We start from the raw sequence: 114238 nt of genomic DNA, 5'->3' as shown, positions 1-114238 counted from the left end.
ATCAGCGGGTCGACCTTGCCGGCCAGCGCCTTTTCGTTGAGGTTGACGGTGAACTGGTCGAGCGCCGTCTCCTTCTTCTGGCCCTTGGCGTCGGCCTTTTCTTCCTGCTGCTTGGGCGCTTCTTCTTCGGCCCCCTTGGCGGTGCGGCCATCGACCTGACGGCCACCCTTGCCAATGCCGTGGCTGATAAAGCTGACAGCGTCCAACCGGCTCATGTCCTGCTGCTGCAGGAAATACACGGCATACGAATCGCGCTCCGAGAACAACGCGACCAGCACGTTGGCACCGGTCACGGTATCTTTGCCCGATGATTGCACGTGCAGGATGGCGCGCTGGATCACCCGCTGGAAACCGGCGGTTGGCTGAGGATCAGCCTTGTCTTGCGTTTTCAGCGATTGGTATTCCTGATCGAGGTACTGGCGCACAACGTCGCTCAGATCACCCAGATCGACACCGCATGCCTGCATCACTTGTGCAGCATCAGCATCATCGATCAACGCCAGCAGCAAATGCTCCAGCGTCGCGTACTCGTGGCTGCGCTCGGACGCGTTGGCGAGCGCGGTATGCAGCGTTTTTTCGAGGCTCTGTGCGAAACTGGGCATAGGTCTACTTTCTGGCTTGCGCCGGTGGGTTCCCTGCGCGGACCGATACTGGTCCGTTGCGGGAGAGTGCACGAACGTGATTAACCGAAGCTAAACCGCGAAGCTGTGCGATAACTGTGGATGCGAAAACAGGAGCACCAAAAGCAATATGGGATGACCGCCCGGCAAAAGAAAGGGCGGGCCGTGTCAACTGGCAGTGCCTGAAGGGGCAGGGGTGCGGAAAAGCGCATCGGCAGCGGCGCGGTGCGCACTGGCTTTGTCACGATGGGTGACAGTTCTGGCAATTTCCAGTTCTAACAACCGGATACGTTCGTTCAGTTCGTCATGAGAATAAGGGCCGAGTTCCTCTGTTGCCAGTTGGCTGGCCAGATCCCCTTTAGGGCGAGGGCGCTCGTCAATTTCCATTGCCCAACTTTTCTCCTTCGCAGCGCAACAATGTGCCTTCGCTACGCTTGCTGTCAACGGCTTGTATAGGCTAGCAACACGAAACTTGGTTTTTAAAGAATTAAGAGGTTCCTTTCATGACCGCCATTCCCGCAACGATGACGGCCATGGGTTGGGACGCGCCCGGTGGTCCCGAAGTGCTCCGGCCTGAAACCGTTGCCGTGCCGCAACCGGGGCCGGGCCAAGTGCTGGTCAAAGTCGCCTATGCCGGGGTCAACCGGCCCGATGTGATCCAGCGCCAAGGATTTTATCCCGCGCCTGCCGACGCATCGCCCCTGCCGGGGTTGGAAATTTCCGGCCAAGTCGTGGCGATGGGCGCAGGCGTGATTGTGCCATTCATCGGCCAAAGTGTGTGCGCGCTGGTCGCAGGCGGCGGTTATGCCGAATATTGCCTTGCCGAAGCCGAACAGTGTTTTGATGCAGGCGACATGGCGCTGGATGAAGCCGCCGCGATCCCCGAAACGCTGTTTACCGTGTGGCACAACGTGTTCGAGCGCGGGATGGTTGCAGAAGGGGAGACGATTCTCGTTCACGGGGGCACCAGCGGCATCGGGTCCATGGCGATCCTGCTCGGCAAATTGTTTGACCTGCGGGTGATTGTCACATGCGGAGGCGCAGAGAAATGCGCGCAGGCGCTCAACATCGGCGCTGCACACGCAATCGATTACAAAACCACTGATTTTGTTGAAGAAGTTGCGCGGATAACCGGCGGCAAAGGCGTTGAAATAGTGCTTGATATGGTGGCGGGTGATTATGTCGCGCGCAATCTCAAATGCCTTGCCGATGACGGCCGCCACGTAACCATCGCGGTGCAGGGGGGCGTGCGCGCAGAAATCAACATGGCTGAAGTCATGCGCCGCCGTATCACGATGACCGGATCAACGCTGCGCCCGCGTTCCAAAGCGTTCAAAGCCGCGCTGGCCGACGAAATCCGCGAAACCGTCTGGCCTGTTATTGCAGCGCGCGAACTGCGGCCGGTAATGGACCAGTGCTTTGCCTTGACCGAAGCCGCCGCGGCGCATGTACGGATGGAGCAGGGCGCGCATATCGGGAAGATCGTGCTCAAGGTGGGGTAGGCTTTTAACCGCCATATAAACCCGCACCAAAAAGGCCGCCCATTGCTGAGCGGCCTTTTCAATTCGATGCTTTGCCAGAACCTAGCTGTCTGACAGGCCTTCGGCGCGGCGGGCGGCGAGCCATGCTGCGGCTTCGGCTTCCTGTGCGGCGTCAGATGCGGCCTTGGTGTGGGCCTGACGTTCGGCGCGCAGTTCCTCGATCAGGGCATCGCGGTCGGTGCCGAGGCGGATTGCGGCTTCGCCGTTGTCTTCGTAGCCCGCCTTCTTTGCGGCCTTGGCCACCAGCGCATCAAGTTCGCGCTGCGAACACAGGCCCAGCGTGACCGGATCCTTGGGGTTGATGTTGCTGATGTTCCAGTGGCTGCGATCACGGATTGCGGCGATGGTTGTGCGGGTGGTGCCGATCAGTTTGCCGATCTGTGCATCCGAAACTTCGGGATGATTGCGCAAGATCCATGCAATGCCATCGGGCTTGTCCTGACGCTTGGACACCGGGGTATAGCGCGGGCCCTTGGTGCGGCTGACCGAGATTGGCGCGCGCTGCATCTTCAGGCGGTATTCTGGGTTGGCCTGGCCCTTGTCGATTTCGGCCTGGTTCAATTCGCCCGAATGCAGCGGATCGCGTCCCGTGTACTTCTGGCCAGCCAGATCATCGGCCATCGCCTGCACTTCAAGGATGTGAAGCCCGCAGAATTCCGAGATCTGCTCAAACGTCAGCGCGGTATTGTCAACAAGCCACGACGCGGTGGCATGTGGCATCAGCGGATATGTGGGCTGGGTGCTCACGGCGGTCTCCCGGAAAAGGCGTGCCAAAAAGGCGGAAACAATAAGGGCCGCCCCTTGCGGAGCGGCCTTGCTTATCGCTGATGTAGGCTAGGCGTGCTGATTCAGCAAGTGGCGAATCAACTCACCAAGGAAAGCGATGTTTCCTCAGCTGATTTTACGCGGTGCGAAAACTTGCCGTCCACTTGCGCGCCTTGCTCGATCGTCAGCGAATCATACGACACATCGCCGTGAATGCGCGCCGATTTCAGGATCACCAGTTCGCCCGCTTCGATCGATCCGTGAATCGTGCCTGACAGCCGTGCGCTTTCGGCCCGGATTGCGCCGGTCACCGTGCTCTTTTCGCCCTGCACCAATGCGGTGCAGGTGATGTCGCCTTCAACATTGCCATCAATGTGCAGATCGGCGGTGGCGTTAAGATTGCCCTTGATCGACACATCGGTGCCAAGGATGGAAAAGGTAGAGGCCATCGGACTGCTCCCGGTTTGCTGGCGTTGAGCTGGCGCAGGTTTTTTGTTGAACATCAGTGGGCTGCCTCAAGGAACGGGCGCGGATTGACGGGGCGGTCATTGATCCGCACCTCGAAATGCAAGTGCGGGCCTGTGGAGCGGCCCGAACTGCCGATCTTGCCGATTTCTGCGCCCGCGTCGATCTTTTCGCCAATGCGCGCGTCGGTGTGTGACATATGTGCATAGCGCGTCATCAGGCCATTGCCGTGCGCCACTTCAACGCAGCGGCCATAACCTTGTTTTACGCCGACAAAGCTGATGGTGCCGGCCGCTGCCGAATAGATCGGCGCGCCCATTGGCCCACGGAAATCAAGGCCGGCATGAAACGCTGCGCCACCATTGAACGGATCCGAGCGATAGCCAAAGCCGCTGGAGATATATTCCAGCCGCGCAGGCAGGGTGTTTGGGATACGGGCAAGGCCCTTTTCCATTGCGGCCATGCGTTCAAGGCTGGCACCCAGCCGCGCAAAGCGTGGATCAAGGCTTTCATCGCGCCCGGTGAACAGGCGGATCAAGGGGCCACCCTGACCTTCGGCCGCTGCGTTGCGCAGCATGGCAGGGTTCAGCCCGACGCGGCGGATGGATGTTTCAGCGGCGCTTGCGCGGGCATCGGCAAAGCGGGTCAGCCGTTCGATAAAGGCCAATTGCCGCGCTTCAATCTGGGCCAGACGCCGCGCTTCGGGCAATTCCATCGAAATCTTGCGGATGGTCTTTTCGGCTTCGGCGCTGCTGTCTGAAACCGTGCCTTGCGGCAGGTCCTTGGGCAATTCACCGATGGTGCCTTCGATCGCTTTTTCGATGAAGTCCTGACGGCGCGCCAGATCATCGGCAACGCCTTCAATCCCGCCGCGATACTTCTGCACACGGCTTTCGGCAGAAGCGACGGCGGCTTCGCGTTCCAGCAGGGCGGCATGGTCTTGCGCGGATGAATACTGCGACACCAAAGTGGCGGTCATCATGCCCAACCACATCAGCACAGCAACAGCGACACCGCCAGCGACCGACATTTGCAGGCGCGGTGAAATACGGATGAAGCGAACCTGCCCGTGCGAGCGCATGAAAAACTCACGCTCGGGGAACAAGCTCCTTATCCGGGCAAGCGCCTCGGATAGCTTTAAGGTAGACAAACTTTGCGACCCCCGTCGTGGCGTTTCTTAACGTCCCCGTAATTTTTATTAACGATTCCGTTAAATCTGCGCCTACCTGCGGGAACCTTTTGTGGCGAATCCGATTGTGGTTAATCAAGGCAAGCCGTGTGACTTGCCCGATGAATCGTTTGCAGGCCTGTGATTCACGGCATTTCGGCCGCACTTTCGCCTGTCGAGTCGTGCTGCTGGATGACATTGGCCTCTGGCAATGATAGGGCGCAGCCCATGTCTGATCAGCTATCATCATCCGCCCAATCGGTGACCGAAATGGTCGAAGGCCTTGCGCGTGCTGCCCGTGTGGCACAGCGCCAATTGGCGCAAATGGATGCCCCGGCAAAAGAGCAGGCGCTGAAACTAGCCGCTGATGCCTTGCGCAGTGCCGAGGCCGAGATTCTTGCTGCCAACGCGCAAGACATGGCCGATGGCGCGGCCAACGGCTTGTCGCCCGCCATGCTGGATCGCCTGAAGCTGACGCCGGAACGCCTTGCGGGCGTTGCCGATGCCGTCGCCCAGGTCGCGTCGCTCACCGATCCTGTCGGGCAGGTGATCGATGAAACCGCCCGGCCCAACGGCATGGTGCTGCAGCGCGTCCGCGTGCCGGTTGGCGTGATCGGCATCATCTATGAAAGCCGCCCGAATGTGACGGCAGACGCCGCCGCGCTTTGCGTGCGGTCAGGCAATGCCACGATCTTGCGCGGCGGCAGTGAAGCGGTACATTCCAACCGCGCGATACACGCAGCGCTGGTCAAAGGCCTCACCCAAGGCGGCGTGCCCGCTGATGCGGTGCAGCTTATGCCGACACAGGATCGCGCGGCAGTGGGCGCCATGCTGGCAGCTGCAGGCCTGATTGACATGATCGTGCCGCGCGGAGGCAAAAGCCTTGTCGCGCGGGTGCAAGCCGATGCCCGCGTGCCGGTGCTGGCCCACCTGGACGGGATCAACCACACGTTCGTTCATGCCGCCGCCGATGCCAATATGGCCAAAGCGATTGCGCTGAACGCCAAGATGCGCCGCACCGGCATTTGCGGGGCGATGGAAACGCTGCTGATCGATGCGACTTATCCTGATCCGCACGGACTGGTTGAGCCTTTGCTGGACGCAGGCTGCGAATTGCGCGGTGATGCGCGGGCTTGTGCCATCGATCCGCGCATTGCGCCTGCTAGTGACGAGGATTGGGACACCGAATACCTTGAGGCGATCCTCTCGGTCGCCGTGGTTGATGGGCTGGATGCGGCGCTGGCGCATATCGCGGCCCATGCATCGGGCCATACCGATGCTATTGTCACCGCCGATCAGGCAGTAGCAGACCGGTTCCTTGGTGAAGTTGACAGCGCGATTGTCATGCACAACGCCTCCAGCCAGTTTGCCGATGGCGGGGAATTCGGCCTTGGCGCGGAAATCGGCATTGCCACCGGCCGGTTGCATGCGCGCGGTCCTGTCGCGCTGGAAGGCTTGACCACATACAAATGGCTGGTGCGCGGTTCCGGTCAGGTGCGCCCCTGAACGGCCCTTCGCTCACCGGTCTTTTGGGCGGCAGCTTCAATCCCGCGCACGGCGGCCACCGCCGCATCACCCTGTTTGCCATAAATGCGCTGGGGCTGGATGAAGTGTGGTGGCTGGTATCACCGGGCAACGTGCTGAAACCGGCCAAGGGCATGGCCCCGCTGCCTGCACGGCTGGCCTCTGCACAGGCGCAAAGCCGCCGTGCACCGATCCGCGCAACCGCTATCGAACGCGAGCTTGGCACGCGCTTTACGATTGATACCCTGCGCGCAATCAAGCGGCGCTATCCGAAACGCCGTTTCATCTGGCTGATGGGGGCTGATAATCTGGCGCAGTTCCATCGCTGGAAAAACTGGCGGCAAATCGCGCGCGAGATGCCGATTGCAGTGATTGCCCGCCCGGGATATGATGCGGACGCCTTGGCAAGCCCTGCCATGGTGTGGTTGCGCCGCTGGCGCCAGCGGCCCGGCCAGATGGTTTCCGGCGCAAAGCAGGTCACCCCCGCGCTGACCATTCTTCGCTTTGATCCCGATACACGGTCGGCCAGCGCGATTCGCGCCGCCGATCCTGACTGGTCTGCCCGCATTGGCACCGCCAGCTTGCGCGATCCGCTCACGCATCGTGCCATAAAAAGAGGTAAATCCTGACCGCGCATTACCCAAAATCCGCCGCGCCAGCAGGGCGCAGCGCGGAAACTCATGCGCGAATGACTCGTTATTCCTTGACTCTTGAGCCACGGAGGCCATTTCGCGCACCATGACCAGCGTTCAATCTCAATCGGCCAACGCCGACAAAGCCAATAAAGTGTCTGCCAAGGCTGACAATACGCCCCGCACTGCCGCCTCACTGCACGATCTCGTGCTGGCCTCGCTTGATGATGATCAGGCCATGGAAGTCGTCAGCCTTGCGCTCGAAGGCAAAAGCTCGATTGCCGATTACATGGTAATCGCATCGGGCCGTTCAACACGGCAAGTCGCTTCGATGGCGCAAAAGCTTTCCGAGCGGATCAAGCACGGCGGCTATGGCCACGTCCGCATCGAAGGCCTGCCCGCTGCCGATTGGGTGCTGGTTGATGCCGGTGACGTGGTGATCCACTTGTTCCGCCCCGAAGTGCGCACGTTCTACAACCTTGAACGCATGTGGAATTTTGGCGACGCAGGCGCAGCCTGACCTGTACTCCCCTCCCGTTTACGGGAGGAGTTGGGGCCTTCTTTTGTTTCACGCAGAGACGCAGGGAAGAAAAGAGAGACGCGGAGATGAAAAGGGGGCCGAATAGCCCCTTCTCCTCTGCGCCCTTTCCGCTTGCACATGGCGTGAAACAAAAAGGCGGTCTTGCCACCCGCGCAACCTCCCCGCGCCTCCCTTTTCTTCTCCGCGTCTCTGCGCGAAACCCTCTTCTTCTATTCCCCGACAATCCCCGCTACACCTCGACCATGCTCCTCCACATCATCGCTCGCGGCAAAATAGGCCGGTCGCCCGAGGCAGAGCTGGTGGACCGTTATGCCAAGCGCATTTCGTGGGGCTGGAAAGTCACCGAATTGCCGGATCGTGGCGGCCAGATCCCGCCGCCTTCGCAAACCCCGTCGCGCACCGTGGCGATGGATGAACGCGGCAAGCAACTCACCTCCAGCGAATTTGCCGCGATCCTCGGCCGGTGGCGCGATGATGGTGTGCGCGAAACGCGATTCCTGATCGGCGCGGCTGATGGCCATGATGATGTGTCACGCCAATCGGCAGACCTGCTGATCGCATTCGGCAAAGCCACATGGCCGCACATGCTGGCTCGCGCGATGCTGGCCGAACAGTTGTGGCGCGCCACCAGCATTCTTGCTGGCCATCCTTATCATCGCGAAGGATAAGCGTCGCCATGACGTCACGCTTTGCCTTTGTTCTTGCGGTTTTGGCGCTAGCCGGTGTCGCGGGTTGGCAGGCCACCGCGCAGCAAAGCAATGTCTATACCGATAGCGGTGAGGCAGGCGAGGCCTTGCGCCGCGCAGGGCAAGCGCTGGCGCAAACCCGCGCCCGCGCTGAAAAGCTGGAAACGTCAGCCCGCACTGCGACGGCAGAAGCGGACCGCACCGCGCGCGAAGCCGCCGCCGTTGCCGCGCGCATCCAGCAGTCCGAAGCCGAGATCGAACTGGCCCAGGCCAAAATTGCGCTGATCGATCGCCAGCGTGAGACGTTGCGCGGGCGGATGGCCGAACGGCAGGAGCCGGTTGTACGGCTGACCGCTGCCTTGCAAATGATGGCGCGCCGTCCGCTCGCGTTCAGCCTCGTCCGCGCCGAATCCTTGCGGGATACGGTCTATCTGCGCGCGGTGATGGAAACGATGCTGCCCGAAGTGCAGCGCCGTACCGCCGGTTTGCGCGCCGAAATCCAGCGTGGCCGCAAGTTGCAAGAGGACGCCCGCCTCGCCACGGTTGAGCGGCAGACCAGTGAAAAGGCATTGAAAGACCGGCAGGCTGAACTTGCCGCACTGGAAAGCCGCCAGCGCCTTGCCTCGCGCGCAGCGCAAGGTGTGGCCAGCCGTGAGGCAGACCGCGCTATGGCTTTGGCCGAACAGACGCGTGATTTGTCCGCGCTGATGGGCCAACTTGAAACGGATGGTACAATCCGCGCGCGCCTTGCCGCACTGCCGGGTCCGATCCTGCCGCCAAGCCGCCCCGGCGAAGTGCTGATGGTCGTCGATTCGCCCGCTACCGCCGCATCAGCAACACCTTCAGGCCTTGCCTGGATAGTCCCCGTCTCGGGCCGACTCGTCTCGGGCTTTGGTGAGCGTGCCGATGTTGGTTTGACGACCGGCATCACGCTGGTGGCCAGCAGTGGCGCGCAAGTCGTGTCCCCCGCCGATGGCCGGGTGGCCTTTGCCGGGGCCTATCGTGGTTATGGCCGGATCGTGATTGTTGAACATCCCGGCGGCTGGACCACGCTGGTCACCAACCTTGGCCGAATCGGGGCTGCGGTGGGCGAACAGGTGGTGCAGGGCTCGCCGCTCGGCAATGCCGGGCCGGGGCGTCCGGTGCTGACGGTCGAACTGCGGCGTGATGGCACCCCGGTCAACCCGCTGGAGCTGGTGCGCGGATAATCCTCGTCGCCTGCCCCAAAACCTCATCTGGCGTTAATTCACCGGTGGTTATACAACTGTCATATGCATGCACCCTCGCGAAAGGCCCCAAGGGCAATGACGTTCGCTCCTCTTTTGCGCGCAACCGCGCTTGTCACTGCCGTTGCGCTGATCCCGGTGGCCACCGCCGGCCTTGCTGCTGTTGACGCCCGCTCCGGTCCTGAATTCGGCAAACTTGTCGCGGTCTATGAACGCGTGAAGGCCAATTATGTCGAGCCGGTGGATGATGACAAGCTGCTCAAGGGCGCAATCTCGGGCATGCTCGCCACGCTTGATCCGCACAGCTCCTATCTTGATGCGCGTGATTTTGAAAATCTGCGCACCCAGACCGAAGGTTCGTACGGCGGGCTTGGCCTGTCGGTCACGCTTGATGATGGCGCGGTCAAGGTCATCGCGCCAACCAAGGGCAGCCCGGCGGATCTGGGCGGCATCAAGGCGGGCGATTTCATCACGCACCTTGATGGCAAGCTGATTTACGGCGGATCGCTGGATGAAGCGGTTGACCAGATGCGCGGCGTTCCGGGCACGCAAATCCGCCTCAGCGTGTTCCGTCCCGGCCGGGATGAACCGTTCGACGTCACCATCACGCGCAAGATCATTGAACTCAAACCCGTAGAATGGGAGCTTCAGGGCAGCGTCGGCGTGATCTCGGTTTCCAGCTTCAGCGCTGATGTCGGCGCATCGGTGCAAAAGGCATGGAACGACGTAAAGGCCAAGACGGGCGGCAAAGTGACGGGGCTCGTGCTCGATCTGCGCAGCAATCCCGGTGGTCTGCTGGACGAAGCCGTGGCCTTGTCCGACTTGTTCCTCGACAAGGGCACCATCGTTTCGCAGCGTGGCCGCTATGCCCGCGATAACGAGGTCTACCCTGCCGAAATGATGACCAAGGGCGACATTGCCAAGGGCGTGCCGATGATCGTGCTGATCGATGAAGGCTCGGCCTCGGCGTCGGAAATCGTCGCGGGCGCTTTGCAAGATCAACGCCGCGCCGTGGTTATGGGCCAGCGCAGCTTTGGCAAGGGCAGCGTGCAGACGCTGATCCCGCTGTCGCGCGAGACCGCGATCAAGCTGACGACCGCGCGCTATTATACGCCATCGGGCAAATCGGTGCAGGAAGGCGGGATTGATCCCGATATCGCCGTGCCGCAGATTTCCGATCCCGATCTGCGCAAGCGCGCAATGCGGTCTTATCGTGAAAGCGATCTGCGCGGCCACTTGATCAACGAAATCAAGCTGGACGACAAAGACCTTGAAAAGGACAAGATTGACGATCCGCGCTTCAAGATGACGCCGGAAGAGCTGAAGGCCAAGAACATCAAGGACTTCCAGCTTTATTACGCGGTGCAAACGCTGGGTCGCACTGCCCCGCGCAGCGCGCTTGCGGCCAAGTTGAAGCGGTAACAGGGCGAAACTTTCGTGACACCGGTCCAGTCCAGAAACGCTGCCTATGCGCTTGCGCTGATCGTGCCTGCCGCGCTGATGGGCGGTGCGCTTATCTCGCAATATGGCTTCGGCTTGTACCCTTGTGAAATGTGCTGGTGGCAACGCTATCCGCACATCGCCGCGATTGTGCTGGCACTTCTGGCCCTGACCATTCGCGGAAAAGGTGCGGGCGATCTGGCGGTGATCCTTGCGGCCATCTGCATCGGTGCAGCGGGCCTGATCGGCGGGTTTCATGCAGGCGTCGAATACGGCTGGTGGGAAGGCGTGACCTCGTGCGCCACGGTTGCCAGTGGCGGTGATCCGCTTGATGCGATCATGAACGCTCCGGTCATCCGCTGCGATGTCGCCCCTTGGTCCCTCTTGGGCATCAGTCTGGCCGGATTTAACTTCCTGCTATCAATGGGTGGTGCCGTGCTGGTATTCGCATTGCTCGGCAAAGGCCGAAAGGGAGCCTGATCGTGGTCAAGAACGCTTCAATGCTGCGGGTCAATCAGGCCGGAGAATTCGGCGCGACATGCATTTACGCAGGCCAGCTTGCCGTGATGGGCAACCGCGCGCCGCACTCGGCTGAAATCGCCGCGATGGCTGAACAGGAAGCGGTACACCGCGAAAAGTTTGACGCGCTGATCGCCAAACGCGGCGTCCGCCCCACTTTGCTGCAACCGGTGTGGTCTGCTGCTGGTTTTGCGCTGGGTGCCGCGACGGCCTTGCTCGGCCCGGAAGCTGCGATGGCCTGCACCGCCGCGATCGAGACCGAGATCGACAAGCACTATACCGAACAGCTTGAAGAACTTGGCGATGAAGACCCCGAATTGTCCACCATGATTCGCGAATTTCGCGATGATGAACGCGAACATCGCGACGCCGCTTTTGCCGCTGGCGCGGAAAAAGCGCCCGCCTATCCGGTGCTGTTCCAGGCAATCCGGCTTGGCTGCCGCGTGGCGATTGCGGCCAGCAAGCGGATTTGATTCCCGACAACGACGCGGCTTCATCTACCATTCACAGCGGGGCGGCCCTATATCAGGGATAAGCTTACCGGAGACCGATGATGAAGCGCCTGATTCCTGCCGCCCTGCTTGCCGTCAGCGCGTTTGCTGTCCCGGCCCACGCGCAGGACCCCGCGCTGACCGATCCTGCCGGAGAGCGCGTGAACCAGATCATCGTTTATGGGGATGATCCGTGCCCCGCATCGGCAGATGGCACGATCACAGTTTGCGCGCGCAAGGAAGAGGAAGAGCGTTTCCGCATTCCCAAGGCCCTTCGCGACAACCCCAATGCGATTGCCAACCAATCGTGGAGCCAGCGCGTGCGGGCTTATGAAACGGTTGGCGCATTCGGCACCAATTCGTGCTCGGCAGTTGGCGCTGGCGGTGCAACCGGTTGCGTCGCCAAACTGATCGACCGCGCCTATGCCGAAAAGAAGACGTCTTCGGACGTGCAATTTGGCAAGCTGATCGAAGACGAACGCGCCAAGCGCCTGCAGACGTTGGATGCAGACGCGGCAGCGGAACAGGCGCGCGTCGAACAAATCGAAAAAGAATACGAAGCCCGCCTCAAGCGCGAACGCGATGGCGTTGAAGCGCCAACGGCACCTGCACAACCCTGATCGCGTAGCGCTATAAAAGGTTTCGCGCAGAGGCGCAAAGGAGGCGAAGAGCGCAGAGAAGTTGCGCACTTCCTCTTCGCGGCCTCTGCTTCCTCTGCGGCTCTGCGCGAAACACCTTCGCTTCGCGAATTCAGGACTAAGCTTGCCTCAGCTTAGCGCGATGTCCGGGGCGTCTTCCTGCTTCATGCCGATGGTGTGATAGCCTGCATCCACATGGTGCGTTTCGCCGGTCACGCCCGATGCCAGGTCTGACAGCAGGTACAGCCCTGCGCCGCCGACATCATCGATGGTCACGTTCCGGCGCAGCGGGCTGTTCAATTCGTTCCACTTCAGGATGTAGCGGAAATCGCCGATGCCGCTGGCGGCCAGTGTCTTGATCGGGCCAGCTGAAATGGCATTCACGCGGATGCCCATCGGCCCGCAATCGTTGGCAAGATATTTGACGCTGGCTTCCAGCGCGGCCTTGGCCACGCCCATCACGTTGTAATGCGGCACAACCTTTTCCGCGCCGTAATAGGTCAGCGTGACGATGGACCCGCCGTTTGGCATCATTTCAGCCGCACGCTTGGTCACGGCCACCAGGCTGTAGGCCGAAATGTTCATCGTCATCAAAAAGTTGTCGAGCGTGGTGTCGTAAAACTTGCCGCGCAACTGCGTCTTGTCGGAATAGCCTATGGCGTGGACGATGAAGTCGATCGTCGGCCAGCGCGCTTTCAATGTTTCAAACGTGGTGTCGAGCGCGTCCATGTCGGACACGTCGCATTCGATCAGGAAATCGCTGCCAAGGCTTTCGGCCAGCGGGCGCACGCGCTTGGCCAGCGCCTCGCCCTGATAGGAGAACGCCAATTCCGCGCCCTGTTCGCTCAACTTCTGGGCAATGCCCCATGCGAGCGATTTGTCGTTGGCAAGGCCCATGATCAGGCCCCGCTTTCCCTGCATCAGTCCTGTCATGCGCTTTCAGTCTCGCTTCTCGTCGTCTTTGCAACCGCGCGTTCGCGGTCATCGGCTTGTCCCAACATGTCACGCTCCTCCGGTGTTTCGGCCAGCGCGGCGTTGAGTTCGGCCCCAACCACCATCCCTAAGCCCACCAGATAGAAAAAGAAAAGAGCGATCATCATTCCGGCAAGGCTGCCATAGGTCAAATCATAGGAAAAAAAGGTCCGCAAAACTGTGGGTAGCGCAGTTGTTACCCCGATCCACCAAAGGGTTACGAACAGCGCGCCCGGCCATTTGGGATAATTGCGCCCCCGATATGCACCCGGGGTTAACGAAATGAACAAAAGCCACAATGCACCGTAGAGGATGAAAGCCGGCGCGATCCGGCTTAAAGATAGCATGCCGACCAGTTCGTTGAATTGCGGCAAAAACGCTTCGATCACTTCCTGCGCGGTGCCGATAATCACCTGCGCAATGATCGAAAGCAGGATCAGGACGACTGACGCCAGAGTGATTCCGGTCGATGCCAGACGATACCGCCAGAAAGCGTGCTCCCACCTTGTGCCATAAGCGCGGCGCAAGATGTCGCGCACTGTTTCGATCAGGCTGCCGACTGTCCACAGCCCGAAAAATCCGCCGATCCACAGCAGCCAGCCGCTGCGGGCCTCGATCACACTACGCGCCACAGGCTCGATCACATCGGCCACCACCGGGGGTAAAGTGATAAGCACGGTATTGATCGCCGCTGACCGCTGGCTGGGCTCGCCAATGGCTGAAAATATGGCAGCGGCGGTGATGAAAAACGGGAACAGCGCGATGATCATCATATAGGCAAGGTTGCCTGCATGGATTGATCCGTCATTCCACGCGCCAACGACAATGCGCTTGGTTATGCCCCAAGCACGACTGCCCGGACCCAACTTTTCCCGCGCTTCGGCCATGCCCGCGCGCCAACGCAAAGCTTCGCGACGCCGTGCCTCAGGCGATAGATCGGGCACGTCGATAAGCGGATGCGCGCCCGGTGGCAGGTCGTCGGGCGCAGCCTCAGCCACCAAATTTGCTTCGAATGTCTCTCATGTCTTGCCAACCATCGAGACGCGCTTTCAGGTCCGGATCATCTGCGGGAATGTCAATTTGCAGCGTCACCAGCTGATCGCCGCGTGTGGCATCCTTGCGTGAAAAGCCCCGGCCTTTCAGCCGCAGCGTGCGCCCGCTGGATGTTCCGGGTGCCACGGTCAGCATCACCGCGCCATCGACAGTTGGCACTTTCACTTTTGCGCCATGCACTGCTTCTGCCAAAGTAATTGGCAAATCCATGCGAATATTGTCGCCGTCACGTTCATAAAACGGATGCGCGCCGATCTCGATGGTGACGATGGCATCGCCATTGCCGCCCGGGCCGGGCTCACCCTTGCCGCTCAGCCGCATTTGCTGGCCATGCTCCAATCCTGCCGGAAGTTTCAGGTCAATCGTCTTGCCGCCTGACAACGTTATACGCTGGTTGGCGCGGGTTGCGGCATCAACGAACGGCACGAGCAGCCGGTAATTGACGTTCGCCCCCTTGGGCGGCGGGCCGCGTCTTGCGCCGCCACCCATTCCGGCACCACCCATTCCGCCGCCACCCATACCGCCGCCGCCCATACCGCCACGGCCACCGAACAGGCCTTCAAAAATATCGCCCAGGTCGATGCCTTCAGGAGCGTCGCCAAAGCCGCCCTGGTGGCCGCGCGGATTGCCACCGCCAAAGCCGCCACCCCCGAAACCGCCGCCAAATCCGCCTGCCGGATTGCCATCGGCGTCAATCTCGCCACGGTCAAACTTGGCGCGCTTGTCGCGATCAGACAGCAAATCATAGGCGCGGGTCACTTCGGAAAAGCGCTCGGTCGCCTTGGGATTGTCTTTGTTGGTGTCGGGGTGCAATTCCTTGGCAAGCTTGCGATAGGCGGACTTGATGTCCTTCTCGCTTGCACTGCGGGGAACGCCCAAAATTGAATAAGGATCAGCCATGCGCCTTAGCTAGGATTAAGCGCGCCTGCCCGCAAGGTTGCCTTTCCACCTAGATGTCGCAGGAGTAGGTCTTTCGGCGATGCAATTGATCCTGATCATGGTCATGCTGCCCGCAAACGCCGATAAGGCGGGGTGTCGTGCTTCATCGGGAAGCTCTGTGATTGTCCCTCTGGACACTCTAAACTGTGAAAACCTTGTCAGGAAACTCTCGTGAATTCTGAACAGACGTCCGATGCCATCCCCCACTCCGATCCCCACGCGATCTTCGAATCATGGTTTGCGCAAGCGGGGATAAGCGAACCGAACGATCCAAACGCGATGGCACTGGCCACTGCCACGGCCGATGGCTTGCCTTCGGTCCGCATGGTCCTGCTCAAAGGCCATGGGCCTGACGGCTTTGTGTTCTATACCAACTTCCACAGCCGCAAGGGTGGAGAGCTGGCGGCCAATCCTCATGTCGCGCTGTTGTTCCACTGGAAATCGCTGCGCCGCCAGATCCGCATCGAAGGCCCGATTGCCGAAGTCAGCCCTGAAGAAGCCGACGCCTATTTCGCCAGCCGCCATCCCGAATCGCGATTGGGGTCTGCCGCGTCCGATCAATCGCGGCCCTTGCCCGACCGCCAGACCTATCTTGATCGCGTAGAGGCTCTGCGCGCGCAATATCCCGATGGCGACATTGCGCGTCCGGCGCATTGGTCGGGCTATCGTGTAATGCCCACGGCCATCGAATTCTGGCAGGACCGCGATTATCGCCTGCACGAACGCCGCCGCTTTGTTACCGATGGAGCGGGCGGCTGGACCAGCACCCTGCTTTACCCCTAAGGCCCTGCACATGGACATGACCACCACCCAAAACCACAACGATCTGAACCGCAAGGCGGCGCTGGCCAGCATTGCGGTGGCTATCATGCTTGTGGGGATGAAGGCGTGGGCGGTCATTTCCACCGGCTCCACCGCGATGCTGGGGTCATTGGCCGATACCTCACTGGATCTGATTGCCAGCCTTGCCACTCTGCTGGGCGTGTGGGTTGCGGCGCAGCCCGATGATCACAATCACCGCTTTGGCCATGGCAAGGCCGAGGCTCTGGCCGCGATGTTTCAGGTCGTGCTGATCTCGATCTCGGCCATTGGCTTGGCTTTCCGCGCGGTCGGACAGTTCTTCGGCGGTGGCAAAGTGGCCGAAGCCGAATCGGGCGTGATCGTTTCAACCATTGCGCTGGCTGCCACGTTTGCGCTGCTGGCCTACCAACGCCATGTCATCCGCAAGACAGGCAGCCTCGCGATCAGCACTGACAATGTGCACTACAAGTCGGACTTGTTCCTCAACGTCGCGGTCATCGCGGCGCTGCTGCTTGATACTTATGCCGGAATCGCAGGCGCTGACGCTGTGTTCGCGTTCGGCATCGCCATCTGGCTGGCATGGGGCGCATGGGGCGCATCGCAAGTGGCGATTGAACAGTTGATGGATCACGAATGGCCGCTCGAAAAGCGCGAGCGGTTTTTGCAAGTTGTCGCGCAGCACCCCGAATTGCGCGGGCTGCATGATCTGCGCACCCGCACCAGCGGCAACCGCGATTTCGTGCAGTTCCATGTCTGGGTCGATGGCCGGATGACCGTGACACAGGCGCACACGGTGATGGACGAGATCGAGGACAAGCTCATGGCGGAATTTCCCGGCGTCGAAATCCTGATCCATCCCGATCCAGAAGGACTGGTGGACGAAGAAGCGATGGGCGCGGAGAACCTTCTGGCCCCTGCAACTGACGGCACCAGCCCCGCCATTCTGGCGCAAGGTGCACCAATAACGGGAACACCCGCAGCGTGACCGACAGCAAAGTTCCCTATTTCCATGTCGATGCCTTCACCGCCACGCCGCTGAAAGGCAATCAGGCAGCGGTGATGATGCTGGAAGCCTGGCCCGAGGACTCGACGCTTCAAGCCATTGGCACAGAAAACATGTTTGCCGAAACCGCGTTCCTCGTGCCCGATCATAGCGGCGCTGCGGACTTTGAACTGCGCTGGTTCACCCCTGCGGCAGAAGTGGCCATGTGCGGCCACGCCACTCTGGCATCAGGCCATGTCGTGCTGGCGCAAGACCCGATGCGCGGCCGGGTGACTTTTGCGACGCGTCAGGTGGGCATTCTCGAAGTGGCGCGCGCCGGTGATGTTCACGACGGCGATGTTTATGCATTGTCATTGCCCGCGATGGAAACTGCACTCGCCGCTTTTGACGAAGCGCTGCCCCTGTTGGGTGGGGTTGTTCCGCAAGAGGTATGGCGCGGCGGGGAATACAACATCTTCCTCTATGCCTCGGTTGCAGACGTGATGGCGCTCACCCCTGATTTCAAAGCCTTGGCCGCATGGGGTGACGTGCAGTTCATCGCAACGGCTTTGGGTGTCGGTCACGCTTCGGGCGCAGATGTGGTCAGCCGCGTGTTCGTTCCCGGAGTGGGCATTGATGAAGACGCAGCCACAGGTTCAGCCCATGCCGCACTAACCCCGTTCTGGACCAAGCGCCTGGGGCGTAACAGCTTTTCTGCCCACCAGGCATCGGCGCGGGGGGCAGATTTTGCTTGCCGCCTCGAAGGGGATCGCGTGTTGCTCGGCGGCTCGTGCGTGACTGTCGTCGAAGGCCTGTTCCGCCTGCCCTAGCGGTACAGCGCGACGATATCGGCAAGCCTGTCCACCACCGGCCACAGTTTATCGTCCTGCGTTTTGCCAAGGCGCACCACAACAAGGCCGCTGCCGGGGCTGACCAGCACATATTGGCCAAGGTGGCCGATGCAGGCGTAAAGGTCTTTTGGGCCGCGATCGGGAAAGAGCGACGCTTCGCCCTTGGTCGGCTTGCGGTTCAGCCAGACTTGAGCGCCATATTGCGACTCGCGCGGGCTGGGCGTGACCATGAAGTCGATCCATTGGCGCGGAATGATCTGCGCGCCACCGACAGACCCCTTGGTACGCAGGAAATCACCAAAGCGCGCCCAATCACGCGCGGTGCCATGAATCAGCGATCCGCCGACCAGTGTACCCGCGCGGTCAAATTCGGGCAGCATGGATTTCATCTTTGCCGGTTCAAACAACCGCGTCCGCAGATATTCCGCCACCGCTCGGCGGCGGCTTTCGGGATCGGGTGCGGGCGAAAGCACCCGCGCTGCAAGATCGGCCAGAATTACGCTGCTGGCGGTGGAATATTCAAACTGGCGGCCAGGTTCGGCTTCCAGCGGCTGGTCCTCGGCATAGCGGGCCATATCGTCACGTCCGTCAAGAAACAGCATCCGCACTTCGTCTGATTCATAGACTGGGTCGATCGCCTCGGCGTGGCGCAGGCCGGAGCGCATTTGCAATAGCTGGCGCAGCGTAATCTCGCCGCGCGGATCCCCTGAACGCTGCCACGCCGGCACCGGCGCTGTTTCATCAAGCCGCAAGCGCCCATCGGACACCAACATGCCGATCATCACGCCGGTGATCGACTTTGCCATCGACCAGCTGACCAGGCGCGTGTTCTCATGCACGCCCGCGCCATAACGTTCGGCCACGATCCGGCCATTGTGCATGACGATCAATGCACGGGTTTCGGCTGCTTCTGGCGCAAACAGCGCATCGACTGCACGGGCGAGGTCTTCGCGGTTGACGCCGGGGTTCTTGACGACGGCCTTCAGCGCCTGTGCCGAAATCGGCGCTGGCCCTTCAGGCGCGTTCGTCCCCTGCGAACATGATGCCAAGGCTGGCAGCATCGCAAAGGGCAGGATAAGGGAGAGCATGTGGCGGGCCATCAGGTCTGTCCTTCCACCAGAACGCGTATCGATGGCAACCGGCAACCACAGTTCCCCCACAGCTCCGTCACTGACCATCGCGCCACGGCGCAGGCGCTGGTTGCGCTGGGTGCTGCTGATTTTGGCTTTAATCGCTGCGCTGGTTGCGCTGTTTCTGTCGCCTTTGCGCAGCTTTGCCCAGACCGGTGCCAGCTACGGGGCGCGCGTTGCATGTTCGTGCCGGTTTGTCGGCGGGCGCGCCTTGTCCGATTGCAAGCAGGACTTTGAACCGGGGATGGAACTGGTGACGTTAAGCGAGAATGTGGACGAGCGCAGCGTCACCGCGCGATTCGCCCTGATCGTCAGTGACAAGGCTACGTACCGCAATGGTTGGGGCTGCGTGCTTGATACGTGGAAGTGATCGGGAAAGGTCAGCCGATCCACGGCCCGGTCGTGTCGATCCAGCCACCGCCAACCACGCGTTCGCCTGAATAGATCACCGCCGCCTGACCCGGCGCAACGCCGTATTCCGGTTGATGGAAGCGGATCGTCGCCGAAGCGTTTTCGCCGAATGCACCCTCCAGCGTGACCGGCACAGGCTTTGCCATTGATCGCACTTTGGCTGTCAGCGGCCCTTGCGGCATGGGGCCTATGCGATTGGTTTCGATGATCGTGGCATGGCCCACGGCCAGCAACTGGCGCGGGCCTGCCAGCACGCGGCGATTCGCAGCATCAAGCCCGACCACATACAGCGGTTCGGGCTGGCCCCCGATTTCAAGACCACGGCGCTGGCCGACAGTATAGTGTATGATGCCGCGATGCGTGCCGAGCACTTCGCCGGTGGCAGCATGAACGATTTCGCCCGGAGCATCGCCTTCGGGACGGACCGAACGTACGACTTTGGCATAATCGCCATCAGGCACGAAACAGATGTCCTGGCTATCAGGCTTGCCCGCCACGGTCAGGCCCAGTTCCTGCGCAATGCGGCGGGTTTCTGACTTGGGCAAGCCGCCCAGGGGAAAGCGCAAGAATTCGAGCTGCGCATCGGTGGTGCCATAAAGGAAGTAGGACTGGTCGCGCGCCGGATCAGCGGCGCGGTGCAATTCAGGGCCAGCCGCGCCCATCACGCGTTGCACATAATGTCCCGTGGCAAGGCAATCTGCGCCAAGATCGCGCGCCATCTTGAACAGATCGGTGAATTTCGGGCCCATATTACAGCGCACACACGGGATGGGGGTGCGCCCGGCCAAATAATCATCAGCGAATCGCTCGACCACTTCGGCGCGAAAACTTGATTCGTGGTCGAAAACGTAATGGGCGATGCCAAGCCGGTCGGCGACATTGCGCGCGTCGCGGATGTCGTCGCCTGCGCAACACGCACCTTTGCGCCCGGTAGCTGCCCCATAATCGTACAGTTGGAGGGTGACGCCGATCACTTCTGCGCCGCTGGCTGCGGCGATTCCGGCCACGACCGAGCTGTCAACGCCGCCGGACATCGCCACAACAATGCGTTTTGCACTTAGTGGCTGCGGCAGGTCAAACAGATCAGACAGGTCGGGAAGTGCGGAGATTACGGACATTTGGCGGCCATAGGCGCTTTTTCAAACAAGGGCAAAGCCGCGTATTCCTGAGGCAGAAAGGGCAGGTCTGAACTGCCGGTAAGGATCATCAACAAAAGTTAAATGGCCTCTTTACCGGACCTTAGCGGTATCGACCGTACACCGTTTGGCGATGGATATGAGCTTTAACCAACCCGGCGCCTTCGTCCCACCTGAAATTGGGGGCGGACTGCGTCCAATGACTTGGCATGAGCTGTGCTCGCGCATAGCCGCTGTGCAGGATCTGCGCCGGGTGTTGGCGTCGGCAAGTGCCGGAGAAGAAGCAATTTTTACCGGCAGTTTTCACGGACAGGCAGCACGAATCATCGCAACGGGATTTTCGGGCGTTTCAACGCAATCAGCAGAAGGTGAATGCCTTGTTAACCCAGTCTCTTCAGCGAATGGCAAAGCGCAATTGGGCACAACACATCGAACAGACGGTCGCCCTGCGGCCGGGCCTCGCTGAAGAACGAGACTGATATGATCGAGAACCAGAAGATACGCCCTGCACAAGTGATCGGCCCCCTTGGGGAGCCCTTGACTGTGGACAGCCTTCCGCCACCCAGCACCACGCGCTGGGTTGTCCGTCGCAAAGCCGAAGTGGTTGCAGCGGTCAACGGTGGCCTGCTGACAATCGACGAGGTGTGCGAGCGCTACAACCTGACGCTTGAGGAATTCGCTTCGTGGCAACGCGCGGTTGATCGATCCGGCATGCAGGGTCTGCGGGTAACGCGCATTCAGCATTATCGCGATTTGTATGAGCGCCAGCTTAAATATTAACGTTTAAAACCAACTCCATCCATAGCTCCATCCACGACGGCCGTCTTTCCTCCGGAAAGGCGGCCGTCGTTTTGTGCGATGAGCGCGTAAAGGTCTTTGGGCCATATTTGCCGATCAAGCCGCGCGCTGTAACCATAACGAAAGTTGCGATAAACGCGCCTGTCGGGCGTTACAAAAAGTTACAGGTGCAAGAAAGACACGTTCTCCATTTCGGCTTAAGTCCTTTGTCGAGACATAATTGCCACTTGTCGGAAGCAGGTCTATTGTCGGCAACTAATGCGCCACAGTGGTAACGCCGCGATGCTTGCGGCCAGTGCGTTATTGAAGTAACACACCTACTCAAGCATGAAGGGGCCAGCCTTCGCACCGACATGGAACGAAGGCAGTGAAAAGCATGAATTACGAAACGACTATCGACGCCAGCAATTCTCACGAACTGAACACGCTTTCAGGTTCCGGTGGGCAAGCGCCTTCTTCGCGGCGCAAGTGGGTTATTGGCGCTATCGTTGCGCTTCTGGTTGTTGGTGCCTGGTGGGCCATGCACGGTGGTGGAACAGCAGACGATGGCGCCGATGTCGCGGGTCAAGCGCAAGTCGTGTCGGTCGTCGTTCCGGGCCAGACTACAATTACTGCTGCGATTAACGTCACTGGCACCATTGCTGCCCGCCGCCAAATGCCGGTGGGTGTGGCCGGTGAAGGCGGTCAAGTGACACAAGTCTTGGTTGATGCTGGCGATTGGGTGCGGGCAGGCCAGGTACTGGCGGTGATTGATCGCGAAGTTCAAACCCAACAAATAGCCAGCCAATCTGCCAATGTTGCTGTTGCCGATGCCGATGCACGGTTGGCGCAAGCCAATCTTGACCGCGCGTTAAAGTTGGTGGCCAAGGGCTTCATTTCAAAAGCAGACATAGATCGTCTTACGGCCACCCGCGATGCAGCGGTGGCGCGTGTGCGCGTCGCCCGTGCCGGGCTGGGCGAATTGGGGGCACGCGCAGCGCGGCTGAACATTGTGGCACCTGCCGCAGGCCTTGTCCTGACCCGCGCGGTTGAGCCGGGCCAGGTGGTCAGTTCGGGCAGCGGCGTGTTGTTTTCGTTGGCGCGCGATGGTGAGATGGAATTGCAGGCGCGGCTTTCCGAAGCGGATATGGGCCGCATTGCGATCGGCAGCACTGCCGATGTCACGCCCGTTGGAACGACTCGCGTGTTGACGGGTCAGGTATGGCAGCTTGCTCCAACAATCGACCAGCAATCACGCCAGGGCATCGCGCGGATCGCGCTCGGCTATGACGCAGCCTTGCGGCCGGGTGGTTTTGCCAACGCTGCGTTGCGTTCAGGTACCATCGTTGCACCCCTCTTGCCTGAATCCGCTATTTTGAGCGATGAAAAGGGCACGTATGTCTTTGTCGTCGGACCGGACAACAAAGTGCAGCGCCGCGATGTGAAGACCGGCGAAGTAAGCGCAAAGGGCATTTCGGTTATCGAGGGAATTTCGGGCACTGAAAAGATTGTCCTGCGCGCCGGTGGATTCCTGAATTCGGGCGATCTTGTGCAACCCGTTCCGATGCAAAGCCAATCGACGCCTGCCAAACCCGCGCAGAATCTGCCGGTGCAGGCGAAGTAACGGTCATGAATTTTCAGAACATTTCGGCCTGGTGCATCCGCAACCCGGTCGTGCCGATTGTCTTGTTCCTGGGGTTAACGCTGGCCGGACTGGTCTCGTTCTCCCAAATGAAAGTGCAGGACAATCCGGACATAGAATTTCCGGTTGTTATTGTTTCCATCGCGCAGCCCGGTGCAGCGCCTACGGAAATTGAAAATCAGATTACGCAGCGCGTTGAATCTGCCGTACGCTCAATTGCTGGCGTCGATACGCTGACCTCGACCGCGTCTGAAGGCAACAGCCAGACGATGGTCCAGTTCAAGATCGGTGAAGACATCAATTCAGCGGTCAACGAGGTCAAAAATCAGGTCGATCAGATCCGCAGCGATCTGCCCGAGGGCATCCTTGAACCACAAGTGTTCAAGGTTGAAACGTCTTCAGAGCCGATCGCTTATTTTGCAGTCGCTGCTGATGACATGACCCTAGAGCAATTGTCTTGGTACATTGACGATACGGTAGCCAAGCGATTGCTGACGGTTGAAGGTATGGCTGAAGTCAGCCGATCCGGCGGGGTCAGCCGCGAAATCGCCGTGACAATTGATCCTGCGCGAATGAGCTCGTTGGGCGTTACCGCTGCACAGGTCAACGCATCGCTGCGGCAGGTAAATATCAACGCAGCAGGTGGCCGCACCGAGATTGCCGGATCACGCCAGTCGGTTCGTGTGCTGGGCAACGCCCAGACAGCTTACGAGTTGTCACAAACCGAGATCGGCCTTGCCAACGGCCGGACGGTGCGTTTGTCTGAAGTGGCTGATGTTCGCGATAGCTTTAGCGAATTGATCTCGATTGCGAAATTCAATGGCAAGCCGGTGGTGACCTTCTCGGTTTCACGCGCACGCGGCGAATCTGACGTGTCGGTGTTTGACAGTGCGGTCGTGGAATTGCGCAACCTCGAAAAAGAGCAGAACGGCAAGATCCATTTCGTCGAACTGTTCACGTCAGTGAAGTACACCAAGGATCAGTACCGCTCATCAATGAACGCCATGGTCGAAGGTGCTATTCTGGCGGTGATCGTCGTGTTCTTCTTCTTGCGGGACTGGCGCGCGACGATTGTTTCGGCAGTGGCCATTCCGCTATCGTCGATCCCGACGTTCTGGGTCCTCGATCTGATGGGCTTCACGCTCAACCAGATGTCATTGCTCGCGCTGGGCCTTGTCGCCGGTGTTCTGGTGGACGATGCGATCGTCGAGATCGAAAATATCGTGCGGCATATGCGCATGGGAAAATCCGCTTATCAGGCGTCGATTGACGCAGCCGACGAAATTGGCCTTGCGGTTGTCGCCACGACATTCTCGATTGTTGCAGTGTTCTTCCCGGTGGCATTGATGCCCGGCGTTTCGGGTCAATTTTTCAAGAACTTCGGCTTGACCGTTGTGATCGCGGTGCTGTTTTCATTGCTGGTCGCGCGTATGATCACCCCGATGATCGCAGCCTATTTCCTCAAGGCCCACGGTGAGGCTGAACATGGCGGCGGCGTGTGGATGGACCGCTACATGAAAGTGCTCGGTTGGTCGCTCGATACGTCTAAAGCAAACGCCTATCGCCAGAAGCATCCACGGCGCCGGTTCATGGCGCGGCTGTTTGACCACCGTGTCTGGATGATGGGCATCGGGTTGGTCGCGTTCTTGCTGACGTTGCTGATGGGCTATTCGATCCCAAGCCAGTTTTTCCCCAATAGTGATAGCGATTCAAGCCAGGTCAGCATCGAGATGGTGCCGGGCACCACTTTGGCGCAGACAGATCGTAAGGTCAGCGAAATTGTCGATATCTTGAGCCGTGAACAAGAGCTTGAATCGACGCTGGCATCTGTGCGTGAAGCCAAGGCGACAATCTATTTGAACCTGCGAAAAGACCGTGAGCGTTCGAGCATCGATTTCGAGCGTGAGATGACACCGCGTTTGCAAAAAGTTGCCGACGTACGGACCAACTTCGTGTCCAATGGTCCCGGCGGTCCAGGCGGGAGTTCAGGCCGTCCGATCAGCATCATGCTTGCAGGATCCGATCCGGTAGCCTTGCAAAAAGCGGCACAAACCTTGGTCGAGGAAATGAGCGCGCTGCCGCAAGTGGTTGCGCCACGCATTAGCGCAGATTTGCGCCGGCCCGAGGTTATCATCAAGCCGCGCTTGAACCTTGCCGCTGACCTTGGCGTGACCACGCAGGCGTTAAGCCAGGTAATCCGCATCGCAACCCAAGGCGAGATCGACCAGAACAGCGCAAAGTTCTCTTTGTCTGACCGTCAGGTGCCGATCCGCGTCAAATTGCCCGTGGAATCGCGCCGCGATTTGTCGACTCTGGAAAATCTTCCCGTGCCGACGGTTTCGGGTGGGTCTGTTCCTCTGTCGCGCGTTGCGGAAATTTCGTTTGGTTCAGGGCCAACACAGATTCAGCGCTACAACCAAAACCGCCGCGTCTTCGTCGGTGCCGATTTGCCACCCGGTGTCGTTAAGGGCGATGCGATGACGGAGATCATGAAACTGCCCATCATGAAAAACCTGCCCCAAGGTGTTTCAAATACAGCGGCGGGTGAGGACAAGTTCCAAGCAGAGATGCTCAACAGCTTTGGCATCGCGCTGGGCGCGGGCATTCTGCTGGTATTTTCGGTGCTGGTGTTGCTTTATCACCGCTTCATCTCACCGCTGGTCAACATGGGGTCGCTGTTCCTGGCCCCCTTGGGTGGCTTGATTGCCATTGCGATTACCGGACAATCGTTGTCGATGCCGGTGTTCATCGGCATTCTGATGCTGTTCGGGATTGTCGCCAAAAATTCGATCCTGCTGATCGACTTTGCGATTGAAGAGATGGCGGCGGGCAAGGATAAACTTGCCGCGATTACCGAGGCTGGCCACAAACGCGCGCAACCTATTGTGATGACGACCGTGGCGATGGTGGCGGGCATGATTCCTACTGCGGTAACGATCGGTTCGGACTCGGGCTGGCGCGCACCAATGGGGATTGTGGTGATCGGCGGCTTGACGCTATCTACGCTGCTCACGCTGCTGATTGTGCCTGCGGGCTTCAGTCTGGCCGACGGCATTGAAAAGCGCATAGGGCCGTGGCTGTCCCGCAAAGTTCTGGGCCAGGAGCCGGGGGCATGGAACGAAAAGTCGCCCGATGCATTCCCGGCGGAGTGACCGCATCTCCGACACCATCCGCCGATCGCAACGTTTTGGCAGCACCCTCCAACCCCCGGCGGACCTTCCGGTTGCGGCCTGCAGGGCCTGTTGACCGGGCGCGGCGCATGCGGATCGTAGCGACGTGCCTGCTGATCGTGATGGCCGCGGTCTATATCGGCATGCGGCAAGTCGAACATGTTCATCCAGCATTCGGGTTTGTCCGGGCTTTTGCCGAAGCAGCAATGGTGGGGGGGCTGGCCGATTGGTTTGCCGTAACGGCGCTGTTCCGACATCCTTTGGGCATCCCCATCCCGCACACGGCGATTATCCCGGAGAACAAAGACCGCATAGCCGATACGATGGCGGCATTTCTGCAAAGCAATTTCCTTACCCCCCAAGTCGTCGCGCGGCGCATGGGAGCTTTGAATGCTGCGGCTGCAATGGGCGGGTTTCTGGCAGATCCGCGTACCGGCGAAAGCCGCTTGCGCGATGGCGCGGCAGGGCTTGTGGCCGACATTCTGGAATCGCTTGATCCCGATGAACTGGGCGGTCTGGCCAAAGGCGCATTGCGCAACCAGCTTGAGAAGATCGACCTTGCGCCCCTGCTTGGCCAGTTGATTGGCGCAGCGATTGCTGATGGGCGGCACATGGCGGTGATCGAAAGCCTGATCCGCAAAACCGCCGACACGATCGAGGCCAACGAGCCGATGATCAAGACCATGATTCACGAGCGGGCCAATACGATCCTGCGCTGGACTGGGCTGGATGAAAAACTGGCCAACGCCGTGCTTGATGGCATCTATAAACTGCTGGCCGAGACATTGGTCGTTCCAGATCACCCCGTCCGCGTCAAAATTGAAGACGGTTTGCAAACATTGGCGCACGATCTGGTCCACAATCCGGCGATGCGCGACAAAGTTGAACAGATGAAGCGCGAGGTATTGGCCAACCCTGCTTTTGCCCGTTGGCTTGATGGTCTGTGGGAGCGTGGCCGCGCGCGCATGCTGGAAATGGTGCGTAACCCCCAAGGGGCGCTGGGCGGGCAGTTTGGCGCAAGCCTTGCCGAATTGGGCCACGCCCTGCAGCGCGACACCGGCTTGCAGCGCGTGGTCAATCGCTTTGCCCGCCGTACGTTGGTGGGCGTTGCCACGCGATATGGCGCACAGATTGTGCGTCTGGTGTCCGAAACCGTCAAGCGTTGGGATGCCCGCACGGTGACGGACCGGATTGAAGGGGCGGTCGGGCGTGACCTCCAGTTTATCCGCATCAACGGCACGCTGGTTGGCGGGCTGGTGGGGTTGACGCTCCACGCGCTTGATCTGGCGCTGTGACAGCATTCCCTCAGTTGGAGAGTGAACGCTTGGTGTTAAGCCTTGCCGGGCGCGACGATTACATCCGGCTGCGTGATCTGGTTGCTGATCCGCAGGTACAGCGCTTTCTTGGTCCGCCCGCTGAAAATCCCACAGCCGACATGTTCGGCCGCGCGATGCGCGGGGCCGGATCGTGGCAACTCTATGGCTATGGCATGTTCATGGTCTGGGAGAGAGCGAGTGGTGCCTTTATCGGCCAGGCGGGCGTCTTCCATACGCTGCGCGGGTTTGCCAAAGGTCTGGACGACGTGCCCGAAGCGGCGTGGATGCTGGCGCACGACCATTGGGGCAAAGGCTATGCCACAGAAGCGATGGTTACGGCGCTGGATTGGTTTGATACACATCACGGGCGCAGCCGCATTGCCTGCATGATCGAACCCGAAAACGCAGCATCGATCCGCCTGGCCAATCGGCTGGGGTTCACGCGCTATGATGACCACATTCTGTCTGACGGCGCGACGGTCTGGCTTTATGAGCGGAACGTCTAGGCAGGCCGCCTAAACCGATGGACCCGGATTCCAGACCATTTCCAGAAGCCTTATCGCTCGGCTCTGCAGATCATCGATGGCAAAAGGTTTGGTCAACACGGCAACACCTGCTTCGGTTGAGTCTTTTTGCAGGACCACGCTGTCAGCATAGCCTGTGACGAAAAGGACTTTGAGGCCGGGCTGACGCCGCCGGGCTTCATCTGCCACTTGTCTGCCATTCAGTCCGCCGGGCAAACCGACATCTGTAACCAACAGATCGAGCCGGGGGTTTTGTTCAAGCATCGCCAACGCCGAAGGGCCATCGTGCGCTTCGATACAATCGAAATCCAGCAACCCGAGTGCGTCGACCATCATCATTCGCACGGTCGGTTCATCATCGACGACCAATATCCGCGCACCGGGTTGTGCAGCGCCCACCGGGCCGGTTGCGCTCTGGTCAAATTCTTCGTCCAAGCCGTGGTGGCGCGGAAGATAAATCCGCACTTGCGTGCCCTGGCCCGGATCGGACCGTACACGGACTATGCCGTTGCTCTGACGGGCAAAGCCATAGACCATCGACAAGCCAAGGCCTGTGCCTCGCCCCATGGGTTTGGTGGTGAAAAACGGTTCGAAGACGCGGTCGATATCTTCTGGCGCAATGCCCACGCCCGTATCGCTCACGGTAATGGCGACATATTCGCCTGCAGCCAGACCACGCTTGAACGCGTCTTCACCATGGAGTTGGAGATTAAGCGCCTCGATGGTCAGCATGCCGCCATCGGGCATCGCGTCGCGTGCGTTGATGCACAGATTGAGCATGGCGTTTTCCAATTGATTGGCATCTACCAGTGTGTGCCACAAATTGTCATCGCATGCGGTGGTAACGGTGATTTCAGGGCCGACCGTACGGCGGACCAGTTCGAGGAATTCGACAAGCAGCGCGTTGATGGCGGTGGGGCGAGGCGAAAGCGTTTGCCGGCGTGAAAAGGCAAGCAACCGGTGCGTCAACGATGCTGCGCGGCGTGCGGCGCTAAGGCCCGCAGTCACATAGCGTTCTGCATCATCGGTACGACCTTGTTCAAGTCGCCTTGCGATCATCTCAAACGATCCGGTGATACCAGCCAGCAGGTTGTTGAAATCATGCGCAAGGCCGCCGGTCAATTGGCCGACAGCTTCCATCTTCTGGGCCTGACGGAGCGCGCTTTCAGCCTGTTCACGCTGTGCCAAGGCATCGGCAACACGCTGTTCAAGCGTTTCGTTAAGAGACTGAAGTGCCACTTCAGCGCGGACCTTGTCCGTGACGTCCTTGAACAAAACGGCGACGAGCTTGTTTTCAAACGAACCCAAGCGGAACGAAGACACTTCAAGATGGCGGCCCGTCGCGACCAGTTCATTGCGGAACCGGATTGGCTCACCGGTGTGCAAGACCTTGCCGTAAAAGGCGATCCAATTGTCTGCCTCATCCGGAACGATATCGCGTAAGCGCTGCCCAACGACGTTCGAAATGCCAGTATGCCGCTCATACGCGGAGTTGGCGACCAAGTGGAGATAATCGCTCAAAGGGCCGTGCGCGCTATCGACAAATTCGATCACGCAAAATCCGTCATCCATGCTTTCGAACAGGATGCGATAGATTTCGCTGTCGGCCAAAATTGGGTGGGATGCGCCGCCAGACATCAGCGCGTCAGCCGTTGGTTGCTGTCATCAGCATACGCAAAACGGCAGAAGAATCGAAGCCTGTTGTGATTGGAATTGCCCGCACCATCATGCCCCAAACACATATCGGTGCGGCTGGTTCCCTAACTCATAAAAATTTTCAACATAAAAAAGGGGCCGGAAGGTTTCCCCTCCGGCCCCTGATCGTGTTTGGCTTGAAGTTGGCGTCGGACCTTAGAAGTCCATGCCACCCATGCCGCCCATGCCGCCACCCATTGGTGGCATCGCAGGCTTGTCTTCTGGACGGTCGCTGATCGCAGCTTCAGTGGTGATGAGCAGGCCCGAGACCGATGCTGCATCCTGAAGTGCTGTGCGAACGACCTTGGTAGGATCGATCACGCCAGCGGCCTTGAGGTTTTCATAGACGTCGGTCGAGGCATTGAAGCCCTGATTTTCGTCGTTTTCGCGCAGCAGATTGCCCGCGACAACCGCACCGTCATGGCCAGCGTTCGTGGCGATCTGGCGCAGAGGCGTCTGGATCGCGCGGCGCACGATGTCGATGCCCTTGGTCTGATCGTCGTTTGCACCCTTGAGGCCTTCAAGAGCCTTGGTTGCATAAAGAAGCGCGGTACCGCCACCGGGGACGATGCCTTCTTCGACTGCAGCGCGGGTTGCGTGAAGCGCGTCATCAACGCGATCCTTGCGCTCCTTCACTTCCACTTCTGTAGCGCCGCCAACCTTGATCACGGCAACGCCGCCAGCAAGCTTGGCAAGGCGTTCCTGCAGCTTTTCACGGTCGTAGTCCGAAGTGGTCACTTCGATCTGCGCACGGATCTGCTCGACGCGGCCCTTGATTTCGTCAGCCGAACCGGCACCATCAACAATCGTGGTGTTGTCCTTGTCGATCGTGACTTTCTTGGCCTGACCGAGCATGCCCAGCGTTACCGTTTCAAGCTTGATGCCGAGGTCTTCGGAGATCATTTCGCCAGCGGTCAGCGTGGCGATATCGCCCAGCATCGCCTTGCGACGGTCACCAAAGCCCGGTGCCTTGACGGCAGCGATCTTCAGGCCACCGCGCAGCTTGTTGACGACGAGGGTCGCTAGCGCTTCGCCTTCGATGTCTTCTGCGATGATCAGAAGCGGACGGCCCGACTGTACAACTGCTTCGAGGATCGGCAGCATCGCTTGCAGCGACGACAGCTTCTTCTCGTGGATCAGGATGTACGGATTTTCGAGTTCGACCGTCATCTTCTCAGGGTTGGTGATGAAGTAGGGCGACAGATAACCGCGGTCGAACTGCATGCCTTCAACGACATCGAGTTCGAATTCGAGACCCTTGGCCTCTTCAACGGTGATCACGCCTTCCTTGCCGACCTTTTCCATGGCCTGGGCGATCTTTTCGCCCACTTCCACGTCGCCATTGGCCGAAATGATGCCAACTTGTGCGATTTCAGCCGAACCGGTAACCGGGGTCGAACGTGCCTTGAGGTTTTCAACGACCTTGAGGACAGCGATATCGATACCACGCTTCAGGTCCATCGGGTTCATGCCGGCAGCGACCGAGGTCATGCCTTCACGAACAATCGCCTGTGCCAGTACGGTGGCGGTGGTGGTGCCGTCACCGGCTGCGTCGTTGGCCTTCGAAGCCACTTCGCGCAGCATCTGGGCGCCCATGTTTTCGAACTTGTCCTTGAGTTCGATTTCCTTGGCGACGGTGACGCCGTCCTTGGTGATGCGCGGTGCGCCGAAGCTCTTGTCGATAACGACGTTGCGACCCTTGGGGCCGAGCGTAACCTTGACTGCGTCAGCGAGAATGTCGACGCCGCGCAGAATGCGTTCGCGAGCGTCGCGGCCGAACTTTACGTCCTTGGCTGCCATGATGATTTCCTTTGAAGATTTGAATGGGTCAGGCGGAAAGTCCGGGTGATCAGACGATCACGCCAAGGACATCCGATTCCTTCATGATCAGCAGGTCTTCGCCGCCAACCTTGACTTCGGTGCCGGACCACTTGCCGAACAGGACGCGGTCACCGACCTTGACGTCCATCGGGGTGATCGTGCCGTTTTCGGCGCGAGCGCCAGTGCCGACAGCAACGATTTCGCCCTCGGCTGGCTTTTCCTTTGCGCTGTCAGGAATGATGATCCCGCCAGCAGTCTTTTCCTCGGCTTCGACGCGGCGTACCAGCACGCGGTCGTGCAACGGACGGAATGACATGGGTTTCTCCCTCTTCCATACTAAAAAATGGGGCTTGGCACTCTCAGGGGGAGAGTGCCAGCGAGCGGGATATGGGCACAGCGCTGTTGGTCGTCAATGGGTATCGCCGAGATTCTTTTCACGCAGATGAATGAAAATTTTAAATCGGCAGAAGGCCCAGCTTCTCGCGGTTTTTCCAGCGCCAGAGCATGAGTGTGGCAACAACCACCAGCCCGACCATCAAGCCGATCCACACGCCAAGCCCGCCCAGCGGCGAATAAAGACCGAGGCCCAGGGCCGTACCGATGCCGGGAACCCAATAGCCGAACAGTGCATATCCCATCGGTACCCGCGTGTCCTGAAGCCCACGCAGCAGCGAGGCGCTGACGGCTTGTGCGCCATCAAACAGCTGGAACGCAGCCGCGATGACCATGTACTGGATCGCCAGCCTGACCATCTCGGCATTTTGCGGCGCATCGGGATCGATATAAATGCGCAAGATCAGGCGCGGGGCAAACAGCATCACGCTGGCGGTGAGCACCATAAAGCCCATGCCCAGCACAACCGCGACACGGCCTACCCGCGCAATCGCGGCCTTATCAGCCGCTCCGAAGGCAAGGCCGACACGGATCGTGGCCGCTTGCGCAACACCGAACGGAACTTGGAATGCGATGGCGGCAAATTGCAGCGCGACGGTGTGTGCGGCCAGTTCCACCTCGCCAATGCGGCCCATCAGGAACGCTGCGCCATTGAACATGCCGGCCTCGGCAATGATTGTGGCGGTGATCGGCAGGCCGATGCGCATGACATCGGCAAAGCGTTTGCGTTCCATCTTCCACCAGCGGCCCATCAGGCGATAGCGCCGCAAACGCCGGTCTGTACGGATGACGACCACATAGGCCACCAGCATCGCGCAAGTTGTGACCACGCTGGATAGCGCAGAGCCGGTCAGGCCCATTTCCGGCATTCCCAGATTGCCGAATACGAACAACCAGTTGCCCAGCGCGTTGACCACGACAGCCATGCCGGTGATCGCGGTACCAATGGCGGGGCGGCCCATCGTGGCCACGAATGTACGCAACAAGGCGGCAAATGTCGCGGGGATCGCCGCCCACATCAGCACGCCAAGGAACGGCACAGCCAAGGCGATGACGTTTTCCTGCTGGCCGGTGATGCGCATCAGCGGTTCGCCCAGCAGGCACACGCCCATCGCCACAATCGCGCCCAGCAAGCCTGCCCACCCTGTCATGCGGACAGTGCGGCGCACCTCGCGGACCGCATGGCGGCGCTGGCCGAGTTCGGCTGCTACCAGCGGAGCCGCTGCGCCGACAAGGCCCGAGAGGCTCCAGATGAGCAGCCCGAACAACGATACGGATAATGACGCGGCGGCCAGCGCTACCGGCCCAAGCCGCGCCACAAACACCACGTCAACTGCGAACACGGCCATCTGCAGCAGGTTTGCACCCACCAGCGGCGCGGCGAGGCGGAGCATCGCGCGCAGTTCATCGGTGTAACGCAAGGGTGGCTTTTCAAACATCAAGTGTCGCGCCATAGGGCTGCCCATTGCTTGTGGAAAGAGCGCGCCGTCAAGTTGATCATACCCCTTTCGACACAAAACATGTCCAAGCCATGACGTAGGTTGACCAAAGGACAAAGCAGTGACAGCGTTCGATAATGGAAGGCATGCCCGAACCGGCCTTACGTAAGCGCAAAAACAAGCCGCTGCGCCACAGGCCAAACTTATCACGCCTGGCGGTGCGCGCTGCCACGCTGCTGCTGCTGCTTGCGGCAGTGCAGGCAGTGGCCAGCCTGTTGTTCTATAACGCTATTGATAAAGAGACTCTGCGCGAAGACCATGCACGGCGCGTGGCGGAATTGCTGGTGGTGAGCCAGCGGATGCACGCTGTCGCCCCGGCAACGCTGGCTCAAACCATGTCCACGGGTCACCTTGAAGTGGTTCTGGCAGACCAGCCCCATGTGGCGCCCGGACCGCAAGATGCGGCGGTTGGTGAAATCCGCGACCATATTCTGCACTGGGAACCCACGCTTGGCGCAGAGGCGCTGTTGCTGGGCATTGAACCGTCGCGGCGCGGCTATCGTGATTTGGTCGGGGCCATGCGGCTGGCTGACGGGCGCTGGCTGAACTTCCGTTCGCGCGATATCAGTTCAAGCTGGCCGATTGCCTTGCGCGCCACGGTGCTCACGTTGGTGACGGCGGGGCTTTGCCTTGCGCTGGCGCTATGGTCGTTGCGGATCATGACGCGCCCGTTGCGCGAATTGACCGATGCTGCCGATGCAATCGGGCAGGGGCAATTTGTGCCTGTGCACGAAAGCGGGCCCGATGATTTGCGCAGTCTGGCGCGCTCCATGAACGCAATGCAGGCGCGCATCGCGGCCATGCTCGAAGATCAGGCCCGGTCATTCGAGGCGATCAGCCATGATCTGCGCACGCCCTTGTCCCGCGTGACGATTGCCGCCGATTTGATTGACGATGATGAAATTGCCGGGCTGGTGCGCGACAGCACGATGGAAATGGAAGCGATGCTGATGTCGCTTCAACAGTACCTGCGGGCGCAGCATCTGACCGCCGCGCCCGAAACGGTTGATCTGGGCCTTGCCGTGGGGGATCTGCTGGGCGGCATATTTCCGGGGCAGGCACGGTTGGAAGTCGCAGAAGGGGCCGTCGTGCAAACCTATCGCGAACCGCTGTTGCTGGTGCTGCGCGCACTGGTTGAGAACGCCATCCATTATGGCGGGTTTGCCGATGTGGGCGTGATGGCTGATGCCAATGGACGCTGGACAATCACGGTCGAGGACACCGGACCCGGCATTCCCGAAGACCAGTTCGAACGCATCCTTGCGCCGTTTTACCGCGTCGATGAAGCGCGCGCCCGCGATACCGCAGGCTTTGGCCTTGGCATCCCCACCGCGCACCGGCTGCTCCAACGCTTTGGCGGTGCGCTTGCGTTCGGTCGGGCGCGGGGCGGCGGATTATCAGTGCGGGTTACAGTACCGGTTGCGCCGGACGCTGATGTCGTTGCCTGACAGTTTGCCAGACACGAAAAAGGGCGGAGCCGAGGCCCCGCCCTTTCCATCCACGGGCGCTTCAAGACACCCGTGAAACTGGTAGAGAAGATTACTTGATTTCCACCGTACCGCCGGCTTCTTCGATCTTCTTCTTGATGTCTTCGGCTTCAGCCTTCGAAACGCCTTCCTTGACAGCCTTAGGAGCTGCTTCGACAAGGGCCTTGGCTTCGGTCAGGCCGAGCTGCGTGATAGCGCGCACTTCCTTGATGACCTGGATCTTCTTGCCACCGTCACCGGTGAGGATCACGTCAAATTCGGTCTTCTCTTCAGCAGCTTCAGCAGCAGCGGCAGGAGCCGCAGCAACAGCAACAGCAGCAGCGGCGCTAACGCCCCATGCTTCTTCGAGAGCCTTGGCAAGGTCAGCGGCTTCAAGAACGGTCAGCTTCGACAGTTCGGCGACGAGATTGGCGATGTCAGCCATGATAATTCACTCCTGATTTGTTTTGGTCCGACGGCAAAGCCATCGGCGAGAAATCGAACAGTCTTATGCGGCTTCTTTGGCGTAAGCACCGAAGACGCGGGCCAGCTTGGCTGCCGGAGCAGTGGTAAGCTGGGCGATCTTCGTGGCCGGAGCCTGAATGAGGCCGATGAGCGTGCCGCGCAGTTCATCGAGGCTTGGCATCGTGGCAAGTGCCCGGATACCGGCTTCGTTGAGGACCTGCGAACCCATTGCACCGCCGACAATTTCAATCTTGTCGGTGGTCTTGGCGAACTCGACCACTGCCTTGGCGGCAGCAACCGGATCGGCGGACGCCGCGATTGCGGTAGGACCAGTGAACAAGTCACCCAGACCTTCGTAATCGGTGCCCGCGACGGCAAGCTTGGCAAGACTGTTCTTCGCAACCTTGTAGGTAGCACCCGCTTCACGGATCTTGTTACGCAGGACGGTGGACTGGGCCACTGTCATGCCGAGGTTGCGGGTGATAACCACCGCGCCGGCCTCGGAAAAGACGCCGTTAAGGAATGCGACCGATTCGGCTTTCTGCGAACGATCCATGCCTAACTCCTTCACTATGGCCGCAAGGGGATGATCCCCGGACGGCCGGCTACGTTTGACGGTGCCCCAAAGAGCACCGGCGAGTCCGTTGACAAGGGAAGGAGGTGCGCTGCTTGAAAAAGCAGACGCTTGCGGCACTTGGCGTTCCTTCTCAGGAGCGATAGGGCCGTGAAAACTCATTTCCCCGCCTTGGCTGGACATTAAGTGCAGGCAAACCCTGCACACCAACTGTCTCGGACGGATAATCGATACACCTCAAGAGGCCCACCGATCTGGCGGGCCTCTGGCGGATTCGGTCCTGCAAGTCAACCGTTTGCTGGGTCTGCTTCGGGTTCGAAGCCCAGTACGTCGCCTGGCTGGCAGTCCAGTTCACGGCAGATTGCCTCTAGCGTAGAGAAGCGGATGGCCTTGGCCTTTCCGGTTTTCAGGATCGAGACATTGGCAAGCGTCAGATCAATCCGCTCGGCCAGTTCGGTCAAGGTCATGCGGCGCGCGTGCAACAGGTCGTCGAGTTTGACGTTGATCGGCATCACACGGTCCCTTCAAGGTCTTCGCGCATCTGCGCGCCGGTCTTGAAAACGCGGGCGAGGATGAACAGGACCAGCGCCAGGATAAAGCCGTTGGCCGATATGTCCGAAACAATCTCCACCTCGCCCAGTTGCGTGGTCGCATTCTCGATCCAGGCGGCAATGGCGCCGACAGGAATTGCCGCAATCTGCATGATCAACGTCAGCCACGCCATCTGGCGCAAACGGTCGGCATTGTCGGGGATGAAGGGATCGCCCGTTTCAACGGTTCGCACAATTGCGCGCAGGGTTTTGGCAAACCGGAATGACAGCATCATCATCACGGCCAGCAGTGGCAGCAAAAGCAGGATTGCCCAGAAAGCGTCCGGCGATGCGCCATTTTCGACAAGCTTGCTGATCACCGCGCCTTTCACCGCAATCATGATCGCCGCACCAAGGCCAAGGGCGACAATGGCGATGACGAATATGACCATCATGAAAGTCAGCAGCGCTTTGGCGATGCCAAGGAGCGGGTCATTACGGAATGTGGACATGGGTCTTCTCCTTTTTGTTCTGACGATCAGGCTGCCAGCGGAAGCGCGTAAGTGGCCGTGACCGGACCTTGCGCAGAGACTGACGTATCGCGCCCGATCCCGACCGGCGGCAGCCACAGCATGGTGGCCAGCAGCAGCGAAAGGATCGCAGCAGCGGTCTGGTTCAGGGTGCGGCACATTGATCGTTCTCCGATATGGTCAATATTGATATTCAATAAATCCGATTCGATTTATCGTCAATCAATAATATCGAAAAACGATATGAGAGCGATTTGAGGCACGGTGCTGGTGCGGAAAGCCGCAACGACGCTTTGACTTGGGCGGGGGTGAAGCCTATACGCACCGTCTGTCCTCGCTTCGAGCAAGGCCGTCCCATGCGCAGGGGAAGGCCACGGAAGGAAGCGGCCGGGCAATCCATCTGACGCAAAAGGCTGCGGGCCATGGTCTCCGTTTTTCGGATGATTGTGCGCTGTGCGGCCTTTTACTGTTTGGTGGCGCCACACGCTGCGCGTGGCAGATTTCCGCCGGTTTTCCGGCATAGTACTTGAAAGAGGCTCGTAACCTTCATGGCTACAAAAGCTCCCGGTCGTCCCGGTGTGAAACGGCGTATCCGCAAGATCTTCGGTGATATTCACGAAGTCGTGCAGATGCCAAATCTGATCGAAGTCCAGCGCGAATCATACGAGCAGTTTCTGCGGTCAGACCCGTCGACGGGTTATGTCTCGGGCCTCGAAAAGACGCTGCGTTCGGTCTTCCCGATTGGCGATTTCGCCGGCACCGCCAGCCTCGATATCAAGGAAAAGGACGGTTACGTCCTTGAATCGCCCAAGTACGACGTGAACGAATGCCGCCAGCGCGGCATTACCTATGCGGCGCCGATGAAGGTCACGCTCAAGCTCGCCACCTTCGAAGTGGACTCCGAGACCGAGACGAAGAGCCTCATCGATATCAAGGAACAAGACGTTTACATGGGCGACATTCCGCTCATGACCGAAAACGGCACGTTCTTCATCAACGGCACTGAACGCGTCATTGTCAGCCAGATGCACCGTTCGCCGGGCGTTCTGTTCGATCATGACCGTGGCAAGACGCACTCGTCGGGCAAGTACCTGTTTGCTGCCCGCGTCATTCCTTATCGCGGTTCGTGGCTCGATTTCGAATTCGACGCCAAGGACATCGTCAACGTCCGTATCGACCGCAAGCGCAAGCTGCCGGTCACCGCGCTGCTTCACGCGCTGGGCCTTGCCGACGACCAGATCCTCGATCACTTCTACGAAACCGTCACCTGGACCCGCGCCGAATCCGGTTGGAAGGTTCCTTTCGTGCTCGAACAGTGGCGCGGTACGAAGCCGACCTTCGACATCGTCGATGGCAAGTCGGGCGAGATCATCTTCGCCGCAGGCCAGAAGATTTCCCCACGTGCCGCCAACAAGGCGCTGAAGGACGGCCTTGCCGAACTGCTGATCCCGACCGAGGAAATCTTTGGCCGCTATGCCGCCAAGGATTTGATCGATGAATCAACCGGTCGCATCTGGATTGAAGCGGGCGATGAAGTCGGCCCTGAAAACCTTGAAGTGCTTGACCGCGTCGGTATCGATCAGCTCGAACTGCTCGATATCGATCACGTCACGACAGGCCCTTGGATCCGCAACACACTGAAGGCTGATAAATCGCCTGACCGCGATCACGCACTGTCCGATATCTATCGCGTCATGCGTCCGGGTGAACCGCCAACGCGCGAAACCGCCGAAGCCCTGTTCGAAGGCCTGTTCTTCGATCCTGACCGCTACGACCTTTCGGCTGTGGGCCGCGTCAAGCTCAACATGCGTCTGAGCCTCGATTGCGAAGACACAGTCACCACCTTGCGTACCGACGATATTCTCGCCGTGGTCAAGGAACTGGTGAACCTCAAGGACGGCAAGGGCGAAGTCGATGACATCGACAACCTTGGCAACCGTCGTGTGCGTTCGGTGGGCGAATTGCTGGAAAACCAGTACCGCGTCGGCCTGTTGCGCATGGAACGTGCCGTCAAGGAACGCATGTCATCGGTTGACGTATCAACCGTCATGCCGAACGACCTGATCAACGCCAAGCCAGCAGTGGCCGCGGTGCGTGAATTCTTCGGCTCGTCGCAGCTGTCGCAGTTCATGGACCAGACCAACCCCCTGTCCGAAGTGACGCACAAGCGCCGTGTTTCGGCCTTGGGCCCAGGCGGTCTGACGCGTGAACGCGCAGGCTTCGAAGTCCGCGACGTTCACCCCACGCACTATGGCCGTATCTGCCCGATTGAAACGCCGGAAGGCCCGAACATCGGTCTGATCAACTCGCTGTCCACCTTTGCGCGCGTCAACAAGTATGGCTTTATCGAAACGCCATACCGCAAGGTTGCCGACGGCAAGGTGACCAAGGATGTGGTCTATCTTTCCGCAATGGAAGAGCAGAAGCACACCGTGGCACAGGCTTCGGCAGAACTGACCAGTGATGGTTCGTTCGTGGAAGAACTGGTTTCGGCACGGCAAAACGGCGAATTCGTCATGGCGCCGCGCGATACCGTCACGCTGATGGACGTTTCGCCAAAGCAGCTGGTTTCGGTTGCAGCATCGCTCATTCCGTTCCTGGAAAACGATGACGCCAACCGCGCACTCATGGGCTCGAACATGCAGCGTCAGGCTGTGCCGTTGGTCAAGGCCGACGCACCGTTTGTCGGCACCGGCATGGAAGAAACCGTGGCGCGCGATTCGGGTGCTGCGATTGGCGCACTGCGCGGCGGTATCGTCGATCAGGTTGATGCCACGCGTATCGTGATCCGTGCATCGGGCGATATCGAAGCCGGCCAGTCGGGTGTGGACATCTACACCCTGCAAAAGTTCCAGCGTTCGAACCAGAACACCTGCATCAACCAGCGTCCGCTGGTGAAGGTGGGCGATGTCGTTGAAAAGGGCGACATTCTGGCCGACGGTCCTTCGACCGAGCTGGGCGAACTGGCGCTGGGCCGCAACACCCTCGTCGCGTTCATGCCTTGGAATGGCTACAACTACGAAGATTCGATCCTGATCAGCGAACGCATCGTTAAAGACGACGTGTTCACCTCGATCCACATCGAAGAATTCGAAGTGATGGCCCGCGATACCAAGCTTGGGCCAGAAGACATCACGCGCGATATCCCCAACGTCGGCGAGGAAGCCCTGCGCAACCTCGACGAAGCGGGCATCGTTTATATCGGCGCAGAAGTTCACCCCGGTGACATCCTCGTTGGCAAGATCACCCCCAAGGGTGAATCGCCAATGACGCCGGAAGAAAAGCTGCTCCGCGCGATCTTCGGTGAAAAGGCTTCGGACGTCCGCGATACCTCGCTGCGTCTGCCTCCGGGCGTTGCCGGCACCATCGTCGAAGTGCGCGTGTTCAACCGCCACGGTATCGAAATCGATGACCGTACGCGTGCGATCCAGAACGAGGAAATCGAACGCCTCGCCAAGGACCGTGAAGACGAACGCGGCATTCTCAATCGCGCCACCTTCAACCGCCTGCGCGACATGCTGCTGGGTCAGACCATCGCCGCTGCGCCAAAGGGCATCAAGAAGGGCATCGAGATCGACGAGCAGGTTCTCGCCGATGTCGAGCGCTATGAATGGTGGAAGTTTGCCGTGGCCGATGACGCGCGCCAGCAGCAGCTGGAAGCGGTCAAGGCGCAGTATGACGCGACCGTCAAGTCGATCCAGGAGAAGTTTGAGGATCGCAAGGAAAAGCTGGAGCGCGGCGACGAGCTGGCTCCGGGCGTGTTGAAGATGGTCAAGGTCTTCGTGGCGGTGAAGCGCAAGCTGCAACCGGGCGACAAGATGGCTGGCCGTCACGGCAACAAGGGTGTCATCTCGCGCATCCTGCCGGTCGAAGACATGCCGTTCCTTGAAGATGGTACGCATGTTGACATCGTGCTGAACCCGCTGGGTGTGCCTTCGCGCATGAACGTCGGGCAGATCTTCGAAACGCACTTGGGTTGGGCCGCGCGCGGTCTTGGCCAGCAGATCGCGCATCAGCTTGAAGAATGGCGTCATGCCAACCCGGATCCAGAGGCGGCACCCCCGCCAACGGCGCTGATCGACAAGCTCAAGGACATCTACGGCGAGAATTATCACGCCGAAATCGACGCCCGCACCACGCAGGAAATCGTCGAACTGTCCGAAAACCTCAAGGCAGGCGTTCCCATGGGCACACCAGTGTTCGACGGTGCACGTGAAAGCGACGTGACGGCGATGCTGATCAAGGCAGGTCTCGACACGTCTGGCCAGTCAACGCTCTATGACGGACGCACCGGTGAAGCGTTTGACCGCAAGGTGACTGTGGGCATCATTTACATGCTCAAGCTGCATCACCTTGTTGACGACAAGATCCACGCGCGTTCAATCGGGCCGTACAGCCTCGTCACCCAGCAGCCGCTGGGCGGTAAGGCGCAGTTCGGTGGCCAGCGCTTCGGTGAAATGGAAGTCTGGGCGCTTCAGGCTTACGGCGCGGCTTACACGCTGCAGGAAATGCTGACGGTCAAGTCGGACGATGTCGTCGGCCGAACCAAGGTCTACGAAGCCATCGTCAAGGGCGACGACACCTTCGAGGCCGGCATTCCCGAAAGCTTCAACGTGCTCGTCAAGGAAATGCGCTCGCTGGGCCTCAACGTCGAATTGTCATCGCTGGATAACACCGACGACGATGATTTCGCGCAGGCTGCCGAGTAAGGCAATCCGATTTCTCCCCTCCCGCCTGCGGGAGGGGTCGGTGGAGGGCCTGTTAGGGCACGCACTCCACCGGATGAACAAGCCCTCCCCTAACCCCTCCCGCAAGCGGGAGGGGAATGGAGCGAAAAAATGAACGAACTTTCCAAATTCACGAACCAGATTGCCAAGCCTGAGACGTTCGACCAGATCCAGATCGGTCTCGCCTCGCCTGAGCGTATCCGCAGCTGGTCCTTCGGCGAAATCAAGAAGCCGGAAACCATCAACTATCGCACGTTCAAGCCTGAGCGTGACGGCTTGTTCTGCGCGCGCATCTTCGGTCCGGTGAAGGACTACGAATGCCTGTGCGGCAAGTACAAGCGCATGAAGTACAAGGGCGTCGTCTGCGAAAAGTGCGGCGTCGAAGTTACCGTCACCAAGGTGCGCCGCGAGCGCATGGGCCACATCGAACTGGCCGCGCCTGTCGCGCACATCTGGTTCCTCAAGTCGCTGCCTTCGCGCATCGGCCTGCTGCTCGACATGCAGCTCAAGATCCTTGAGCGCATCCTCTACTTCGAAAGCTATGTCGTTACCGAGCCGGGCCTGACCCCGCTTGAAAAGTACCAGACGCTGACCGAAGACGAACTGCTCGACGCGCAGGACGAGTATGGCGAAGACGCCTTCTCTGCCGGTATCGGTGCAGAAGCGGTCAAGCACATGCTGATGAACCTCGATCTGGTTCAGGAGCGTGACGATCTGATGGAAGAGCTGCGGACCACGAAGTCCGAACTCAAGCCCAAGAAGATCATCAAGCGCCTCAAGGTCGTGGAATCGTTCATCGATTCAGGGAACCGTCCTGAATGGATGATCCTTGATGTCGTGCCGGTCATCCCGCCAGAACTGCGCCCGCTGGTGCCGCTGGACGGTGGCCGTTTCGCCACATCGGATCTCAACGATCTCTATCGCCGCGTCATCAACCGCAACAACCGTCTCAAGCGCCTGATCGAACTGCGCGCGCCGGACATCATCGTCCGCAACGAAAAGCGCATGCTGCAAGAAGCCGTCGATGCGCTGTTCGACAACGGCCGGCGCGGCCGCGTGATCACGGGCGCCAACAAGCGTCCGCTGAAATCGCTGTCCGACATGCTCAAGGGCAAGCAGGGCCGCTTCCGCCAGAACCTTCTGGGCAAGCGCGTCGACTATTCGGGCCGTTCGGTCATCGTGACCGGGCCTGAATTGAAGCTGCACCAGTGCGGTCTGCCCAAGAAAATGGCGCTCGAACTGTTCAAGCCGTTCATCTATGCGCGGCTCGATGCCAAGGGTCTGTCGATGACTCTGAAGCAGGCCAAGAAGTGGGTCGAAAAGGAACGCAAGGAAGTCTGGGACATCCTGGACGAAGTGATCCGCGAACATCCTGTGATGCTCAACCGTGCGCCAACGCTTCACCGTCTTGGCATTCAGGCGTTCGAACCCGTCCTGATCGAAGGCAAGGCGATCCAGCTTCACCCGCTGGTCTGCTCGGCCTTCAACGCCGACTTCGACGGTGACCAGATGGCCGTCCACGTGCCGCTTTCGCTGGAAGCCCAGCTTGAAGCGCGCGTGCTGATGATGTCGACCAACAACATCCTGTCGCCAGCCAACGGCAAGCCAATCATCGTGCCTTCGCAGGACATGGTCCTGGGCATCTATTACCTTTCAATGGACCGCGCAGGCGAGCCGGGCGAAGGCATGATGCTGGCCGATATGGCCGAAGTGCATCAGGCGCTGGAAGTGAAGGCGGTAACGCTGCACTCCAAGATCATCGCCCGCGTTCCGCAGACTGATGAAAACGGCAAGCAGTACCTCAAGCGTTTCGAAACAACGCCGGGCCGCATGCTGATCGGCGAATGCCTGCCCAAGAACTTCAAGGTGCCCTTCGACGTCGTCAACCGTCTGTTGACGAAGAAAGACGTCGGCGACGTGATCGACGAAGTGTACCGTCACACCGGCCAGAAGGACACCGTCCTGTTCGCCGATGCGATCATGAGCCTTGGCTTCCGCCACGCGTTCAAGGCCGGTATCTCGTTCGGCAAGGATGACATGATCATCCCTGACAGCAAGGACGCTTTGGTTGATGAAACCAAGGAACTGGTGGCTGACTATGAACAGCAATATCAGGACGGTCTGATCACCCAGCAGGAAAAGTACAACAAGGTGATCGACGCCTGGAGCCGTTGCGGCGATCAGGTGGCCAACGCCATGATGGAAGAGCTGAAGGCCTCACCGATCGATCCCGAAACCGGCCGTCAAAAGCCGATTAACGCGATCTACATGATGAGCCACTCGGGCGCGCGTGGTTCGCCAGCGCAGATGAAGCAGCTTGCCGGTATGCGCGGTCTGATGGCCAAGCCTTCGGGCGAGATCATCGAAACGCCGATCATCTCGAACTTCAAGGAAGGTCTGACCGTTCTTGAATACTTCAACTCCACGCACGGCGCCCGTAAGGGCCTTGCCGATACCGCGCTCAAGACGGCAAACTCGGGTTACCTGACCCGCCGTCTGGTCGACGTGTCGCAAGACTGCGTTGTGATCGAAGAAGACTGCGGCACCGAACGCGCGCTGGAAATGCGCTCGATCGTTCAGGGCGGCGCGACCATCGCTTCGCTTGGCGAACGCATCCTTGGCCGCACGCTGGCCGAAGACCTTGTCGAAGCCAAGACCGGTGAAATCGTGGCGTTCAAGGGCGATCTGCTCGATGAGCCTGCGATCACGCGCATCGAAGCCGCTGGCTTCCAGTCGGCGCGCATCCGCTCGCCACTGGTCTGCGAAGCAACACAGGGTGTGTGTGGCAAGTGCTACGGTCGCGATCTGGCGCGTGGTACGCCTGTCAACATCGGTGAAGCTGTCGGCGTTATCGCTGCCCAGTCCATCGGTGAACCGGGCACGCAGCTGACCATGCGTACTTTCCACATCGGTGGTGCAGCGCAGGTGAACGAACAGTCGCATCTGGAAGCGATCAGCGATGGTACCGTGGTTTATCGCGATATCCCGACGATCACTGACAAGCGCAACCGTCGTCTGTCGCTGGCGCGCAACGGTGAAATCGTGCTGATGGATACCGATGGCCGCGAACGCGCGATCCACCGTGTTCCTTACGGTACGCACCTTATCCATGAAAACGGCGCAACCGTTTCGCAGGGTGATCGTCTGGCCGAGTGGGATCCGTTCACCACGCCGGTTATCACCGAAAAGCCGGGTATCGTGCGCTATCAGGACCTTGTCGATGGCAAGACCCTGACCGAGCAGACCGACGAAGCCACGGGAATGACCAGCCGCGTCATCACCGAAAACCGTTCGATCAACCGCAGCAAAAAGGAGGACCTGCGTCCTCGTCTGACCCTGCTTGATGACGATTCAGGTGAAGCAGCACGCTACCTTCTGGCGGTGGGCACCACGCTCTCGGTCGAAGATGGCCAGCGCGTCGAAGCGGGTGAAATTCTGGCTCGTGCATCGCGCGAAGCTGCGAAAACCCGCGACATCACCGGCGGTCTGCCGCGCGTTGCCGAACTGTTCGAAGCGCGCAAGCCCAAGGACAATTCGATCATCGCCAAGATTGCCGGGCGCATCGAATTCGTGCGTGACTACAAGGCCAAGCGCAAGATCGCGATTATCCCGGAAGAGGGTGATCCGGTCGAGTATCTGGTGCCGAAGAGCCGCGTGATCGACGTGCAGGAAGGCGACTATGTCAAGAAGGGCGATAACCTGATCTCGGGTTCGCCTGACCCGCATGACATTCTTGAAGTGATGGGCGTTGAGGCTCTGGCCGAATACCTCGTTGCAGAAATTCAGGAAGTTTACCGTCTACAGGGCGTGAAGATCAACGACAAGCATATCGAGGTGATCGTTCGCCAGATGCTGCAGAAGGTTGAAATCACCAACGGTGGCGACACCACCCTGCTGGCCGGTGAACAGGTCGATCTGGAAGAAATGCTTGAAGTGAACGCCAAGCTTGAGGAAGGCTTCGCGCCAGCCGAAGGCAAGCCGGTGCTTTTGGGCATCACCAAGGCATCGCTCCAGACGCGTTCGTTCATCTCGGCAGCCTCGTTCCAGGAAACCACCCGCGTGCTCACGCAGGCGGCGGTTGAAGGAAAGACGGACTCGCTGATCGGCCTGAAGGAAAACGTGATCGTTGGTCGCCTGATCCCGGCAGGGACCGGTGCGGGCATGAACCGCATGCGCGTTGCGGCAACGTCGCGCGATGCGGCACTGCGCGCTTCGTACCGCAAGCTTCAGGAATCGCTGATCGCGCCAAAGACGGCTGCACAAGAGCACGCCGCCGAACTGGCGCAAGGCCCTGAAGCTGCCATTGGCGATGATCCGCTGGCCGCTGTTGAAGGTGAAACCCACGGCCTTGACGCCGATGCCGGTGATTATCTGATCAAGGGCGACGACGAGGCCTGAGCCTTTTCGTCAGCTTAGCCCAATAGAAGGCCCCGCCGGAGTGATCCGGCGGGGTTTTTCTTTTGCAGCCACACGCGGTAATACTATCGGGGTTTTGCGAATGCCTCCGGAACACAGGAATTAACTGTGTCTCGTTAACTATGCTGGTCGAATACGGGCGGCATGGAGCGCTTTTCGCATGATCAAGGACCAGACATCGCGCGGGGCCAAGCTGGTCATCGGCCTGCTCGTCATGGCAATCGTCTTGGCGTCAGTGGGTATTGGCTACATCCGCTTTGGCGGCCCGCTGCACCGGCAAAACCTTCTGCAGGACGAATTGCTCGCCGATATTTTGCCGCCACCGGCCTTTGTGGTGGAGCCCTATCTGCATACGACGTGGGTTCTGGCTGATCCTGCACATTCCAAAGAGGCGCTCACGGCTCTTGAAGAGGAACACGCGCTGTTCTTGCAACGCAAGGCCTATTGGAAGGACGCGCCGGTCCCGGATGAGCTGCGCGAACAAGTCTCGGCAACCATTGGCACTGCAGATGCATTCTGGGCCGCGATCGATGCCCGCTTTATCCCTGCGCTCAAAGCCGGGAATGTCGCGGCGATGGCGCAAGTTCATGCCGCAGAACTGACGCCTGCCTACAAAAGCCAGCACGCCGCCGTCGCACGCCTGGTCGAGAAGTCGGGCGCTTACCGTGCCGATCTCATGGACTATGCCTATACCGTCGTTGCCTTTCTGATCGGGGGTTTCTCGCTCCTTGCCTTGACGCTGATCGGGCTGATCCATGCCGCATCGCGCATGATCCGCAACCGCGTAGTAGCCCCGCTGGTCGAAACGGCTGAAACGATGCAGCGCATGGCCGATGGGGATTACAGCGAGGTGGCGACAGCACCTGACCGCGATGATGAAATTGGCATAATGGCCCGCGCCATGGCGGTCTTCCGCAGCAACGGCATTGCGCGTCAGACCGCCTCGCATGATCAGCAAGTCGTCGTGTCCGCCCTGTCGGCAGGGCTTGATTGCATGGCACGACAAGACCTTGAATACCGCATCGACCAGGCCTTCCCCGAAGGTTACGAAGAACTGCGGTTGAATTACAATTCTGCGGTTGATTCCCTCGCAGCGGCCTTGCGTACAGTGCGCGTCGGATCGGCCAGCCTGACCGCAGCCATTTCCGAGATTCGTGCCGCCAGCGATGACCTTGCGTTCCGGAATGAACAGCAGGCATCCAGCCTTGCGCAAACGGCCGCTTCGATGAGCCAGGTTACCGCCAGTGTGCGTGACACCGCGAACGGTGCGCGCAGTGTGCAGGAAACGATCAACGCCACGCACCGCCAGGCCAGCGAAGGCGGCGAAGTGGTGCGGCGCTCTGTCGCGGCGATGGCGGCGATTGAGGCGTCGGCACAAGAAATCAGCCAGATCATCACCGTCATTGATGGAATCGCCTTCCAAACCAACTTGTTGGCCTTGAATGCCGGTGTCGAGGCTGCGCGCGCAGGTGAGGCGGGCAAAGGCTTTGCGGTCGTCGCCACCGAAGTGCGCGCCTTGGCCCAACGATCGGCTGATGCAGCCCAAAACATCAAGGTTCTGATCGAAACCAGCACGGCGCAAGTGGGCCAGGGCGTCAGTCTGGTTGGTGAAACCGGAGAACGATTGGGCGGTATTGTCGATCAGGTTGCCAAAGTTGACGCCTTGATCACGCGCATCGCGCAGGCCGCCAGCAGTCAGGCCGAAAGTCTTGGCAACGTCAATCTGGCGGTGGCGGACATGGACCGGATGACACAGGCCAACGCCGCCATGGTCGAACAATCATCTGCCGCAACACACAGTCTGTCGACCGAGGCAGAACGGTTGACGCAACTGGTCTCGTCCTTTCGCACGCGCGAGCATGACACTCGCCCCGCGCATGTCGCCAATCCTGAAGGAATGCGCCGCAACTCCGCGCTTCAAAACGCCCGGCCCGCACAACGCATAGCCCTTGCTGCGGGCTGACCAAAAACAAAGCCCGGCGGACCAGAAGGCACGCCGGGCTTGGCTATTCGTTAAAGGGTTTGGCGAGGATCAACGTCCCCGGCGATGCTCACCCTTGACCCAGCGGACAGTGCCGGATGATGCGCGCATGACGACGCTTTCCGTGGTCATCACGCCGTTTTTGTGGACTTTGACGCCATCCAGCAGCGAACCATCGGTCACGCCCGTTGCGGCAAAGATGCAATCGCCCTTGGCCAGTTCGATCAAGTCATATTGCTTGTTCAGGTCTTCGATGCCCCACTTGTAGGCACGCTGCTTTTCGTCATCGTTGCGGAACAGCAGGCGGCCCTTGAACTGGCCTCCGACACAGCGCAGCGCGGCGGCGGCAAGCACGCCTTCAGGCGCACCGCCTGTACCCATGTACATGTCGATGCCGGTATCGTCATTGGTGACGGCAATCACGCCAGCCACATCGCCGTCCGGAATCAGCGAGATGCCGCAGCCAAGCGAGCGCAGTTCGGCGATAAGTGCCGCATGGCGCGGGCGATCCAGCACGCAAACGATGATGTCGCCGGGCTCAACGCCCTTGGCAGCAGCCACCGCCCTGACGTTTTCGGTCGGCGATTTGTCGAGATCGATGATGCCTTCAGGATAGCCCGGGCCAACCGCCAGCTTGTCCATATATACGTCAGGCGCGTTCAGCAGGCCGCCTTCTTCGGCAACGGCCAGCACGGCAAGCGCGTTGGGGCCAGCCTTGGCGGTGATGGTCGTGCCTTCCAGCGGATCAAGCGCGATGTCGATCTTGGGGCCACGGCCTGGTGCCGCGCCAACTTTTTCACCGATGTACAGCATCGGCGCTTCATCGCGCTCGCCTTCGCCGATGACGACGGTGCCGTCCATTTCCAGTTCGTTGAAAGCAGCGCGCATGGCTTCAACAGCCGCAGCGTCAGCGGCCTTTTCATCGCCACGGCCAATCAGGCGCGATGCGCCAATCGCGGCGGCTTCGGTCACACGGACCATTTCAAGCACAAGAACGCGGTCAAGGACTTTTGATGGGGCGGGGGTTTTGGGCTGGTCGGTCACGATGGCTCCCTATAGGTCTAAGCGCGGAATGTTCACGCAGGCCGTATGTTCAGCCATTGTGCAGGGTCAAACCGGCAGTACCGGGTCGACGCAGGCCTTTGACTATGCAAACGTATGCGTGAACATCAATTTAAGACTGAGCAATAAATACGTGGCTCAGGTGACGTGGGTATGACCAAAGGCAGTAGACGCGAGGGCAGGGTCTTGTCGAGACACAGAGTTAAAGTTCTGGCAAGCATTGCGCTTCTTTTTGCGGCGATGACACCCATTGTGCCCGCATTTGCCCAAGCGCAGTCTGATTCTGCGGTTGCGGTCCAAGGCCCGGCACTGCCCGGCGCTTCGACACCACAGGATGATGCTGCAATGTCGCAAAGGTTGTTGACCGGGCGGCAGGCTGAACGCTGTCGCCCCATGCAACGGTCAGACGGCACGATTGTGGTGTGCGGCGGCAAGGAGGCGAGCGAGCGAGAACGCCTGCCATTGCGCGGCGAAACCGACGGCGCAAAATCAACCGACGATGGCAGGCCACGCGCGCCCAACGTATCGGGCCTGCGCGATTGCAGCCGGGGATGCATTGGTCTTGGCGGCGCGCCCGCTCCGGTTTACTACTTTGACATCAAGGCATTGCCCGCGCCACCGCCGGGATCCGACGCAGACCTCATTGCCAAAGGTGAAATGCCGGCACCGTAATCCGGTTCAGTCCCCCAGAATATGCATCACCAGCGGCGCTTCGGCCAGTGCGGGCGATCCATCAAGCAGGCGCAAGGCTTCGGTAATCGCGCTTTCCGGCCCTTCATGCGTGACCATTGCCACCATCACTTGCGCGTTTTCCGAATTGCCCTTTTGAATCAGGCTTTCGATGGAAACACCGGCATCGCGCATCGCAGCAGTAATCTCGGCCAGAACGCCGGGTCGATCTGCCACGTTGAAGCGGATATAGGCCTTGCCCGTGCGATGCCCGACATCGGCAGGCGCGGCGTGGTCCAGTTCGGCCACGGGGATGGAGAATGGCGCGCCAATATCGCCGCGCGCAATGTCGATAAGGTCGGCCACTACGGCGCTGGCAGTCGGGCCGTCACCGGCGCCTGCACCCTGAAACAGCAGGCGGCCCACGAAATTGCCCTCGGCCACAACCGCATTGGTCGCGCCATCCACATGCGCCAGCGGATGATCGCGATGGACAAGGTGCGGGTGGACGCGCTGGAACAGGCGGCGGTTGCCCCGTGCGTCAATCTCGGTCTGCGCCATGCCGATCAGGCGGATGTAATAGCCCAGCGCATCGGCCTGCGCGATATCGGCGGCCAGCACGCGGCGGATGCCGGTTGCCGCCACCGGTTTGAAATCAACCGCGGTACCAAACGCGATGGACGATAGGATCGCCAGCTTGTGTGCTGCATCAATCCCGTCGATATCGAAGCTGGGGTCTGCCTCGGCATAGCCCTTGGCCTGCGCTTCGGCCAGAACATCGGCGAAATCGCGGCCCGTATCCTCCATGGTGGAAAGGATATAATTGCAGGTGCCGTTCAGAATGCCATAGACCCGCGCGATCTCGTTGGCGGCAACGCCTTCTTTCAGGCCCTTGATCACCGGAATGCCGCCCGCCACCGCGGCTTCAAACTTCAGCGCCACTTTGGCCGCCTCGGCTTTGGTTGCCAATTCAACGCCGTGATGCGCGATCATCGCCTTGTTTGCGGTGACCAGCGCCTTGCCGGCTTCGAACGTCGTGCGCGCAAGGGCCAAGGCTGGACCATCGGCACCGCCCACCAGTTCAACCACAACATCAACATCCGGGCGTTCACCCAGAATGACCATGTCGTCTTCCCAGGCATAGCGCGAGACGTCAAAGCCACGGTCTTTGCTGCGGTTGCGGGCACTGACCACGGTGATGACAATGGGCCGACCCGCGCGGCGCGCGATCAGGTCGGCATTGGCCTCAATCACCCGGATCACCCCGCCGCCAACTGTACCAAGTCCGGCAAGTGCGATGCGCAAAGGTTCGCTCATATCTGTTCCGTCCGCCAAAATAGTCGCGCGCGCCTTAGGCGACAGGCGCGTGCGGGGCAACAGGGGGAAACGGTCAAGGCATCACCGCAGGGCGCGTCCGAGTGCATTCGCCCAGTTCGCGCAAGACAAAGGCATAGTCTTCGGCGGCCGCCCGCAATTCATCGGCGCTGCCTGAAAGTGTGGCGCTTTCCGGAATGGAGCGCGGCAAGAAACATGCAAGGCGATACCATGTTAATGTATCGCGCGCGGGCGGACGCGCCGCCTGGTCGACAATCTCGGACAAGCTAACCCCCCACGTCCGGCTCATGCCGGGGCGGCGGATCACTGATAGCGACACCGGCGCGCTGTTTTCGGTCTGCAGGAACAGCTGCGTCTCGCCCTCACCTGCCAGATTGCCGGGGACGAACAGGACTTCGCGCAGAGATTTGATCCGGGGCGGCGCGTCGGGCGAAAGCAATTCCGCCAGTATTGTGCGCACTTGCGCCTCAACTGCGGTGGACCACATGATCTGTGCACCACCATCCACCAACCGCAATTCCCCGGCACGTCCCGCAACAGTGCGGGCAAAAATCAGCATTTGCGCTTTCGACAACTTGGGCAGCTTGCCATTGGCGTCGAGAGGAATGTCGGCAAGGTAGCGCAAAGATTCGCCCATGGCCGGACCAAACAGCAATGCGGTTGTTCGCGCCTCGATCAGAACGCGCGCTACACCCGGTTGCAGTCCGGGGGCTTGTTCGGGCTTGAGGCGGCTCACTTTTCGCACTTGTACCCGTGCCACAACCTCTGCGGCATCAGACAGGCTGGCAAGATCAGCAAAGGTCAAAGTGTCTGAGACATCCTTAACAGGGGCGCTGACAGCGGGGCCAACGTCGCGAATCGCTCCTTGCTGGGTCATTGCTGATGTTGCTGGAATGCAGCCAGGCAGCCCCATCAAAGTGAGAGTGGACAGCGCAAATCGTAGTGCAGGCGTGGTCATGTCTTTATCTCCGGCGGGGTACGTGTACGCCGCCTTGCTTCGATTTGCGTCGATTTCAGCCAGTGCAACCATGAATCGACAGTTAACGGATAAAGCATTTGCGCCTCTTTGGCTTCGCCGTTAAGAATGCCCCTCGTTCGGGCAATCCAAAAACAAGCAGCCCGACGCTTGCCGCCGCCAACCCACCCGGGTTGCTGTCGGTGGACCGGGTTGCCGGCAGGGTGGATTGAAATTTGCTGGATTGGCTTTCGCGCAGATCACCGATCTGTCGTGCAGGCCCCACCTTGGTCAGGGCCGTATCCGCGTGCTCCGGGCCTTGGTGGGCGATCAGGAGTATTGGAGCTGTATGGCATACGTTGACCAACAGATGAGCGGTAACAAGGTGACCGCGCTCATCATCGTTGCGGTCCTTCATGTCGTTATCGGGTATGCGCTGGTCTCCGGGCTGGCGTCCGAGGCGTATGAGAAGGTGAAAGCAGTAACCTCGGCTGTTAATATCGAAGAAGAGAAGCCGCCGGAAGAACCGCCGCCGCCTCCTCCTCCTAAGGATGACACGCCCCCACCGCCGATCGTCGCGCCTCCGCCGCCGATCAGCTTTAACGCGCCTGCACCACAGGTGCAGACAGTCAACGAGGCGCCTCCCATGCCGCCTCCGCCGACGCCGGTTGCATTGCCAGCGCCGCCTGCTGCTCCGCCTGCTCCCCGGTTCCAACCCAAGGGTGCGGCACCAAAGGGCAATCCGGGCAATTGGGCGACGTCGAATGACTACCCCTCGCGTGCACTTCGCGAAGAGCGTGAAGGCACAACGGGTTTCCGTGTCACGGTGGGAACCGACGGCAAGGTGACTGACTGTCAGGTGACGCGTTCATCAGGCAGCCCCGATCTTGACGAAGCGGCCTGTGCCAACATTCGCCGCCGCGCGCGCTTTGCGCCCGCGACCGATGGTGATGGCAATCCCACTACGGGCTCATACTCGAACTCAATTCGCTGGGTCATTCCAAAGGACTGATCCAGCCGAACGGACACGAAAGCCCGTTCGACTGGCTTTCACGCACTTTGATTTGATTTGAAGAGGAAGACTCGCAATGTTCATCTACAGCCTTGCCGCTGCGGCCACCAACGCCGCGCCGCAGAAGTCCTTCGGCCTCATGGAAGCCCTGTTTCCAGACGGTAAGCCGAACTACATCGGCATCGCAACGCTCGTAATCCTCGGGATTATGTCGTTCGGTTCGTTCTACATCATGTTCACCAAGCTGTTCGAACAGAACAAGATCCTCAAGCAGTACGGCAACATCAGCAACTTCTGGCGCGCTCCATCGCTCCGTGAAGGCGCTGCAAAGCTCGACAAGAACAGCGCATGGCGCCAGGTTGTTGACGATGGCCTCAATGCCGAAGACCAGCACGGCAAGATGACCGATTCGATGGAAGCACACGATTGGCTCCACGGTTCGCTCGCCCGTTCGGAAGCATCGATCAACTCGAAGCTTGCTGGCGGCCTGCCGTTCCTTGCAACCGTGGGTGCAACGTCGCCATTCATCGGTCTGTTCGGTACCGTGGTCGGCATCTACAACGCTCTGATCGCTATCGGCCTTTCCGGTTCGGCATCGATCGACAAGGTTGCAGGCCCTGTGGGTGAAGCTCTGATCATGACCGCTCTCGGTCTGCTCGTGGCTGTTCCTGCCGTGCTCGCTTACAACTGGTTGCAGGCTCGCAACAAGAAGATCGCTGAACTGCTCTCGGGCTTCTCGACCGATCTTCTGGCGAACATCAATTCCAAGGGTGTAGTCAAGCCAGCTCTCAAGGCTGCGCCTGCTGCTACTCCGGCCGCTCCGGTCAAGAAGTAATTTTTGAAACCTCTGGTCGGCGCTAGACGCCGACCTGTTCTACGCGGGGCTTCTGCCGGAGCTCCTCCCATTGGGAAAGCTCCGGCAACTTCCGCGGATCAGAACAGATAGGATGTAACCCATGGCAATGTCTGTAGGCGGCGCTGGCGGTCAGGAACGCCCGATGTCGGACATCAACACCACGCCGCTCGTGGACGTGATGCTGGTGCTGCTGATCATCTTCCTCATCGCGGTGCCGGTCGCAATCCAGTCGATCGAAAAGCTTAAGGTGCCCGTCCTTCCCAGCGAGGAATCGCAGGACAAGGTTGATAACCTGATGCTTTCGGTCGTTTCGACAGACGCAGCGGGCCGCAGCCCAAGGGAGCCTGGTTATGACGGTTCCTCGCGCACTGGCCAATGCCGCGTCTATTTCAATAATCAAATCCCGGTCGACAACGAAGAACTCTACCAACAAGCTTTCAATCGCCTCGATGCGATCGTGAAGCGTGAAGGTGGTGCAGCCAACATGGATCCGGAACAGATCCCTGAAGTGCAGATCCGCGGGGACGTCAATGTTCCTTGGAAGTGCATCGCCGGGGCCATCTATAACGTCCAGATGGCTGGCTATCCCAAGGTCGGCTTCATCTCCACCCCGGTTGATCCGAACGGTTAAGCCCGCAAGGGTTTGACTGAACGCAACCGGGCCAGAGAACGAACAGGAGTACCTTAAGATGGGAATGAGCGCAGGCGCCGATGACGGCCAACCGATGATGGACATGAACACGACGCCGTTGATCGACGTCATGCTCGTGCTCCTCATCATGTTCATCATCACCATCCCCGTGGCCACCCACGCGGTGAATATCGACCTTCCGCAGCCTTCGCCGCCCACCAACGATGTTCAGATCGATCCGATCAAGAACAAGCTGGTGTTGTCGGCAACGAACACGATCCTCTGGAACGGTGCGCCGATCTCTGAAGGTCAGCTCGTATCGATCCTGCAATCGACCAAGGCGATCAACCCCGAGCCGGAACTCCAGTTCCAGCCCGAGGAATACGCCAGCTACGAGATCGCGAACCGCGTGATGAAGATCATCACCGATTCAAAGGTCACGAAGTTCGGCTTTGTCGGTAACGAAAACTTCGCGACGTTCCAGAAGGCCCAATAAGCCTTACGGAAAGCCTCACGTTTTCCAGCCGCAAGGTTGCACAAAACACGAAAAGGGAGCGGCGCAATCCGCTCCCTTTTTGCGTGGGGTTTGTGCCATCTCACAGAATGTGATGACTTTACACCGACCCAAAACAGGTCCCGTTCGTGTCGAGCGAAGTCGAGACACCGCGCCCAGTGTCTCGGCTTCGGGCTTGCAGCCCGAAGTTTATCCTGAGTTGGTCGAAGGGCTCGACACGAACGGACTTCTGGCGCTAACGGTCGCTATCAAGCCGCTCAATCCGCCCGCATCGCCGCCGCCGCAAGGCTCTCGGCCTCAAGCAGCATCTCATCATCCGCAGCGCCTGCGGGCAGCGTCTCACGCCCGATCATCACCAGCACCGGCACTGCCAAGGGGGAAACACGGTCCAGTTTCACATGCACCAGTTGTCCCGCCGCCCGATCCAGCAAATCGCCCAACCGCCCAACATCGGTCATCCGCGCCCGCGCATCGGCCCACGCCGCCTCGATCAACAAGTGATCCGGCTCATACTTGCGCAGCACATCATAGATCAGGTCAGTCGAGAACGTCACCTGTTTGCCGGTCTTGCGCTTGCCCGGATGTTGGCGCTCCACCAGTCCCGAAATGACCGCCACTTCGCGAAAGGCGCGCCGCAACAAGTGCGATTCCTGCACCCATTCCACAAACTCATCGGTCAGAATATCGGGTGATAGCAGCGGCACCGGATTGTCCACGGGACGCGCGCCCCATATCGCCAGCGCATAGTCGTTGGCGACAAAGCCTAGCGGCATCATCCCGCGTTCATTCATCCGGCGCGTTATCAACATGCCAAGCGACTGGTTCGCATTCCAGCCTTCGAACGTATAATAGACCGTGTAATGCCGCCCGTTGTGGGGAAAGCTCTCGGCCAGCAAGTCACCGGGGCCGGGCAGGCGGCTGCGCCAGTCCTGCATCTCCAGCCATTCGCGCACATCATCGGGAAAGCGCGCCCAACCCGCACGATCCACCATCAGCGCCCGTACACGTTCGGACAAGTGCGTTGTCAGCGGCAGCCGCGCTCCCATATAGCTGGGGATCTGTCCCGCCTTCTTGGCCGCGCGCACGATCAACTCAAGATCGCGCAACGCCTCAACCTCAAGGTCCATCCCGGCAAAGCGGATCGTATCGCCCGGTGAAAGCGAAGCACCGAAGCTTTCCTCAACTCTGCCCAGGCTGCGCCCGTTGCGGAACCGCACTTCCAGCATCTCGGAATCGATAATGATCCCCGCATTCAGCCGGTGCCGCGCGGCGTGTTCAGGGTGGACGAGCCGCCACGTGCCCTGCTTGTCGCGCACAATCCGCTTGAACCGGTCATAGGCGCGCAGCGAATAGCCACCCGTTGCCACAAATTCGAGCACCCGCGCCCACTGCGCCGCATCAATCCAGCGATAGGAGTAAGACGAGCGCACCTCGGCCAGCAATGCAGCCTCATCAAACGGCCCTGCACAGGCGCAAGCCATCACGTGCTGCGCCAGCACATCCAGCCCGCCGGCGCGGAAATCCTCACCATCGCGCTGCCCTTCTTCCACTGCCTCCTGTGCGGCAAAAGCCTCAAGAAATTCAAAGCGGTTGCCCGGAACCAACAGCGCACGACTGGCGCAATCCAGCCGATGATTGGCACGGCCGATGCGCTGCAACAGCCGCGACGATCCCTTGGGCGCTCCCATCTGCACAACCAGATCGATGTCACCCCAATCCACCCCCAGATCGAGGCTGGCAGTGCAGACAAGTCCGCGCAATTCCCCCCGCGCCATCGCCCCTTCCACCTTGCGCCGCGCCTCTTTCGAAAGCGAGCCATGGTGAATGCCGATGGGCAGCTTGTCGTCGTTCACATCCCACAGCAATTGGAAGATATATTCCGCCAAAAACCGTGTGTTAGTGAAAATCAGCGTGGTCTTGTTGCGGCGGATATCCTGATACAACTGCGGCACTGCCCAAGCTGCGGCATGGCCACCCCAAGGCACACGCTGGTCCTGTGGGTTCAGGATCAGGACTTCCGGCGGCGCCCCCACTTCTCCATGCACCAGCCGCACCGAAGCCGGGTCACCCTCAGGCCCCAGCCATCGGCGAAAGTCATCAGGATCAGCCACCGTCGCTGACAGCGCCACCCGCCGCATATCCGGCGCCAATGCCTGCAATCGGGCAAGCGACAGGGCCAGCAAGTCACCGCGCTTGCCTGTCGCGAACGCATGTACTTCATCAACTATAACGCGCTTCAACCCGGCAAACATCGTCGCGGATTCAGGATAGCTGAGCAGCAAGGACAGCGATTCAGGTGTGGTCAGCAGCACGTGCGGCGGCTTTGCCCGCTGCCGTGCCTTGCGATCGGACGGGGTATCGCCGCTGCGCGTCTCGACCCGCATTTTCAGCCCGATGTCATCAATCGGCGTCAGCAGATTGCGCTGCACATCATGCGCCAGCGCTTTCAGCGGCGAGACGTAGAGCGTGTGCAAACCGTCCCCCGGCGGCACATCTCCGGCAAAATCGGCCAGCGTTGGCAAAAACCCCGCCAGCGTCTTGCCCGCCCCCGTATCGGCCACCAGCAACGCATGATCGCCAGCCCGTGCAGCTTCCAGCATATCCCACTGATGCTGCCGCACGCGCCAGCCACGGCCTGCGAACCAGTCAGCGATAGATGGGGGAAGCGTCATTGCTGCCCTAGATAGGGAGCGCAAGACACGCGTACTAGGACAGGGACATGCGGATGGCCTGAATCACCACCATAAGGGTGATTACGGCCATCGCAGCTTTGACCAGCGGTCCAATATAGCCAGCCGAAGCGCCCTCTCGCTCCCACAAGGCTACACGCGACTGGTCAAAATGGCGCTCAAGTTCGGGGAAATTCTCGCGCACATGGGCAAGAAGCGCTGCCACATCGCGGGGCCTCACAAACCAGCCCCGGTGGCTGCGGAGCGGCGCTGGTGTCACCAATTCGGTCCAAGCCTTATGCAGCGGATGGCCAGAGGCGCCAACCTGTTCGGCAAAGCGCATTCCGCGCAAACGGCTGTTCAGCAGCGCAACGGCGGGGCGATCGCTCGATTGTCCGCGTTCGCCGTCCCATCCGAACACTTGCCCGGCACGTTCCACCAGGGGGGCAGACCGAGGCCAGCTTTGGCACAGCACATCGGCCAGCCAGGTGTCCATTTCAAGCAAAGCCGCCGCGCCAAGAGATTCGGCATTATGCAGCACGGCGTTCAAGTGCCCACGTGCCATCGCCTCTTCCCAACCTTGCAAGGGCGGGTGTGCCGCCGCTGCGCCATCGGGCAAAAGCAGCCGTCGCAGCGCTTGCTGGTGAGCCCATGCGGGCATGACGGCATCGGCATTTTGCTCCAGCCCCAACAGCACGGGGCGGGTGAACGGATCGCGCGCCATCGCAATGGCTTGTTCGGCAGGTGCCTGCGCCGCAGCAAAACCGCGCGTAACGTCAAGCGACTGCGTGCTCTCGCCCAGCCGTGTGGTCAGCGTCGGTTCGGACAGGCCCTTTGCCTGAGGCGCACTGTATAGCCAGCTTGAAGGCTCGGCCTTTGCCGGGGGTGGCGCATCATCCATCAGTTCGGCCTGCATCACGCCCCTGTATCAAGGTGCGTTGCATGACGACAACCGCGTAATTGGCGGTTCCAAGATCGATCCCACTGAACATTGCCGTCCTCGTAACTCGCCCGCACTGATGCGTCAGCGCGATTGCCCTTGGCAAGCGCAAAGCATCTGGTTCTAATGCCCGAATTGCGAACCGCGGGTGATGCCTGATAGCGCCAGTTGCGCGTCGGCTTGGGACAGCAGCCGCGCGAGACCATCGGCGCTGCGGCTTTCGGCGCGGACAACGAGCACATCCTGTGTATTCGAAGCGCGCAACAGCCACCACCCATCGGGCGTATCGACGCGAACACCGTCGATGTCGTTCATACACGCATCGTCTTTGCGCAGCCGCTCCGCCACTTCGGCCACCACTGCAAACTTGCGCGCTTCATCAACCTGAAACCGCAATTCCGGTGTATTGACCATGTCCGGCAAGTCGCTGCGCATCTGCGTGACCGACTTGTTCAGGCGGGCGGTGGCGGCGATCAGGCGCACGGCAGCATAGACCGCATCGTCAAAACCGTAATAGCGGTCGGCAAAACAGACATGGCCGCTCATTTCTCCACCGAGTAGCGCACCAGTTTCGTTCATTTTGGATTTTATCAGCGAGTGCCCCGTTTTCCACATGAGCGGAACGCCACCGAGCGCTGAAATCCGCTCAAACAGCGCGCTGCTGGACTTCACATCGCCGATTATCATTGCTCCGGGCGCTGTTTTCAGCACGTCTTCGGCAAAAATGCCGAGCAGTTGATCGCCCCAGATTGTGCGGCCAGATCCGTCGATAACTCCAATTCGGTCGCCATCTCCGTCGAATGCTATTCCGAAGTCGAGGTTTCCTGTCGCGACAGCCTGCACAAGATCGGAGAGATTTGCCTCAACAGTCGGATCAGGATGATGGTTGGGAAAATGGCCGTCCACAAGCGTGAACAGCAAGACATGGTGTCCGGGCAAACGGGCGGTCAAGGCCTCGACGACGGGGCCGGCCGCGCCGTTGCCGGTATCCCAGCCGATGCGCAGGCCCTCCAGCAGGGTTTGGTCGATCCCGTCCAGCCCGCCGAGCAAGCGGTCGACGTAAGCATCCAAGATGGCAACATCGGTGACGTGGCCATTGCCCGATACCCAACTGCCTTCATCGGCAATGCGCCCGAGATCGACTATATCGGCCCCGAAGAACGCTCTCCCTTCAAGTACCGCCTTGAAGCCATTGTGATTGGCGGGATTGTGGCTGCCGGTTACCTGAATGCCGCCCTGTATGTCTGGAAGTGACGCGGCGGCGTAATACAGCATCGGGGTTGGCCCCATGCCGATCCGCACAACGTCCATACCGCTGGCAGTAAGCCCTTCGACCAATGCGTGTTCCAGGACAGGCGAACTTAACCGCCCGTCATAGCCCACAACAACGCGTCTGCCGCCCGTTTGCGCCACGCGCGTTCCGAAACTGCGGCCGATGGCGTGAGCGTCATCGGTGCCCAGCGTCTCACCAAACACGCCGCGAATGTCGTATTCGCGCAGGATCGTGGGATCAAAGCTGTGGCGCATGGACCGGCTCCTATCAAACGTGACGCAACCGGATAAACGCGGCGTCGTGCTTAGCCGTTCCGGCGATCACCCAGACGGGCCAGCAGCAGATCACGTGCCGCATTGGCTTCGTGCACGGCTTCGTTCGATCCGCCGCGATCGGGGTGGACTTGTGTAATCAGGCGGCGGTGCGCCTCGACCACGTCATCGTACCCCGCCGAGGCCGGAATGCCCAGCAAGTTGCGCGCTTTCGCCTCGGCGTTCATGCGCGGATCGCCCATGAGCAGTTCCCACGGCCAGCGCCCGGCCAGCATTTTGCAAGCGATGCTGACAAGGGCGACAAGCGCGAGGATTTTGATCATCAGGCTGCGGTTTCCAGCGCGGCGGTGGCTGTTGTCGCTTTGGCCGGTGTCGGCAGTTTCAGGCCGGCAACCAAAGTGCGCAGTTCTTGCCGCGCGACAAGGTGGCTGGTGCCCAGTTCGCCCAAGTGGCCTTTATCCAGCAGGGTAAGGCCCGACGGGAAAAGTTCGCGATAGATCACGCGTTCTGACAGGCCGCTGGCAATGCGAAAGCCGACGCGCTTGGACAATTCGGTCAGCGCCTGATCGATGCGCCGCTGGTTGCGCGCTTCGGTATAGCCGGTGCGGTTGCGCACCACGACCCAGTCCATCTCGCGGCGCGAATCCTTGATCGTGGCCATCGCCCGCTTCTTGCGCGCTTCCCAGATGAGTTCGGCATAAAAGGACAGGCGGCGCACCTTGAAGGTTTCTGCGTCCACCTGGCCGATCAGATCGAAATCGACGAAGCTGTCATTCAGGGGCGTGACCAGCGTATCGGCGCGGGTGGCGACATGGCGGGCCAAGGGATCGTCACGGCCAGGCGTGTCATAGACGATGAAATCGTGCGTTTCTGAAAGCCGCTCGCTTAATCCGTCAAGCTCATCAATGCTTTGTCCGTCATAGACTTCAAAATTGGCGGTCGGCAGCTTTATGGACCTACGGCGCATGGTTTCGGCGCGGTTTTCAAGATAACGGTGCATCGTGCGCTGTCGGGCATCAAGATCGATCGCGGCAACACGTGCGCCCTGATAAGCCAGTGCCACGGCCACGTGGACAGCAGTGGTTGACTTGCCAGTGCCGCCTTTTTCGTTGGCAAAGACGATGCGATGGGGGCCTGTCGTCAAGGAGCATACTCTCTGTTGTGATGCGCGGGTCGGACTTGCGAGAGACGTCTTGCCCCCGTATCGCCCTTCCTCACGGACTTAGTGGAGAGGGGCCTCGCGTGCAAACCATCAAACGGCTTGTTGAGCTACGCGAAGCGGTCGATGCGCTCAAAAACGGGGGAAAAAGTGTTGCACTTGTCCCCACAATGGGCGCGTTGCATGAAGGACACCTGACCCTGGTGCGTGAAGCGGCGCGGCGGGCAGACCACGTCATCGCCTCGATTTTCGTCAATCCGCGCCAGTTCGGGCCGAACGAGGATCTTGATGCCTACCCGCGCCGGTTGGCCGCCGATGCGGCGCTGCTGGAGGCTGAAGGCGTTGCGGTGCTTTGGGCGCCGACTGTCGATCAGATGTACCCTGATGGCTATGCCACCAACATTTCGGTTTCGGGCGTCAGCGAGGTGGCTTGCGGTGCGGCAAGGCCGGGGCATTTTGATGGCGTGGCCACGGTGGTGTGCAAGCTGTTCAATCAGGTCCGTCCCGATCTGGCCTTGTTTGGCGAAAAGGACTGGCAGCAACTGGCCGTGATCCGCCGCATGGCCCGCGACCTTGATCTGACGTTACCCCATGCCGATGCGATCATCGGCGTGCCCACGGTGCGCGAAGCCAGCGGCCTCGCCATGAGCAGCCGCAACCAGTACCTGACGCCGGCCGAGCGCGATCAGGCTGCGGGTCTGTCTGCTGCGATGCGCCGGACGATTGCCGCGATTGAAGGCGGGGCGGATGTTTCGGCCAGCCTTGCCAACCTTGAAGCAGACATTCTGGCTGCGGGTTTCCTGTCCGTCGATTACGCCGACTTGCGCGATGCAGTCACGCTGGAGGAATTGGCGACGTTCACTGGTCAAGCGGCGCGATTGCTGGTGGCCGCCCGCATCGGCGGCACACGACTGATCGACAACATGGGACTTGGGCCGAACTGACGTTCAATAAACCGGCGGATCAATTTCCGGCACAGCACCGACCGGCGCAACGGGTTCACCCCGAAGGCGCGGCGGCATTGCATTTTCAGGCACATCGTCAATTTGCATGTCGCGCGTGCGCACATGTTCAAGGTTGCGCACGCGCACTTTGATATCACCGTCTTTCAGCGTCAATTCGTTGAAGCTGGGCGGGGTGGAGCGCACCCGCTGCGACAGGGTGCCCGCGCCGATCATCCGCACCGGACCGTTTGGCGTCGGGTGGATTAGGTCAAACGGATCGTGGACATGGCCTGACAGCACGGCGCAAACATTGCGGCTGGCAAGGGCTGCCAGTGCGCGGCTGCCGCCACGGGTCAACGCTTTACCCCGCGTTCCGGCCTCTACCAGCGGATGATGGCAGGCAACCACGGCGCGGGTGCCCGATGGTAGCGCGTCAATCGCTGCCAGCGTGTGGTTCAACGCAGCCTTGCCGACCGTCCCTTTGGACCAGTTGAGCCGCCATTGGGCGCGGGCCGTGGTTTTCAGCGGCACAATGGCCACGCCGGGCAAGTCGATCTCGCGCTCAAGCAAAGACTGGATGGCGTCAAACCGGCGATAGGGATCGAAAAAGCGTTCAATCAGGTTGAAATAGGGCAGGTCGTGATTGCCGACTTCCACTGTCACCGGAACGTCGAGCGACTTTATCCAGTCAACTGCCGCTGCATATTCACGGTGGCGGGCACGCATCGTCAGGTCACCGGTGATCGATACTGCATCTGGCTTTTCGCGGGCGATGCATTGCGCCACCCAATCCAGCGCGCGGCGATCTTCCAGTCCGAAATGAATGTCGCTGATATGGAACAGGCGGGTCATGACGGACGGGTTGATCGACGTTCGGGCACGCCGCGTCAATCCCCGCCGGGTTTTGTCGTGATAAAGTCCACCGGAAACATGATGCGTTCGAACTTTTCAGCCGTCTCGCCTTGCCTGCGTTCTCCATCAATCATCAAGGCGATGGGGCCACTGCTGCGGCAATCAATCACGTCAAAGTGGCCCAGATCATCATGCGGTCCCTGCCGGAAATCCCGCTTCACCAGCATCGCAAACCCTTGGGCGGCAAAGTCTGCAAGGTCAGCAAAGTCATAGCCTTCGGCCAGCAATCCGCTGCCTTCAGGCGCAACACGCAGCGCGCGGTAACCATCGGCCTTGGCCGACGCGCTGTTGGCGATCGTGACGCCGGGGCCTTCACGCGTTTCTCGCAAGGCGCTGGAGAACGTCTCGGCAATGGCGCCCAGATCAAAGTCACGCACGCCTTCGCGCACATCGGCCCACATCGCGCCGGGGCCTGCCAAGACTTCAACCAGCGCCGTGCCTTGCGAGGTGCGGACGGCAGGGCGACTGGCGCGGCGGCATGTTCCTGCAGCAAGGTGATCGACAATGGTTTGCGCCGAAACATCGCCGTGCAAGGCTTTTGACAGCAAGTTCATCGTGCCGCCGGGAAGGACCAGCAAAGCGCCATCCCAGCCTTCGGCCTTGGTCGCCGCCGAATTGATCGTGCCATCGCCCGTGAACACCGCCAGCGTTTTTACGCCGGCTGCAGCCAAAGCCATGCCGGTGGGCAAGTCCTCATCAGGAAAGCGGATGACGCGATCAGGCGCACAGCCAGCCGCATCCAGCGATGCAACCAATGCATCGACCGCAGACGGGCTGTAGCTGCCGCTCGCCGAATTGATGATCAGCCAAAGGGGGGAGTGTTCCATAGTCGCCCTAAAACCGGCAGATCCGGCGTTGGTTCCTAAACCTTGTTGGTCAGGATGAGATAGGCCGAAAAGCTGTTGAGCACCGAATAGATGACATAGGCGATCGGCCCGCTCACCACGCCATCTGCCGCAAACATCAAGGCGGCAAACAGCAGCATGAATTCCACGATCATCGTGAAGCGTCCGCCCAGCGCGTGGTAAAACCACGGCATTTTTCCAAGCAGCGGGTGGCCGCTGTCCATGACGGCGTGGTGCAGCGCAAAGTTACCAATGCCCAATAGGAATGTGATGAGAATCGCCATTGCTACTGACGATATGGTTTTGTCAGCCAAATGTCACACGTGCAGTTCGTGGATTGGAAAATGTCGTTCGTCGGACATGGGCGGCACTCGTCGGACGTTACGGAAAGCTGGTCGAGGTGCGCGCGCTTTCAAGGGCTTATCCACCTAGAGAAAATGCATGCGGTGGCCCACCAGCCCCAATCGACCCCCGACGCCAGACTGGTCCGGTCATCGCAAACACTCTCTTGCCGGATGTGCTCCGGCCCTTGTTTGAAGGACGACGCCATGATCCGCAATTCAATGATCGCCGCTAGCCTGCTTGGTCTTGCTTTGTCTGCCAGCCAGCCCGCGTTTGCCGGCACCCGCACCGTACATTACGCCGATCTCGATCTGACGACGCAAGCCGGCCAGTCCAAGCTCGACGCGCGCCTTAAAACAGCAGCCAAGGCGGTGTGTGACCTGAACCGCAAGGATGCCTCGGCAGCCGAAGCTGAAGCTGGCCGCGAGTGCTTTGCCAAGGCGCTGGCTGACGCCCGCCGTGCCAAGTCGAACATCAAGCCGACGGCGCTTGCGACACGCTGAGGCGCACGACTTATCGCTAAGTCCGGCGGACCAGTCCCCCGTTCGGGCCAAACTCAAGGGGTCATCGGAAAGCCGGTGACCCTTCCTTTTCGGAAATTAGCGCCTTTTCGGGATTATCCGGCTTCGTGTAATCTGGCCGGTGCCTGTGCGGCTTCCAGTTCGGCACGGTCGCGCCACATCAGGCCTTCGGGTGACAGGATGCGGCCATCCTGGGCGTGAATGCCGATGGTGGCGATTGGCAAGCCGTCACGCGCATCGCACAGCACAGGGTTGGCCGGAACGCCCAGTTGCCACTTTTCGCCCCATTGGCGCAGGGCAAGCATGGCGGGCAGCAAGTCCAGGCCTTTGGGCGTCAGGCGATATTCGATGCGCCGGCGATCATCGGCGCAATGTTCGCGCTTCAGAATGCCGACCTCGACCAGCCGCGACAGGCGATTGGACAGGATGTTGCGGGCGATGCCAAGCGCTTCGAGGAAATCCTCAAAATGGCGCACGCCGTTGAAGGCTGCGCGCAGGATCATGAACGACCAGCGTTCGCCCATCGCTTCAAGAGCGAGGGGCAGACCACATTGGGCGATTTCATGCAGCGGTTCGCGGAGCTTTTCCATGGTTTAGTTGACATAACACATGCGTAGGACCTTTATAAGTTTCTAGTTGCAACTTGCAACTTACATAGATAAGTAGCGATTCGCAACGGAAATAGCATCCTCTCCAAGCCTGCCAATGTTTCCGAAGCCCCACAGGGACAAGTTCAGGGGAACGACCATGATTTTTGCGAACACGACAGACACTTACAGAAAGCTGCTTCCGGCTGCGCTCGCCTTGATCGGCGCTGGCGCAAGCTTTGCCGCCACGGCTGCGCCGGTTCGGGCAGCCAATGGCCCGTTCTATTCCGCCACGCTGACCCGCCCGATGGATGGCGCGCAAAAGGTTATCCAGAAAGGCGTGCTGTGGAAGTGCGAGGGCGCTGATTGCACCGCCCCGCGTGACACATCGCGCCCGGTGATGGTCTGCGCGCGGCTGGTGCAAAAGGTCGGGCCAGTCACGCGCTTTGCCACACCGCAAGGGGAACTGGCCGCGCCAGACCTTGCCCGCTGCAATGAATCAGCGGCGGATTAAGTCGAACTCCAGCGCTGGCCGGACACGCACCCTGTCTGGCCAGCCAACCTGCAAGGGCCACGAACAGCGCGTCTGTTCGTGGCTTCTTTTTGGCGTTACCACAGCGCCCATGCATATTCTGACGGTCCTATCGCTTTTTGCACTCACGCCGGCGGCACTGGCGCAAAGCGCTGCACCGGTGCTGCCGGATTTATCGCGCCTGACCGATGATCACCGCGCCATGTTGCGCTGCGGGGCGGCGTTTGCGATTGTCGCGACGACACAGGCGAGTGGCGAATCCGTTGCCGGATGGCCGCCGCTGTCCGTGCGCGGCAAACGCTACTTCATCGATGCCGGGGTGGCCGTGATGCAAGGCGCCACGCTTGACCGGATTGCGGTGCGTGACCTGATCGCCGCCGACGTGCGGGCATTGCAGACCGCAGCCGATCCTGATGCAGCCTTGGCGGCGCTGGCAAAGCCATGCCTTGCGCAGCTTGATGCCACCGTCCCGCCACTGGCCAAACCGGGCTTGCGGCAATGCGCCGCCATCATGGCGCTGGCGTACGAAGAAGTTTACGCCCGCGAAGGCCTGAGCGCGGCGGCGCGCGATCTTAAAACGCTGGCGTCTGTACTGGCGGCGCGTGAACGCGAGGCGTTGCTGGCGCAAGGCCAGACCGGCGATGCTGCCGACCGTGCGCTGGCGCAAGCGCGCGATGCGCTGGTGGCAGAAGCGGGCGATGGCAAAGGCGGCATCGACAAGTACGAAATCGCCCATTGCTATGAATTGGCCAAGCCGGACGAGAAAAAGCACTATTAAAGCAGGCGGCATTGAGCAGGGCAGGGCGGGCCCCCATATCCCCGCCAAAGGAGATTCACAAATGTCCGATAAACTCAATTTGTCCGAAGCCGAATGGCGTGAACGCCTGACGCCAGAACAGTATCACGTGTTGCGCCAGGGCGGGACCGAGCGCGCTTTCACCGGCGCTTATGAAAAGAACAAGGCTGCAGGGGATTACACTTGCGCAGGGTGCGGTGCGCCTTTGTTCACGTCCGATACCAAGTATGACAGCGGTTCGGGCTGGCCCAGCTTCTATGCGCCGCTAGAGGCCGATGTTGTCGATGAACATCGCGATACTGCGCATGGCATGGTCCGCACCGAAGTGCGCTGTGCGCGTTGCGATGGTCACCTTGGCCATGTCTTCCCTGATGGACCTGCGCCCACCGGCCTGCGCTATTGCATGAACAGCGCCTCGCTGGATTTTGTGCCGAAGGACTGAACATCTGGGACCGCTATTCGGTCTGCATATGTTATCCCAATCTCGTCACCCCGGACCTGTTCCGGGGTCCATCTTTCCATTCAAACGGGCGGTGCGTGTCGAGAGATGGACCCTGAAACAAGTTCAGGGTGACGAAATAGGGATACCGCCTGCAAACGGGATAAACGCCAAACACGTTCAGCATGACGTTCAGCATGACGGGTGGCCCAAGCGGATCGATGCCAGGGACGGCGTGTTCAGCATACCCGGTGCATGCGGCGGCAGGCGTTCGTCGGGCCTCAAACGGGGCTCGGCGAATTAACGGTTAACCCTACGTTACGATTGTCCTATGCATAGGGCCGCAACACGTTTGGGCAGTCGTCTTTGACCTTGCCTGCGCCATGATGAGGGAAGCGGTACAAGATTGATGGCCAGACGGGACTTTCCCCGCCGCCCCGAAGGCGGCCGGTCTTCTCCGCCACCCAAACAGCCATCGGCGTTCCGCCGGTGGATCGGGCGTATGTTCGTTTGGGGAACCGGATTTGCCCTGCTGGGCGTACTTGCGCTTGTGGTGGCGGTTGCGGTGACGGTACGTTCACTGCCCGGCTATCAGGAACTCAAATCCAGCCAGACCGGCCAGATGATCGTGGTGCGCGCAGCCGACGGTTCGGAAATCGTCACGCTTGGGCCAAGCTATGGCAAATGGGTGCCGTACGAACGCATTCCCAAGGCGATGAAGGATGCGATGATCTCGGTCGAGGATCGTCGGTTCCGCAGCCACTGGGGCGTTGATCCGATCGGCATCGTGCGTTCGGTGATGGTGCGCGTGGAAAGCGGGACGTGGCGGCAAGGCGGATCGACGATCACGCAGCAGTTGGCGCGCAACATCTTCCTCAACAATAACAAGACGTTCGGGCGCAAATCGCGCGAATGGGTTTTGGCACTGGCGCTGGAGCAGAAGTTTTCCAAGGATCAAGTGCTCGAACTGTACCTCAACAAGGTCTATTTCGGCGGCGGCGCCTATGGCATCGATTCTGCGGCACGCAAGTTTTTCGGCCATCCGGGCGAAAAGATCACGTTGCCCGAAGCCGCGATTATTGCAGGGCTGGTCAAAGCGCCGTCGCGCTATTCGCCCACCGCCGATGCCGAAGCGGCGATTGGCCGTGCGGGTGTGGTGCTGCAAACCATGGTGACCAACGGCGTGATCACCGCCGATGAAGCCGCCGCACTGGACCTCAAAAAGGTCAAGATGGTCGAAGACCGCGCTTCGCAAAATTCGGCGCGCTATTTCACCGATTGGGCATTGCCGCAGCTTGATTTCATCCTGCCCGAAAACGATCAGCCGATTGAAGTGTGGACCACGCTTGATCCGGTGATGCAGCGCGCGGCGACCAATGCCATTGCGAGCTTTGCCCCCAAAGGGGCGCAAGGCGCGCTTGTCTCGCTTGACCGCGATGGTGCGGTGCTGGCGATGGTGGGCGGCACGGATTACGTCACGTCGAATTACAATCGCGCCGTCAACGCGGTGCGCCAGCCGGGTTCGGCATGGAAGCTGTTTGTCTATCTGACCGCACTGGAAGCGGGATATACTCCCGACGACCGCGTGGTGGATGAACAAGTGACGATCGAAGGCTGGACCCCGCGCAACGATGGCGGACGCTATGCTGGCGAAATTGACCTGCGCACCGCCTTTGCCTATTCCAAGAACACCGTGGCGGCCCAATTGGGCAACGAGGTGGGTTTCGGGCAAGTGGCCAATATGGCGCGCCGTCTGGGCATTACCACGCCGATCAACACCCTGCCGTCGATGGTGCTGGGATCATCTGACGTGCGCGTGATCGATATGGTCCGCGCCTTTGCCGCCGTTCAGGCCAAAGGCATGTCGGTGGCCCCCTTTGGTATTCGCAAAGTGACGACGACTGACGGCGAATTGCTGTACAGTTATCGCCCGGACACGCCGCAGCAGCTGATGCCCAATTATGTGGCCGCAGGCATGACCGATCTGATGCAGACGGCGGTCAACATCGGCACCGGACGTGCGGCGCAGATCGGCCGTCCTGTCGCGGGCAAGACCGGCACCACATCATCCAACAAGGATGGCTGGTTCCTCGGCTTTTCCAGCGGAATCACCACGGGCGTGTGGATGGGGCGCGATGATGCCAAGGCCGTGCCGGGGCTTCAGGGCGGTGCTGCGCCTGCGCGCGCCTTTGCGGCATACATGAAGGTTGCCACGGCCAAGCGCCCGATCGAGAAGTTCGACACCGAGCTGAAATTGCCACAATGGCAGCTTGAGCCGGATGACGAGGCCATGCTTGGCAATCCCGATGAATATTTCTATGTGGATGAGCAAGGCAATCTGGTCGATCCGTCACGCCGCGAGCGTGAGCGAGAGCCGGCGATTGAAACGTATGACGATTCCAACGTCACGCCCGAGGATATGCCCAATGACTTGCCCCAGGCGGCCAATGACGATTTCCTGAACCGCGCCACCGGCAGGCAAAGGCCACCCCCTCCGCCGCCGCAGTAGTGCGGTTCAGCGCACTTTGAGCGGTGCGCAGAACCTTTTGGCTGTGAGAGCGTTAGGCCCTTGATGGAAGGCGACTGCTTTCGCCAAGGAGACATGACATGAGCCTGCTGAAATGGGCCGCCGTTGGTGCGGCTGGTTATGCGATTTATCGCGCATCACAGAACAAGACCGCTGAGCCGTCGCACGCAGCCTTTGCCGATGGTGAAGCGACCGATCACAATTTCTCGCAAGTGCGCTCGGCCGGTGTTGAAGGTATGCGTTCAAACCCCAGGCATTGGGACCGCACCGATCAGGCATCGGACGAAAGCTTTCCGGCCAGCGATCCGCCATCGACGTATTGAGCGTGGACGTGTTGAGCTGAAGGGGGCGGTTTTTCGGCACGAATACTGTTCTTGAACTTTCGTCATCCTGAACTTGTTTCAGGATCCATCCATCAACCAACACGGCGGTTCGTGTGGATAGATGGACCCCGGATCAAGTCCGGGGTGACGGGGTTGGGTTCGACCTGCCGGAGGGTATAGACGCCGCCGCAGTTCAGGGTGACAAAGGTGGTCGAATAACCAACAAAAAAGGGCCGCTCCGGCATGGAGCGGCCCTTTTTTGTGGGCGGGCGGATGGCCTGCGTCAATTAACGCAGACGCACCGGCATGTATGTGGCGGGCTGGCCACGGCGCTGGATGCGCAGGAGCACGGCCTCGCGGCCTTCGGTCTTGGCCGTGCGTACGATCTTTTCCAGATCGGCAAGGCTGGTGACGGCAACATAATTGGCCGAGAGCACGATGTCGCCGCGTTGCAGGCCCTTGGTGGCAGCATCGGCTGATGCGTCAACCGCAGTGATCACAACGCCCTTGGCGTCTTCGCCCGCTCCCAGTTGACGCGCAATTTGCGGGGTTAATGGAATGGCGACGATGCCGAGTGACGATTGCAGAACGCTGGGGCCTGTCTGCGGCTTTGCAGCAAAGCTTTCGCTGTCTTGCTGGGCATCGGGGTCAAAGCTCTGGTTGGCCAGTTCTTCCTCGGTCGGGCGCTTGCCCACCACGGCCTGCACGGTCACGCGCTGGCCGTTGCGCAGCAGTTCAACCGGGATGCGCTTGCCCGGTACGGTGTTGGCCACGATGAACGACAGCGTCTGGTCGGGCGATACTTCCTTGCCGTCAACTTTGACGACAACGTCGCCTGCCTGAATGCCTGCCTTGGCAGCGGCTTGGGCAGGTTCGACCGCCTGAATGAACTCGCCCCGGTTCTTGGGCAGGCCCAGCGATGCGGCAAGGTCTTCGGACAGTGGCTGGATGCGCACGCCGAGATAGCCGCGCTCGATCGCCTGGCCAGCGCGCAGTTTGTCGACAATGGGCGCTGCGATTTCAGCCGGGATGGCAAAGCCTATGCCGACCGAGCCGCCGGTGGGCGAGAAGATGGCGTTGTTGATGCCGATGACGTTGCCCGCCATATCGAACATCGGGCCGCCCGAATTGCCCCTGTTGATCGACGCATCGGTTTGCAGATAGCGGTCATAGGCAGAACCGGACCCGGTGTTGCGATAGACCGCCGAGACGATCCCTTGCGTCACCGTGCCGCCAAGCCCGAACGGGTTGCCGATGGCGATCACCCAGTCACCGACGCGCGCCTTGCGCGAATCGCCGAACTTTACGAACGGGAAAGCCTTGGGTGCGCTGATTTTCAGCACGGCAAGATCGGATGCGGCATCCTTGCCGATCAGCTTGGCGGGATATTCGGTGCCGTCGGGCGTGGTGACGGTGATCGATTCGACCTCGCCCTGTCCGTCAGCCGTGATCACGTGGTTGTTGGTCACCACATAGCCATCGGCAGAGATGATGAAGCCTGAACCCAGTGATTGCGCTTCACGCGTTTGCGGAGCGCCGCCGCCCTGGCCACCGCCGAACAGATCGCCAAACGGCGTTCCGGCGAAGGGATTGGCGGCCTGCACCTTTACCCGCTGGCGGGTGGAGATGTTGACCACGGCGGGCTGCAATTGCTGCGTCAGATCGGCAAAGCTGAGCGGCGCACCGGGGCGCGGCACTATCGTGCGCATCTCTGCCTGATCGTTCTGGGCAACTTGCGCGCCAGCGGGAAGGCCTGTCACCAATGTCAATGCGCTGCCAGCCAGAAGCAGCGCCGAAGTTACACCGTAAGCATATCGCACGTGGCTGGTCCTCTTTTGTCTATACAGAAGCCCGGCGGGGCTTCGTTAACGTCGTCAGTGCCGTTTTCACGCCGTTCCGCCTGAACGGATTTTGAATGACGGCGTTCAGCTTTGTTCATCTTGGCCTGAATTACTTGCCCCTGAACTGCTTCAGGTATTCGTTGTCCGGCGAAAGGATGATCGATGTGCTCGCATCCTTTTGTCGGAATGTGGCGTCGTAGCTTTGCATGGCACGGTAGAAATCGTAAAACGCCGGGTCCTTGTTGAAGGCATCGGCATACGTCTTGGCCGCAGTTGCCTCAGCCGTCGCGCGGATGATCTGGGCTGTTTTCTGGCCCTGGGCGCGCAATGTGGCGGCTTCCTGCTGGCGGGCGGTGGCCATGCGGGTGAAGGCGGATTCCAGCGGGCTGCCTTCGGGAAGATCGGCGCGCTTGATCCGCACGTCGATGATCTGCGCGCCATATTCGCGGGCTTCCCGATCAAGGCCTGCGCGGATCTGTTCCATCGCCTTGCCACGGTCGGCGGTGAGCAGCGAATTGAAGCTGCGCTTGCCCAGTTCCTGCCGCAGCGCCGAATTGAGGATCGGCTGGAGCTGTTCGGTTACCCGTTCGGTCGTTCCGGCGGTTTGCACCATGCGGACCGGATCGATGATGCGGAAGCGCGCGAAAGCGTCCACTTCAAGGCGGCGCTGGTCGGCCGAGAGCACCTGTTGGCGTTCCATGTCCAGATCGAGGATGCGGCGGTCGATCTCGACCACTTGTTCCATGAACGGAATGCGCCACACCACGCCTGCACCGGTCTGGCCGAATTCCACATCGGGGCGGAAGCGGTTGATCACGCGGTCGGGCTGGCCCAGCCGCACGACCACGGCCTGCGTCTTTTCATCCACGACCTTGAGACAGCTGCCAGCCGCGACAAGCGCGACGGCGGCGGCGATGATCGGCACTTTGTGGTCATTCCACAGCGTTTGCAGGAAGGTCATGTCAGTTGCCCCCTTCCGCTGGCTTGGGTTGCGTGCGCTTCATTTCGGGCAAGGGCAGGTAGGACTGCACATTGTTCGATTCGAGGATGACCTTGTCGGTCTGGCTCAACACGCGCTCCATCGTTTCGTAATACATGCGGCGGCGCGTCACTTCGGGGGCCAGCCGGTACTGTTCATAGACCTTGTCGAACGCGGTCGCTTCACCACCGGCGCGCGCCGTCAGCTGTTCGGCCCAGGCCTGTGCACGGTTGATTTCGCTTTGGGCGTCCTGCTGGGCGGCCAGCACTTCCTTGAAGGCGTCGACGACTTTGGTCGGCGGATCGGTCTTCTTGATGTCGACGCCCTGAATCGAAACGCCAGAGCGATAGGCATCAAGCACGCGCTGCATGCGGTCGCGGACGTTCTGTTCAATCTGCTGGCGGCCCGAACCCATCGCGTCGTTCAGGTTCACTTCGGCAATCGACTGGCGCATGGCGGCTTCTGCCACTTCGCGCACGGTCTGGTCAGGTTCGGCCAACTGGAACGAATACTGCTTCAGGTCCTTGATGTTCCAGCGGACCAGATAAGTCAGGAACAGCAAGTTCTGGTCACCTGTCAGCATCAGCTTTTCGCCGTCGCCTTCAGGGATGGATTCGCGGCGGATCGAGGTCACGTCCGTCACGCTCACCTGCTGGATCGGCCAGGGCATGGTCAGCGCCATGCCGGAATCGAGCGTGCGCGAATACGAGCCGAACGTGGTGACAATGCCCTTTTCCTGCGGGGCAATGCGGTGGACCATCGACGTTGAAAGCCAGAGTGCAGCGACAATCGCCACGCCGACAGGCGCCCACGATTTGCCATCGGGCCGCTGCGGCAGGCGCGGCATGGTTGGGCCACGACCCCCGCCGCCGCCGCCACCGCCGCCTTTGCGTGCACGGAAAATGTCTTCGATATTGGGGCCACGTTTGGGTGCATCGCCCGATTGCGGCGGCAACCACGGATTGCGCGGGCCTTCGGTGGGCGCATCCCCTTGTGGCGCAGGGCCAGCGTCATCGGGCGCAGGCGGTTCGCTGCCCCCTGATGATCCCCAGGGGCTTTTCTTACCCGCCATGAAAAATCCCCGTTCCCGGCCCAATCGCGCGATCCATCCAACCTGTTCGTTCATGCTACCCACTATAGGAAGCGTTTCTGTTAAAAACAGTGTCCATTCCCCAAAATTCATCTGCTAGGAGGCTGGCGAGAATTTAGCTTAGGATTTGGTGTGGACATTACAGAAGAGGCTTTATGCGCCGCATTGGCCACCGCAGCAGGCGACAGGTTGCAAACGTGCAAGCTGGCAGACGGCGTGGCCACGATCATGCTGGAAGTGGGCGGGCTGGAACGGCTGGACCGTGACAAGCTGGAAATGGCCGTACGCGATGCCGCGCGCAAAGCAGGCGTTGCCGATCTGCGCCTTGGCATGACGGCTGAACGCAAGGCGCGCGTCATCATCGCCGTGGGATCGGGCAAGGGCGGCGTTGGCAAATCGACGCTGTCGGCCAATCTGGCCGTGGCCATGGCGCGGCTCGGGCGCAAGGTCGGGCTGGTCGATGCCGATATCTATGGCCCGTCGCAGCCGCGCCTGCTGTCTACCGAAGGCCGCCGCCCCGAAGCCGAAGGCAACAAGATGATCCCGGTGCAAAGCCCTTATGGCGTGCCGATGCTGTCGATGGGCCACCTTGTCCAACCGGGGCAAGCCATTGCGTGGCGCGGGCCGATGGCGGGCAATGCGCTGAACCAGTTGATCGATGCCCATTGGGGCGAGACGGAAATCATCATTGTCGATCTGCCGCCGGGCACAGGCGATGTGCAATTGACGATGCTTTCCAAGCACAAGCCCGCAGGCGCGGTGATCGTTTCCACGCCGCAGGATCTGGCGCTGATGGATGCCACCCGCGCCATCGGCCTGTTCGAACAGGGGCAGGTGCCCTTGATCGGCATGGTTGAGAACATGGCGGGCTATATCTGCCCGCATTGCGGCGAGGCGAGCGATCCGTTCGGTCATGGTGGCGCAGAGGCTGCTGCCAAAACCATGGGCCTGCCGTTTCTGGGACGCGTCCCGCTTGATCTGGCGATCCGGCAGGAAAGCGATGCAGGCAACCCGCCCGCAGCAGGCGATACGCCGCAGGCCGAGGCGTTCTTGTCCATCGCGCGCGGCGTACTCGCCTGGCTTGACGCAAAGCGCTGATCGTCAATGCGGCTGACACGGCGAGGGCTGCTGGTAGGAGCAGGGGTGGGCGGCGCGCTGCTCATCGCCTTTCCGCTCATCCCGCGCCGCCATGCCGTGCCGCTGGTGGCGGGCAAGGACGAACATGTTGTCGATGCCTTCCTGAAGGTGGGCAAAGTCCGGTCTGCCAGTGGCAAGATGGACTGCATGCTGACCGTCGCGGTGCCGTTTTGCGAAATGGGGCAGGGCATCACCACGCTGGTGGCGCAGATCATCGCGGATGAAGCTGGCGCTGACTGGCGCAAAGTTGCGGTCGAGGCTTCACCGATCAGCCCCGCTTATGCCGATGCGGTGCTTTCGGCACATTGGGCGGCGTTGTGGATGCCCGCGTTTGCATCGCTGGGCGCTGATCCTGCGGGCATTCTTCCGCGCCTTCATGCCGAACGCGAACCGTTGATGATTACTGCGGATGGCACCGCGCTGGCGGCCTTTGAAACGCCTTTGCGCGAAGCGGGCGCTGCGCTGCGGGCCATGATGGCGCAAGCCGCGGCAGACCGGTGGGGCGTCGGCTGGGAAGAGTGTGACACCAAGGACAGCGAGGTGCTGTACCAAGGCAAGCGCGCATCCTTTGCCGAACTGCTGGACAGCGCGGTGGCCTACGATCCGCCAAGTATTCCGGTGCTGCGCGCCGATCCGCCGCGCGAGCCGCCCGGCCAGTTTCCCGAAGGCGCACCGCCGCGCCATCCCCGCCTTGATCTTCCCGCCAAAGTTGATGGCAGCTTTACCTTTGCGGGCGATGTGCGCCTGCCCGGCATGGTCTTTGCCGCCATTGCCCATGGGCCGCAGGGGGCAAGCGTTCTGTCCAGCTATGACAAGCAGGCCGCCGCCACGGTGCGCGGGCTTGTGGGCGTGGTGCGGGCCAAGCGCTGGCTGGCTGCTGTTGCCACCAATTGGCACGCCGCCGACAAGGCGGTGCGCGCCATGGAGCCGCAATTCAAGGCGGACGGGCCGGTGGCCGAAAGCGAAAAGACGCTGATCGCTATCGACAAGGCCTTGAACAAGGGCGATCCGGTCCGCGTCTTTGCGCAAGGTGATCCAGATGCGCTGCTGGAAAAGCCCGGCCTTTCAGCGCGGTACGATGTGGAACCGACACTGCACGCCCCGCTGGAAACTGCCAGCGCCACCGCGCGGATGCGGCAGGGCAAGCTGGAATTGTGGATCGCCACGCAAGCGCCCGAACGCGCAAGGCGGGCGGCGGCAAAGGCAGCGGGCCTCTCGCGCCATGATGTGATTGTCTATCCGATGCATGCCGGCGGCAGCTTTGATGCGCGGCTGGACGTGCGGATCGCGGCTGAAGTTTCCGCCATTGCGACCACTTTGAACAAGCCGGTCCAGCTGACGTGGTCGCGCTGGCAGGAATCGCTGGCGGGCGTACCGCGCACGGCTCTGTCAGCGCAACTGGATGGCGCGCTGAGCCTCGACAAGATTCGTGTGCTGGGCTGGCGGGCGCGGCTGGCAGTGCCCGCAACTGCGCGCGAATCAGGGGCACGGTTACTGGATGGCTGGGGCATCCGTGATGCATTGGGCTTGCAGGACAGCGCCGATCCGATGGCTTGTGCAGGCGCGATGCCGTTGTATCGCATCCCTGAAAAGGCGGTGGACCATGTGCCCGTGGCGATTGACCTGCCCACAGCGCGGTTTCGCGGACAGGCGCATGGCTATACCGCGTTCTTCACCGAAAGCTTCATCGATGAACTGGCGCATTTGGCCAATAAAGAGCCTCTGTCGTTCCGCATCGGGATGCTGGAAGGCCAGCCCCGGCTGGTCGATTGCCTGAGCGGGGTGGCCCGTCTGGCGCAGTGGGACGGCGGGGTTGAAGCATCGGGGCAAGGCATTGCGTGCCACCGCATGGACCTTGCCACCGGTCAGGATGTGCCGCGTTCGGGCTTTATCGCGGTTGTGGCCACGGCCCGCGCCGAAGCAGGCGTGGTGCGGGTGGAACGGATCAGTGCCTATGTGGACATTGGCCGGATTGTGAACATGGGCATTGCCCGCCAGCAAATCGAAGGGGGGCTGATGTTTGGTCTGTCCCATGCAGTTGGCGGATCGACAAGTTATGCTAAAGGCCGCCCCAAGGCAGGCCGATTATCACAACTGGGACTGCCTTTGCTTGCCGATTGCCCCAAGGTTGATATTGCCTTTGCCGACAGCAAGGCAGAGCCGTTCGACCCTGGTGAACTGGGTATGGTTGCCGTGGCTCCTGCTGTTGCCAATGCTTTATTCTCTGCCACGGGCGCGCGTTTCCGCCGCCTGCCGCTGATTTCCGAAGGTTTATAACCCTTCCAAAGGATTCTGATGCAACGCCCTGCTGATCACCCGACTATCCTGACCGGCAAAGTCGGCGTTCTTGTCGTCAACCTTGGCACGCCTGATGCGCCCGACACGCCATCGGTAAAGCGCTATCTCAAGGAGTTCCTTTCGGACAAGCGCGTGGTCGAAATACCAACGCTGATCTGGCAGCCGATATTGCGCGGGATCATCCTGAACACCCGGCCCAAGAAATCCGCCCATGCTTATTCGCAGGTGTGGACCGATGAAGGCTCGCCTCTGGCCGCGATCACAGCAGCACAGGCCCGCGCGCTGCAAGTGCGGCTGGGCGATGCGGCCATTGTGCGCCACGCGATGCGCTATCAATCGCCCGCGATGGCCAAGGAACTGGATGCCCTGTTGGAAGCGGGATGCGAGCGCATCCTCGTCGCCCCGCTCTATCCGCACTATTCGGGTGCAACGACGGCTTCGGCGCTGGATGCCGTGGCCGACTGGATCAAGGCTCGCCGCCGCTTGCCCGCGCTGCGCACGCTACCGCCCTATCACGATGATCCGGCCTATATCGGCGCGCTGCATGCCGATCTTGGACGGCAGATCGATGCGCTGGATTTCAAGCCCGAGCTTTTGATGCTGAGCTTTCACGGCATGCCAGAACGCACGCTGCTGCTGGGGGATCCCTATCACTGCCACTGCCGCAAGACCGCGCGGCTGGTGTCGGAACGCTTTGCCACAACGCACCCCGGACTGCGCATTGAAACCACGTTCCAATCGCGCTTTGGCCGCGCCAAGTGGCTGGAACCGGCAACGGACACCGTGTTGATCGCCGAAGGACAGAAGGGCACCAAGGCCATCGCCATTGCCGCGCCGGGCTTTTCGGCCGATTGCCTTGAGACGCTGGAAGAACTCTCCATTCGCGGCAAGGAAGATTTCTTCGAGGCAGGCGGCACGCACTTTGCCTCGCTCACGTGCCTCAACGATGGGGACGAAGGTATGGGCTTGCTGGAAACGCTGGTGCGGGGCGAATTGTCAGGCTGGATCTAATCGCGCTTGGCGTCTGATGGCGGGCATGTTAATTGACCGGTTAAATAGCAAGAACCGGGAGATACCATGGCCAGCATCGCGCCGGACCTGAAGGCAGACCTCCACACAGAACGCGCCAATCCCCACTGGGTGCGGCTGGGCGGTGATCACAAGCTTGACCATATCCCCGGCGAAGACGGCTGGCCGGTGCTGGGCACCACGATCATGCAATTGTCTGATCCGACGGGCTTCCAATCGCGCATGCTGGAAACCTATGGCCCGGTTTTCCGCACGCGCAGTTTCGGGCGGCGCGGGGTGAACCTGATTGGCGCCGATGCCAACGAACTGGTGCTGTTTGATCGCGACAAGCTGTTTTCGAACGAACAGGGCTGGGGCCCCATGCTCAACCTGCTGTTTCCGCGCGGGCTGATGCTGATGGATTTCGAACCCCACCGCGCCGATCGCCGCGCCCTGTCGATTGCATTCAAGCCTGAACCGATGCGGGCCTATTGCGGCGTGCTGAACTCTGACATCTGCGCTGCGGTGGACCGCTGGGGCGGCTCCATGGCGTTCTATGACGCCATCAAGGCGCTGACCCTTGATACGGCCGCGTCCAGCTTCCTGGGGCTCCCTCTGGGGCCAGAGGCCGATGTTCTGAACAAGGCCTTTGTCGATATGGTGCAGGCCTCGGTTGGGGTGGTGCGCAAGCCTTTGCCGTTCACCAAGATGGGCAAGGGCGTGGCCGGGCGGCGGTTGATGGTCGATTACTTCGGCAAGCTGTTGCGTGAGCGCCGCGCCAATCCCGGGCAGGACATGTTCAGCCAGTTTGCGCTCGCAACCCGTGATGACGGTACGCTCCTGCCTGAAGACGTGGTGGTGGATCACATGATCTTCCTGATGATGGCCGCGCACGATACGATCACGTCATCGGCCACGGTGCTGTTCTGGCAATTGGCCAGGAACCCGCAATGGCAGGACCGTCTGCGGGCCGAGGCGCGCGCCATTACCGGCGGTGAGGGCCGCCTGTTGGCCTATGACGATCTGGGGCGGATGGAATTGACCGAGATGGCGTTCAAGGAAGCGCTGCGGTTCATGCCGCCTGTACCCAACATGCCGCGCCGTGCATTGCGCGATTTCGAATTCGGCGGATATTGCATACCCGCCGGCGCGCCCATCGGAATCAGCCCTGCGGCGGTCCATGCAGACCCCCGGTACTGGCCTGATCCCGAACGGTTCGATCCGCTGCGCTTCACGCCCGAGAATGTGGCGGGGCGGCACAAGTATGCGTGGGTGCCGTTTGGCGGGGGCGCGCACATGTGCCTGGGCCTGCATTTTGCCTATATGCAGGTAAAGTTGCTGGTCAGTCACATTCTCACCCGCTACGAGGTTTCCATGCAGGCAGGCCGCGATCCGTCGTGGCAGGCCTGGCCGATCCCCAAACCGCGTGATGGCCTTCGCGTAGAGTTGCGCCGAATCTGTTGACGATTCGGTGCGCTACCGTTAAGGGCGCCGCTTTCCGGTGGTGTATTGCCACCACCCAGAAGATTTTCGCGGCCCGGCTTGTTCGGCCCGCCACAGGACGAGAAACAGGAACACATGGCCAACACGCCGCAAGCTCGCAAGCGCATCCGCCGCAATGACCGTCGCGCCGAAATCAACGGCAACCGTCTTTCGCGCATCCGTACGTTCGTCAAGAAGGTCGAATCGGCGCTTGAAGGTGGTGACAAGACTGCTGCTGCTGAAGCACTCAAGGCTGCACAGCCTGAACTGGCTCGTGGTGTTGCGCGCGGCGTGATGCACAAGAACACGGTTGCGCGGAAATTGTCGCGCCTGACCAAGCGGGTTGCCTCGCTCTGATTGGTCAGCGTTGATTCGCGGGTCACGGCTCCCGATTGCGGACCCGTCGTAGCGAAACATAGTACATTTACGCAAATTGGCCGGCGGCTTTCCGTCGGCCAATTTCGTTTGTCATGCGTAATAATACATCGATGACACCCGAATGTTGCATTGTGACAGTGTGGAAACGCAGCAAGTCACGGAAACAATGCGATTCGCATACTCCGAAATCAAAAATCATTACTTATCAGTGCCTTGATGCATTTGTGCGGGGCTTGGCGAGTCAAGGGCATTTATTTCAGTTTTTTTGCGCTTCCCCGGCTTGCCTAAGCCCCCCATCGGCCAATAGACAGGGGCTCTACCGAAGACGGGAATCGCCGTCATCCGGTGTCACTGAAATCATTTCAATTGTCGCCCGCTGCGCATGTGTGTGGTTGGGCACGGGTAATTTGTGCCTGCGGGACCTGATCGGTCGGCGCAAGGTTTAGGCAGTCAGGTCAGCGACGGGTGAAGATGCAAGAACTTGCAAGAGACAGCGCCGCTCAGGGTGTGAACGCGGCAATGACCGCGCAAACGCACACAATCGCGACGGGGACCGGCGCGACGGGGACCGGTATCGCCGAACGCAACACGACGAATCGCAAAGGGCGGGACAACGTAATGATCGAGGACCAGGAAGCGCTGGATCTGGCAGCAGACTGGGCCGACATCAGCCAGGGCCTCAAGAAGGACCTTGGCCCGCAATTGCACACACAATGGATCAAGCCGATCCAGCTCGGTTCGTTCTGCAAGGAAACCGGTACGCTCGACCTGTTCCTGCCCACCGAATTTTCCGCCAACTGGGTCGCTGACCGCTTTGCCGATCGCCTCAGCCTTGCTTGGAAGATTGCCCGTTCCGAAGTGCGTCAGGTGCGCATCACCGTGCACCCGCGCCGCCGCTCGTTGCCCGAACTGCGCATCGGCGGGGAAACCGCCGTGCAGCCGCGCTTGGCATCGCACATGACCGCCCAGATGGCCGGTTCACCGATGATGTCGGACACCGCGCTTTCGGGTCTTGATCCTTCGCTGACTTTTGCCGAATTCGTGTCCGGCTCGGCCAATGTGCTGGCGTTGAACGCCGCACAGCGCATGGCGGCGATTGAAACCCCGCAGTTCTCGCCGCTCTACCTCAAAGGCTCGACAGGGCAGGGCAAGACGCATCTGCTCCACGCCATCGGCCATGCCTTTGCCGCCAACAAGCCGGGTGCGCGCATCTTCTATTGCTCGGCCGAACGCTTCATGATCGAGTTCGTTCAGGCCATGCGCTCGAACGAGATGATCGAGTTCAAATCGCGGCTGCGCGGTTTCGACATGCTGCTGGTCGATGACATCCAGTTCATCATCGGCAAGGCATCGACGCAGGAAGAATTCCTCCACACGATCGATGCATTGATGAGCGCGGGCAAGCGCCTTGTCGTCGCCGCTGACCGCGCGCCACAGGCCCTGGACGGGGTGGAGCAGCGCCTGCTCTCGCGCCTGTCGATGGGCCTTGTCGCTGATATCCAGCCCGCTGATATCGAACTGCGCCGCAAGATCCTCGAACACCGCCTCGTGCGCTTTGGCAGCACGCAAGTGCCGTCTGATGTGATCGAATTTCTTGCCCGCACGATCAACCGCAACGTGCGCGAACTCGTCGGCGGCCTCAACAAGCTGATCGCCTATGCCCAGCTCACCGGCCAGCCGGTATCGCTGCAACTGGCCGAAGAGCAGTTGACCGATATCCTCTCGGCCAATCGCCGCCGGATCACGATTGATGAAATCCAGCGGACGGTATGCCAGTTCTACCGCGTTGACCGCACCGAAATGGCCTCCAAGCGCCGCGCCCGCGCGGTTGTGCGGCCCCGTCAGGTGGCGATGTACCTCGCCAAAGTGCTCACCCCGCGTTCCTACCCCGAAATCGGGCGCAAGTTCGGCGGCCGCGATCATTCGACGGTGATTCACGCCGTCCGCCTGATCGAAGAACTGCGCACCCGCGATGCCGATATGGACGGCGATGTGCGGACTCTATTGCGCCAGTTGGAAGATTAAAGAGGGCTCTTGGGGGTTTTAGGGGATTAAAGGGGTTTCGCGCAGAGACGCGGAGAAGAAGTTGAGACGCGGAGAGATGTTGCCCTTGCGGCCCCGCACAACCTCTCTGCGTCTCTTCTTCTTCTTCTCTGCGCCTCTGCGTGAACCCCTTCCTCTTTCTACCCGCAGCCCCTAACTGCCCATTATGAATCCAGACCGCCTAAACCGCTTCGCCCGCCATATCGTCCTGCCCGAAGTGGGCGCGGTGGGGCAGGCGAGGCTGGCGGCCAGCCATATCGTGCTTGTGGGCATGGGCGGGATCGGTTCGCCTGCGCTGCAATACCTTGCCGGAGCAGGCATTGGCCGCCTGACCCTCATCGACGATGACGTGGTCGAGGCGAGCAATCTCCAACGCCAGACGATCTATACCGAGGCCGATATCGGCCAGCACAAGGCCACCGCTGCCGCAGCATGGGCCGCGCGGTTTGATCCGGCTTTGACGGTCACGCCTCACATCGTTCGCATCACCCGTGCCAATGCCGCCAGCCTGATTGCGGGCGCGAACGTTGTGCTGGACGGTTGCGACAACTTCGCCACGCGGCTGACGGTTTCGGACGCTTGTGTGGCGGCAGGCATACCGCTGACCTCTGCTGCACTGGGCCGGTTTCAGGGGCAAGTGGCCAACTTTGCCGGACACCGCGCGGGCCATGCCTGCTATCGCTGCTTTGTCGGCGATGCTTTTGATGCCGAGGACTGCGATACTTGCGCCGATATGGGTGTGCTGGGCGCAATGGTCGGCATGGTGGGCGCGTTCGGAGCGATGGCCGCGATGCGTGTGCTGCTGGAAGGCGTCAGCACGCTGGGCGATCCGCAATGGGGCCAGTTGCATGTGCTTGATGGTCTCAAGCCGGGGTTGCGCACGATGCGGATTGCGAAGGATGCGAAATGCGGGGGATGTGGCGAGGCTTCGTAAAAGGGTTCGCGCAGAGTTCGCCGTGGACGCAGAGAGGTTGGGTTTGACGGCGAAGCTGTATTTTAAAGCTGACCAAGCCGTATCGTGCATGGTCGGATTTTTGGACGGCCTTGCGGCCAGAATCACCCCTCTGCGTCTCCACTTCTTCTCTGCGCCTCTGCGTGAACCCCTTTAAACTTTTGCGGAATGGTCCAGCTCTCCATTCAAACCGACGGTTCTTGTCGAGAGATGGATGCTGAAACGAGTTCAGCATGACGGGGTTTTGGAAGGGGATAGTTGGCAAACACATTCAGGGAGACGAACGCCTGAATAATTTTGCGACGCTGCCTCAGTGCTCTCTTGTCCCTGCGCTCTTTGCGATCTCTGCGCGAACCGACTTTCCTAGCTTCAAGAACCAAGCAATTCATCAACCCAAGCGGGCACGATCTCGCTGGCTGGCCCCAGCCGCGTTTCGTGGAACCACGCCGAACCTTTGCTGCGTTCGAGGTTCAATTCCAGCGTTTGCGCGCCCAGATCGCGCGCGCGGCGCACTAGCCCGCCTGCAGGGTAAACCGCGCCCGAAGTGCCGATGGATACGAACAGGTCTGCGCCCGACAGCGCGCTGTAAATGTCATCCATGCGGTAAGGCGTTTCGCCGAACCAAACGATATCGGGCCGCAGTTCCGGTTCTTCGCACGATGGGCAGGGCGGGCGGTGAATCAGCGGGCCGGTCCAGCGATGGCGGGCGTCACAGGCGCGGCACCATGCGTTCAGGTGTTCGCCATGCATGTGCAGGACGTTCAGCGCGCCGCCCCGCTCGTGCAGATCATCGACGTTTTGCGTGACGATCAGGACTTCGCCGCCAGTGCGTTTGGGCCATTCGCGGTCCAAACGGGCCAGCGCGACATGGGCGGGGTTGGGCAGTTTGGTCTGGATCGCCTCACGCCGCATATCGTAAAACCGCAGGACAAGGTCGGGATCGCGGGCGAAGGCTTCGGGCGTGGCCACGTCCTCAACGCGGTGCTGCTCCCAAAGGCCCCCTTCACTGCGGAAGGTATCAATGCCCGATTCGGCGGAAATTCCCGCTCCGGTGAGGATGACGATATTGCGCAGGTGTTGCATCGGGACCATGAAGCACAGCGACCAAGGGGCAGGCAATGACCAAAGACGTAACACGAATCGGAATTATCGGCAGCGCCGGACGAATGGGCAATGCGTTGCAGGCTGCCATTGTTGCAGCAGGGCATGACTTTGCCGGCGGGATTGACAAGGGCGGTGATCCGCTTGCGCTGGCCAAGGCGTGCGATGTGCTGGTGGATTTCTCGGCGCCTGCCGCGCTGGAGTTCAATCTGGATGCGGCGATCCATGCGGGCATTCCGATCGTGATCGGCACCACCGGCCTTGAAGAGCGCCACCATTGGCTGGTCGATGCTGCTGCGGTCAGCATTCCCGTGCTGCAAACCGGCAATACTTCGCTGGGCGTCACGCTGCTTTCGCACTTGGTGAAAGAGGCGGCGCAGCGGCTGGGTGAGGATTGGGACATCGAAATTGTCGAAACGCATCACCGCATGAAAGTGGATGCGCCATCGGGCACGGCACTGCTGCTGGGCGAGGCTGCGGCCAAGGGGCGCGGAGTGCATCTGGCAGACGAAGCCGTGCGCGGGCGCGATGGCATCACCGGCGCGCGGGTTGCGGGCACCATCGGCTTTGCTGCCTTGCGTGGTGGCAGCGTGGCGGGCGATCATTCGGTGCATTTTCTGGCCGACAATGAACGCCTGACCTTCTCGCACCTTGCGGAAAATCGCGGCATCTTTGCCAAGGGCGCGGTCCGCGCGGCGGAATGGCTGCTGGACAGGCAAGCGGGCCGCTATACCATGCAGGACGTTCTGGGGCTGTGACATGAAGAAGGCGGACGTCTTCGAATTCTTCCGCCGCTTGGCCGAGGCGAATCCCGCGCCTGACACCGAGCTGGAATATGGCAATGTCTACCAGCTTCTGGTGGCGGTGACGCTGTCGGCACAGGCGACCGACGTTGGTGTGAACAAGGCGACGCGCAAGCTGTTTGCGCAAGTGAAGACGCCGCAGGATATGCTCGATCTGGGCGAGGATGGCCTGAAATCGCATATCAAGACCATCGGCCTGTTCAATGCCAAAGCCAAAAACGTGATGGCCATGGCCGAAATTCTGGTGCGCGAACATGGCGGCGAGGTTCCGGCGGACCGTGATGCCTTGACCGCGCTGCCCGGCGTGGGGCGCAAGACCGCCAATGTCGTGATGAATTGCGCGTTCGGGGCAGAGACGTTCGCGGTCGATACGCACATATTCCGCGTCGGCAACCGCACCGGCCTTGCCAAAGGCAAAACCGTGCTGGCGGTGGAGAAGGGGTTGGAAAAGCATGTGCCCCAACCCTTCCGCGTCGGCGCGCATCACTGGCTGATCCTGCATGGACGCTATATCTGCAAAGCGCGCACGCCCGAATGCTGGCACTGCGGGCTGGTTGACCTTTGCGCGTTTAAGGCCAAAGTTCTGGAGAAGGGGGCCAAACCGGCTGCGGTGGCAAAGAAACCGCGCGCAGCCATAAAGCAGGAGAGCATGACATGAAGCGCATGACCTTACCCCTCATCATCGCCGCCGCGTTGACCGGATGTGCCGCGCAAGGTGGCGAACGCCAAGGCAACAATGGGCACAGCAAGGATACGCCAGCGGTGAAAGTGGTGGGCGAGCCGGTCAACTGCTTGCCGATCCAGTCAATCCGCGAAAGCCGCGTGCGTGATGACTGGACCATCGATTTCCGCACGAATAACAACCGCTGGTATCGCAACACCCTGCCCAACCGCTGCAATGGCCTCGGTTTTGAGCGCGCGTTTTCCTATGCAACCTCGCTTACCCAGGTGTGCAATGTCGATATTATCACGGTCATTGCCAACACCGGCGGTCCCGGCCCGATCAACCGTGGATCGTGCGGATTGGGCCAGTTTACGCCGGTTGAACTGGTGAAGTAAGCCTCAATTCTCGAAATTCACCGGATCGAGGTTCAGCCCTGCCCGCCCGTCTGCGGCGGTATGGGCAGGGGCGTGGGGCGGTTCGGCATCGGGGTCCAGCGGCGGCTGAAGCATGCCTTCCCACTTGGTGATGACCGACGTGGCCACCGCATTGCCCACCACGTTGGTCGCGCTGCGGCCCATATCGAGGAAGTGATCGACACCCAGCACCAGTGCGATGCCTTCAACCGGCAGGCCGAACTGGTTGAGCGTTGCGGCAATCACCACAAGGCTGGCACGCGGCACACCAGCAATGCCCTTGGACGTGACCATCAACGTCAGCAGCATCACGATCTGGCTGGAAATGGGCAAGTCGATGCCATAGGCCTGCGCGATGAACAGCGCGGCAAAGCTGGTGTAGATCATCGACCCGTCAAGGTTGAAGCTGTAGCCCAGCGGCAGGACGAAGCCCGATATGCGGCGCGGCACACCGAAGCGGTCCAACTGTTCGAACAACTTGGGCAGCGCGGCTTCGGAACTGGCGGTGGAATAGGCCAGCAGCAGCGGTTCGCGGATATAGCGGATCAGCGTGAAGATGCGCCCGCGCAGGAAGATTGCGCCCGCGCCGAGCAGGATCACCCACAGGATCAGCATGGCCAGATAGAACGAGCCGACCAGTTTGCCGTAAGTCACGATGATGCCAAGCCCGCGCAGCGCGATGACTGACGAAATTGCGCCAAACACAGCGAACGGGGCAAAGCGCATGACATAGCCGGTGACGGTCAGCATCACTTGCGCCAAAGCCTCGGCCCCGCGCACCAGCGGCGCACCCTTTTCGCCCACAGCAGAGAGGGCAAGCCCCGCAAACAGCGAGAATACCAGCACTTGCAGGATATCGTTCTTGGCCATCGCCTCGATCGGGCTGGCGGGGAAGACGGACAGCACAAAGTGGCGGAAGGTAAAATCGCCCGTGGCCAGTTCGCCCAGATCGCCGGTGGGGGTCAATTCAAGGCCGACACCGGGCTTGAGCAGGTTGACCATGATCAGGCCCAGCGTGATCGACACGAAGCTGAAAGTGACGAACCACGCCAGCGAACGCCCGCCGATCCGGCCCAATGCCGCGCTATCGCCCATGCTGGCAATGCCGGTGACGATGGTGGCCAGAACCAGTGGCGCGACGATCATCTTGATCAGCCGCAGGAATACATCGGGCAGCAGTTTCAGCGTATCGGCGGTGAACGCCAGTGTCTCGTCGCCCTTGGCATAGCTGGTGTTGAGCGCGTAACCGACGATGATGCCCAGCACCATGCCGATCAGAATGTACAATGTCAGGCGCTTGGCCAAAGGAATGCTCCCGCAAGAATGTTGCGGCTGAGACTAACGACCTTTCACGCGAAACCCAAGCGCTTCAAAGCATCCTAATTGCGCAAGGCGATTCTTCGCTTCGGATTTCCAAATCCACACCCCCGTCATGCTGAACTTGTTTCAGCATCCATCTCTCACCACAAGCCGCAGTTCGCGTGGATAGATGGACCCTGAAACAAGTTCAGGGTGACGAATTGGGAACAGCGGTGAGTGAAGGGTCTGCCGGCCTATCCACACTGCGCGCGGTGGAGCAGCTTCTGATCCGCCAGCACCAGCGCCATCATCGCTTCGACCACCGGCACCCCGCGAATCCCCACGCATGGATCGTGGCGGCCTTTGGTGAACAGTTCGGTTGCCTCGCCCTCGCGGGTGATCGTGGGCATGGGGGTGAGGATCGAGGATGTCGGCTTGAACGCCACGCGCACCAGCACCGGCTGTCCGGTGGAGATGCCGCCCGCGACCCCGCCTGCATGGTTGGCGGTAAATTCTGGCGCGCCCTGTCCGGGCCGCATCGGATCGGCATTGCCCTCGCCGGTATTGGCCGCCGCGGCAAAGCCGTCGCCGATTTCCACGCCCTTCACCGCGTTGATGCCCATCATTGCGTGGGCCAATTCGGCATCGAGCTTGGCATAGAGCGGTGCGCCCCAGCCTGCGGGGACGCCGGTCGCCACGCATTCTACTACCGCGCCCAGCGATGATCCCGATTTGCGCGCATCATCCACCAGCTTTTCCCAGCGGGCAGCGGCCTGCGCGTCAGGGCAGAAGAACGGGTTATTGCCGATTTCGGCGGCGTCAAAGTTTGCCATATCAATGGCATCGCCGCCAATCGCGCTGACATAGCCGAGGATGGTGACTTGCGGGATCACCAGCCGCGCCACGCCGCCTGCGGCCACCCGCGCCGCCGTTTCGCGCGCCGATGATCGCCCGCCGCCGCGATAATCGCGGAAACCGTACTTGGCGTCATAGGCGTAATCGGCGTGGCCCGGGCGATAGGCCTTGGCGACATCGCCATAGTCCTTCGAACGCTGGTCCACGTTTTCAATCATCAGGCTGATCGGTGTGCCTGTGGTTTTGCCTTCAAACACGCCCGACAGGATGCGCACCTGATCAGGCTCCTGCCGCTGCGTGGTAAAGCGCGATTGGCCGGGGCGGCGCGCATCGAGGAACGGCTGGAGATCCGCTTCCGAAATCGCAAGGCCGGGAGGGCAGCCATCAACCACGGCGCCCAGCGCCGGCCCGTGGCTTTCGCCCCAGGTGGTGAAACGGAATACGTGACCAAAACTGTTCAGGCTCATGGGCGCGCAATGTCGCACTTGGCCGCAAAAGTCCACCTTTCGGCGAACGGGAACGCGCGCTATCTCTGCGCCATGTACCTCGTCGTTTTCCGCAACCGCAAACGCGCCGATATCGATGCCGTCGCCTATGCCACTGATGCGGCACAGATGGAGACGCTGGCCCACGCGCAACCCGGCTTCCTCAGCTTCAAAAGCTACACGGCCGATGATGGCGAAGTCATCGCCCTGTCAGAATGGACGGATATGGAAGCAGCCCTTGGCTGGCGGCGCGTGGCCGAACACGCCGAAATGCAAGCCAAAGGCCGCACCGACTACTACGAAAGCTACACCCTCTACGCAGGCACCCCTTCGCGCGTGCATCACTTCAACAGGCAGACTCCATGAGCACCACGGTTTACGGCATCCCCAATTGCGAGCAATTTGGGGCGGATGTAGCGGGACACTCATGACCGCGAGGCAAATCTATAGGCGTGCAGCACTGGCGTTCATCGTGTTCGCTTTAGTGTTTTATGCAGGCGAAAACTTCAGTGGCGAGATTTCAAAAAGTCCGCTTGCGACAAACATACTGTTGGTTGTCGCTGCAGTGAGTGGCCTAGCGTTAGCTTTTTACCTGCCTCGCTCGATCAGATTGTGGCTTCGAAAGAAAAAGAAATGACACTTACCCTTTACGGCATCCCTAACTGCGACACCGTCAAGAAGGCGCGCACCTGGCTCGATGCCAACGGCCTTGCCTGCACGTTCCATGATTACAAAAAGCAGGGTGCAGACCCCGTCAAAATCGCGGGCTGGATCGAGCAGGCGGGCCTCGACAAAGTGGTGAACCGTGCAGGCACGACCTATCGCAAGCTGGATGATGCGCAGAAGGCGGCGATTGCCGATGGCGGCGCTCCGGCGGTGCTGGTGGAGAATCCTTCGGTGATCAAACGCCCGATTGTCGAGTATTCCGGCGGCTTGCTGGTGGGGTTCAAGGAAGCCGATTGGGCGCAAGTGCTGTTATGATAAGCAAGTCCATCCTTGCCGCATTGGTGCTCGCCGTGATGATCCCTTCTGCCCACGCGCAAATCCTGATCGGCCATCGCGGTGCGAGCGGGGAGCGGCCCGAACATACGCTGGCGTCGTATGAGCGGGCGATTGATGCGGGTGCAGACTTTATCGAGCCGGATCTGGTGCCGACCAAGGATGGTGTGCTGGTGGCGCGACACGAAAACGAGATTTCGGGCACGACCGATGTGGCCGATCACCCCGAATTTGCCAGCCGCCGCCGCACCCATGTGATCGATGGTGAGACCATGACCGGCTGGTTCACCGAAGATTTCACGCTGGCCGAACTGCGCACATTGCGCGCCAAAGAACGCCTGCCCAAGCTGCGGCCTGCCAACATGCGGTTTGACGGGCTTTATCAGGTGCCGACGTTCGCCGAAGTGCTGGCCTTGGTCAAAGCCAAGGAGGCCGAGACGGGCCGCCGCATCGGCATTTACCCCGAGATCAAGCACCCCGGATGGTTCACCGCGCAAGGCATTGATACGGCCTCAATGCTGCTGACGATGCTGGATAAAGCGGGCTATCGCGATGCCAGCGATCCGGTGTTCATCCAGAGTTTTGAAGCTGGCCCGCTTGAGGCTTTGCGCAAGCGCACCAAGGTGCGACTGGTGCAGTTGATGTCAGCTGAGGGTGGCCCGCCTGATCGCCCGAACACGACATATGCCGCGATGGCAAAGCCTGCTGGCCTGAAAGCGCTGGCGGCCCATGTCGATGCGATTGGCGTCGAGGCGACGATGGTGGTGAATGCGCAGCTTCAGCCGACTGGCCTTGTCGCCATGGCCCATGCTGCGGGTCTTAAGGTGCACACGTGGACCTTGCGTTGCGAAAATGCGTTTCTGCCCCCGGCATTGCGGATCGGCATCGATCCCGCCGCCCATGGCAATTGCGCTGCGGCGTGGGACGCGCTGGTGAAGGCAGGCGTTGACGGCATTTTCACCGATAACCCCGCGCAAGCCCAAGCCGCGCGCATGGCAAAGCGTTAGTTCGTCTCGCGCACCAGACGTTCGGCCAATTCGGCGATTTCCGATGGCTCCAGCAGCCATGTGCGGGTGGCGCGGCCTTCGCGGTGGATCGGTTGCGTGAGCAGGACGCGCGCGTTGGCCTGCGCTTCGGGCTTACACAGCTGGTAATGCATGGCACAGTCGCGGATCGTGCCGATGATCGGCACTTTGCCGCCAAGGTCGATCATTGTGGCGGGTTGGTCCCACGCAATGGCATCGGTATAGGCCATGATCAAACGTCCAGATTGGCCACGTTCAGCGCGTTTTCCTGAATGAATTCGCGGCGCGGTTCCACCACATCGCCCATCAGGCGGGTGAAGATTTCGTCGGTAATATCGGCGTCTTCGACCTTTACCTGCAACAGCGTGCGCACGTTGGGGTCCAGCGTGGTTTCCCAAAGCTGGTCGGCGTTCATCTCGCCAAGACCCTTGTAGCGCTGGATCGAAAGGCCCTTGCGGCCCCCGGCAAACACCGTTTCGAGCAGTTCCGAAGGCCGCGTGATCGCGTCCTTGGCTTGCGTTACGGGCGCTGCTGCCGGAATATCGCCATCGTCATCAGCCGAAACGACCACTTCGGGTTCTGCCTCTGCTGCCGTGGCTGTCTGCCGCACCAGCCGCGCAACGCCGGAATAGACATCGGCGTTTTCAGCCGCCAGCTTGGCCAGCTTGCGCGCCTCGGCGCTGATCAGGAAGCCGGGTTCGATCACGTGATGATCGGTCACGCCGCGCCATACGCGCTTGATGTGATAGCCGCCCTCTTCGGCCATTTCGACCAGCCAGCGCGCTTCGGTATCGCCACGGTCCAGCCAGCGCGTGGTGCGCGCCAAGGCTTCGGCGCGGACTTGCGTCGGCATGTCAAAATCGAGCGCGCCAGCCAGTGCCAGTGCTTCGATGATGGCGGGGTTATAACGGCGCGGCACGAAGGCCATCAGGTTGCGCATGCGCAGCGCATGTTCGACCAGATTTTCAAGGTCAGGCCCGCTGCGCGCACCGCCTGCGGTTTCCAGCACGCGGCCCGAAAGCCCGGCTTCGAGCAGATAGCGGTCCAGCGCGGCATTGTCTTTGAGGTAGACCTCGCTGCGGCCCTTGGCCACTTTGTACAGCGGCGGCTGCGCGATGAACAAGTGCCCCGCGCGGATGATGTCGGGCATCTGGCGGTGGAAGAAGGTGAGCAGCAAGGTGCGGATATGCGCGCCGTCAACGTCAGCGTCGGTCATGATCACGATCTTGTGATAGCGCAGTTTTTCAAGGTTGAATTCATCGCGGATGCCGGTGCCCATCGCCTGAATCAGCGTGCCGACTTCTTTCGATCCGATGATCCGGTCAAACCGCGCGCGCTCGACATTGAGGATCTTGCCTTTGAGCGGCAGGATCGCCTGCGTCTTGCGGTCACGGCCCTGCTTGGCGCTGCCGCCTGCGGAGTCACCCTCGACGAGGAACAGTTCGCACTTGGCAGGATCGCGTTCCTGACAATCGGCCAGCTTGCCCGGAAGGCTGGCTATGTCCATCGCGCCCTTGCGGCGGGTCAATTCACGTGCGCGCTTGGCGGCTTCGCGCGCGGCGGCGGCATCGATCACCTTCTGGATGATCGATTTGGCATGGCCGGGGTTTTCTTCCAGCCATTCCACCATCTTGTCAGCCATCAGGCTTTCCAAAGGCTGGCGCACTTCGGAAGACACCAGTTTGTCTTTGGTTTGCGATGAAAACTTCGGATCGGGCAGCTTGACCGAGACGATGGCGGTCAGGCCCTCGCGCATGTCTTCGCCGGTCAGCGAAACCTTTTCCTTCTTCAACATGCCCGACCGCTCGGCATAGCCGTTCAGCGTGCGCGTCAAGGCCGCGCGGAATGCGGCAAGGTGCGTGCCGCCATCGCGCTGCGGGATGTTGTTGGTGAAACACAGCACGTTTTCATAATAGCTGTCGTTCCATTCCAGCGCGACTTCGATGCCCACGCCATCGCGTTCTGCCGAAATCGCCACAGGATCGGGCATCAGCGCCGCCTTGTTGCGATCAAGGTACTTCACGAACGCGGCAATCCCGCCTTCGTAATAGAGATCGTGTTCCTTGATCTCCTCATGCCGTTTATCGCGCAGCAGGATGCGCACGCCCGAATTGAGGAAGGCCAGTTCGCGGTAGCGATGCTCAAGCTTGTCGAAATCAAATTCGAGCACGTTCTTGAACGTGTCGGTGCTGGCGACAAAGGTGACGCGCGTACCCTTCTTGACGCCGCCCTTGCCATTATCGGGCGCAGGCCCGCGCACGATCAGCGGTGACACCGCATCGCCGTGGGCGAACTTCATCCAATGTTCCTGGCCATCGCGCCAGATCGTCAGCTCCAGCCATTCGGACAGGGCGTTGACCACCGAAACGCCCACGCCGTGAAGGCCGCCCGACACTTTATAGGCGTTATCGTCAGACGTGTTTTCAAACTTACCGCCCGCGTGAAGCTGGGTCATGATCACTTCGGCGGCAGAAACGCCTTCCTCGGCATGAATGCCGGTGGGAATGCCGCGCCCGTTATCTTCGACCGAAACCGAGCCATCGGCGTTCAGTTCGATCAGCACAAGATCACAGTGCCCTGCCAGCGCTTCGTCAATCGCGTTGTCGGAAACCTCGAACACCATGTGGTGCAGGCCCGATCCATCGTCGGTATCGCCGATGTACATGCCGGGGCGCTTTCGAACCGCATCAAGTCCTTTGAGAACCTTGATCGAATCGGCGCCATACTCGTTGGCGTTGGGGATGTTTTCATTGGTACTGGCCATCATCTGGCCATAGGCACTTGAGGGCAAAAACCCAAGCGAATCCGGTTCGTTTTACACAGGCCGTAACATTGGCAAAAAGGCGTTTGCGCAAGAGGCTTGGCTGACGCACGATACTGGCAAGACAAGGCTTCATCGGGGACCGCCACAATCATGCGCAAACTGCTTATTTTGCTTGGCTCAACGCTGCTGACCGCAAGCCCTGCGCTGGCAGCCGAAGCTTCGCTTCGGCCTGATCAACAGGCCTATCGTGCGTTGTTGAAAGAGATGGTGGAAACCGACACCTCGATCACCACCGGCAGTTGCACGGCATTGGCAGACAAGATCGAAGGCCATTTGCGCAGCGCAGGCTTCACCAGCGCCGAATTGCACCGCTTTGCCGTGCCCGAATTTCCCAAGGAAGGCGGCATCGTTGCCATTCTTCCCGGCACCTCGAAAAAGGCCAAGCCGATCCTGCTTTTGGGCCATCTCGATGTCGTCGTCGCCAAGCGCGAGGACTGGACCCGCGATCCTTATGCCTTCATCGAAGAGGGCGGCTATTTCTACGGGCGCGGCGTGGCCGATATGAAGGCGATGGACGCGGTCTGGGTGGATATGCTGATGCGCTTCCGTAGGGAGGGGCGCAAGGCGGGCAAGGCGCCGAAGCGCACGATCAAGCTGGTGCTGACGTGCGGTGAGGAGACCAGCACCGCGTTCAACGGCGTGGACTGGCTGGCCAAGAACCGCCGCGAATTGATCGACGCCGAATTTGCCCTGAACGAAGGCGGATCGGGCCGCACCGACAAGCCGCTGGAAGACGGTGGCCGCGTCGTTGTCCAGACGATCCACGTGGGCGAAAAAACGCCGGTCAATTACCGTATCGAAGCCACCAACCCCGGCGGACACAGCTCCACTCCGGTCAAGGAAAACGCGATTTACGGATTGGCCGATGCCCTGGCGCGCCTTCGCGATTTCGATTTCCCGCTGATGCTCAACGATACGACCCGAGCCTATTTCTCGAAGGCCGGTGCTGCGCGCGCTGATGCGATGGGCAAGGCAATGGTCGCCATTGCGGCAAATCCGGCTGACGCACAGGCCGAAATGCTGCTCAACACCGACCGCGCATTCCATTCGATGCTGCGCACCACATGCGTTGCCACGTTGCTGGATGGTGGCCACGCCAACAACGCGCTGCCACAGCGGGCCGGGGCCAATATCAATTGCCGCATCTTCCCCGGCATTCTGGCCGAAGATGTGCGCAAAACGCTGGAAACGGTTGTTGCCGACCCGAAAATGACTGTTGTCCGCACCGACAATCGCGGGCCGGATGCCAAAGCGCCTCCGCTCAATCCTGCGATCATCGGCCCTGCGGAAAAGCTGGTCGCCAAATACTACCCCGGTGTGCCGTTTGTGCCGGTCATGTCCACCGGCGCTACCGATGGCGTGTTCCTCTCCGCCGTCGGCATCCCCAGCTATGGCCCTCCCGGCTTCTTCGGCAACCCTGATGGCAATGGCGTTCACGGGCTGAATGAACGGGTGTCGATCCAGTCGGTGTTTACGGGGCGCAATCTGCTGACCGATTTGGTGACTGCCTACGCCTTTTGATCAGGTTGTGGAAATTGCCCGCCGTTCCCTCTTGACGGAAGGGGGGCGGCGGTGTTCCTTGTGCCCATGCGTAACACAGAAGTCATGCGGCTCAGCCATGACTGTCCTTGCCGGGGCCATCACGCCCCGATGTGCAGGGACCGGAACGGGACGTGCTTCATAAGGCGCTGATAGAGCAGGCGGCTTCGGCCAGGCCTCACAGCGGCGATAGCGCCGCGTTTAACGACGTATTGGGCAATGACCGCCATTTGTCCAATTGCCCGGCTTTGGTGCTGAACGCTGATTACACCCCGCTCAGCTATTATCCGCTCAGCCTGTGGCCGTGGCAAACCGCGATCAAGGCGGTGTTCCTTGAACGCGTCGACATTATCGAGACGTATGACCGCGAGGTGCACAGTGCCAGCTTCGGCATGAAGCTGCCCTCGGTCATCGCGCTGCGCCAATATGTGCGGCCCAGTGAATATCCCGCCTTCACGCGGTTCAACCTGTTCCTGCGCGATGGCTTCCAGTGCCAATACTGCGGCTGCCCCGATAACCTGACCTTCGATCACATCGTGCCGCGCCGTCTGGGCGGGCGCACCTCGTGGGAAAATGTCGCGGCGGCCTGTTCGCCCTGCAACTTGCGCAAAGGCGGCCGCACGCCTGAACAAGCGCGGATGAAGCTGATGAATCGCGCCATCCGCCCCACCACCTGGCAACTGCAAGACCGCGGCCGCGCCTTCCCGCCGGGCCACTTGCACGAAACATGGCGTGATTGGCTGTATTGGGATGTTGAATTGGAGAGCTGAGGGTGGTTCCAATGGACTTTGCCCGTCCAGCAACACCCAATCCCGCCCGCAGTCCAACACCCCACCCTACGTCGGCCCGGACTTGATCCGGGCTGAGGCTCCCCTGTTTCGCGCAGAGGCCGCAAAGAAAAGCCTGACCCCGGATCAAGTCCCGGGCGACGAGAGGTGGGGCGGCAGCGTGCAAGGCTGCTGTCGCGAAGGTTGAACGGCAGAATCTGGGTGGCAAGCGAACTTAACCACAGAAATACTCTCATTCCCCTCCGTCACCCCGGGCTTGACCCTGGGTCCCGCTTTTTGTCTTCTCGCGCCATGGACAGGGAAAGGATCGGCGGCTGGGTCTATATCATGGCTGACCGCTATCGAGGCGCTATGTATGTCGGCGTCACGTCTCATCTGGCGGCGCGAATTCAAGTTCGACCTGATCGAACGCGGCAATCCGGACTGGCTGGACCTGTACGACGTGCTTGTTTGACAGGCCGCGCGAAAAACAGCGTGACCCCGGGTCAAGCCCGGGGTGACGATAAAAGGGGGGCGGCTACCCTGAACGCGTCTGGCGTTTAGCCCCTCCGGCAACCCCAATCATCAACCCCGTCATGCTGAACTTGTTTCAGCATCCATCTATCCAATCGAACCGCGGCTTGCGATGAGAAATGGATCCTGAAACAAGTTCAGGATGACGGCGGTTTTTGGGCCTTGGACGGTATGTGTTGGATGGCTGAAAGTCGGTGGAGAGCGGACGTTATTGATTAGGCCTGAACATTTCGATGGCTGACATTGCCTCATCGAACTTACGATCAGTTCCTACCAACGAAATTCCAACATCGCCGCCTGTCAGAACGCGGTTTGCACGACCTGCTAATCCTGCAAGACCCTTGCCTGGAAAGCGCGACGGATCGCGCAAATGCAGAATAAAGTGTCTGTTGCTCTTATATCGCCATTCCGTCACGTTAGTAATCTCTGACCAAGGAATGGTCTGATCGCACCACCCTGTCCAAAAGATGCCGGACTTGTTGATGCGAAGGCGCTCAGCGTTTATCCACCACGCCTTTGCGCCAAGTATGGCACATATCCCGAAGAAAACGATGGTTAGCCAACCCCAAAATTCTAACATTATTGGGCCAGCTCTGCGTGAAGCCGGGACTGGGCCGACCAATCCTGCCATCCACACTCCGCATCCAACAAAGCTGATTGAGCCTGCGATGATAAGTGCTGTGCGCCAGCGGGAAGTATGGGCAACGAAATCTTGCATGTTTCAATTTGTAAGGAACTTTAGAGCATTTCTGCAATGGTGCCGCTTCTGGAACTACGACTTTTGTCCGCAAAATGCGCACATCCGCCATCAATCCAACCACCAAAGCAGCCTCACCCCTCCCGCTTCAGCAAACTCGCGCCCTTCCAGAACAGCGCCAGCGTGATCAGCGAAATCGCGGCTGAAATCAGGATCGGCATTCCGGGTAGATTGATGATGGCATCCGGCCCGCTGAACCGCGCAAGGGCTTGGGTGTAAAGCGGTGGGCCGATGATGGCGGCGATGCTTCCGACCGATTGCACCGCGCCTTGCAATTCACCCTGGCTGCGGGCGTCCACGGCCTGGCTGTTCAGCGCGGCGATGGGGGATTGGACAAAACCTTGCAGCGAACCCACTGCAATTGCCAGATAGACCTGCCACGTCTCGCGCGCCAAAGAATAGATCACGGCCGCCACGCACAGGCCCGTAACGCCCAGCACGACCGCGCGCCGTTCTCCCAGATAGGGCAGGACCAGGCGCAGGCCGAAGCCTTGGACCACGGCGCTGGAAAAGCCCACCATCGCCAGCGCCAGCCCCACTTCGCGCACCGAAAAGTCATAGGCGGCAATCGCGAAATAGGCCCATGCCGCCGGGTACACCACGCTGACCAGTTGCCACGTGCCCAGCGCCGCCACGAACCACAGCACGGTGGGGCTTTGCCCGCGTAGCGCCCGCAATGATGATACGGCATTGGCCTTGCGCCAATTGAACGGGCGGCGGTTTTCGGGGCCGAGCGATTCCTTGAGGAACACCAGCCCGAACGCGAAGTTGGTCAGCGCCAGTGCCGAGGCCACATAGAACGGCAGGCGCGGGTTGATCGATCCCAGCAGCCCGCCCAGCGCAGGGCCGACCACAAATCCCACCCCGAACGCCAGCCCGACCATCCCGAAATTGGCTGCGCGTTTTTCGGGCGGAGAAATATCGGCAATATAGGCATAAGCCGCTGAAAAGCTGGCGCCGGTTACGCCTGCCAGCAAACGCCCGACGATCAGCCAAGCAAAAGTGGGGGCAACGGCCTGAAGCAGATAGTCCAGCCCCAGCATCAGCACGGCGGCCAGCAGCACAGGGCGGCGGCCATAACGGTCTGACAGATTGCCCAGCACCGGCGCGAACACGAATTGCATCACGGCATAGCCAGCGCCAAGCCAGCCTGCATATTCTGCCGCCGTGCCGATATCCACGCGTGTCAGATCGATGATCAGCCCCGGCAGCACCGGCGTGACGATGCCGAAGCCGAGCATGTCGATCAGCACAATCGCAAAGACGATCCCGAACGAGGCCCTGTTTGAAGAAGTGTCGGCCATCGTTCCCGTCAGTTTAACGTTCCTGTCAATTTAGCGTTTGGTCAGCGCCGCTTCGCATTCGGCCAGCAATTGCGCGATGATCTCGGCGACGGGTTCTTCCTTGGTCACCATGCCCACCGATTGGCCTGCCATGACCGAGCCGGTTTCCACATCACCATCAATCACCGCGCGGCGCAATGCCCCTGCCCAAAAGTGCTCGATTTCAAGCTGGGCCTGCCCCATGTCGACAAGGCCTTCGTCGAGCCGCTTGGCCACTTCCACCTGCTTGGCGGTAAACTCTTCGGTGCCCTTGTTCTTCAGGGCGCGGACGGGGATCACGGGGAGGCGCGGATCAACCTGCACGCTGGCCACGGCATCGCGCGCATTGCCCCGGAAGAACGCTTTTTTGAACGCAGGGTGCGCGATGGATTCAGTCGCACAGGCAAAGCGCGTGCCCAATTGCACGCCGCTTGCGCCCATTTCCAGATAGCTGGCGATCATCTCGCCCCGGCCGATGCCGCCTGCCACGAAGACGATGTGATCGGCGGCGAGTTCAGGCAGGAATTCCTGCGCCAGCACCGATGTGGATACAGGGCCAATGTGCCCGCCTGCTTCCGATCCTTCAATCACCAGCGCGTCGGCACCTGACCGCAGCAGCTTTTTGGCCAGCGCCAGCGTAGGCGCAAAGACCAGCACTTTGCCGCCAAATTCCTTGATCGCCTCAACGCTGCCCTTGGGCGGAATGCCGCCTGCCAGCACGACATGGCCGACTTTGTGTTTGGCGCACACCGCGATCAGATCGAACAGCATCGGGTGCATGGTGATCAGGTTCACGCCGAACGGTTTGTCGGTCAGCGCCTTGGTCGCGGTGATTTCGGTATCGAGCAGTTCAGGCGTCATCGCCCCGCAGGCAATCACGCCGAACCCGCCGGCATTGCTGATGGCCGAAACCAGATTGCGTTCGGAAACCCAGCTCATCGCACCACACAGGATTGCATGTTCGGTGCCAAGGAATTCGGCACCACGGCGCATCATGGCAGAGGTTTTTGAGCTGGCAGTCATGAAAGATCGATCCCGTCCGGTAAACTGGCGCGGGCTTTACGGCTCCTTCACGTCTGCAACAAGGCCAGAGTTGGGGGCAGGGCTGATACGCCGCGCCACCGAGGCTTGGCTATTGCGCCAGCATCACCCGATTGCGGCCTTCCGATTTGGCGCGATACAGCGCTTCGTCCGCTGCTTTCAGCGCATCACGCGGATTGGCATGGGCAAAGACATCGGCAATCCCGCCCGAAAACGTGATCTGGCCAATCGGTTCTTCATTGGACCGGTTCACAAAGCTGCGGTTCGAAAAGTTCTCGCGCACGGCGTCCAGCTTTTCAAAGGCTTCCTGCGGTGTCTTGCCCCGGAACAGCATGACAAACTCTTCGCCGCCCTGCCGCGCCACATGGCAATTGTCATTGGTGATGCGCGCCAAAGTTTCGCCAATCGCGCGGATCACGCGATCGCCGGTATCGTGGCCGTGGGTATCGTTCACGCGCTTGAAGTGGTCGATATCGCAAAACGCCACGCACAGGTTTTCTGCTTCCTGCCGTGCTTCGCGGTAATGCTTGTCCAGAATGGCCTCGAACGCGCGGCGGTTCGGCAGGCCGGTCAGGTGGTCGATGTCGGCGTCGTGCTTGGCCTTGTCCAGTTCCTGGCGCAGCTTGCGCGTTTCATCCGCGCTGCGCTTCATCTCGGCTGCAAAGTGCGATGTGCGGTCAATCATTTCCTTGGCGAGCGCTTCCATCGCCACCAGTGCATTATCCGCATCGGAATTCGCCGCATTGGTCACGTGCGCGGCAATTTCTGTATTGTAATTCGTCGCGGCATCGCTTGCCGACGTTGTAGTCGTCACAAAGCTGTCGAGCGATGTTTCCAGATGCCCGATGATCTTTTTGACACCCTCTTGCGTGTCATCGGGAGTGCGGTTCTGGTCAAGCCATTCCTGCGTGATCTTTTCGCCGGTCTTGCGCCGTTCCATGATCTTGCGCGCAAGATTGGCATCATCGCCCGAAAAGGCCGCATGTGCCGCCAGAAGATTGCCCGGCGTGACCAGCAGGCCATTTCCGAGCAAAAGCTCTGAAATCTCGTCCATCAGCATTTGCTGTGCGATGTCTTGAGGAGAGGTGCCGCTGCTCCTGGAGCGTTGCGAGGTTTTGCTATCGCCGTCATCTGCAGAAATATCGATTGCAGACCCGTTACCGAATAAACGAAAGAGGCGCGAACCGCCTCCAAACTCCACACCCATAACTACCCCCGAATGCGACAGACTTCTGCTGTGTTGGTCGCCGTGATGGCGCTTACCAGCTTGCATCGACACATTTACGGTGAGGGGTCATAATCTTTCGTACACCATTACCGTGCGTAGTTTTCCGGAGTGCCCGAAGGTTTTGTGTTAGATTGTCTGAGCAAGGTGGAACTCCCGCAAACGCGTACTTGTCGCCCCCGGCATTGATCCTTTGGCAGGTTTTTTATGCGATAACCGCTCGCATGGAACGTGTTATCATCTGGACAGTGCTGGTTTTTAGCGGGCTTTGCCTGTGGTTGCTGCTCCGCCATGACTGGCTGCGGTGGACCCGCCCGATGTGCGAAGCCGAGGCCGAGATCATTGGCCAACGAATGACATGGAGCGACAGCACGCGCACTTATGCGGCACGGCTGCGGTTTGCAGTGGACGGCCAAGTCTATGATGTGACCGACCAGCTCTATGGCTCAAAGGCAGCAATCGCGGTTGGCACACGCTGCCGGATCACTTGGCCGCAGGGACGTCCTGATCTTGCCCGCATCCCGCGTCCGTGGATGTGGGTTGGGGTCTATGCCTTCCTGCTTTACGTCTTCGGGATCATGGCCGGGAAGCTTGGCGGCCTTATTGAATAGCGCTGGTCTGCGCAAAGACCGCCCTCTATGCCGGAGGCTATGACCCTTTCCCCGATCATCGCAGAAGCCCAAACCCGTGCCACCATTACGCCCCTCGTCGGCGCGCCCCGGCACCTTGTTGACTGCGAGCTGGATGAGGCCGACCTGAGCAAACTCGACTTGTCGGGCTGGACGTTTGAGCGGTGCAGTTTGCGCCATACGGATTTCAGCGGAGCGAACCTTGCCAACTCGACATGGCAATCCTGCCGTGCCGCTTTCGCGAATTTCAGTGCTGCTGATCTTGCCGAAGCTGTTGTGAAGGCGAGCGATTTCAACAACGCCGCATTCCGTCGCGCCAACATCGCTGCCACCACTTTTACCGCCACCCGCATGACCGGCGCAGACTTTCATGGTGCCAAGGGCATGGGCTTTGCGTTTGAAGAAGTTCTGCTGGTGGGCGCGCGGCTGGCGGGCCTGTCATTCCGCAAAGAGGTGTTGCGCCGCGTTGATCTGGCGCAGGCAGACCTGACCAAATGCGATTTCCGCGCCACTGTTTTCGAAGGATGCAGCTTGCGCGAAGCCAATATGGACGGCGCACAATTTGCGGGCGCTGATTTACGTGGTGCCGACCTTGGTGGATTGAAGCTTGAAGATGCCGCCTTGTTTCGCGGCGCGGTCATTTCCCGCGAACAGGCAGAGCAATTGCTGTCCGGCTGGGGCCTGCTGATCCGGTAAAAATTGCCAGCAAAAGGATGGTGCGCGGCCTATCGTAGCTGCGCGAATCATGATATCTACATGAGTGTGAACAAGCCAGACCCCCACCTCGTCCCGATCACTGTCCAGCCCTCTGATATTGATTTCATGGGCCACGTTAACAATGCCAATTATCTCAACTGGGTACAGGACGCGGTGATTGATCACTGGCGCACTTTCGCCCCGGCCGATGCGGTTGCCGCGCACTTGTGGGTCGCGCTGAAGCACGAAATTACCTACCGCCGCCCGACCTTCCTTGATGATACCGTGATCGCGCACGTCATCCTTGAAAAGGTGCAGGGCGCGCGCGCTTTTTACGAAACGATCATCAAGCGCGGCGAAGACGTGCTGGCCGAAGTCAAATCAAGCTGGTGCTGCCTCGATGCCGAAACACTCCGGCCTGCGCGGCTGGCGCGTGATCTGATTGAAAAGTTTCTGCCCACCCCGGCAGATTGACTGCAGGCCTCGTTTTGGCGGCTAATCAAAGGCTTGTCCGGCAGTTGTCAGATTAAACCTTTCGTTGACTTCGTGCGGCTAGTTCGAGGCAGATGATTACGTCCCCTGACTCGCTGCTGACTCCGGCCAATCTCGTTACAGCATTTGTGGCCATGAATTTCTTCGCATTTGCGTCGTTCGGCATCGACAAGTGGAAGGCCGAGACCGGCCGATGGCGGACCAGCGAAGCGACGTTGTTATGGCTGGCGTTTCTCGGCGGTTCGCCCGGAGCGTTCTTGGGCCGGGCCCTTTTCCGGCACAAAACGCGCAAACAGCCATTCGTCGAGCAGCTCTACACTATCGCTTTTTTGCAGGTGATGGGCGCAGGGGCGTGGCTGGGTTGGCAACTCGCGGGCTGAGAAGCTGTGATCGCCTAACGCAGCTTGGCGATGTTCAGGCTGTCGGCTTTGGCGCGGGTTTTCACTGATTCCTCGCTGCGGGTCAGTGCCTTGGCGATGGATTTCAGGGGCATGCCCTTCTTTGCCAGCGTATGCAGCTTCTGGATTTCATCAGGAGTCCACGCCTGCTTGTGACGCTCGAAACGCTCGGCCATCGGGTAATCCTTATTAGCCGCGAGTGGCGGTGACGATGTAATTCAGCGCAAGGTTATCCGATAAATGAAGCCCGCGCGATGGCCCCCACGAAATCCCCATAGGATTGCCCATCTTCAGGCCCGCCGCATCCAGCAGGTCGTGCAGTTCAATCGGGGTGATGAAATCATCCCAGTGGTGCGTGCCGCGCGGCACCATACCCAGCGCCTCGGCGCCTTCCACCAGCAATAAACGCGATTGCGTGGTGCGGTTGGGGGTGGACAGGATCATCAATCCGCCATCGGCCAGCGCAGCTTCAAGCGCAGCCACGAACGCGGCCTTGTCAGCCACATGCTCGATCACTTCCATGGACGTCACCAGATCGAACCCGGCAAGGCCAAGCTGCCCGACATCGCCGCACTGGTAATCAATCATCAGGCCTGATCCGGCAGCGTGTGCCTGCGCTGCGGCAATATTTTCAAACGCCGCGTCAACGCCGCTTACCTCTGCGCCCAGCCGTGCCAGCGGCTCGCACAACAACCCGGCGCCGCAGCCCACATCCAGCGCGCGCTTGCCCGCCAGTGGCTTCACCCCGCGCGAATCGGTGCCGAAGTGCGAATCGATAGCTTCGCGGATAAAGCCCAGCCGCACCGGGTTCAGCTTGTGCAGCATGGCGGACGAACCCTTGGGATTCCACCAGTCTGCCGCCAGCTTGCCGAAATGGGCGGCTTCATCGGCCCGGATCGTTTTCTGACCCATGGTGTGCGCAGAGGTTGCATTGCTCATGCCCCCCCACTAAAGCGCCCGCGCCGCATGGTCTATGGCCCATGCGTGCAAGATTCTTTCGTTTGTTCAAGTTGGGAGCTTCGCCCTTGGCCCGCATCGTGATGAAATTCGGCGGCACGTCGATGGCCGGAACCGAGCGCATCCGCCGCGTGGCGCGCATTGTGCAGCGCCAGCAAGCTGCGGGGCACGAAGTTGCGGTTGTCGTTTCGGCCATGGCCGGTGAGACGGACCGCCTCGTAAACTTCTGCCGTGAAGCCGACCCGCTTTACGATCCCGCCGAATATGACGTGGTCGTCGCCAGTGGCGAACAAGTCACCTCAGGCCTGCTGGCCATGCATTTGCAGGCGCTGGGCTGCAAGGCGCGGTCATGGCTCGGCTGGCAAGTGCCGATCAAGACAGACGATGCACACGCCAAGGCGCGCATTGAAGATATCGACGCCGCAGCCCTGATGGCCAGCATGGCCTCGGGCGAAATCGCGGTCATTCCGGGCTTTCAGGGCATCAGCCCCGCAGGACGTATCACAACGCTGGGTCGTGGCGGTTCGGACACGTCGGCGGTTGCGGTGGCCGCAGCGGTCAAGGCGGATCGTTGCGATATCTATACCGACGTTGACGGCGTTTATACCACCGACCCGCGCATCGTGGCCAAAGCGCGCAAGCTGAAAAATGTCACGTACGAGGAAATGCTCGAACTGGCTTCGGTAGGCTCGAAAGTGTTGCAGACCCGCTCGGTCAGCCTCGCCATGAAGGAAGGCGTGCGGGTGCAAGTGCTTTCCTCGTTTATCGATGATGATGCCCCCGCCGCAGATACCATCCCCGGCACGATGATTGTCAGCGATGACGAGCTTGCCAGAATCCAAGAGGGACTTGATATGGAACGCCAGCTGATCACCGGCATCGCAGCCGACAAGAACGAAGCCAAGATCACCCTGACGCGCATTGCCGACCGCCCCGGCGCGGTGGCCGCGATCTTCGGCCCGCTGGCTGCGGCCAATATCAACGTCGATATGATTATCCAGAATATCGCCAAGGATCGTGGCGAAACCGACGTAACCTTTACCGTGCCGATCAGCGATCTGGCCCGCACGCAAAGCCTGCTGGAAGAGCGCAAGGACACCATCGGTTATTACCGCATGCTGGCCAACAGCAAGGTCGCCAAGATCAGTGTCGTCGGTGTCGGTATGCGCAGCCACGCAGGCGTTGCCGCCACGATGTTCCGCGCGCTGGCTGATCGCGGGATCAACATCCAGGCGATCACCACCAGCGAAATCAAGGTTTCGGTGCTGATTGACGAGGACGAAACCGAACTCGCCGTCCGCGTCCTGCACACCGCCTATGAAATGGACGGCGAATAAGCCGCCACATTCCCTAAACCCCCCTCCCGCATGCGGGAGGGGTTGGGGGTGGGCTTACGGCGATTGCGTCTGCAAACGCCATCTTACCGCAGCAAACCACCCAGCACACCGCGCGCAAAGCGGCCAAACGCCTCGCCGCCAATCGATGTCGCAATCGATCCGGCAATCGCGGTAATCCCCGATGCCACCGGCGCAGACCGCGTCTTCTTGCCGGTAATCTTGGCCGCAATCACCGCACCTGCCGATGATGCAACCGCACCTGCTGCCGCCTTGCCGGCGCGCTCCCACATGGAAGTCGTCCGGCGGGGGGCTGCACGCTGCTTTTCCTCACCCTCTTCCTCAACTTGCTGGGCTGCCGCTGCTGCATCCGATGCCTTTTGCGCCAGAATTTCGGCGGCGGATTCGCGGTTCAGCGCTTCATCGTACTTGCCCTCGAACGGGCTGATCGACTGGATGATCGCGCGCTCTTTGGGTGTGATCGGCCCAAGGCGCGAACGTGGCGGCGTGATCATCGTGCGTTGCACCACCGATGGCGAACCATCTTCGTTCAGTGTGGAAACCAGCGCCTCGCCCACGCGCAGTTCGGTGATCACTGTTTCAACGTCCAGATCCTTGTTGATCCGGAACGTCTCCGCCGCTGCCTTGATCGCGCGCTGGTCACGCGGGGTGAAAGCGCGCAGGGCGTGTTGCACGCGGTTGCCCAATTGGCCTGCGATTTTCTCAGGAATATCAATCGGGTTCTGCGAGATGAAATAGACGCCCACACCCTTTGACCGGATCAGGCGCACCACTTGTTCCACTTTGTCCATCAGCGCATCGGGCGCATCTTCGAACAGCAAGTGCGCTTCATCAAAGAAGAACACGAGGCACGGCTTTTCGGGATCACCCACTTCGGGCAATGCTTCGAACAGTTCCGAAAGCAGCCACAGCAGGAAGGTTGCATACAGCTTGGGGCTTTGCATCAGCTTGTCGGCTGCCAGCACATTGACAATGCCGCGCCCCTGATCGTCCGTCTTCAGGAAATCGTTGATTTCGAACGCAGGTTCGCCAAAAAAGCGGTCCGCGCCCTGGCTTTCGAACGCCAGCAATTGCCGCTGGATCGTGCCCACGCTGGCCTTGGATACGTTGCCGTACTTGCCGGACAATTCGCTGGCATTTTCTGCGCAGGCCATCAGCACCGATTGCAGATCGGGCAGATCGATCAGCAGCAGCCCGTTATCATCGGCATAGCGGAACGCGATGTTCAACACGCCTTCCTGCGTATCGTTCAGCCCCATCAACCGCGCCAGCAGCAGCGGCCCCATTTCGGAAATCGTCGTGCGGATGGGATGGCCGCTCTCACCGTACAGGTCCCAGAACACCGCCGGATTGTCGGCATAGGCATAATCGGTGATGCCAAGGTCCTTCGCCCGCGATTCGAGGCTGGCGGCGTGTTTGAAGGTGGGGCTGCCGGCCATCGCAATGCCCGAAAGATCGCCTTTCACATCGGCCATGAATACGGGCACGCCACGGTTGGAAAACTGTTCGGCAATGCCTTGCAAAGTCACCGTTTTACCGGTGCCGGTTGCCCCTGCAATCAGCCCGTGGCGGTTGGCACGGCGCAGCCGCAGCACTTGTTTTTCGCCGTTTGAAGCCAGCCCGAGGTAGATATCGTCCATGCAATGTGTCCCATCCATTTGCCCGATGATTACGGCCCGAACGGCGCAGTTGCGAGTGGTTTTTGCATCCCCGGCGCGGAACGGCTAGAGGCCAGCCAAACACCATGACCCGCGCCCCCTTCATCCTTCTCGACGACGCCCGCAGTGACGGTGCCAGCGACGCGCGCCTTTATGAGGATGTCCTCGAACTGGTCATCGCACGCCGCCCCGATGAGGTGGAATCCGCGCTGGCGCAAATCGCCGCCACGCCCGGCGATTGGGCAGGTTATCTTGCCTATGAAGCAGGCCTTGCGCTGGAACCGCGCCTTGCGCCTCTGGCCGATGAACGCACCGGTGCGGCAGGCCCGCTGGTGTGGTTTGCCCGCTTCGGCAAAGTCACACGCATGCCCAGCGCCGAAGTGGAACGCTGGTTGGCTGCAAAGGCCACCGGCCCCGGCAGGCTTGGCCAGATGGGAGCCGCTTTGTCCTGTGGCGGCTATGCCCGCGCGTTCAACCTTGTGCAGGAAGCCATCCGCGCGGGCGACATCTATCAGGCCAATCTCACCTTTCCGCTGGCGGGCACTTGGGACGGTGATCCGCTGGCGATCTATGCTGATGTCCGCCGTGATGCACGCGCGGGCTATGGCGGGGTGATTTGGGATGGCGGGCATTGGCACCTCTCGTTCTCGCCCGAACTGTTCTTCAAACTGGCCGATGGTCAAGCCCGCGTCCGCCCGATGAAGGGCACCGCCCCGCGCGGGCACACGCCTGACGAGGACGCTCGCTTCAAGGCCGATCTTTCGGCCAGCGTCAAAGATCGCGCCGAAAACCTGATGATCGTTGACCTTATGCGCAATGATCTGGCGCGCGTATCGCAGGCAGGCTCGGTCAAAGTCGAAGCGCCTTTCGCCATCGAAAGCTATCCCACCGTCCACCAGATGGTCACTACGGTCAACGCCCGCCTTTCACCCGGCGAGGACGTGCGCAGCCTGCTGCGCGCCATCTTCCCCTGCGGATCGATCACCGGCGCTCCCAAAATTCGCGCCATGGAAATCATCCAGCAGGCCGAACGCGATGCGCGCGGGCTCTATTGCGGATCGATCGGGCGGATAGACCCCTCTGGCGATGCCGCGTTCAATGTGGCAATCCGTACCGTGCGCCTCAGCAGCGATCATCCGGGGGCTTCTGGTGGTCGCGCGGTCATGGGGGTGGGATCGGCGGTTGTTGCCGATTCCGTCATGATCGGCGAATGGCGCGAATGCGTGGTGAAGGGGAATTTCTTGCGTCTGACTGCCGGCCATGCCGACCTTATTGAAACGATGGCGTTCGATCCGGCAAAGGGGATCGAACTGCTGGAACTGCATCTGGAACGGATGAAGGCCAGCGCGCTCGCGCTCGGCTTCAGCTTTGATCGCCACGCCATCCGCAATGCCATTCACGCGCTGTGCTTCGATCTGGAAGCGCCCGCCAAAGTGCGCTTGGTCGTCTCCAAAGGCGGGGCGCATGCGCTCGAATCTTCGGCCATTCCTGCGCCTCTGGAATCGATCACATGCGCGGTCCTACCGCTGCCAGTGTCTGATGGCGATTGGCGTTTGCGCCACAAGACCACCGATCGCGGCTTTTACGAAGCAGGCCTTGCCGCCGCCAAAAGGGCAGGTGCGGGCGAGGCGCTGTTCCTGCGCGATGACGGCCTGATCACCGAAGGCACGTTTACCAACGTCTTTGTCGAGCGCGATGGCACCTTGCTCACCCCGCGCGCAGACCTTGGCCTGTTGCCCGGCGTGTTGCGCCGCCATCTGATCGAAGCAGGCCGCGCGGTTGAGGCAGACCTGACGCTTAATGATCTGGCGGGCGGCTTCCTCGTCGGCAACGCCTTGCGCGGCTTGATAACCGCGCGGTTGATCGGTGCCTGACATGCTTTCCCAAGCCCTAGCGCGGATTGCCCCGTCACAGACCACCGCGATCACTGACCGCGCGATCCAGCTTCGCGCCGAGGGCCGCGATGTCATCTCGCTCTCAGTCGGCGAACCCGATTTCGCCACGCCGCCCCATGTCATTCAGGCCGCCAAGGATGCGCTGGACGCAGGCGATACCAAGTATACCGCCGTCATGGGCACCGCCGCCTTGCGTGAAGCTGCTGCGCTCCACTTCAAACGCGATCTCGGCATCGATATCCCGCCATCGCAAGTGATCGTCAGCGCAGGCGGCAAACAGGCGATCTTTCACGCTCTGCTGGCCACGCTTGATCCCGCAGATGAAGTTCTGATCCCGTCCCCGTGGTGGGTCAGCTATCCCGAAATCGTGCGCTTTACCGGCGCTGCCGTGGTCGATCTGCCCACTACGGCGGCAGGCGGTTTCCGCATCACGCCCGCCCAGCTTGAAGCTGCGATCACGCCTGCCACGCGCTGGCTCCTGCTCAACAGCCCCGGCAACCCCACCGGCGCAACATACCCCGCCGCCGAACTGCGCGCGCTTGGCGAAGTGCTGCGCCGCCACCCGCGGATGCTGGTGATGAGCGACGATATCTACGCTCCGCTGCGCTATGGCGAGGGCATGCACGCCACGCTGGCGGTGGAATGCCCCGATCTGGCAGAGCGCATCCTCACCGTTTCGGGCGTATCCAAAAGCCACGCGATGACCGGCTTCCGCATCGGCGTTTCGGCAGGTCCGGCATGGCTCATCAGTGCGATGGGCCGGTTGCAATCGCATTCCTCGGGCAATCCTGCCTCGATCAGCCAGGCCGCCGCCGTCGCAGCGTTCGAAGGCCCGCAGGAATTCCTGCTCGATTGGCGCGAACGCTTCCGCGCGCGGCGCGATATGGTCGTGGCGGCCATCAATGCGATCCCCGGTCTCAGCACGCCCGTGCCAGATGGCGCATTCTATTGCATGATCGATGCCGCGCCCCTGATGGGCCGCTTCGGAGATGATGCAGCCCTGTGCCTGCACTTGTTGGAAAGCGGCGTCGCGGTCGTCCCCGCCACGGCCTTTGGCGGGCGCGATGGCTTTCGCATCAGCTTTGCCGCAGACGATGCCAAGTTGACCGAGGCTGTGCGCCGCATCGCCGCCGCCGTAGCCTGAAATTACGGCCCGCTTTGGGCCACTGGAACACATTGCAATGATTGATTTTTCCATCCTGTTCGAAGACGGCGAAGCCCTTGTCATCGACAAGCCCGCAGGCCTCCCGCTGGATCGCCCTCGCGCAGGGGGCGAGGCTTTGGAAGATCACCTCGATGCCATGCGCTTCGGCTTCCAGCGCGAACCGTTCCCCGTCCACCGGCTTGACCGCGATACATCGGGCTGCCTGCTGCTGGCGCGCAATCCCAAGGCATTGAAGCGCTTTTCCGCCGCTTTCGAAGCGCGCGAGGTGAGCAAAGTCTATCTCGGCATCGTCGCGGCCGAAGTAAAGGGCGAGCAAGGCACCATCGATCTTTCCCTGCTCAAGATCAGCTCTGTTGAAAACGGCTGGCGGATGATCGCTGCCAAAAAGGGCAAGCCCGCCGTCACGCACTGGAAGGTCATCGCGCGCCAACCCGGCAAGACGCTGGTCGAATTCCGCCCTGAAACCGGCCGCACTCACCAGATCCGCGTTCATGCGCTGGCTGGCCTTGGTGCCGCGCTGGTCGGCGATCCGATCTATGGCGACGGGCAGGGGGCGATGCGCACCATGCTCCACGCCGCTGCGCTCACCATCCCGCGCGCTGGTAAAGACCCCATCGTGGCGCACGCACCCCTGCCAATGGACTTTGATGCGATGGGCTTTGACCTGCCCGAACCGGCGGATAAGCCTGAAATAGCGGTCGAAGATGACACCTGACGCGCTCGTCGCCTATGCCCTGACGCTGGTCGAAGAAAGCTTCATCGCGTCCGCAGGCCCGGGCGGGCAGAACGTCAATAAAGTTGCCACCGCCGTGCAAATCCGGCTCGATGTCTATGCGCTGCGCTTAGCTCCGCCGGTATTCCACCGGCTAAAGGAACTGGCTGGCAGCAAATTCACCGCCAAGGGTGAAATCGTGATGACCGCGCGCAGCTATCGCACGCAGGAACAAAACCGCGAAGACGCGCGCAAACGCCTTGGCGAATTGCTGCGCGATGCGATGAACCTTCCCGCCAAACGCGCCAAATCCCGCCTCAACCGCGTCGGCAAAGTGCAACGGCTGGAAGGCAAGAAGATACGCGGCACGATCAAAGCCGGGCGCGGAAAAGTGCGGCTGGATTAATCCCCGCCGACGCGCTCAATCTCGGCGCCCAGCAATTGCAGCTTTTCCTCAAGCCGCTCGTACCCGCGATCAAGGTGGTACAGCCGGTGAACCTGCGTTTCGCCCTCAGCAGCAAGGCCTGCGATCACAAGGCTCATCGATGCGCGCAGATCGGTCGCCATCACTTCGGCACCCGTCAGCGTGTCAACGCCGTGGACCACTGCGGTGCGACCCTTGGTTTCAATCCGCGCGCCCATGCGGTTCAGTTCGGGGACGTGCATGTACCGGTTTTCAAAGATCGTTTCGGTCAGCACCGATGATCCCTTGGCAAGGCACAGCATCGCCATCAATTGTGCCTGCATATCGGTGGCAAAACCGGGGTAAGGCGCGGTTGACAGCGTGACCGGCTTGATCGGGCCGTCTGCCGCCACATAAATGCCGCCCGCGCGTGGTTCCACAAACACGCCTGCATCGCGCAATGCCTGCACGGTGGCTTCCATGTCCTCGATCTTCGCGCCCTTGAGCATCACATCGCCGCCGGTGATCGCCGCGGCACAGGCATAAGACCCCGCTTCGATCCGGTCCGGCATGACCATATAGGTCGCGCCATGCAGACGGTCGACGCCGTGGATCGTCAGGTCAGACGTGCCGATGCCTTCAATCTGGCCGCCCATCGCCACCAGCAGGTTGCACAGGTCAACGATTTCCGGCTCGCGCGCCGCATTGTGCAGCGTCGATTTGCCCTTGCACAAAACCGCCGTCATCAGCGCATTCTCGGTCGCGCCAACCGACACCACGGGGAACGAATAACGCCCGCCCGGAAGCCCGCCATCAGGCGCAATCGCGCGCACATAACCCGCCGCCAATTCAATCGTCGCGCCCAATGCTTCCAGCACTTTCAGGTGCAGATCGATCGGGCGGTTGCCAATCGCACAGCCACCCGGTAGCGAAACCGTGGCCTCGCCCGCGCGCGCCAGCATCGGCCCCAGCACAAGGATCGACGCGCGCATCTTGCGCACCAGATCATAAGGAGCAACGGTCGAGGTTAACCGCGTTGCCTGAAGCGTCATCACCCGACCGAAATCTTCGGGCCGCGCGCCTGCAATAGAGGTGGAAATGCCGAACTGGTTCAGCAGGTGCTGGAACCCGTCAATGTCTGCCAGACGCGGCAGATTGCGCAAAGTCAGCGGCTCGTCGGTCAACAATGCGCACGGCAACAAAGTGAGTGCTGAGTTCTTCGCGCCTGAAACCGGAAGTGTGCCTGAAAGGCGCTTTCCGCCGCGGATTATAATTTTGTCCATTTTTTTCATTTAACCAGTTTGCATTGGGGCGCAAGTATGCCGACCGGCGTTCTATCGAAGGTACGTGGGGCTCTGGCGCTAACACATTGACATTTGTTCGAAGTAATCGTGCAATTCATCACAATATTGCAATAACCCATTGGTTAAAAGGGAAACGATGACCGAAACTTCCAAGCGCAAGCCGATCCGCAAAGCCGTTTTTCCCGTTGCGGGCCTTGGCACGCGGTTTCTTCCGGCAACCAAAGCTATCCCCAAGGAAATGCTGCCGATCATTGATCGCCCGCTGATCCAATATGCGGTGGACGAAGCGCGCGAAGCCGGAATCGAACAGCTCATCTTCGTAACCGGTCGCGGCAAAACGTCGATTGTCGAACATTTCGACACCGCTTATGAACTTGAACATACGATGGGCAGCCGTGGCAAAGACCTTTCGGTGCTCGATGATACGCGTATTCAGCCGGGCAATCTTGTCACCGTGCGCCAGCAAGTGCCGATGGGCCTTGGTCACGCCATCTGGTGCGCGCGCGCGGTTGTGGGTGATGAGCCCTTTGCCATTTTCCTGCCTGATGAAATGATGGTCGGCAGCCCCGGCTGCATGAAGCAAATGGTTGAGGCCTACAACGAAGTCGGCGGCAATCTGATCTCTGTCCTTGAAGTGCCTGAAGAAGAAGTATCCAGCTATGGCGTGATCGCTCCGGGCGCGCGCATTTCCGATACTCTCACCGAAGTTACCGGTCTGGTCGAAAAGCCCAAGCGTGAAGATGCACCGTCAAACCTGATCATTTCAGGACGCTACATCCTCCAGCCTGAAGTGATGCGCTTGCTTGAAGGGCAGGAAAAGGGTGCAGGCGGTGAAATCCAGTTGACTGACGCCATGGCCCGCATGATCGGCCAGCAGCCGTTCCACTCGGTCAAGTTTGCCGGCCGCCGCTTTGACTGCGGCAGCAAGGCGGGGTTCGTCGAAGCCACCATCACACTTGCGTTGGAACGCGCCGATCTGGCCGATGACGTGCGCGCCATCATGCAGCGTCTGCTCGCCTGATCGCCCGAAATCCTTTGCGCTTCCCATCCATTGCATAAACTTCCTTGTCATTGCGAGGAAGCAAAGCCGACGAGGCAATCCAGAGCCGTTATACCCCGCTCTGGATTGCTTCTCCCCGCTGCGCGGGGTTCGCAATGACGAAGTGGTTGCAAACATCATAAGCGCCAAAGTCTTTTGCAAAGGCCGCCCTGCAACCCACGCGGGCGGCCTTTGTTGCAACAAACTTGCAAAGTCCCTCTTTGCACCTTTGCAAGTTTACCGTGGACAGCGCCGCCAAACCTCGCCATCGGCATGATGGCAAGGGATGCACCGCATCCACAGCCAGTCTATGTCAGGAGCAAATGCCATGAAAGCCCTGGTCTGCGTGAAGCGCGTGATCGATTACAACGTGAAGCCGCGAGTGAAGGCGGATGGTACGGGTGTTGATCTTGCGAACGTGAAGATGAGCATGAACCCGTTTGACGAGATCGCGGTTGAGGAAGCCATTCGCCTGAAGGAAAAGGGCGTTGTGACCGAGATT

At 60.5% G+C, this 114238-nt stretch carries 107 protein-coding genes and 1 pseudogene (1 of these 108 cut by a window edge); 61 read left to right on the top strand and 47 right to left on the bottom strand.

The annotated features are described in order from the left end of the window. Together clpA and B7Y89_RS07510 are read right to left on the bottom strand one after the other, a co-directional pair. Positions 1–602, bottom strand: partial view of an ATP-dependent Clp protease ATP-binding subunit ClpA gene (gene clpA / locus B7Y89_RS07515; RefSeq protein ID WP_292937217.1) — the start only. The gene continues 1777 nt to the left of window position 1, outside the view; only the first 602 of its 2379 coding nucleotides appear in the window; it begins with the start codon at positions 600–602; its stop codon lies off the left edge, out of view. Between the two features lie 186 nt (positions 603–788). After that, positions 789–1007, bottom strand: a complete 219-nt coding sequence (locus B7Y89_RS07510; RefSeq protein ID WP_292937215.1) for a DUF1192 family protein — start codon at positions 1005–1007, stop codon at positions 789–791. A 116-nt stretch (positions 1008–1123) separates the two neighbouring features. Between B7Y89_RS07510 and B7Y89_RS07505 the strand changes: the two genes are divergently transcribed. After that, positions 1124–2122, top strand: coding sequence for an NAD(P)H-quinone oxidoreductase (locus B7Y89_RS07505; RefSeq protein WP_292937214.1), 999 nt, complete (start codon positions 1124–1126; stop codon positions 2120–2122). 81 nt (positions 2123–2203) lie between these two features. On the opposite strand, the gene B7Y89_RS07500 is transcribed toward B7Y89_RS07505, so the two are convergent. The 3 genes from B7Y89_RS07500 to B7Y89_RS07490 form a co-directional block, all read right to left on the bottom strand. Beyond that, positions 2204–2908, bottom strand: coding sequence for a DUF1013 domain-containing protein (locus tag B7Y89_RS07500; RefSeq protein WP_292937213.1), 705 nt, complete (start codon positions 2906–2908; stop codon positions 2204–2206). A gap of 116 nt (positions 2909–3024) precedes the next feature. Next, positions 3025–3375: a polymer-forming cytoskeletal protein gene (locus B7Y89_RS07495; protein WP_292937212.1), complete on the bottom strand. Its 351-nt coding sequence runs from the start codon at positions 3373–3375 to the stop codon at positions 3025–3027. Positions 3376–3428: 53 nt separating this feature from the next. Beyond that, positions 3429–4472: a M23 family metallopeptidase gene (locus B7Y89_RS07490; protein WP_292937211.1), complete on the bottom strand. Its 1044-nt coding sequence runs from the start codon at positions 4470–4472 to the stop codon at positions 3429–3431. A 315-nt stretch (positions 4473–4787) separates the two neighbouring features. On the opposite strand from B7Y89_RS07490, the gene B7Y89_RS07485 reads away from it, so the two are divergent. The 9 genes from B7Y89_RS07485 (at position 4788) to B7Y89_RS07445 (ending at position 12238) form a co-directional block, all read left to right on the top strand. After that, positions 4788–6065, top strand: coding sequence for a glutamate-5-semialdehyde dehydrogenase (locus B7Y89_RS07485; RefSeq protein ID WP_292937210.1), 1278 nt, complete (start codon positions 4788–4790; stop codon positions 6063–6065). Continuing rightward, positions 6029–6712, top strand: coding sequence for a nicotinate-nucleotide adenylyltransferase (locus tag B7Y89_RS07480; RefSeq protein ID WP_292937209.1), 684 nt, complete (start codon positions 6029–6031; stop codon positions 6710–6712). Before B7Y89_RS07485 ends, B7Y89_RS07480 begins: the two co-directional genes overlap by 37 nt. 109 nt (positions 6713–6821) lie before the next feature. After that, entirely contained in the window at positions 6822–7235 is a 414-nt protein-coding gene (gene rsfS, locus B7Y89_RS07475; protein ID WP_292937207.1) for a ribosome silencing factor, read from the top strand. A gap of 263 nt (positions 7236–7498) precedes the next feature. Beyond that, positions 7499–7924: a 23S rRNA (pseudouridine(1915)-N(3))-methyltransferase RlmH gene (locus tag B7Y89_RS07470; RefSeq protein ID WP_292937205.1), complete on the top strand. Its 426-nt coding sequence runs from the start codon at positions 7499–7501 to the stop codon at positions 7922–7924. A gap of 8 nt (positions 7925–7932) precedes the next feature. Continuing rightward, positions 7933–9150 carry a peptidoglycan DD-metalloendopeptidase family protein gene (locus B7Y89_RS07465; protein ID WP_292937204.1) on the top strand — a complete coding sequence of 406 codons (1218 nt, stop codon included), beginning with the start codon at positions 7933–7935 and terminating at the stop codon, positions 9148–9150. 96 nt (positions 9151–9246) lie between these two features. Beyond that, a complete protein-coding gene (locus B7Y89_RS07460; RefSeq protein ID WP_292937203.1) occupies positions 9247–10590 on the top strand; it encodes a S41 family peptidase in 1344 nt (447 codons plus the stop codon). Positions 10591–10605: 15 nt separating this feature from the next. After that, positions 10606–11088, top strand: coding sequence for a disulfide bond formation protein B (locus B7Y89_RS07455; RefSeq protein ID WP_292937202.1), 483 nt, complete (start codon positions 10606–10608; stop codon positions 11086–11088). 20 nt (positions 11089–11108) lie between these two features. Next, complete coding sequence (locus tag B7Y89_RS07450) at positions 11109–11600, top strand: demethoxyubiquinone hydroxylase family protein (protein WP_292937270.1); 492 nt, start codon at positions 11109–11111, stop codon at positions 11598–11600. An 80-nt stretch (positions 11601–11680) separates the two neighbouring features. Then, complete coding sequence (locus tag B7Y89_RS07445; protein WP_366415829.1) at positions 11681–12238, top strand: hypothetical protein; 558 nt, start codon at positions 11681–11683, stop codon at positions 12236–12238. A 147-nt stretch (positions 12239–12385) separates the two neighbouring features. On the opposite strand, the gene fabI is transcribed toward B7Y89_RS07445, so the two are convergent. Genes fabI through B7Y89_RS07430 form a run of 3 tightly spaced genes read right to left on the bottom strand, consistent with a single transcriptional unit; the run spans position 12386 to position 15181 of the window. Further along, positions 12386–13189: an enoyl-ACP reductase FabI gene (gene fabI / locus B7Y89_RS07440; RefSeq protein ID WP_292937200.1), complete on the bottom strand. Its 804-nt coding sequence runs from the start codon at positions 13187–13189 to the stop codon at positions 12386–12388. Next, positions 13186–14226 carry a YihY/virulence factor BrkB family protein gene (locus B7Y89_RS07435; protein ID WP_292937198.1) on the bottom strand — a complete coding sequence of 347 codons (1041 nt, stop codon included), beginning with the start codon at positions 14224–14226 and terminating at the stop codon, positions 13186–13188. Before B7Y89_RS07435 ends, fabI begins: the two co-directional genes overlap by 4 nt. Next, positions 14219–15181 carry a DnaJ C-terminal domain-containing protein gene (locus tag B7Y89_RS07430; protein ID WP_292937197.1) on the bottom strand — a complete coding sequence of 321 codons (963 nt, stop codon included), beginning with the start codon at positions 15179–15181 and terminating at the stop codon, positions 14219–14221. The genes B7Y89_RS07435 and B7Y89_RS07430 overlap by 8 nt, the downstream gene beginning before the upstream one ends. Positions 15182–15391: 210 nt before the next feature. On the opposite strand from B7Y89_RS07430, the gene pdxH reads away from it, so the two are divergent. Genes pdxH through B7Y89_RS07415 form a run of 3 tightly spaced genes read left to right on the top strand, consistent with a single transcriptional unit; the run spans position 15392 to position 17833 of the window. Further along, positions 15392–16003: a pyridoxamine 5'-phosphate oxidase gene (gene pdxH, locus B7Y89_RS07425; RefSeq protein WP_292937196.1), complete on the top strand. Its 612-nt coding sequence runs from the start codon at positions 15392–15394 to the stop codon at positions 16001–16003. A 10-nt stretch (positions 16004–16013) separates the two neighbouring features. After that, positions 16014–17006 (top strand): cation diffusion facilitator family transporter, encoded by a 993-nt coding sequence (locus tag B7Y89_RS07420; protein WP_292937195.1) that lies wholly within the window; start codon positions 16014–16016, stop codon positions 17004–17006. Further along, positions 17003–17833: a PhzF family phenazine biosynthesis protein gene (locus B7Y89_RS07415; RefSeq protein WP_292937194.1), complete on the top strand. Its 831-nt coding sequence runs from the start codon at positions 17003–17005 to the stop codon at positions 17831–17833. Before B7Y89_RS07420 ends, B7Y89_RS07415 begins: the two co-directional genes overlap by 4 nt. Here the strand turns inward: B7Y89_RS07415 and B7Y89_RS07410 are convergent. Further along, complete coding sequence (locus B7Y89_RS07410; protein ID WP_292937193.1) at positions 17830–18954, bottom strand: serine hydrolase; 1125 nt, start codon at positions 18952–18954, stop codon at positions 17830–17832. The genes B7Y89_RS07415 and B7Y89_RS07410 overlap by 4 nt on opposite strands. Between B7Y89_RS07410 and B7Y89_RS07405 the strand changes: the two genes are divergently transcribed. Next, a complete protein-coding gene (locus B7Y89_RS07405) occupies positions 18941–19354 on the top strand; it encodes a hypothetical protein (protein ID WP_292937192.1) in 414 nt (137 codons plus the stop codon). The two genes, B7Y89_RS07410 and B7Y89_RS07405, sit on opposite strands and share 14 nt — an antisense overlap. Before the next feature lie 10 nt (positions 19355–19364). Here B7Y89_RS07405 and mnmA read toward each other — a convergent pair whose 3' ends face one another. Then, positions 19365–20513, bottom strand: coding sequence for a tRNA 2-thiouridine(34) synthase MnmA (gene mnmA / locus B7Y89_RS07400; RefSeq protein ID WP_292937191.1), 1149 nt, complete (start codon positions 20511–20513; stop codon positions 19365–19367). A 498-nt stretch (positions 20514–21011) separates the two neighbouring features. Between mnmA and B7Y89_RS07395 the strand changes: the two genes are divergently transcribed. From B7Y89_RS07395 to B7Y89_RS07375, 5 genes are all read left to right on the top strand, one after another. Continuing rightward, positions 21012–21311 carry a DUF1153 domain-containing protein gene (locus B7Y89_RS07395; RefSeq protein WP_292937189.1) on the top strand — a complete coding sequence of 100 codons (300 nt, stop codon included), beginning with the start codon at positions 21012–21014 and terminating at the stop codon, positions 21309–21311. 394 nt (positions 21312–21705) lie between these two features. Continuing rightward, entirely contained in the window at positions 21706–22932 is a 1227-nt protein-coding gene (locus B7Y89_RS07390) for an efflux RND transporter periplasmic adaptor subunit (protein WP_292937187.1), read from the top strand. A 5-nt stretch (positions 22933–22937) separates the two neighbouring features. Beyond that, on the top strand, positions 22938–26102 hold the full coding sequence (locus B7Y89_RS07385) for an efflux RND transporter permease subunit (protein ID WP_292937185.1): 3165 nt from the start codon (positions 22938–22940) through the stop codon (positions 26100–26102). A gap of 107 nt (positions 26103–26209) precedes the next feature. Next, positions 26210–27415, top strand: a complete 1206-nt coding sequence (locus tag B7Y89_RS07380) for a DUF445 domain-containing protein (RefSeq protein WP_292937183.1) — start codon at positions 26210–26212, stop codon at positions 27413–27415. Continuing rightward, positions 27412–27942, top strand: coding sequence for a GNAT family N-acetyltransferase (locus B7Y89_RS07375; protein ID WP_292937181.1), 531 nt, complete (start codon positions 27412–27414; stop codon positions 27940–27942). The genes B7Y89_RS07380 and B7Y89_RS07375 overlap by 4 nt, the downstream gene beginning before the upstream one ends. A gap of 9 nt (positions 27943–27951) precedes the next feature. Here B7Y89_RS07375 and B7Y89_RS07370 read toward each other — a convergent pair whose 3' ends face one another. The 4 genes from B7Y89_RS07370 to B7Y89_RS07355 all read right to left on the bottom strand — a co-directional run bounded on the left by B7Y89_RS07370 (position 27952) and on the right by B7Y89_RS07355 (position 33308). Continuing rightward, positions 27952–29571: an ATP-binding protein gene (locus B7Y89_RS07370; RefSeq protein ID WP_292937179.1), complete on the bottom strand. Its 1620-nt coding sequence runs from the start codon at positions 29569–29571 to the stop codon at positions 27952–27954. Positions 29572–29811: 240 nt separating this feature from the next. Then, positions 29812–31455 carry a chaperonin GroEL gene (gene groL, locus B7Y89_RS07365; RefSeq protein ID WP_292937178.1) on the bottom strand — a complete coding sequence of 548 codons (1644 nt, stop codon included), beginning with the start codon at positions 31453–31455 and terminating at the stop codon, positions 29812–29814. A gap of 49 nt (positions 31456–31504) precedes the next feature. Beyond that, a complete protein-coding gene (gene groES, locus B7Y89_RS07360; protein WP_292937176.1) occupies positions 31505–31792 on the bottom strand; it encodes a co-chaperone GroES in 288 nt (95 codons plus the stop codon). Between the two features lie 139 nt (positions 31793–31931). Beyond that, positions 31932–33308 (bottom strand): MATE family efflux transporter, encoded by a 1377-nt coding sequence (locus B7Y89_RS07355; RefSeq protein ID WP_292937174.1) that lies wholly within the window; start codon positions 33306–33308, stop codon positions 31932–31934. Positions 33309–33445: 137 nt separating this feature from the next. Between B7Y89_RS07355 and B7Y89_RS07350 the strand changes: the two genes are divergently transcribed. Further along, positions 33446–34816 carry a HAMP domain-containing sensor histidine kinase gene (locus tag B7Y89_RS07350; RefSeq protein WP_292937173.1) on the top strand — a complete coding sequence of 457 codons (1371 nt, stop codon included), beginning with the start codon at positions 33446–33448 and terminating at the stop codon, positions 34814–34816. A gap of 91 nt (positions 34817–34907) precedes the next feature. Here B7Y89_RS07350 and rplL read toward each other — a convergent pair whose 3' ends face one another. From rplL to B7Y89_RS07325, 5 genes are all read right to left on the bottom strand, one after another. Further along, positions 34908–35279 carry a 50S ribosomal protein L7/L12 gene (gene rplL, locus B7Y89_RS07345; RefSeq protein ID WP_292937171.1) on the bottom strand — a complete coding sequence of 124 codons (372 nt, stop codon included), beginning with the start codon at positions 35277–35279 and terminating at the stop codon, positions 34908–34910. A 63-nt stretch (positions 35280–35342) separates the two neighbouring features. Continuing rightward, entirely contained in the window at positions 35343–35855 is a 513-nt protein-coding gene (gene rplJ, locus B7Y89_RS07340) for a 50S ribosomal protein L10 (protein ID WP_292937169.1), read from the bottom strand. 305 nt (positions 35856–36160) lie between these two features. Continuing rightward, the gene (locus B7Y89_RS07335) at positions 36161–36385 is read right to left on the bottom strand and encodes a helix-turn-helix transcriptional regulator (RefSeq protein ID WP_292937168.1); all 225 of its coding nucleotides are present in this window, start codon (positions 36383–36385) and stop codon (positions 36161–36163) included. After that, entirely contained in the window at positions 36385–36915 is a 531-nt protein-coding gene (locus tag B7Y89_RS07330; protein ID WP_292937166.1) for a DUF2975 domain-containing protein, read from the bottom strand. Before B7Y89_RS07330 ends, B7Y89_RS07335 begins: the two co-directional genes overlap by 1 nt. A gap of 26 nt (positions 36916–36941) precedes the next feature. Next, positions 36942–37094 carry a hypothetical protein gene (locus B7Y89_RS07325; RefSeq protein WP_292937164.1) on the bottom strand — a complete coding sequence of 51 codons (153 nt, stop codon included), beginning with the start codon at positions 37092–37094 and terminating at the stop codon, positions 36942–36944. A 387-nt stretch (positions 37095–37481) separates the two neighbouring features. Here B7Y89_RS07325 and rpoB point away from each other — a divergent pair, with 387 nt between their 5' ends. The 3 genes from rpoB to B7Y89_RS07310 all read left to right on the top strand — a co-directional run bounded on the left by rpoB (position 37482) and on the right by B7Y89_RS07310 (position 48039). Beyond that, the gene (gene rpoB / locus B7Y89_RS07320; RefSeq protein WP_292937162.1) at positions 37482–41642 is read left to right on the top strand and encodes a DNA-directed RNA polymerase subunit beta; all 4161 of its coding nucleotides are present in this window, start codon (positions 37482–37484) and stop codon (positions 41640–41642) included. A 129-nt stretch (positions 41643–41771) separates the two neighbouring features. Then, positions 41772–46058, top strand: a complete 4287-nt coding sequence (gene rpoC / locus B7Y89_RS07315) for a DNA-directed RNA polymerase subunit beta' (protein WP_292937160.1) — start codon at positions 41772–41774, stop codon at positions 46056–46058. 178 nt (positions 46059–46236) lie between these two features. Continuing rightward, the gene (locus B7Y89_RS07310) at positions 46237–48039 is read left to right on the top strand and encodes a methyl-accepting chemotaxis protein (protein WP_292937159.1); all 1803 of its coding nucleotides are present in this window, start codon (positions 46237–46239) and stop codon (positions 48037–48039) included. Between the two features lie 69 nt (positions 48040–48108). On the opposite strand, the gene glpX is transcribed toward B7Y89_RS07310, so the two are convergent. Then, positions 48109–49101 (bottom strand): class II fructose-bisphosphatase, encoded by a 993-nt coding sequence (gene glpX, locus B7Y89_RS07305; protein WP_292937157.1) that lies wholly within the window; start codon positions 49099–49101, stop codon positions 48109–48111. Positions 49102–49359: 258 nt separating this feature from the next. Here glpX and B7Y89_RS07300 point away from each other — a divergent pair, with 258 nt between their 5' ends. Further along, on the top strand, positions 49360–49791 hold the full coding sequence (locus B7Y89_RS07300) for a hypothetical protein (protein WP_292937155.1): 432 nt from the start codon (positions 49360–49362) through the stop codon (positions 49789–49791). Positions 49792–49797: 6 nt separating this feature from the next. Here the strand turns inward: B7Y89_RS07300 and B7Y89_RS07295 are convergent, their stop codons facing one another. Further along, positions 49798–51105, bottom strand: a complete 1308-nt coding sequence (locus B7Y89_RS07295) for a homoserine dehydrogenase (protein ID WP_292937153.1) — start codon at positions 51103–51105, stop codon at positions 49798–49800. A gap of 73 nt (positions 51106–51178) precedes the next feature. Next, on the bottom strand, positions 51179–52081 hold the full coding sequence (locus B7Y89_RS07290) for a hypothetical protein (protein ID WP_292937151.1): 903 nt from the start codon (positions 52079–52081) through the stop codon (positions 51179–51181). Positions 52082–52427: 346 nt separating this feature from the next. Here B7Y89_RS07290 and B7Y89_RS07285 point away from each other — a divergent pair, with 346 nt between their 5' ends. From B7Y89_RS07285 to B7Y89_RS07270, 4 genes are all read left to right on the top strand, one after another. Beyond that, the gene (locus tag B7Y89_RS07285; protein ID WP_292937149.1) at positions 52428–53090 is read left to right on the top strand and encodes an energy transducer TonB; all 663 of its coding nucleotides are present in this window, start codon (positions 52428–52430) and stop codon (positions 53088–53090) included. 76 nt (positions 53091–53166) lie between these two features. Continuing rightward, on the top strand, positions 53167–53925 hold the full coding sequence (locus B7Y89_RS07280; protein WP_292937147.1) for a MotA/TolQ/ExbB proton channel family protein: 759 nt from the start codon (positions 53167–53169) through the stop codon (positions 53923–53925). Positions 53926–54046: 121 nt separating this feature from the next. Next, the gene (locus tag B7Y89_RS07275) at positions 54047–54577 is read left to right on the top strand and encodes a biopolymer transporter ExbD (RefSeq protein WP_292937145.1); all 531 of its coding nucleotides are present in this window, start codon (positions 54047–54049) and stop codon (positions 54575–54577) included. A gap of 58 nt (positions 54578–54635) precedes the next feature. Further along, positions 54636–55073 carry a biopolymer transporter ExbD gene (locus B7Y89_RS07270; RefSeq protein ID WP_292937143.1) on the top strand — a complete coding sequence of 146 codons (438 nt, stop codon included), beginning with the start codon at positions 54636–54638 and terminating at the stop codon, positions 55071–55073. A 275-nt stretch (positions 55074–55348) separates the two neighbouring features. On the opposite strand, the gene B7Y89_RS07265 is transcribed toward B7Y89_RS07270, so the two are convergent. From B7Y89_RS07265 to B7Y89_RS07245, 5 genes are all read right to left on the bottom strand, one after another. After that, positions 55349–57763 (bottom strand): ligase-associated DNA damage response DEXH box helicase, encoded by a 2415-nt coding sequence (locus B7Y89_RS07265; RefSeq protein WP_292937141.1) that lies wholly within the window; start codon positions 57761–57763, stop codon positions 55349–55351. Positions 57764–57797: 34 nt separating this feature from the next. Then, positions 57798–58679 carry a hypothetical protein gene (locus tag B7Y89_RS07260; RefSeq protein WP_292937139.1) on the bottom strand — a complete coding sequence of 294 codons (882 nt, stop codon included), beginning with the start codon at positions 58677–58679 and terminating at the stop codon, positions 57798–57800. Positions 58680–58823: 144 nt separating this feature from the next. Beyond that, positions 58824–60227, bottom strand: coding sequence for a phosphoglucomutase/phosphomannomutase PgmG (gene pgmG, locus B7Y89_RS07255; protein ID WP_292937138.1), 1404 nt, complete (start codon positions 60225–60227; stop codon positions 58824–58826). 50 nt (positions 60228–60277) lie between these two features. After that, positions 60278–60568 (bottom strand): molecular chaperone DnaJ, encoded by a 291-nt coding sequence (locus B7Y89_RS07250; protein WP_292937136.1) that lies wholly within the window; start codon positions 60566–60568, stop codon positions 60278–60280. Further along, a complete protein-coding gene (locus B7Y89_RS07245; protein WP_292937135.1) occupies positions 60568–61389 on the bottom strand; it encodes a division plane positioning ATPase MipZ in 822 nt (273 codons plus the stop codon). Before B7Y89_RS07245 ends, B7Y89_RS07250 begins: the two co-directional genes overlap by 1 nt. Before the next feature lie 98 nt (positions 61390–61487). Here B7Y89_RS07245 and panC point away from each other — a divergent pair, with 98 nt between their 5' ends. After that, positions 61488–62348: a pantoate--beta-alanine ligase gene (gene panC / locus B7Y89_RS07240; RefSeq protein WP_292937133.1), complete on the top strand. Its 861-nt coding sequence runs from the start codon at positions 61488–61490 to the stop codon at positions 62346–62348. Between the two features lie 3 nt (positions 62349–62351). On the opposite strand, the gene B7Y89_RS07235 is transcribed toward panC, so the two are convergent. Genes B7Y89_RS07235 through B7Y89_RS07225 form a run of 3 tightly spaced genes read right to left on the bottom strand, consistent with a single transcriptional unit; the run spans position 62352 to position 64389 of the window. Beyond that, positions 62352–63200 carry a metallophosphoesterase gene (locus B7Y89_RS07235; protein WP_292937132.1) on the bottom strand — a complete coding sequence of 283 codons (849 nt, stop codon included), beginning with the start codon at positions 63198–63200 and terminating at the stop codon, positions 62352–62354. 35 nt (positions 63201–63235) lie between these two features. Then, entirely contained in the window at positions 63236–64087 is an 852-nt protein-coding gene (locus B7Y89_RS07230) for a diacylglycerol kinase family protein (protein ID WP_292937131.1), read from the bottom strand. Between the two features lie 35 nt (positions 64088–64122). After that, positions 64123–64389 (bottom strand): hypothetical protein, encoded by a 267-nt coding sequence (locus tag B7Y89_RS07225; protein WP_292937130.1) that lies wholly within the window; start codon positions 64387–64389, stop codon positions 64123–64125. A 264-nt stretch (positions 64390–64653) separates the two neighbouring features. On the opposite strand from B7Y89_RS07225, the gene B7Y89_RS07220 reads away from it, so the two are divergent. Then, positions 64654–64950: a UrcA family protein gene (locus B7Y89_RS07220; protein ID WP_292937129.1), complete on the top strand. Its 297-nt coding sequence runs from the start codon at positions 64654–64656 to the stop codon at positions 64948–64950. 113 nt (positions 64951–65063) lie between these two features. Here the strand turns inward: B7Y89_RS07220 and B7Y89_RS07215 are convergent, their stop codons facing one another. Then, the gene (locus tag B7Y89_RS07215; protein ID WP_292937127.1) at positions 65064–65558 is read right to left on the bottom strand and encodes a helix-turn-helix domain-containing protein; all 495 of its coding nucleotides are present in this window, start codon (positions 65556–65558) and stop codon (positions 65064–65066) included. Between the two features lie 157 nt (positions 65559–65715). On the opposite strand from B7Y89_RS07215, the gene B7Y89_RS07210 reads away from it, so the two are divergent. The 5 genes from B7Y89_RS07210 to B7Y89_RS07190 all read left to right on the top strand — a co-directional run bounded on the left by B7Y89_RS07210 (position 65716) and on the right by B7Y89_RS07190 (position 70172). Next, positions 65716–66069: a hypothetical protein gene (locus tag B7Y89_RS07210; RefSeq protein ID WP_292937125.1), complete on the top strand. Its 354-nt coding sequence runs from the start codon at positions 65716–65718 to the stop codon at positions 66067–66069. After that, positions 66038–66865, top strand: coding sequence for a hypothetical protein (locus B7Y89_RS07205; protein ID WP_292937123.1), 828 nt, complete (start codon positions 66038–66040; stop codon positions 66863–66865). Before B7Y89_RS07210 ends, B7Y89_RS07205 begins: the two co-directional genes overlap by 32 nt. Positions 66866–66926: 61 nt before the next feature. Continuing rightward, entirely contained in the window at positions 66927–67325 is a 399-nt protein-coding gene (msrB, locus tag B7Y89_RS07200; protein WP_292937121.1) for a peptide-methionine (R)-S-oxide reductase MsrB, read from the top strand. A gap of 406 nt (positions 67326–67731) precedes the next feature. After that, positions 67732–69831: a PBP1A family penicillin-binding protein gene (locus B7Y89_RS07195; protein WP_292937119.1), complete on the top strand. Its 2100-nt coding sequence runs from the start codon at positions 67732–67734 to the stop codon at positions 69829–69831. 98 nt (positions 69832–69929) lie between these two features. Then, the gene (locus tag B7Y89_RS07190; RefSeq protein ID WP_292937117.1) at positions 69930–70172 is read left to right on the top strand and encodes a hypothetical protein; all 243 of its coding nucleotides are present in this window, start codon (positions 69930–69932) and stop codon (positions 70170–70172) included. A 287-nt stretch (positions 70173–70459) separates the two neighbouring features. On the opposite strand, the gene B7Y89_RS07185 is transcribed toward B7Y89_RS07190, so the two are convergent. The 3 genes from B7Y89_RS07185 to B7Y89_RS07175 all read right to left on the bottom strand — a co-directional run bounded on the left by B7Y89_RS07185 (position 70460) and on the right by B7Y89_RS07175 (position 74118). After that, positions 70460–71992 (bottom strand): Do family serine endopeptidase, encoded by a 1533-nt coding sequence (locus B7Y89_RS07185; RefSeq protein WP_292937115.1) that lies wholly within the window; start codon positions 71990–71992, stop codon positions 70460–70462. A 130-nt stretch (positions 71993–72122) separates the two neighbouring features. After that, on the bottom strand, positions 72123–72965 hold the full coding sequence (locus B7Y89_RS07180) for a protease modulator HflC (RefSeq protein ID WP_292937268.1): 843 nt from the start codon (positions 72963–72965) through the stop codon (positions 72123–72125). 10 nt (positions 72966–72975) lie between these two features. Next, positions 72976–74118: a protease modulator HflK gene (locus B7Y89_RS07175; protein ID WP_366415812.1), complete on the bottom strand. Its 1143-nt coding sequence runs from the start codon at positions 74116–74118 to the stop codon at positions 72976–72978. A gap of 294 nt (positions 74119–74412) precedes the next feature. Between B7Y89_RS07175 and B7Y89_RS07170 the strand changes: the two genes are divergently transcribed. From B7Y89_RS07170 to B7Y89_RS07140, 7 genes are all read left to right on the top strand, one after another. Continuing rightward, on the top strand, positions 74413–75180 hold the full coding sequence (locus B7Y89_RS07170; protein ID WP_292937264.1) for an Mrp/NBP35 family ATP-binding protein: 768 nt from the start codon (positions 74413–74415) through the stop codon (positions 75178–75180). A 6-nt stretch (positions 75181–75186) separates the two neighbouring features. Then, complete coding sequence (locus B7Y89_RS07165; RefSeq protein ID WP_292937113.1) at positions 75187–77496, top strand: molybdopterin cofactor-binding domain-containing protein; 2310 nt, start codon at positions 75187–75189, stop codon at positions 77494–77496. 18 nt (positions 77497–77514) lie between these two features. Beyond that, entirely contained in the window at positions 77515–78528 is a 1014-nt protein-coding gene (hemH, locus tag B7Y89_RS07160) for a ferrochelatase (RefSeq protein WP_292937112.1), read from the top strand. Positions 78529–78594: 66 nt separating this feature from the next. Further along, positions 78595–79989: a cytochrome P450 gene (locus tag B7Y89_RS07155; protein WP_292937110.1), complete on the top strand. Its 1395-nt coding sequence runs from the start codon at positions 78595–78597 to the stop codon at positions 79987–79989. 114 nt (positions 79990–80103) lie between these two features. Further along, positions 80104–80364 (top strand): 30S ribosomal protein S20, encoded by a 261-nt coding sequence (rpsT, locus tag B7Y89_RS07150; protein WP_292937262.1) that lies wholly within the window; start codon positions 80104–80106, stop codon positions 80362–80364. A 639-nt stretch (positions 80365–81003) separates the two neighbouring features. Next, a complete protein-coding gene (gene dnaA, locus B7Y89_RS07145) occupies positions 81004–82410 on the top strand; it encodes a chromosomal replication initiator protein DnaA (RefSeq protein WP_292937260.1) in 1407 nt (468 codons plus the stop codon). A 184-nt stretch (positions 82411–82594) separates the two neighbouring features. Then, positions 82595–83362 carry a HesA/MoeB/ThiF family protein gene (locus tag B7Y89_RS07140; protein WP_292937108.1) on the top strand — a complete coding sequence of 256 codons (768 nt, stop codon included), beginning with the start codon at positions 82595–82597 and terminating at the stop codon, positions 83360–83362. Positions 83363–83749: 387 nt separating this feature from the next. Here the strand turns inward: B7Y89_RS07140 and B7Y89_RS07135 are convergent, their stop codons facing one another. Beyond that, positions 83750–84463 carry an NAD-dependent deacylase gene (locus tag B7Y89_RS07135; protein ID WP_292937106.1) on the bottom strand — a complete coding sequence of 238 codons (714 nt, stop codon included), beginning with the start codon at positions 84461–84463 and terminating at the stop codon, positions 83750–83752. A 35-nt stretch (positions 84464–84498) separates the two neighbouring features. On the opposite strand from B7Y89_RS07135, the gene dapB reads away from it, so the two are divergent. The 3 genes from dapB to B7Y89_RS07120 are packed head-to-tail and all read left to right on the top strand — an operon-like array spanning position 84499 to position 86343. Continuing rightward, positions 84499–85239, top strand: a complete 741-nt coding sequence (gene dapB / locus B7Y89_RS07130) for a 4-hydroxy-tetrahydrodipicolinate reductase (RefSeq protein ID WP_292937104.1) — start codon at positions 84499–84501, stop codon at positions 85237–85239. 1 nt (position 85240) lies between these two features. Then, positions 85241–85942: an endonuclease III gene (gene nth, locus B7Y89_RS07125; protein ID WP_292937102.1), complete on the top strand. Its 702-nt coding sequence runs from the start codon at positions 85241–85243 to the stop codon at positions 85940–85942. Beyond that, entirely contained in the window at positions 85939–86343 is a 405-nt protein-coding gene (locus B7Y89_RS07120) for a hypothetical protein (protein ID WP_292937100.1), read from the top strand. The genes nth and B7Y89_RS07120 overlap by 4 nt, the downstream gene beginning before the upstream one ends. Before the next feature lie 3 nt (positions 86344–86346). On the opposite strand, the gene B7Y89_RS07115 is transcribed toward B7Y89_RS07120, so the two are convergent. Together B7Y89_RS07115 and aroC are read right to left on the bottom strand one after the other, a co-directional pair. After that, positions 86347–87666, bottom strand: coding sequence for a dicarboxylate/amino acid:cation symporter (locus B7Y89_RS07115; protein ID WP_292937098.1), 1320 nt, complete (start codon positions 87664–87666; stop codon positions 86347–86349). 248 nt (positions 87667–87914) lie between these two features. Next, the gene (aroC, locus tag B7Y89_RS07110; RefSeq protein WP_292937096.1) at positions 87915–88982 is read right to left on the bottom strand and encodes a chorismate synthase; all 1068 of its coding nucleotides are present in this window, start codon (positions 88980–88982) and stop codon (positions 87915–87917) included. Between the two features lie 72 nt (positions 88983–89054). On the opposite strand from aroC, the gene B7Y89_RS07105 reads away from it, so the two are divergent. The 3 genes from B7Y89_RS07105 (at position 89055) to B7Y89_RS07095 (ending at position 91006) form a co-directional block, all read left to right on the top strand. Beyond that, positions 89055–89366, top strand: coding sequence for an antibiotic biosynthesis monooxygenase (locus tag B7Y89_RS07105; RefSeq protein ID WP_292937258.1), 312 nt, complete (start codon positions 89055–89057; stop codon positions 89364–89366). 267 nt (positions 89367–89633) lie between these two features. Then, positions 89634–89981, top strand: a complete 348-nt coding sequence (locus tag B7Y89_RS07100) for an arsenate reductase (RefSeq protein ID WP_292937094.1) — start codon at positions 89634–89636, stop codon at positions 89979–89981. Then, positions 89978–91006, top strand: a complete 1029-nt coding sequence (locus tag B7Y89_RS07095) for a glycerophosphodiester phosphodiesterase (RefSeq protein ID WP_292937092.1) — start codon at positions 89978–89980, stop codon at positions 91004–91006. Before B7Y89_RS07100 ends, B7Y89_RS07095 begins: the two co-directional genes overlap by 4 nt. On the opposite strand, the gene B7Y89_RS07090 is transcribed toward B7Y89_RS07095, so the two are convergent. Together B7Y89_RS07090 and gyrB are read right to left on the bottom strand one after the other, a co-directional pair. Further along, on the bottom strand, positions 91003–91254 hold the full coding sequence (locus B7Y89_RS07090) for a hypothetical protein (RefSeq protein ID WP_292937090.1): 252 nt from the start codon (positions 91252–91254) through the stop codon (positions 91003–91005). The two genes, B7Y89_RS07095 and B7Y89_RS07090, sit on opposite strands and share 4 nt — an antisense overlap. Before the next feature lie 2 nt (positions 91255–91256). Beyond that, positions 91257–93788, bottom strand: coding sequence for a DNA topoisomerase (ATP-hydrolyzing) subunit B (gene gyrB, locus B7Y89_RS07085; RefSeq protein ID WP_292937256.1), 2532 nt, complete (start codon positions 93786–93788; stop codon positions 91257–91259). A 150-nt stretch (positions 93789–93938) separates the two neighbouring features. On the opposite strand from gyrB, the gene B7Y89_RS07080 reads away from it, so the two are divergent. Beyond that, on the top strand, positions 93939–95369 hold the full coding sequence (locus B7Y89_RS07080) for a M20/M25/M40 family metallo-hydrolase (protein ID WP_292937088.1): 1431 nt from the start codon (positions 93939–93941) through the stop codon (positions 95367–95369). A gap of 230 nt (positions 95370–95599) precedes the next feature. After that, a complete protein-coding gene (locus B7Y89_RS07075; protein WP_292937254.1) occupies positions 95600–96157 on the top strand; it encodes an HNH endonuclease in 558 nt (185 codons plus the stop codon). Between the two features lie 739 nt (positions 96158–96896). Here B7Y89_RS07075 and B7Y89_RS07070 read toward each other — a convergent pair. The 4 genes from B7Y89_RS07070 to B7Y89_RS07055 form a co-directional block, all read right to left on the bottom strand. After that, positions 96897–97406 carry an STM3941 family protein gene (locus B7Y89_RS07070; protein ID WP_292937086.1) on the bottom strand — a complete coding sequence of 170 codons (510 nt, stop codon included), beginning with the start codon at positions 97404–97406 and terminating at the stop codon, positions 96897–96899. A gap of 113 nt (positions 97407–97519) precedes the next feature. Further along, on the bottom strand, positions 97520–98749 hold the full coding sequence (locus B7Y89_RS07065) for an MFS transporter (protein ID WP_292937084.1): 1230 nt from the start codon (positions 98747–98749) through the stop codon (positions 97520–97522). A gap of 30 nt (positions 98750–98779) precedes the next feature. Further along, positions 98780–99790: a nitronate monooxygenase gene (locus tag B7Y89_RS07060; RefSeq protein ID WP_292937082.1), complete on the bottom strand. Its 1011-nt coding sequence runs from the start codon at positions 99788–99790 to the stop codon at positions 98780–98782. A gap of 109 nt (positions 99791–99899) precedes the next feature. After that, positions 99900–100862 (bottom strand): GGDEF domain-containing protein, encoded by a 963-nt coding sequence (locus tag B7Y89_RS07055; protein WP_292937080.1) that lies wholly within the window; start codon positions 100860–100862, stop codon positions 99900–99902. 395 nt (positions 100863–101257) lie between these two features. Between B7Y89_RS07055 and B7Y89_RS07050 the strand changes: the two genes are divergently transcribed. The 4 genes from B7Y89_RS07050 to B7Y89_RS07035 all read left to right on the top strand — a co-directional run bounded on the left by B7Y89_RS07050 (position 101258) and on the right by B7Y89_RS07035 (position 103230). After that, positions 101258–101644, top strand: coding sequence for a DUF3592 domain-containing protein (locus tag B7Y89_RS07050; RefSeq protein ID WP_292937078.1), 387 nt, complete (start codon positions 101258–101260; stop codon positions 101642–101644). Between the two features lie 39 nt (positions 101645–101683). Next, complete coding sequence (locus tag B7Y89_RS07045) at positions 101684–102358, top strand: pentapeptide repeat-containing protein (protein ID WP_292937077.1); 675 nt, start codon at positions 101684–101686, stop codon at positions 102356–102358. A gap of 60 nt (positions 102359–102418) precedes the next feature. After that, positions 102419–102832: a thioesterase family protein gene (locus B7Y89_RS07040; RefSeq protein ID WP_292937076.1), complete on the top strand. Its 414-nt coding sequence runs from the start codon at positions 102419–102421 to the stop codon at positions 102830–102832. 152 nt (positions 102833–102984) lie between these two features. Further along, the gene (locus tag B7Y89_RS07035; RefSeq protein ID WP_292937253.1) at positions 102985–103230 is read left to right on the top strand and encodes a DUF1294 domain-containing protein; all 246 of its coding nucleotides are present in this window, start codon (positions 102985–102987) and stop codon (positions 103228–103230) included. 14 nt (positions 103231–103244) lie between these two features. Here B7Y89_RS07035 and B7Y89_RS07030 read toward each other — a convergent pair whose 3' ends face one another. Both B7Y89_RS07030 and ubiG read right to left on the bottom strand, forming a co-directional pair. Next, positions 103245–103424, bottom strand: a complete 180-nt coding sequence (locus tag B7Y89_RS07030; protein ID WP_292937074.1) for a hypothetical protein — start codon at positions 103422–103424, stop codon at positions 103245–103247. 13 nt (positions 103425–103437) lie between these two features. Beyond that, the gene (ubiG, locus tag B7Y89_RS07025) at positions 103438–104187 is read right to left on the bottom strand and encodes a bifunctional 2-polyprenyl-6-hydroxyphenol methylase/3-demethylubiquinol 3-O-methyltransferase UbiG (protein ID WP_292937072.1); all 750 of its coding nucleotides are present in this window, start codon (positions 104185–104187) and stop codon (positions 103438–103440) included. Positions 104188–104288: 101 nt separating this feature from the next. Between ubiG and B7Y89_RS07020 the strand changes: the two genes are divergently transcribed. After that, positions 104289–105542, top strand: coding sequence for an aspartate kinase (locus B7Y89_RS07020; RefSeq protein ID WP_292937251.1), 1254 nt, complete (start codon positions 104289–104291; stop codon positions 105540–105542). 83 nt (positions 105543–105625) lie between these two features. On the opposite strand, the gene B7Y89_RS07015 is transcribed toward B7Y89_RS07020, so the two are convergent. After that, positions 105626–107200 carry a helicase HerA-like domain-containing protein gene (locus B7Y89_RS07015; RefSeq protein ID WP_292937070.1) on the bottom strand — a complete coding sequence of 525 codons (1575 nt, stop codon included), beginning with the start codon at positions 107198–107200 and terminating at the stop codon, positions 105626–105628. A gap of 104 nt (positions 107201–107304) precedes the next feature. Between B7Y89_RS07015 and pabB the strand changes: the two genes are divergently transcribed. From pabB to arfB, 4 genes are read left to right on the top strand one after another with little or no spacing between them, the layout of a single operon-like run. Next, positions 107305–109092, top strand: a complete 1788-nt coding sequence (pabB, locus tag B7Y89_RS07010; RefSeq protein ID WP_292937068.1) for an aminodeoxychorismate synthase component I — start codon at positions 107305–107307, stop codon at positions 109090–109092. Between the two features lies 1 nt (position 109093). Beyond that, positions 109094–110257 (top strand): pyridoxal phosphate-dependent aminotransferase, encoded by a 1164-nt coding sequence (locus B7Y89_RS07005; RefSeq protein ID WP_292937066.1) that lies wholly within the window; start codon positions 109094–109096, stop codon positions 110255–110257. A gap of 37 nt (positions 110258–110294) precedes the next feature. Further along, positions 110295–110993, top strand: a complete 699-nt coding sequence (locus tag B7Y89_RS07000; RefSeq protein ID WP_292937064.1) for an RluA family pseudouridine synthase — start codon at positions 110295–110297, stop codon at positions 110991–110993. After that, positions 110983–111396 (top strand): alternative ribosome rescue aminoacyl-tRNA hydrolase ArfB, encoded by a 414-nt coding sequence (gene arfB / locus B7Y89_RS06995; RefSeq protein WP_292937062.1) that lies wholly within the window; start codon positions 110983–110985, stop codon positions 111394–111396. The genes B7Y89_RS07000 and arfB overlap by 11 nt, the downstream gene beginning before the upstream one ends. On the opposite strand, the gene murA is transcribed toward arfB, so the two are convergent. Continuing rightward, complete coding sequence (murA, locus tag B7Y89_RS06990) at positions 111393–112676, bottom strand: UDP-N-acetylglucosamine 1-carboxyvinyltransferase (protein ID WP_292937060.1); 1284 nt, start codon at positions 112674–112676, stop codon at positions 111393–111395. The genes arfB and murA overlap by 4 nt on opposite strands. 157 nt (positions 112677–112833) lie before the next feature. Here murA and galU point away from each other — a divergent pair, with 157 nt between their 5' ends. Together galU and B7Y89_RS06980 are read left to right on the top strand one after the other, a co-directional pair. Next, positions 112834–113718 carry a UTP--glucose-1-phosphate uridylyltransferase GalU gene (gene galU / locus B7Y89_RS06985; RefSeq protein WP_292937058.1) on the top strand — a complete coding sequence of 295 codons (885 nt, stop codon included), beginning with the start codon at positions 112834–112836 and terminating at the stop codon, positions 113716–113718. 346 nt (positions 113719–114064) lie between these two features. Further along, a pseudogene (locus B7Y89_RS06980) lies at positions 114065–114238 on the top strand (electron transfer flavoprotein subunit beta/FixA family protein); the annotation flags it as partial.

The organism is Novosphingobium sp. 32-60-15, from assembly GCF_002280675.1.
Taxonomy (GTDB): domain Bacteria; phylum Pseudomonadota; class Alphaproteobacteria; order Sphingomonadales; family Sphingomonadaceae; genus Novosphingobium.
Note: the sequence above shows the minus strand (reverse complement) of the source record. Positions and strands in the feature narration are given on the sequence as shown.

Coding starts and splice junctions, on each gene's coding strand:
- B7Y89_RS07015 (WP_292937070.1), bottom strand. CDS start 107,200: ATGGACGATATCTACCTCGGGCTGGCTTCAAACGGCGAAAAACAAGTG.
- ubiG (WP_292937072.1), bottom strand. CDS start 104,187: ATGAGCAATGCAACCTCTGCGCACACCATGGGTCAGAAAACGATCCGG.
- B7Y89_RS07510 (WP_292937215.1), bottom strand. CDS start 1,007: ATGGAAATTGACGAGCGCCCTCGCCCTAAAGGGGATCTGGCCAGCCAA.
- B7Y89_RS07465 (WP_292937204.1), top strand. CDS start 7,933: ATGACGTCACGCTTTGCCTTTGTTCTTGCGGTTTTGGCGCTAGCCGGT.
- B7Y89_RS07140 (WP_292937108.1), top strand. CDS start 82,595: ATGAATCCAGACCGCCTAAACCGCTTCGCCCGCCATATCGTCCTGCCC.
- B7Y89_RS07135 (WP_292937106.1), bottom strand. CDS start 84,463: ATGCAACACCTGCGCAATATCGTCATCCTCACCGGAGCGGGAATTTCC.
- B7Y89_RS07490 (WP_292937211.1), bottom strand. CDS start 4,472: ATGCGCTCGCACGGGCAGGTTCGCTTCATCCGTATTTCACCGCGCCTG.
- dapB (WP_292937104.1), top strand. CDS start 84,499: ATGACCAAAGACGTAACACGAATCGGAATTATCGGCAGCGCCGGACGA.
- B7Y89_RS07190 (WP_292937117.1), top strand. CDS start 69,930: ATGAGCCTGCTGAAATGGGCCGCCGTTGGTGCGGCTGGTTATGCGATT.
- B7Y89_RS07215 (WP_292937127.1), bottom strand. CDS start 65,558: ATGGAAAAGCTCCGCGAACCGCTGCATGAAATCGCCCAATGTGGTCTG.
- B7Y89_RS07100 (WP_292937094.1), top strand. CDS start 89,634: ATGACACTTACCCTTTACGGCATCCCTAACTGCGACACCGTCAAGAAG.
- B7Y89_RS07275 (WP_292937145.1), top strand. CDS start 54,047: ATGGCAATGTCTGTAGGCGGCGCTGGCGGTCAGGAACGCCCGATGTCG.
- B7Y89_RS07035 (WP_292937253.1), top strand. CDS start 102,985: ATGAATTTCTTCGCATTTGCGTCGTTCGGCATCGACAAGTGGAAGGCC.
- B7Y89_RS07420 (WP_292937195.1), top strand. CDS start 16,014: ATGGACATGACCACCACCCAAAACCACAACGATCTGAACCGCAAGGCG.
- B7Y89_RS07210 (WP_292937125.1), top strand. CDS start 65,716: ATGATTTTTGCGAACACGACAGACACTTACAGAAAGCTGCTTCCGGCT.
- B7Y89_RS07480 (WP_292937209.1), top strand. CDS start 6,029: ATGGCTGGTGCGCGGTTCCGGTCAGGTGCGCCCCTGAACGGCCCTTCG.
- B7Y89_RS07020 (WP_292937251.1), top strand. CDS start 104,289: ATGAAATTCGGCGGCACGTCGATGGCCGGAACCGAGCGCATCCGCCGC.
- nth (WP_292937102.1), top strand. CDS start 85,241: ATGAAGAAGGCGGACGTCTTCGAATTCTTCCGCCGCTTGGCCGAGGCG.
- msrB (WP_292937121.1), top strand. CDS start 66,927: ATGTCCGATAAACTCAATTTGTCCGAAGCCGAATGGCGTGAACGCCTG.
- B7Y89_RS07055 (WP_292937080.1), bottom strand. CDS start 100,862: ATGGACGAGATTTCAGAGCTTTTGCTCGGAAATGGCCTGCTGGTCACG.
- rsfS (WP_292937207.1), top strand. CDS start 6,822: ATGACCAGCGTTCAATCTCAATCGGCCAACGCCGACAAAGCCAATAAA.
- B7Y89_RS07310 (WP_292937159.1), top strand. CDS start 46,237: ATGATCAAGGACCAGACATCGCGCGGGGCCAAGCTGGTCATCGGCCTG.
- B7Y89_RS07265 (WP_292937141.1), bottom strand. CDS start 57,763: ATGACGCTTCCCCCATCTATCGCTGACTGGTTCGCAGGCCGTGGCTGG.
- B7Y89_RS07080 (WP_292937088.1), top strand. CDS start 93,939: ATGCGCAAACTGCTTATTTTGCTTGGCTCAACGCTGCTGACCGCAAGC.
- B7Y89_RS07030 (WP_292937074.1), bottom strand. CDS start 103,424: ATGGCCGAGCGTTTCGAGCGTCACAAGCAGGCGTGGACTCCTGATGAA.
- B7Y89_RS07230 (WP_292937131.1), bottom strand. CDS start 64,087: ATGGAACACTCCCCCCTTTGGCTGATCATCAATTCGGCGAGCGGCAGC.
- B7Y89_RS07430 (WP_292937197.1), bottom strand. CDS start 15,181: ATGGCTGATCCTTATTCAATTTTGGGCGTTCCCCGCAGTGCAAGCGAG.
- B7Y89_RS07505 (WP_292937214.1), top strand. CDS start 1,124: ATGACCGCCATTCCCGCAACGATGACGGCCATGGGTTGGGACGCGCCC.
- B7Y89_RS07170 (WP_292937264.1), top strand. CDS start 74,413: ATGACGGCTGAACGCAAGGCGCGCGTCATCATCGCCGTGGGATCGGGC.
- B7Y89_RS07105 (WP_292937258.1), top strand. CDS start 89,055: ATGTACCTCGTCGTTTTCCGCAACCGCAAACGCGCCGATATCGATGCC.
- B7Y89_RS07005 (WP_292937066.1), top strand. CDS start 109,094: ATGCTTTCCCAAGCCCTAGCGCGGATTGCCCCGTCACAGACCACCGCG.
- B7Y89_RS07410 (WP_292937193.1), bottom strand. CDS start 18,954: ATGGCCCGCCACATGCTCTCCCTTATCCTGCCCTTTGCGATGCTGCCA.
- mnmA (WP_292937191.1), bottom strand. CDS start 20,513: ATGTCCGTAATCTCCGCACTTCCCGACCTGTCTGATCTGTTTGACCTG.
- groES (WP_292937176.1), bottom strand. CDS start 31,792: ATGTCATTCCGTCCGTTGCACGACCGCGTGCTGGTACGCCGCGTCGAA.
- B7Y89_RS07290 (WP_292937151.1), bottom strand. CDS start 52,081: ATGACCACGCCTGCACTACGATTTGCGCTGTCCACTCTCACTTTGATG.
- pgmG (WP_292937138.1), bottom strand. CDS start 60,227: ATGCGCCACAGCTTTGATCCCACGATCCTGCGCGAATACGACATTCGC.
- B7Y89_RS07285 (WP_292937149.1), top strand. CDS start 52,428: ATGGCATACGTTGACCAACAGATGAGCGGTAACAAGGTGACCGCGCTC.
- B7Y89_RS07060 (WP_292937082.1), bottom strand. CDS start 99,790: ATGACTGCCAGCTCAAAAACCTCTGCCATGATGCGCCGTGGTGCCGAA.
- B7Y89_RS07250 (WP_292937136.1), bottom strand. CDS start 60,568: ATGATCAAAATCCTCGCGCTTGTCGCCCTTGTCAGCATCGCTTGCAAA.
- B7Y89_RS07355 (WP_292937174.1), bottom strand. CDS start 33,308: ATGTTTGAAAAGCCACCCTTGCGTTACACCGATGAACTGCGCGCGATG.
- B7Y89_RS07350 (WP_292937173.1), top strand. CDS start 33,446: ATGGAAGGCATGCCCGAACCGGCCTTACGTAAGCGCAAAAACAAGCCG.
- B7Y89_RS07295 (WP_292937153.1), bottom strand. CDS start 51,105: ATGAGCGAACCTTTGCGCATCGCACTTGCCGGACTTGGTACAGTTGGC.
- B7Y89_RS07390 (WP_292937187.1), top strand. CDS start 21,706: ATGAATTACGAAACGACTATCGACGCCAGCAATTCTCACGAACTGAAC.
- B7Y89_RS07460 (WP_292937203.1), top strand. CDS start 9,247: ATGACGTTCGCTCCTCTTTTGCGCGCAACCGCGCTTGTCACTGCCGTT.
- B7Y89_RS07220 (WP_292937129.1), top strand. CDS start 64,654: ATGATCCGCAATTCAATGATCGCCGCTAGCCTGCTTGGTCTTGCTTTG.
- arfB (WP_292937062.1), top strand. CDS start 110,983: ATGACACCTGACGCGCTCGTCGCCTATGCCCTGACGCTGGTCGAAGAA.
- B7Y89_RS07155 (WP_292937110.1), top strand. CDS start 78,595: ATGGCCAGCATCGCGCCGGACCTGAAGGCAGACCTCCACACAGAACGC.
- aroC (WP_292937096.1), bottom strand. CDS start 88,982: ATGAGCCTGAACAGTTTTGGTCACGTATTCCGTTTCACCACCTGGGGC.
- rpsT (WP_292937262.1), top strand. CDS start 80,104: ATGGCCAACACGCCGCAAGCTCGCAAGCGCATCCGCCGCAATGACCGT.
- B7Y89_RS07235 (WP_292937132.1), bottom strand. CDS start 63,200: ATGACCCGCCTGTTCCATATCAGCGACATTCATTTCGGACTGGAAGAT.
- B7Y89_RS07280 (WP_292937147.1), top strand. CDS start 53,167: ATGTTCATCTACAGCCTTGCCGCTGCGGCCACCAACGCCGCGCCGCAG.
- B7Y89_RS07195 (WP_292937119.1), top strand. CDS start 67,732: ATGGCCAGACGGGACTTTCCCCGCCGCCCCGAAGGCGGCCGGTCTTCT.
- B7Y89_RS07120 (WP_292937100.1), top strand. CDS start 85,939: ATGAAGCGCATGACCTTACCCCTCATCATCGCCGCCGCGTTGACCGGA.
- B7Y89_RS07175 (WP_366415812.1), bottom strand. CDS start 74,118: ATGAACGAACAGGTTGGATGGATCGCGCGATTGGGCCGGGAACGGGGA.
- B7Y89_RS07165 (WP_292937113.1), top strand. CDS start 75,187: ATGCGGCTGACACGGCGAGGGCTGCTGGTAGGAGCAGGGGTGGGCGGC.
- rpoB (WP_292937162.1), top strand. CDS start 37,482: ATGGCTACAAAAGCTCCCGGTCGTCCCGGTGTGAAACGGCGTATCCGC.
- hemH (WP_292937112.1), top strand. CDS start 77,515: ATGCAACGCCCTGCTGATCACCCGACTATCCTGACCGGCAAAGTCGGC.
- B7Y89_RS07450 (WP_292937270.1), top strand. CDS start 11,109: ATGCTGCGGGTCAATCAGGCCGGAGAATTCGGCGCGACATGCATTTAC.
- B7Y89_RS07335 (WP_292937168.1), bottom strand. CDS start 36,385: ATGCCGATCAACGTCAAACTCGACGACCTGTTGCACGCGCGCCGCATG.
- fabI (WP_292937200.1), bottom strand. CDS start 13,189: ATGACAGGACTGATGCAGGGAAAGCGGGGCCTGATCATGGGCCTTGCC.
- B7Y89_RS07065 (WP_292937084.1), bottom strand. CDS start 98,749: ATGGCCGACACTTCTTCAAACAGGGCCTCGTTCGGGATCGTCTTTGCG.
- B7Y89_RS07330 (WP_292937166.1), bottom strand. CDS start 36,915: ATGTCCACATTCCGTAATGACCCGCTCCTTGGCATCGCCAAAGCGCTG.
- rpoC (WP_292937160.1), top strand. CDS start 41,772: ATGAACGAACTTTCCAAATTCACGAACCAGATTGCCAAGCCTGAGACG.
- B7Y89_RS07395 (WP_292937189.1), top strand. CDS start 21,012: ATGATCGAGAACCAGAAGATACGCCCTGCACAAGTGATCGGCCCCCTT.
- B7Y89_RS07325 (WP_292937164.1), bottom strand. CDS start 37,094: ATGTGCCGCACCCTGAACCAGACCGCTGCTGCGATCCTTTCGCTGCTG.
- B7Y89_RS07385 (WP_292937185.1), top strand. CDS start 22,938: ATGAATTTTCAGAACATTTCGGCCTGGTGCATCCGCAACCCGGTCGTG.
- B7Y89_RS07095 (WP_292937092.1), top strand. CDS start 89,978: ATGATAAGCAAGTCCATCCTTGCCGCATTGGTGCTCGCCGTGATGATC.
- B7Y89_RS07225 (WP_292937130.1), bottom strand. CDS start 64,389: ATGGCGATTCTCATCACATTCCTATTGGGCATTGGTAACTTTGCGCTG.
- B7Y89_RS07485 (WP_292937210.1), top strand. CDS start 4,788: ATGTCTGATCAGCTATCATCATCCGCCCAATCGGTGACCGAAATGGTC.
- rplJ (WP_292937169.1), bottom strand. CDS start 35,855: ATGGATCGTTCGCAGAAAGCCGAATCGGTCGCATTCCTTAACGGCGTC.
- B7Y89_RS07405 (WP_292937192.1), top strand. CDS start 18,941: ATGTGGCGGGCCATCAGGTCTGTCCTTCCACCAGAACGCGTATCGATG.
- B7Y89_RS07000 (WP_292937064.1), top strand. CDS start 110,295: ATGATTGATTTTTCCATCCTGTTCGAAGACGGCGAAGCCCTTGTCATC.
- gyrB (WP_292937256.1), bottom strand. CDS start 93,788: ATGGCCAGTACCAATGAAAACATCCCCAACGCCAACGAGTATGGCGCC.
- B7Y89_RS07380 (WP_292937183.1), top strand. CDS start 26,210: ATGCGGATCGTAGCGACGTGCCTGCTGATCGTGATGGCCGCGGTCTAT.
- B7Y89_RS07045 (WP_292937077.1), top strand. CDS start 101,684: ATGACCCTTTCCCCGATCATCGCAGAAGCCCAAACCCGTGCCACCATT.
- rplL (WP_292937171.1), bottom strand. CDS start 35,279: ATGGCTGACATCGCCAATCTCGTCGCCGAACTGTCGAAGCTGACCGTT.
- B7Y89_RS07270 (WP_292937143.1), top strand. CDS start 54,636: ATGGGAATGAGCGCAGGCGCCGATGACGGCCAACCGATGATGGACATG.
- B7Y89_RS07070 (WP_292937086.1), bottom strand. CDS start 97,406: ATGCAAGATTTCGTTGCCCATACTTCCCGCTGGCGCACAGCACTTATC.
- B7Y89_RS07445 (WP_366415829.1), top strand. CDS start 11,681: ATGAAGCGCCTGATTCCTGCCGCCCTGCTTGCCGTCAGCGCGTTTGCT.
- dnaA (WP_292937260.1), top strand. CDS start 81,004: ATGATCGAGGACCAGGAAGCGCTGGATCTGGCAGCAGACTGGGCCGAC.
- pabB (WP_292937068.1), top strand. CDS start 107,305: ATGACCCGCGCCCCCTTCATCCTTCTCGACGACGCCCGCAGTGACGGT.
- murA (WP_292937060.1), bottom strand. CDS start 112,676: ATGGACAAAATTATAATCCGCGGCGGAAAGCGCCTTTCAGGCACACTT.
- B7Y89_RS07050 (WP_292937078.1), top strand. CDS start 101,258: ATGGAACGTGTTATCATCTGGACAGTGCTGGTTTTTAGCGGGCTTTGC.
- B7Y89_RS07300 (WP_292937155.1), top strand. CDS start 49,360: ATGACACCCATTGTGCCCGCATTTGCCCAAGCGCAGTCTGATTCTGCG.
- B7Y89_RS07495 (WP_292937212.1), bottom strand. CDS start 3,375: ATGGCCTCTACCTTTTCCATCCTTGGCACCGATGTGTCGATCAAGGGC.
- galU (WP_292937058.1), top strand. CDS start 112,834: ATGACCGAAACTTCCAAGCGCAAGCCGATCCGCAAAGCCGTTTTTCCC.
- groL (WP_292937178.1), bottom strand. CDS start 31,455: ATGGCAGCCAAGGACGTAAAGTTCGGCCGCGACGCTCGCGAACGCATT.
- B7Y89_RS07040 (WP_292937076.1), top strand. CDS start 102,419: ATGAGTGTGAACAAGCCAGACCCCCACCTCGTCCCGATCACTGTCCAG.
- B7Y89_RS07470 (WP_292937205.1), top strand. CDS start 7,499: ATGCTCCTCCACATCATCGCTCGCGGCAAAATAGGCCGGTCGCCCGAG.
- B7Y89_RS07090 (WP_292937090.1), bottom strand. CDS start 91,254: ATGGCCTATACCGATGCCATTGCGTGGGACCAACCCGCCACAATGATC.